At 71.1% G+C, this 101,992-nt stretch carries 96 protein-coding genes and 4 pseudogenes; 74 read left to right on the forward strand and 26 right to left on the reverse strand.

Annotated elements, in window-relative coordinates; genetic code table 11:
- Window positions 1-480 precede the first annotated feature (480 nt).
- Window positions 481-1,677 carry an IS110 family transposase gene (locus IE98_RS0125810; protein WP_030272859.1) on the forward strand — a complete coding sequence of 399 codons (1,197 nt, stop codon included), beginning with the start codon at window positions 481-483 and terminating at the stop codon, window positions 1,675-1,677.
- Between the two features lie 16 nt (window positions 1,678-1,693).
- Here the strand turns inward: IE98_RS0125810 and IE98_RS0125815 are convergent.
- Window positions 1,694-2,641: pseudogene (locus IE98_RS0125815) on the reverse strand (IS256 family transposase); the annotation flags it as partial.
- Between the two features lie 360 nt (window positions 2,642-3,001).
- Here IE98_RS0125815 and IE98_RS0125820 point away from each other — a divergent pair.
- Window positions 3,002-3,661 carry a pyridoxamine 5'-phosphate oxidase family protein gene (locus IE98_RS0125820; protein WP_030272862.1) on the forward strand — a complete coding sequence of 220 codons (660 nt, stop codon included), beginning with the start codon at window positions 3,002-3,004 and terminating at the stop codon, window positions 3,659-3,661.
- A 223-nt stretch (window positions 3,662-3,884) separates the two neighbouring features.
- On the opposite strand, the pseudogene IE98_RS51110 reads toward IE98_RS0125820, so the two are convergent.
- A pseudogene (locus IE98_RS51110) lies at window positions 3,885-4,322 on the reverse strand (transaldolase family protein); the annotation flags it as partial.
- A 157-nt stretch (window positions 4,323-4,479) separates the two neighbouring features.
- On the opposite strand from IE98_RS51110, the gene IE98_RS43065 reads away from it, so the two are divergent.
- The 8 genes from IE98_RS43065 (at window position 4,480) to IE98_RS0125865 (ending at window position 11,198) form a co-directional block, all read left to right on the forward strand.
- On the forward strand, window positions 4,480-4,914 hold the full coding sequence (locus IE98_RS43065) for a phosphoadenosine phosphosulfate reductase family protein (RefSeq protein ID WP_267882365.1): 435 nt from the start codon (window positions 4,480-4,482) through the stop codon (window positions 4,912-4,914).
- A 111-nt stretch (window positions 4,915-5,025) separates the two neighbouring features.
- Entirely contained in the window at window positions 5,026-6,045 is a 1,020-nt protein-coding gene (locus tag IE98_RS0125835; protein ID WP_030272864.1) for a single-stranded DNA-binding protein, read from the forward strand.
- 380 nt (window positions 6,046-6,425) lie between these two features.
- Entirely contained in the window at window positions 6,426-7,151 is a 726-nt protein-coding gene (locus tag IE98_RS0125840) for a hypothetical protein (protein WP_030272866.1), read from the forward strand.
- Between the two features lie 282 nt (window positions 7,152-7,433).
- Entirely contained in the window at window positions 7,434-8,297 is an 864-nt protein-coding gene (locus tag IE98_RS0125845; protein WP_159401053.1) for a replication-relaxation family protein, read from the forward strand.
- 131 nt (window positions 8,298-8,428) lie between these two features.
- Entirely contained in the window at window positions 8,429-8,887 is a 459-nt protein-coding gene (locus IE98_RS0125850) for a hypothetical protein (RefSeq protein ID WP_030272870.1), read from the forward strand.
- Window positions 8,888-9,518: 631 nt separating this feature from the next.
- Complete coding sequence (locus tag IE98_RS0125855; protein ID WP_159401054.1) at window positions 9,519-10,112, forward strand: hypothetical protein; 594 nt, start codon at window positions 9,519-9,521, stop codon at window positions 10,110-10,112.
- Window positions 10,113-10,203: 91 nt separating this feature from the next.
- Window positions 10,204-10,638 (forward strand): hypothetical protein, encoded by a 435-nt coding sequence (locus IE98_RS0125860; protein ID WP_030272874.1) that lies wholly within the window; start codon window positions 10,204-10,206, stop codon window positions 10,636-10,638.
- A complete protein-coding gene (locus IE98_RS0125865; RefSeq protein WP_159401055.1) occupies window positions 10,635-11,198 on the forward strand; it encodes a hypothetical protein in 564 nt (187 codons plus the stop codon). The genes IE98_RS0125860 and IE98_RS0125865 overlap by 4 nt, the downstream gene beginning before the upstream one ends.
- A gap of 563 nt (window positions 11,199-11,761) precedes the next feature.
- Here the strand turns inward: IE98_RS0125865 and IE98_RS0125880 are convergent.
- Window positions 11,762-12,214: a hypothetical protein gene (locus tag IE98_RS0125880; RefSeq protein WP_159401056.1), complete on the reverse strand. Its 453-nt coding sequence runs from the start codon at window positions 12,212-12,214 to the stop codon at window positions 11,762-11,764.
- Window positions 12,215-12,460: 246 nt separating this feature from the next.
- On the reverse strand, window positions 12,461-13,030 hold the full coding sequence (locus IE98_RS45030; RefSeq protein WP_052390968.1) for an ATP-binding protein: 570 nt from the start codon (window positions 13,028-13,030) through the stop codon (window positions 12,461-12,463).
- 309 nt (window positions 13,031-13,339) lie between these two features.
- On the opposite strand from IE98_RS45030, the gene IE98_RS0125890 reads away from it, so the two are divergent.
- The gene (locus IE98_RS0125890; protein WP_030272886.1) at window positions 13,340-14,626 is read left to right on the forward strand and encodes a hypothetical protein; all 1,287 of its coding nucleotides are present in this window, start codon (window positions 13,340-13,342) and stop codon (window positions 14,624-14,626) included.
- Window positions 14,627-14,654: 28 nt separating this feature from the next.
- Window positions 14,655-15,212 carry a GNAT family N-acetyltransferase gene (locus IE98_RS0125895; protein ID WP_030272888.1) on the forward strand — a complete coding sequence of 186 codons (558 nt, stop codon included), beginning with the start codon at window positions 14,655-14,657 and terminating at the stop codon, window positions 15,210-15,212.
- A 112-nt stretch (window positions 15,213-15,324) separates the two neighbouring features.
- Here the strand turns inward: IE98_RS0125895 and IE98_RS0125900 are convergent, their stop codons facing one another.
- The 4 genes from IE98_RS0125900 to IE98_RS0125915 all read right to left on the reverse strand — a co-directional run bounded on the left by IE98_RS0125900 (window position 15,325) and on the right by IE98_RS0125915 (window position 18,143).
- Complete coding sequence (locus IE98_RS0125900; protein ID WP_030272891.1) at window positions 15,325-15,660, reverse strand: hypothetical protein; 336 nt, start codon at window positions 15,658-15,660, stop codon at window positions 15,325-15,327.
- A 161-nt stretch (window positions 15,661-15,821) separates the two neighbouring features.
- Window positions 15,822-16,229, reverse strand: coding sequence for a hypothetical protein (locus IE98_RS0125905; RefSeq protein WP_030272892.1), 408 nt, complete (start codon window positions 16,227-16,229; stop codon window positions 15,822-15,824).
- Window positions 16,230-16,281: 52 nt separating this feature from the next.
- Complete coding sequence (locus tag IE98_RS0125910) at window positions 16,282-17,643, reverse strand: hypothetical protein (RefSeq protein WP_159401057.1); 1,362 nt, start codon at window positions 17,641-17,643, stop codon at window positions 16,282-16,284.
- Window positions 17,640-18,143, reverse strand: coding sequence for a tetratricopeptide repeat protein (locus IE98_RS0125915; protein ID WP_030272896.1), 504 nt, complete (start codon window positions 18,141-18,143; stop codon window positions 17,640-17,642). Before IE98_RS0125915 ends, IE98_RS0125910 begins: the two co-directional genes overlap by 4 nt.
- A gap of 1,020 nt (window positions 18,144-19,163) precedes the next feature.
- Here IE98_RS0125915 and IE98_RS43070 point away from each other — a divergent pair.
- The 20 genes from IE98_RS43070 (at window position 19,164) to IE98_RS45050 (ending at window position 44,431) form a co-directional block, all read left to right on the forward strand.
- Window positions 19,164-20,261, forward strand: a complete 1,098-nt coding sequence (locus tag IE98_RS43070; protein WP_052390969.1) for a conjugal transfer protein — start codon at window positions 19,164-19,166, stop codon at window positions 20,259-20,261.
- Window positions 20,261-20,584: a hypothetical protein gene (locus IE98_RS0125930; protein WP_030272898.1), complete on the forward strand. Its 324-nt coding sequence runs from the start codon at window positions 20,261-20,263 to the stop codon at window positions 20,582-20,584. The genes IE98_RS43070 and IE98_RS0125930 overlap by 1 nt, the downstream gene beginning before the upstream one ends.
- A 763-nt stretch (window positions 20,585-21,347) precedes the next feature.
- Window positions 21,348-23,933, forward strand: a complete 2,586-nt coding sequence (locus IE98_RS0125940) for an ATP-binding protein (protein WP_063749002.1) — start codon at window positions 21,348-21,350, stop codon at window positions 23,931-23,933.
- Complete coding sequence (locus tag IE98_RS0125945; protein WP_030272904.1) at window positions 23,930-26,665, forward strand: hypothetical protein; 2,736 nt, start codon at window positions 23,930-23,932, stop codon at window positions 26,663-26,665. The genes IE98_RS0125940 and IE98_RS0125945 overlap by 4 nt, the downstream gene beginning before the upstream one ends.
- A 35-nt stretch (window positions 26,666-26,700) precedes the next feature.
- Window positions 26,701-27,783 carry an NlpC/P60 family protein gene (locus tag IE98_RS0125950; protein ID WP_234443678.1) on the forward strand — a complete coding sequence of 361 codons (1,083 nt, stop codon included), beginning with the start codon at window positions 26,701-26,703 and terminating at the stop codon, window positions 27,781-27,783.
- Between the two features lie 10 nt (window positions 27,784-27,793).
- On the forward strand, window positions 27,794-28,426 hold the full coding sequence (locus IE98_RS49410; RefSeq protein ID WP_159401058.1) for a hypothetical protein: 633 nt from the start codon (window positions 27,794-27,796) through the stop codon (window positions 28,424-28,426).
- On the forward strand, window positions 28,423-31,236 hold the full coding sequence (locus IE98_RS43080) for a hypothetical protein (protein WP_052390972.1): 2,814 nt from the start codon (window positions 28,423-28,425) through the stop codon (window positions 31,234-31,236). The genes IE98_RS49410 and IE98_RS43080 overlap by 4 nt, the downstream gene beginning before the upstream one ends.
- A gap of 968 nt (window positions 31,237-32,204) precedes the next feature.
- Window positions 32,205-32,819 (forward strand): hypothetical protein, encoded by a 615-nt coding sequence (locus tag IE98_RS0125970; RefSeq protein ID WP_052390974.1) that lies wholly within the window; start codon window positions 32,205-32,207, stop codon window positions 32,817-32,819.
- Window positions 32,820-32,831: 12 nt separating this feature from the next.
- Window positions 32,832-33,644, forward strand: coding sequence for a hypothetical protein (locus IE98_RS0125975; RefSeq protein WP_043175134.1), 813 nt, complete (start codon window positions 32,832-32,834; stop codon window positions 33,642-33,644).
- Window positions 33,645-33,664: 20 nt separating this feature from the next.
- The gene (locus IE98_RS0125980) at window positions 33,665-34,987 is read left to right on the forward strand and encodes a CpaF family protein (protein ID WP_078661318.1); all 1,323 of its coding nucleotides are present in this window, start codon (window positions 33,665-33,667) and stop codon (window positions 34,985-34,987) included.
- Window positions 34,987-35,859, forward strand: a complete 873-nt coding sequence (locus IE98_RS0125985) for a type II secretion system F family protein (RefSeq protein ID WP_052390975.1) — start codon at window positions 34,987-34,989, stop codon at window positions 35,857-35,859. The genes IE98_RS0125980 and IE98_RS0125985 overlap by 1 nt, the downstream gene beginning before the upstream one ends.
- The gene (locus tag IE98_RS0125990) at window positions 35,856-36,794 is read left to right on the forward strand and encodes a type II secretion system F family protein (RefSeq protein WP_030272917.1); all 939 of its coding nucleotides are present in this window, start codon (window positions 35,856-35,858) and stop codon (window positions 36,792-36,794) included. The genes IE98_RS0125985 and IE98_RS0125990 overlap by 4 nt, the downstream gene beginning before the upstream one ends.
- A gap of 119 nt (window positions 36,795-36,913) precedes the next feature.
- Window positions 36,914-37,177 carry a hypothetical protein gene (locus IE98_RS0125995; protein WP_159401059.1) on the forward strand — a complete coding sequence of 88 codons (264 nt, stop codon included), beginning with the start codon at window positions 36,914-36,916 and terminating at the stop codon, window positions 37,175-37,177.
- Between the two features lie 97 nt (window positions 37,178-37,274).
- A complete protein-coding gene (locus IE98_RS0126000) occupies window positions 37,275-37,652 on the forward strand; it encodes a TadE family protein (protein ID WP_030272921.1) in 378 nt (125 codons plus the stop codon).
- Window positions 37,642-38,079: a TadE/TadG family type IV pilus assembly protein gene (locus IE98_RS0126005; RefSeq protein ID WP_052390976.1), complete on the forward strand. Its 438-nt coding sequence runs from the start codon at window positions 37,642-37,644 to the stop codon at window positions 38,077-38,079. Before IE98_RS0126000 ends, IE98_RS0126005 begins: the two co-directional genes overlap by 11 nt.
- Window positions 38,079-38,513, forward strand: a complete 435-nt coding sequence (locus IE98_RS0126010) for a TadE/TadG family type IV pilus assembly protein (RefSeq protein ID WP_030272925.1) — start codon at window positions 38,079-38,081, stop codon at window positions 38,511-38,513. Before IE98_RS0126005 ends, IE98_RS0126010 begins: the two co-directional genes overlap by 1 nt.
- A gap of 26 nt (window positions 38,514-38,539) precedes the next feature.
- Window positions 38,540-39,208 carry a hypothetical protein gene (locus IE98_RS0126015; RefSeq protein ID WP_159401060.1) on the forward strand — a complete coding sequence of 223 codons (669 nt, stop codon included), beginning with the start codon at window positions 38,540-38,542 and terminating at the stop codon, window positions 39,206-39,208.
- Window positions 39,209-39,351: 143 nt separating this feature from the next.
- Window positions 39,352-40,197, forward strand: a complete 846-nt coding sequence (locus IE98_RS45045; RefSeq protein WP_052390977.1) for a hypothetical protein — start codon at window positions 39,352-39,354, stop codon at window positions 40,195-40,197.
- A 38-nt stretch (window positions 40,198-40,235) separates the two neighbouring features.
- On the forward strand, window positions 40,236-43,529 hold the full coding sequence (locus IE98_RS0126025; protein ID WP_030272931.1) for a LysM peptidoglycan-binding domain-containing protein: 3,294 nt from the start codon (window positions 40,236-40,238) through the stop codon (window positions 43,527-43,529).
- 230 nt (window positions 43,530-43,759) lie between these two features.
- A complete protein-coding gene (locus IE98_RS45050) occupies window positions 43,760-44,431 on the forward strand; it encodes a prepilin peptidase (RefSeq protein WP_052390978.1) in 672 nt (223 codons plus the stop codon).
- 379 nt (window positions 44,432-44,810) lie between these two features.
- On the opposite strand, the gene IE98_RS0126035 is transcribed toward IE98_RS45050, so the two are convergent.
- From IE98_RS0126035 to IE98_RS0126045, 3 genes are all read right to left on the reverse strand, one after another.
- Complete coding sequence (locus IE98_RS0126035; RefSeq protein WP_052390979.1) at window positions 44,811-46,229, reverse strand: DUF2637 domain-containing protein; 1,419 nt, start codon at window positions 46,227-46,229, stop codon at window positions 44,811-44,813.
- A 400-nt stretch (window positions 46,230-46,629) separates the two neighbouring features.
- Window positions 46,630-47,481, reverse strand: coding sequence for a ParA family protein (locus IE98_RS45055; protein ID WP_052390980.1), 852 nt, complete (start codon window positions 47,479-47,481; stop codon window positions 46,630-46,632).
- A 214-nt stretch (window positions 47,482-47,695) separates the two neighbouring features.
- On the reverse strand, window positions 47,696-49,021 hold the full coding sequence (locus IE98_RS0126045) for a ParB/RepB/Spo0J family partition protein (RefSeq protein ID WP_030272940.1): 1,326 nt from the start codon (window positions 49,019-49,021) through the stop codon (window positions 47,696-47,698).
- A gap of 1,034 nt (window positions 49,022-50,055) precedes the next feature.
- On the opposite strand from IE98_RS0126045, the gene IE98_RS0126050 reads away from it, so the two are divergent.
- The 3 genes from IE98_RS0126050 to IE98_RS0126060 all read left to right on the forward strand — a co-directional run bounded on the left by IE98_RS0126050 (window position 50,056) and on the right by IE98_RS0126060 (window position 56,181).
- Window positions 50,056-53,850, forward strand: coding sequence for a DEAD/DEAH box helicase (locus IE98_RS0126050; RefSeq protein ID WP_159401061.1), 3,795 nt, complete (start codon window positions 50,056-50,058; stop codon window positions 53,848-53,850).
- Window positions 53,850-55,115, forward strand: a complete 1,266-nt coding sequence (locus tag IE98_RS0126055; RefSeq protein ID WP_030272943.1) for a hypothetical protein — start codon at window positions 53,850-53,852, stop codon at window positions 55,113-55,115. Before IE98_RS0126050 ends, IE98_RS0126055 begins: the two co-directional genes overlap by 1 nt.
- 565 nt (window positions 55,116-55,680) lie before the next feature.
- Window positions 55,681-56,181 carry a hypothetical protein gene (locus IE98_RS0126060; protein WP_159401062.1) on the forward strand — a complete coding sequence of 167 codons (501 nt, stop codon included), beginning with the start codon at window positions 55,681-55,683 and terminating at the stop codon, window positions 56,179-56,181.
- Between the two features lie 479 nt (window positions 56,182-56,660).
- On the opposite strand, the gene IE98_RS0126065 is transcribed toward IE98_RS0126060, so the two are convergent.
- From IE98_RS0126065 to IE98_RS0126080, 4 genes are all read right to left on the reverse strand, one after another.
- Window positions 56,661-57,074, reverse strand: a complete 414-nt coding sequence (locus IE98_RS0126065; RefSeq protein ID WP_030272947.1) for a hypothetical protein — start codon at window positions 57,072-57,074, stop codon at window positions 56,661-56,663.
- A 103-nt stretch (window positions 57,075-57,177) separates the two neighbouring features.
- Entirely contained in the window at window positions 57,178-57,870 is a 693-nt protein-coding gene (locus IE98_RS45060; RefSeq protein ID WP_052390982.1) for a DUF6431 domain-containing protein, read from the reverse strand.
- Window positions 57,871-58,196: 326 nt separating this feature from the next.
- Complete coding sequence (locus IE98_RS0126075) at window positions 58,197-58,541, reverse strand: hypothetical protein (RefSeq protein ID WP_420706221.1); 345 nt, start codon at window positions 58,539-58,541, stop codon at window positions 58,197-58,199.
- A 135-nt stretch (window positions 58,542-58,676) separates the two neighbouring features.
- The gene (locus tag IE98_RS0126080; protein WP_052390984.1) at window positions 58,677-59,870 is read right to left on the reverse strand and encodes a hypothetical protein; all 1,194 of its coding nucleotides are present in this window, start codon (window positions 59,868-59,870) and stop codon (window positions 58,677-58,679) included.
- 183 nt (window positions 59,871-60,053) lie between these two features.
- On the opposite strand from IE98_RS0126080, the gene IE98_RS0126085 reads away from it, so the two are divergent.
- Window positions 60,054-60,365, forward strand: a complete 312-nt coding sequence (locus IE98_RS0126085; RefSeq protein WP_159401063.1) for a hypothetical protein — start codon at window positions 60,054-60,056, stop codon at window positions 60,363-60,365.
- 142 nt (window positions 60,366-60,507) lie between these two features.
- Here the strand turns inward: IE98_RS0126085 and IE98_RS45065 are convergent, their stop codons facing one another.
- Window positions 60,508-61,035: a hypothetical protein gene (locus tag IE98_RS45065; RefSeq protein WP_030272957.1), complete on the reverse strand. Its 528-nt coding sequence runs from the start codon at window positions 61,033-61,035 to the stop codon at window positions 60,508-60,510.
- Window positions 61,032-63,503, reverse strand: coding sequence for a hypothetical protein (locus IE98_RS0126095; RefSeq protein ID WP_030272959.1), 2,472 nt, complete (start codon window positions 63,501-63,503; stop codon window positions 61,032-61,034). Before IE98_RS0126095 ends, IE98_RS45065 begins: the two co-directional genes overlap by 4 nt.
- Window positions 63,504-63,748: 245 nt before the next feature.
- Between IE98_RS0126095 and IE98_RS0126100 the strand changes: the two genes are divergently transcribed.
- Window positions 63,749-64,276 (forward strand): hypothetical protein, encoded by a 528-nt coding sequence (locus tag IE98_RS0126100; RefSeq protein WP_030272961.1) that lies wholly within the window; start codon window positions 63,749-63,751, stop codon window positions 64,274-64,276.
- A gap of 1,202 nt (window positions 64,277-65,478) precedes the next feature.
- On the opposite strand, the gene IE98_RS0126105 is transcribed toward IE98_RS0126100, so the two are convergent.
- Together IE98_RS0126105 and IE98_RS0126110 are read right to left on the reverse strand one after the other, a co-directional pair.
- Complete coding sequence (locus IE98_RS0126105) at window positions 65,479-66,711, reverse strand: tetratricopeptide repeat protein (RefSeq protein ID WP_030272963.1); 1,233 nt, start codon at window positions 66,709-66,711, stop codon at window positions 65,479-65,481.
- Window positions 66,712-66,891: 180 nt separating this feature from the next.
- A complete protein-coding gene (locus IE98_RS0126110) occupies window positions 66,892-67,752 on the reverse strand; it encodes a GntR family transcriptional regulator (protein ID WP_078661312.1) in 861 nt (286 codons plus the stop codon).
- 239 nt (window positions 67,753-67,991) lie between these two features.
- Between IE98_RS0126110 and IE98_RS0126115 the strand changes: the two genes are divergently transcribed.
- The 25 genes and pseudogenes from IE98_RS0126115 to IE98_RS0126250 all read left to right on the forward strand — a co-directional run bounded on the left by IE98_RS0126115 (window position 67,992) and on the right by IE98_RS0126250 (window position 88,191).
- Window positions 67,992-68,375 (forward strand): hypothetical protein, encoded by a 384-nt coding sequence (locus IE98_RS0126115; RefSeq protein WP_030272966.1) that lies wholly within the window; start codon window positions 67,992-67,994, stop codon window positions 68,373-68,375.
- Complete coding sequence (locus IE98_RS52030) at window positions 68,372-68,494, forward strand: hypothetical protein (RefSeq protein WP_267882364.1); 123 nt, start codon at window positions 68,372-68,374, stop codon at window positions 68,492-68,494. Before IE98_RS0126115 ends, IE98_RS52030 begins: the two co-directional genes overlap by 4 nt.
- 471 nt (window positions 68,495-68,965) lie before the next feature.
- Window positions 68,966-69,865, forward strand: a complete 900-nt coding sequence (locus IE98_RS45070; RefSeq protein WP_159401064.1) for a hypothetical protein — start codon at window positions 68,966-68,968, stop codon at window positions 69,863-69,865.
- Between the two features lie 182 nt (window positions 69,866-70,047).
- Entirely contained in the window at window positions 70,048-70,503 is a 456-nt protein-coding gene (locus IE98_RS48305; RefSeq protein ID WP_159401065.1) for a hypothetical protein, read from the forward strand.
- Between the two features lie 90 nt (window positions 70,504-70,593).
- Window positions 70,594-70,797 (forward strand): annotated as a pseudogene (locus IE98_RS43105) (WhiB family transcriptional regulator).
- 126 nt (window positions 70,798-70,923) lie between these two features.
- A complete protein-coding gene (locus tag IE98_RS52305; protein ID WP_052390986.1) occupies window positions 70,924-72,666 on the forward strand; it encodes a DUF2637 domain-containing protein in 1,743 nt (580 codons plus the stop codon).
- Window positions 72,667-72,875: 209 nt separating this feature from the next.
- The gene (locus IE98_RS0126150) at window positions 72,876-73,340 is read left to right on the forward strand and encodes a hypothetical protein (protein ID WP_030272974.1); all 465 of its coding nucleotides are present in this window, start codon (window positions 72,876-72,878) and stop codon (window positions 73,338-73,340) included.
- Between the two features lie 86 nt (window positions 73,341-73,426).
- Window positions 73,427-73,648 carry a hypothetical protein gene (locus IE98_RS0126155; RefSeq protein WP_159401066.1) on the forward strand — a complete coding sequence of 74 codons (222 nt, stop codon included), beginning with the start codon at window positions 73,427-73,429 and terminating at the stop codon, window positions 73,646-73,648.
- A gap of 127 nt (window positions 73,649-73,775) precedes the next feature.
- On the forward strand, window positions 73,776-76,133 hold the full coding sequence (locus IE98_RS0126160; protein ID WP_159401067.1) for a hypothetical protein: 2,358 nt from the start codon (window positions 73,776-73,778) through the stop codon (window positions 76,131-76,133).
- A gap of 17 nt (window positions 76,134-76,150) precedes the next feature.
- Window positions 76,151-76,639, forward strand: coding sequence for a hypothetical protein (locus IE98_RS0126165; RefSeq protein ID WP_052390987.1), 489 nt, complete (start codon window positions 76,151-76,153; stop codon window positions 76,637-76,639).
- A gap of 97 nt (window positions 76,640-76,736) precedes the next feature.
- On the forward strand, window positions 76,737-78,860 hold the full coding sequence (locus IE98_RS0126170; RefSeq protein ID WP_030272983.1) for a hypothetical protein: 2,124 nt from the start codon (window positions 76,737-76,739) through the stop codon (window positions 78,858-78,860).
- 188 nt (window positions 78,861-79,048) lie between these two features.
- A complete protein-coding gene (locus IE98_RS0126175; protein WP_159401068.1) occupies window positions 79,049-79,237 on the forward strand; it encodes a hypothetical protein in 189 nt (62 codons plus the stop codon).
- A gap of 186 nt (window positions 79,238-79,423) precedes the next feature.
- A complete protein-coding gene (locus IE98_RS0126185) occupies window positions 79,424-80,053 on the forward strand; it encodes a hypothetical protein (RefSeq protein ID WP_030272989.1) in 630 nt (209 codons plus the stop codon).
- A gap of 135 nt (window positions 80,054-80,188) precedes the next feature.
- A complete protein-coding gene (locus IE98_RS0126190; RefSeq protein WP_030272991.1) occupies window positions 80,189-80,701 on the forward strand; it encodes a hypothetical protein in 513 nt (170 codons plus the stop codon).
- 48 nt (window positions 80,702-80,749) lie between these two features.
- Complete coding sequence (locus IE98_RS0126195) at window positions 80,750-81,322, forward strand: hypothetical protein (protein ID WP_030272994.1); 573 nt, start codon at window positions 80,750-80,752, stop codon at window positions 81,320-81,322.
- 217 nt (window positions 81,323-81,539) lie between these two features.
- The gene (locus tag IE98_RS0126200) at window positions 81,540-82,085 is read left to right on the forward strand and encodes a hypothetical protein (RefSeq protein WP_030272996.1); all 546 of its coding nucleotides are present in this window, start codon (window positions 81,540-81,542) and stop codon (window positions 82,083-82,085) included.
- 356 nt (window positions 82,086-82,441) lie between these two features.
- Window positions 82,442-82,837: a hypothetical protein gene (locus IE98_RS0126210; RefSeq protein ID WP_030272998.1), complete on the forward strand. Its 396-nt coding sequence runs from the start codon at window positions 82,442-82,444 to the stop codon at window positions 82,835-82,837.
- Entirely contained in the window at window positions 82,834-83,178 is a 345-nt protein-coding gene (locus IE98_RS0126215) for a hypothetical protein (protein WP_030273000.1), read from the forward strand. Before IE98_RS0126210 ends, IE98_RS0126215 begins: the two co-directional genes overlap by 4 nt.
- A gap of 116 nt (window positions 83,179-83,294) precedes the next feature.
- Window positions 83,295-83,594: a hypothetical protein gene (locus IE98_RS0126220; protein ID WP_030273002.1), complete on the forward strand. Its 300-nt coding sequence runs from the start codon at window positions 83,295-83,297 to the stop codon at window positions 83,592-83,594.
- Between the two features lie 183 nt (window positions 83,595-83,777).
- The gene (locus IE98_RS0126225) at window positions 83,778-84,155 is read left to right on the forward strand and encodes a hypothetical protein (RefSeq protein WP_030273004.1); all 378 of its coding nucleotides are present in this window, start codon (window positions 83,778-83,780) and stop codon (window positions 84,153-84,155) included.
- Between the two features lie 163 nt (window positions 84,156-84,318).
- Complete coding sequence (locus IE98_RS0126230; RefSeq protein ID WP_030273006.1) at window positions 84,319-84,804, forward strand: Pycsar system effector family protein; 486 nt, start codon at window positions 84,319-84,321, stop codon at window positions 84,802-84,804.
- A gap of 153 nt (window positions 84,805-84,957) precedes the next feature.
- Window positions 84,958-85,839, forward strand: a complete 882-nt coding sequence (locus tag IE98_RS0126235) for a hypothetical protein (RefSeq protein ID WP_030273011.1) — start codon at window positions 84,958-84,960, stop codon at window positions 85,837-85,839.
- A 35-nt stretch (window positions 85,840-85,874) separates the two neighbouring features.
- Window positions 85,875-86,342, forward strand: a complete 468-nt coding sequence (locus IE98_RS0126240) for an AAA family ATPase (RefSeq protein ID WP_052390988.1) — start codon at window positions 85,875-85,877, stop codon at window positions 86,340-86,342.
- Between the two features lie 165 nt (window positions 86,343-86,507).
- A complete protein-coding gene (locus IE98_RS0126245) occupies window positions 86,508-87,089 on the forward strand; it encodes a hypothetical protein (RefSeq protein ID WP_030273016.1) in 582 nt (193 codons plus the stop codon).
- 271 nt (window positions 87,090-87,360) lie between these two features.
- Complete coding sequence (locus IE98_RS0126250) at window positions 87,361-88,191, forward strand: hypothetical protein (RefSeq protein ID WP_030273019.1); 831 nt, start codon at window positions 87,361-87,363, stop codon at window positions 88,189-88,191.
- A gap of 318 nt (window positions 88,192-88,509) precedes the next feature.
- Here IE98_RS0126250 and IE98_RS0126255 read toward each other — a convergent pair whose 3' ends face one another.
- Complete coding sequence (locus IE98_RS0126255) at window positions 88,510-88,917, reverse strand: hypothetical protein (protein ID WP_159401069.1); 408 nt, start codon at window positions 88,915-88,917, stop codon at window positions 88,510-88,512.
- A 528-nt stretch (window positions 88,918-89,445) separates the two neighbouring features.
- Here IE98_RS0126255 and IE98_RS0126260 point away from each other — a divergent pair.
- From IE98_RS0126260 to IE98_RS0126285, 7 genes are all read left to right on the forward strand, one after another.
- A complete protein-coding gene (locus tag IE98_RS0126260; protein ID WP_159401070.1) occupies window positions 89,446-90,612 on the forward strand; it encodes a hypothetical protein in 1,167 nt (388 codons plus the stop codon).
- A gap of 98 nt (window positions 90,613-90,710) precedes the next feature.
- Window positions 90,711-90,851, forward strand: coding sequence for a bifunctional DNA primase/polymerase (locus tag IE98_RS52640; RefSeq protein WP_106976708.1), 141 nt, complete (start codon window positions 90,711-90,713; stop codon window positions 90,849-90,851).
- Between the two features lie 170 nt (window positions 90,852-91,021).
- The gene (locus IE98_RS49415; protein WP_030273022.1) at window positions 91,022-91,402 is read left to right on the forward strand and encodes a hypothetical protein; all 381 of its coding nucleotides are present in this window, start codon (window positions 91,022-91,024) and stop codon (window positions 91,400-91,402) included.
- Entirely contained in the window at window positions 91,399-91,938 is a 540-nt protein-coding gene (locus tag IE98_RS0126270) for a hypothetical protein (RefSeq protein WP_030273025.1), read from the forward strand. Before IE98_RS49415 ends, IE98_RS0126270 begins: the two co-directional genes overlap by 4 nt.
- Window positions 91,931-92,152 carry a hypothetical protein gene (locus tag IE98_RS0126275; RefSeq protein ID WP_030273027.1) on the forward strand — a complete coding sequence of 74 codons (222 nt, stop codon included), beginning with the start codon at window positions 91,931-91,933 and terminating at the stop codon, window positions 92,150-92,152. Before IE98_RS0126270 ends, IE98_RS0126275 begins: the two co-directional genes overlap by 8 nt.
- Window positions 92,149-92,550 carry a hypothetical protein gene (locus IE98_RS0126280; RefSeq protein WP_030273029.1) on the forward strand — a complete coding sequence of 134 codons (402 nt, stop codon included), beginning with the start codon at window positions 92,149-92,151 and terminating at the stop codon, window positions 92,548-92,550. Before IE98_RS0126275 ends, IE98_RS0126280 begins: the two co-directional genes overlap by 4 nt.
- Entirely contained in the window at window positions 92,547-92,999 is a 453-nt protein-coding gene (locus IE98_RS0126285; RefSeq protein WP_030273030.1) for a hypothetical protein, read from the forward strand. The genes IE98_RS0126280 and IE98_RS0126285 overlap by 4 nt, the downstream gene beginning before the upstream one ends.
- Before the next feature lie 195 nt (window positions 93,000-93,194).
- On the opposite strand, the gene IE98_RS0126290 is transcribed toward IE98_RS0126285, so the two are convergent.
- Entirely contained in the window at window positions 93,195-93,653 is a 459-nt protein-coding gene (locus IE98_RS0126290; protein ID WP_159401072.1) for a hypothetical protein, read from the reverse strand.
- A gap of 111 nt (window positions 93,654-93,764) precedes the next feature.
- On the opposite strand from IE98_RS0126290, the gene IE98_RS0126295 reads away from it, so the two are divergent.
- From IE98_RS0126295 to IE98_RS46760, 4 genes are all read left to right on the forward strand, one after another.
- Window positions 93,765-94,100 carry a hypothetical protein gene (locus tag IE98_RS0126295; RefSeq protein WP_030273034.1) on the forward strand — a complete coding sequence of 112 codons (336 nt, stop codon included), beginning with the start codon at window positions 93,765-93,767 and terminating at the stop codon, window positions 94,098-94,100.
- Window positions 94,097-94,816, forward strand: coding sequence for a hypothetical protein (locus IE98_RS43115; RefSeq protein ID WP_052390989.1), 720 nt, complete (start codon window positions 94,097-94,099; stop codon window positions 94,814-94,816). Before IE98_RS0126295 ends, IE98_RS43115 begins: the two co-directional genes overlap by 4 nt.
- 279 nt (window positions 94,817-95,095) lie before the next feature.
- Window positions 95,096-95,662: an HU family DNA-binding protein gene (locus IE98_RS0126305; protein WP_043175139.1), complete on the forward strand. Its 567-nt coding sequence runs from the start codon at window positions 95,096-95,098 to the stop codon at window positions 95,660-95,662.
- A gap of 271 nt (window positions 95,663-95,933) precedes the next feature.
- Window positions 95,934-97,106, forward strand: a complete 1,173-nt coding sequence (locus tag IE98_RS46760; protein WP_030273039.1) for a DUF6236 family protein — start codon at window positions 95,934-95,936, stop codon at window positions 97,104-97,106.
- A gap of 345 nt (window positions 97,107-97,451) precedes the next feature.
- On the opposite strand, the gene IE98_RS0126315 is transcribed toward IE98_RS46760, so the two are convergent.
- The 3 genes from IE98_RS0126315 to IE98_RS48320 form a co-directional block, all read right to left on the reverse strand.
- Complete coding sequence (locus IE98_RS0126315) at window positions 97,452-98,489, reverse strand: hypothetical protein (protein ID WP_159401073.1); 1,038 nt, start codon at window positions 98,487-98,489, stop codon at window positions 97,452-97,454.
- Window positions 98,490-98,713: 224 nt separating this feature from the next.
- A complete protein-coding gene (locus IE98_RS0126320) occupies window positions 98,714-98,902 on the reverse strand; it encodes a hypothetical protein (protein WP_159401074.1) in 189 nt (62 codons plus the stop codon).
- Window positions 98,903-99,037: 135 nt separating this feature from the next.
- Window positions 99,038-99,415, reverse strand: coding sequence for an STAS domain-containing protein (locus IE98_RS48320; RefSeq protein WP_052390990.1), 378 nt, complete (start codon window positions 99,413-99,415; stop codon window positions 99,038-99,040).
- A gap of 568 nt (window positions 99,416-99,983) precedes the next feature.
- Here IE98_RS48320 and IE98_RS0126330 point away from each other — a divergent pair.
- Window positions 99,984-100,397, forward strand: a complete 414-nt coding sequence (locus tag IE98_RS0126330; RefSeq protein ID WP_030273047.1) for an STAS domain-containing protein — start codon at window positions 99,984-99,986, stop codon at window positions 100,395-100,397.
- 442 nt (window positions 100,398-100,839) lie between these two features.
- On the opposite strand, the pseudogene IE98_RS43125 reads toward IE98_RS0126330, so the two are convergent.
- Both IE98_RS43125 and IE98_RS0126340 read right to left on the reverse strand, forming a co-directional pair.
- Window positions 100,840-101,828, reverse strand: a pseudogene (locus IE98_RS43125) (cation:proton antiporter).
- A 4-nt stretch (window positions 101,829-101,832) separates the two neighbouring features.
- A partial coding sequence (locus IE98_RS0126340; RefSeq protein ID WP_030273050.1) for a cation:proton antiporter regulatory subunit occupies window positions 101,833-101,992 on the reverse strand: 160 nt, incomplete at its 5' end.

A 101,992-nucleotide genomic window follows, 5' to 3' on the forward strand; every position in this document is an offset into this window, starting at 1 on the left:
GCCACGCGGTACGACAAGTTGGCCGTGCGCTACGAGGCGACCGTGCTGGTCGCGGCCATCAACGAATGGCTCTGACCAGCACTTTCGAAACACGCCCTAAGGCACAGGTCGTGTCCCATGAAGTGGTGTAGTGGTCGTGCGCCAACAGTCATGAAGTGGGCGGGAGTTCGTCTCGGCCAGGGTTGGCGGGGTAGATCTTCTCCATGCTGGCCTCGGGCAGGTAGCGGCGAGGGAACGCGATCCATTCGTCGTGCTCTACCTTCCTTCCTGGGCTCGCCCCAGCCATTCGTAGGGTTGGGGCACCCAGGGGAGCCGGGTGTGGCTGTCGTCGTGCTGCCGATCGTGGCTCGAGATGCTTGGCCGTCCGGCTCCCCACGACGACTCGGCCGCCGATTGGGAAGTGCGAGAAGGTCGCTGCGTAGAGCAATGCCGGCGAGGTCGTCCGTGGTACGCAAGGTAGGAACGACCTGATGGAGCACGATGAGCCGGATATGGGTGGGAACCGACTGCGGCAAGACCCACCACCACTGCCTGGTCCTCGATAGTGAGGGCGAGGTCCTGTTGTCGCGGCGGGTGGCCAACGACGAGCCGGAGCTGTTGCAGGTGATCGCCGACGTGCTGGGCCTCGCCGGCGGCACTGCGGTGACGTGGGCCCTGGACATGACGGGCGGCGAGCCCAACCTGCTGATCGCGTTGCTGGCCGCCCACGGCCAGGAGCGGGTCTATATCCCCGGTATCGCGGTCAACCGAGCCACCGATGGCTACCGCGGCGCGGGCAAGACGGACGCCCGCGATGCCCGGGTGATTGCTGACCAGGCCAGGATGCGCCGCGACCTGCTGCCCGTCCGCCTCGATGATGAAGCTGTCGTCGAACTGCGTCTGCTCACCGACTACCGGGCCGACCTTGTCGCCGAGCGGACCCGTGCCACCAACCGCCTGCGCTCCCTGCTGAACAGCATGTTCCCCGCTCTGGAACGGGCTCTCGACCTTGGCAACACCGGGCCGCTGCGGCTGCTGACGGGCTACCAGACGCCGGCGGCGATCCGTCGCGCGGGCGCCCGACGCCTCGCAACGTGGTTGCGGAACCGGAAGGTCTACTCCCCGGACGCTCTCGCGGCGAAGGCCGTCGAGGCCGCCGGGCGGCAGCACACCGCCGTCGCCGGGGAGAAAGCGATCGCGAAGATGGTCCACACCTTGGCGGAGGAGGTGATGGCCCTCAACGAGAAGATCACCGAGACCGACGAGCTCATCGAGGGCCGGTTTCGCGAGCACGAACTCGCCGAAGTGATCAGCTCCATGCCTGGAATAGGTCCGACCCTGGGGGCTGAGTTCCTCGCCGCTGTCGGCGGCAGCCTGGACGCCTTCCCCACGGCGGACCGCCTCGCGGCCTTCGCCGGCGTGGCTCCGGCTCCCCGGGACTCGGGCAAGGTCAGTGGCAACCTGCACCGCCCGCAGCGCTATCACCGGCGCATGCAGCGCGTCTTCTATACCTCCGCGCTGGTCAGCATCCGTTGCGATCCCAACTCCCGTGCCTTCTATGACCGCAAGCGCGCCGAGGGCAAGCGGCACGTCCAGGCCGTGCTGGCCCTCGCCCGCCGCCGAGTCAACGTTCTGTGGGCCCTGATTCGTGACGGCCGGTGCTACCAGGTCACACCGCCCGTCACCACGGCGGCTTGACATCAGCATTGGGAAGCATCTCGAACAGCACGGCGGTGACCAGCCGCAGGAGCGCGTCGTCGTTGGGGAAGACCTGGACGACGTCGGTGCGACGCTTGATCTCGCGGTTGATCCGTTCCAGCGGGTTGGTGGACTGGATCTTCTTCCAATGTCGTTCGGGGAAGGCGGCGAAGGCGGTCAGGTCGTCCTTGGCCTCCAGCAGCATCTGGCTGACCTTGGGGAACTGCTTGCCGAGCATCTCGGCGACGGTGTCGAGCTGGGCCCGGACCGCGGCTTCCGCCGGCTGGGCGAAGATCGTGCGGATCGTCGCGGCGACCATCTCACCGGCATCCTTCGGGATCACCGCGAAGGCGTTCCTCAGGAAGTGAACCCGGCAGCGCTGGTAGGCGGCGCCGAGCATGACCTTGCGGATCGCCTTGACCAGACCGCTGTGATGGTCGCCGATGACCAGCCGGACCCCGGCCAGCCCGCGTTCGCGTAGGGAGCGCAGGAACTCGGTCCAGAACATCTCGGTCTCGCTGTCGCCCACCATCAGGCCGAGCACTTCCCGGCCGCCGTCCTCGGTGATGCCGGTGGCGACGACCACGGCCCGGGAGACGATCTGGTGGTTCACCCGCGCCTTGCAGTAGGTCGCGTCGAGGTAGACGTAGGGGAAGCGGGTGTGGCCGAGCGGCCGGTCGCGGAAGGCGGTGAGCTGTTCGTCCAGGTCCTGGCAGATCCTGAAGACCTCGCTCTTGGAGATCCCGGTGTCCGCGCCGAGGGCCTTGACCAGGTCGTCGACCGAGCGGGTGGACACGCCCAGGACGTAGGCCTCCATGATGACCGCGTAGAGCGCCTGGTCGATCGCCTCGGCCTCGATCAACTCCTGCAGCATCCGCTGGGCGAGCGCCCTGATCAACTCGATTCCATCCGCCGTACGCAATGACTCCATGAGGCGGAGTAGGTCAGACTGGGACAAGGCCATCGCGCACCTCTCACTCAACGAGCCTTCCTACTCGGAGAGTTGCGCGATGGCTCCTTCATGACCAGGGGTTACACCAAGATCCCTGCTACACCACTCGGCGGGACGCCATCAAGGCACATTTCCAGCCGGCAGGACGCGGTCCGGGACTCACCCCCGATCAGACCTCACGTCCCGGCGTCAGCGCTCAAGCCCATCAAGTGCACCTTTCCGCCAGCTGCGGCTCTCGGCGACGTCGGCCAGGATCGTTCGATCCAGCGGACCGGTGTGGTGCCTGGTGCAGGAGGCAGAATCGAAGAAGAGCCGACCTCTACGTGAGCTGTGGGCCCGGTTCGTCCGTCTCCGTGCGCCCAGGAGGACATCATGGATAAGAACGCTGCAGGCCCAGCCGATCCCGAGGTCCTGCACCGAATCGAAGTCCGGCGCAAGCAACTCGGGATCGCGGAGGAGGAGCTGGCACGCCGGGTGCGCATGTCACCGGCCTACTTCCACGATCTTTTCGAAGCCCCAGCCGACTTCGACCCGGGCGGCCTGCTGCGCATCGCAACGGAGCTGGGCATGAGCTACGGGGAACTGGTGGAAGGCCGCAGCGACGCTCCTCCCGGACAGCATGGGCCAGCCCAGAACCCCGTTCTCATGAGACTGGCATCCGGGGAATGCTGGGGGCAACTAGGCACCCATGGAATCGGCCGAGTTGCCATCTGTGGCCATCAAGGCCCTGCCGTGCTTCCGGTGAACTACCTCGTCGACGGCACGACGATCGTCTACCGGACCGACCCGGCGCGGGCTGCAGCCGTCGGGCCCGGCGACGAGCTTTCCTTTCAGGTGGATCACTTCGACGAGTACCAACGTGGTGGCTGGAGCGTCCTCATCACCGGCACGGCCGAGCACGTGGACGATCCGGATGTCGTCCAGCATCTCGCTGCGCAACCCGGCGGAGAGTCCTGGGCTGGTGGTGACCGACGCCTGTGGATCCGCATCATTCCTTCCGAGATCAGCGGTCGTCGGGTGCACGGTCTGTGACACGCCGGGTGCCATCAGGGGCTGGTCCCACCGATACCGCCGGATACAGTGGGCTGCATCCCGCGGTGCATTGCGTCCGCGCGCGGCCGGCGGCGTCAACGGCTGGTCTACCCCGTAGCGAGCGGATGTGCGATGGCGGGGTACGGCGAGCCAGGTCCCGCAGCCACTCGACCGGGTGCACGTCCTCCTTGCGCATCCCCGCCGCCAGACGCGGTCGACGGGCACCTCGCTGAAGCGCTGGTTGTCGATCCGCGGTCACGAACAGGTTCGGCCGATCCACCAACCACCACAGCGCCCGCGCCTCAGCCACGGTGCGCGCGTATCGTGCGCCAGCCTTGGATCCACCTCGATCGACACCCGCCCGTCGGGCCGTCGGTGGCCTCGCACACCGATCGCAGCACGTCACAGGCCCAGCGCACATCGGAGGTGGTCAGCATGCGCAGCGACTCCTCCATCCCACCCGGCGGGAGGCCAGCTCGCTGATCTGACGGTCATAGCGGTCGCTGCCCCCGATGGCCCGGGCGAAGATCGTCGGGTTGGTCGCCACCCCGACCACGTGCCGCTCGCGCACCGTTCGGGCCAGGCTGGCGTCGACCAGCCGTTCCCGGCTCAGGTCGTCCAGCCAGATCGACACCCCGGCCTCGCTCAGCCGGTAGACCATGTCCTCCTCCGCGCCCCTGGGGCAACACGGGCAGGCACCCCTCGGCCAGCATCACCGCCCCGGCGCGGCAGCGCAGGTCGAAGAACGCCCATCCCGGTGATCCCTACAGAGGTCACTGTCCGTATACACGCGGTGGAGACATTCGGCAGAATCGAGTATTGCTCGCCGCCAGCAGCCGGTGATCGCCGTGGACCGGTCCGCATCCAACAGTCTGCGGACCGTGGTGCGCTGGCACCCCATTCTCGGCTGGTCCGAGGAGCAGGTGTGGAAGCGGATCGCCGAGTCGGGCGTGCGCTACCACTGGGCGCACGACGCCGGCATGGAGAGATTGTCATGTTCATTGTGTGTGCTGGCCACACAGAAGGACTTGGTCCTCGCCGCGCGCCTGCGCCGGCCGCTGGCGGCGGAGTACGCGGAGGCGGAGAAGCGCATGGGACATCGGTTCCAGGCGGCACGGTCGATCGCTTCGGTGCTGGCGGAGGCCGATGCACTGAACGCGGAGTTCGGGCCGGTGACCTGGCAGCGGGGTGACGCGCTGCGTCGGCACCTGGGCGAGGCGTACGCGCGTTCCTACTTGGCGCTGGCCGCATAAGCGCCTTTCAATTGTGGTATGCTTCTAACTGTCGGCAAGGGCCGGCCCCGGGCGGTGGTGGCACACCGCCCGGGCACTCGATCCAAATCCTTAACCCACCCGGGAGGACGCATGTCCACCACCGAGACCGTGGAGCCGCCCGACGTGGGCGTCCGCCTCGACGTCCAGTTCCACCGCCGCTCCCCCACCCTGCTGGTCCTGCAGGCCACCGTCGTACTGCCCTGGGGCAGGGAGCAGTTTGCGTTGGCGATGCCGACCGCACCGCAGGGAAGCGCCGCGTGGCAGTGCGCCCAGATCGCGCTGTACCTGCACACGGTCCGCGAAGGTGCTGTCGAGCCGGGCGCGGCCGCCCTTCGCGATTTCCTGATCGCGCGGCCCAGCGCGCCGACCTTCGTGTGGGACTACCGACGTGAACCGCTGCACGACAGGCGAGTGGAGTGCCTGCTGAACCTGGTGGTCGAACCGCATTCCAAGGGGGTATGGCCGGGCGCGTCGCTGGTGGTCATCGAGTGCGAGCGGGGCCCGGCCGGGTTCTACCGGAAGCGGAGCTGGGGAGGAGCCCGCGAGATCGCCAGGGAGGCGCTGGGCGAGATCGAGGGTGAGCGAGACGCGCTGCTCGCCCTGAGCAACCGGCTGAAGTCCCCCGCCCTGACGAGTCTGGCCGAGGACGCGGCCGCCCTGGCCGACCAGGTCGCCCTTGTGTGGCAGGCGGTCCATGGCGACGAACAGCGAGCCCACGCCAAGCGCGCCCGGGCTGCGGTGCGCGGCGCCGCAGCGGTCGAGCCCGAGGAGCAGACGACGATCCTTCTCTCCCCCGAGGCCCCGCTCGTCCTGAACGGCACCATTGCCCATGTGTCGCAGGTCGAAGACAAGGGGGAGAAGGTCACACGGCTCCTTCTTGAGCCCGACAAAGTGCACCGGGAGGACCTGGCCGCCGTTCCCGGGCAGTTGATGTGCCGCCTGGAGGGTCGGCTCGCGGACCAGGCCGCCCGGTCCGGGCTTCAGCCGGGCGACCGGGTGGCGGTCTGCGGCCGCCTGGAGGTCCGCCATTACCGCGCGTCGGACGGGATCCCGCGCTCGGGCCTCGTTCTTGCCGCCGAGGGCTTCGGCTTCGGCGCCTTCACAGGCTGACCCAGGAGGAGGGCTTCCGGCCGCGTGGGCCGGCCGGGGTTTCCGGCGGCCGGCCCACGCTTGCCAGGCATGTCCACCGCGGGATACCGGGGCCTGCACGCACCGTTCCGAGCCCCACCTCGGTCGTCCCGCAGTACTCAATTATGGGATCTGCTGCTCAGTACGGCCGGCGCCCTACCGGAAGGCAGGCAAGGCCAGCATGGCGCGATTCCGCACGTCAGGGACGGGATTCTCCGAGCCAGTAGCACTTGATCATCGCGGCAAGGGCCTACCGGTTCAACGGCCGGCCTCGCCTGCCCACTTTCGCAAGACTCTAAATGTGGTAGCTTCTACCTGTCGCCCGGGGCATGTGGCCCCACCTCATCGTGAAGGAGCCCTCAATGATCCCCGCCGGCCACCTGCCCGCCGACGACGAGACCGCCGCCGGCCTGTTCGGCCTGAGCGTCAGCCGCTACCGAGCCAACAAGACCTGGGAGCAGTTCCCCACCACCGTCAAACCCCTGCAGCGGCAGGGTGCCAAGGCCCGCATCTACGATCTGGCGCAGCTGACGGTCGTAGCCCGCAACGCGAAGGCCACCAAGGAAGCCGCCAAGAAGGGCGAGGTCGCCTTCCAGGAGGAGATCCCGCTGATCTCGAGGGACCCGCAGATCCTGGTAGCGGGCGCCGCGGTCCCGACCCTGAAGGACGACGTCGAGCTCCAGGCCGGCGACCTCCTCGACCGCGACGAGGCCTACGCAGCGATCCCGGAGGCAAACCGGCCGGCGTTCAGCACCTGGCTGAGGATGATCGCCCCGCCCAGCGGCGGCGCCAAGACGGAAGGCCCCGAGCCGACCCAGATCCTCAGCGGCAACAACCGCCTCTGGTCCTACGGGGCGATCCTCGACTGGAACTCCAAGCGGACTCCGGTGCACGCCACCGGGCACGGCTACCACCGGCCCAAGGGAACCAAGGAGACGAAGCCGCGGGCGCACGTCGTGGCGCGCACCGAGGAAACCCGCCGGCTGCTCGCCGAGAACCCGGGCCTGACGAACGAGGACCTCGCTGCCCGCCTCGAAGTCAGCGTCCGCACCGCGGAGAAGTACCGCGCCGCGGCCGAGGAGCTCTGACGCCGGCGCCGGCCCGCACGGCCGCGGGCAGCGCCGGCACCTAGAACTCACCGCCCCATCAACTCGACGCACGGGTGCCTGACCTGGCCAGATACGCAAACTCACCGGTCATGCCCAAGCAAACTCACCGGGCGCAGCTGCGCCTGGCGGCGTTCTCACCGCCGAACTCACCGACGGGTGATCCCGACTCGTTACCCGGGCTGCGGGCGCCGGGGAGGTTTCCGGTGAGAGCGACGGGGTTTGCTGCGGTGTCACGATGTCGAGCTACCGCAGGGGCACCCCTTGTACGACCGAAAGTTCTTGTGCTCGCTGTTCATGCACCGGATGGCGACCGCCGCGCAATTGCACGAGCTGGTCTCCCCCGATGCCCACATCACGCGCACTCGGCGCCGGCTGAACGAACTCCGTCGGCAGGGTGTCGTCGACCAGGCCGTGGTCGATCGGCGGAAGGCCGTTTGGTACCTGACCGAGCGCGGCCGCACGATCGGGTCGCGCCTCGACGAGCTCGACCACCGTACGAGCCCACCGGCACCGGAGGACCCGTTCGAGGCGAGGATGCGCAGCGAGCACACCCTGGCGGTACTGGACGCACATCTCGCGTTCCTGCAGGACGCGCGCCGTCGCGGCGACGAGTACGGGTACTTGGACTGGGAGCCCGAGATCTACCACCGGGTCGTCGAGCAGGGAGCGGACGCTCTGATCGCGGACGCCCTGATGCGGTACACCGTCGTGGACCCGGAGCGGGAACTGCACCGGGCGTTCATCGAAGTGGACCGGGCGACCATGTCGTCGGAGTCACTGGCTCGGAAGCTGCTCGCGTACGCGCGGTTCCACCAGCTGGTTCCGACGCCGGTGCGGCAGCGAGGGTTTCAGGCCCAGTCCTCGGTGCCGGTGTGGAAGAGCCACTACCCGGCCTACCCGCGGATCCTCTTCGTCCTGGCCGAGGGAGGGCCGGCGGCTCAGGCGCGCCGCATCCGGGACCTGCAGGCGCTGGCCCAGTCGAGCCCGCTGGTCGAGCTGATGTTCCAGACGGTGCGCGCCGGGGTGGCGAGCTTGAAGGAAATGCAGGAGGCAGGGCCGTCGGCGCCGGTGTGGGCGTCCCTGGTGGATCCGCAGCGAGCGAGGTGCGGGTGGATGGAACTGTGACGGGCCGCTCCCGGAGCTGAGGTCCAGCCCCTACCGCTGATCGGTGCGGGCAGGGACGAGGCTTCGACACCCGCTGGGTGTCGGGCCGACGGACAGGACGAACCATTGGCAACGTGGACAGGAGATACAGGATGAGCCACGCACTCCAGATCAACGCCGACATGACTGTCGCGAGCGTCGAGCTGCCCGATGAGCCTGCCCTGCGACAGCGGGCAATCGCGGCGCGGCTGAGCGGTGCCGCGGACCAGGCCGTGTACCACCGGCAGGCGCTGATGTGGGTTCACGGAAACGGCGCCCGCGAAGGGTTGCCGGCGAACTTGGTGGCGACCGCAGTCGCCAGTGCCTGGCGCGGACTCGACGTAGGCGCCTCCTACTTCCTGCACGGCCGTGTCCTGGTCACTGGGGCGGCGAACGGTGACGCCGGCCCCCTGGAGGAGAAGCTCGTCGGGCAGGTGTGCGCCGTTGCGGCGGCGGTCACCGCGCAGATGGCCGCCTTCCGGACATCACCGCCAGCATCGAACGAGGCGGCGTGGGGTGCGATCGTCCAGCGGGCCTTCGAGGCCGTGGCGAGTCTGAAGAGTCCGGCGTAGGGCAGCCCGCCCCGATCGAGCGGGGTTCATGCGGGGTTGGTGCGGGAGCAAGTGGGCCGTTCCGCTGTCCGAGAGGTGAGTTCAATGCGCTGCGGCTGTGGCCGGGACCTGGTGGGGTCCCGGCCACAGCCGCATCAACGGGCTGCTGGAGGTCGTGGGGCGGCCTGGCGGGCAGGCCGTGCCCGACGGTCGGAGGAGCGCCGGCTGCCGGGAGCTGCGCAGCTGGCGGCGTGTGGGGGCGGGGCTGGGGGTGCGCCGGACTGATGTGTCGGATGGTCCGGTGGGTGGTGTCTGGTTCCGGCCAGCGACGCCGGGAGCTGCGCCTCAGTGGCGAGCTGCAGCAGGTACTTGCCGAGCATGACGGCCTGGTCCAGTTCCGGGCCGATGCCAGCCGCGCCTGGGCGGAGGACCGGTTGGTTGGTCGACCTGGTCCCGCTCGCCCGCCGGTACCGCCAGCACCTGCAGCTCGGCGACGACCTGGTCGACGCGCTCCACAGGATCGAGGACTTCGCGGACCCACCGCGGCTGGGGCAGCGGCGCCGACCCGCGCGCCGACGGCCACGTGCCGCCGACCCGCAACGGGCACCAGGTGCCGTGGGGCGTCGACCCGGACGTGCCAGCCCGCGGCCCCATGCGGACCCGGCACGACATCTGGGCGATGCTGCGCCGGCACTTCCCCGGCTCCAAGTCGTCCCGGTGCACGGTCGCGGCGAACGAACTCGTCCGCCAGGTCCTGGAGCCAGCCGTCCAGCCGCGCGAGGCGAACGAGCTGCGCGCCGCGATCTCGGAGGCCGTCACCGCCGGCATCCGGCGGCCGCTGGAGCAGCACGATCAGCAGTGGGTGGTGGAGTCCATCCTGGGCCAGGTCGTCGTCGGCCTGGCTGGCGACCGAAACCTCCTGGCCGCGGCTGTAGCCGACGTGCTCCCCTTCCACCAGGACCACGACGGAACCTGCCCGGAGTACGGCTCACCGAGCCCGTGCCCACCCTGCGGGCGGTCGGCGGCCTGGCCGAGCGGCCACGGGCGGAGGCTGTTCTGCCCGTCAGCGGATAGTACGGAGAAGCGGCGTGGCCCCCGGCCGGTGTGGACGGCGGGGGCCACGCAGGCCTTCGGGCACTCCATGACGCGCCGCGCTCGACCGTCTGGGACTGCGAGCGGGCTTGACCTCGCCCGGGTGCCGCGAAGAACCACGGCCCGCCGGCAGGCGGCCGCGGTAGCACCGTAGCCCACGGGTCCGACAACGCCCGCCACTCAATCGGATGACGCAGCGCACGAAGCGCAGCCCCAACGACCGGCGCCGCCGATACTGTCCGGCCGTGACCTCCACTTCCATCACCCCCGCGGGCCGGGGCGTTGCCGCTACCCGGCTGGCGCCGGCCGCCGGCATCCTCATGGCTGCCGCCGTGTGGGGCTACGTCGGGTGGGACGCACTCCCCGCCCTCACCGAGCACGGCCAGCTCAGCACCATCGAGGCGTACGGCGCAGCCGCCGTGCTGCTCACCCTGGCCTGGTCGGCCGGCCACCAGCTGCACGTCGCCGGCCGCCGACTGCTGATTCTGCCGACCGTGGCCCTCACCGTCGTTCTGCTGCACATCGCCCACCACCGCGAGCAGGGCGCCGAGTTCTTCTACGGCTGGGCGCCGGCGTTCGGCGAGGGCACCGCGTTCGTCATGCTGGGCGTTGCCATGCCCGCCTTCATCGCCGGCACGATGTGGCGGCCGGACACCGAGACGAAGGAGACCAAGGCGTGAGGGTGCCCTGCAGGGCCCCGGTCCTGGCCGCGACGGTCGATGCCGTCCTGCAGGCCGCCAGATTCCAGCCGCACCAGGGCCTGGACCGGCGGGACGGCGCGGTCGTGCCCGCCCGCTCCGGATACGTCCTGGAGCCGGGCGACCGACTCGGAAGCCTGCGCCTGTCCTACACCGACATCGGCTGCGACGAGGACGTGGAGAGCGTCGCTCACCTCGACATGCGCAACGCGCTGAACGCCGCCGACGGCCTAACCGCCGAGCAGATCGACGCCTCCGGGGCCCGCAACGTCGCTGTGCACATCACCGCCGACCGGGCCGCGACAGCCGCCGACGTCGAGCTCCTGGACGCCGCCCGCGACCGGTGCCTAGTCCGCCACGGCGGCCGCTGGCGCACCACCAGCGTTGCGGCGGACAACCGGCCGGACGGCCAGATGCTCTCCGACCTGATCTTCGCCGGCTGGATCGCGCGGGGGAACGACGGCCACGCCGAGCTGACCGCCGACGGCGCAGCCGCCCTCGCAGCCCTGCAGACGGTGCCCTCCGTCGACCTCACCATCTGACCGCCTCGCCCGGCGGGTGCTCCACCCGACGCGGCCGGCGGCCTCCCTACACCGGGAGGGTAGCGCCGCCCCCGCGCGCGAGGTCTGGCAGACGGTTCCCAACAGCATCGCCCGGACAATGCTGCTGCAGCTGCTGATCACGGTGCGCTGGGGCGTCGGCTCCGACCACGGCTGGCTCACTCCCGCCCAGACCGTGGCGCTGGTGAGGCAGCTCGTCGTAGCCGGGACAGCCGTCTGGCCCGTCTCTGAGCCCGGGAGTTGGGCACACGTAGTGGCCGAAGGACGGGACCGCCCGGCACGGTGAGGTGTGCGGGGCGGTCACTTGGCCGACTGCGCGGACCAGCTGGCCGAGGCGGCCGCCGAGCTGTCTGCGGCAGCCTCGGCCCTGGCGTGCCGGCCCCGCAGGGCCGGGTGGTGCTCTGTCCGCGCGCCGCTGCCAGCGGCGCGGAAGTCCTCGAGCGTTCCCGCCCAGTGGGGCAAGGGCGGGGGCAGGCCTGCGGCTGCGCGCCGCCGACCGGTCACGGCCACCACTGCGGCGAGGAACGGGGTGGCGTAAGGGTCCATCAGCCGGGCAGCTCCGCGGGGCGGCCTTGGTCAGTCTCCGGCGGCAGGGCGGTGGTGATGAAGGCGCGCGCGGAGGCGAGGGCGGCGCAGACGGTGCGCAGGTGCTGGAGCGCCACGGCCGGCAGGACGGTGCTCAGCTCGTCGGCGGCGTCGAGCATTCTCACGCACCTGGCCATCACGACGCCGGCCGCCTGCCGCTGGTGATCGCCGACATCCGCCAGCAGTGCGGCGCCGACGTCGTCGCAGTGCTCGGCGAGCTGGAAGATCGAGCCGGCCGGCTTCTCCAGTGGAACGCCCCACCAGCGCAACAGATCGCTGATGCACACCAGCGCCTCGGCCGCGGTCAGCCGCGGCAGCCCGCTGAGCGTCCGCTCGGCCGGCCAGAACAGGTCCGGCCATTGCTGCGCCGGACCGGGGTTCACCGGGGCGGGAAGTCTCGCCTCTGCTGGCATCGGGACGTCGTGTCCTTCGGGTGTGGAGTGGTCGGAACGGGGAGGGCCCGGGGCCCCTCGGCCCCGGGTCCTCCCCGCGGGAGGTCGCGCTGCGCGCCCCCGACGGGAGACGTACGGGGCGTGCAGCGCTGTCCCGCCCGGTGGGGCGGGGTCTGGGTCCGGTGGCCGGCCGTGGTGAGGAGGATCGGCCGGCCACCGGGGCCGCGTAGTTGCCGTCGATCGCCCGCTCGCGGGCAACTACGCGCCTCAGCCGGCAAGCGCGGGGACCAGGTGCTGGCCGCGCGCTCGCCGGGGCAGCGCCGTCCCGCCGGGGGTGGGGATCGGCGCCAGGGGCCGCCCCGCGGGAAAGCCGCGGTGCGGGGTCTCGGGCTTGCTCTGGGCGATCGGCCGGAAGGTCTTCACCTGTGCCTCGTCGGGGCGGGGCCGGTCGGCCGCGATGTCGAACCAGACGACCTTGCCGGCGCCTTCGGGGTACCAGCCCCAGGCCTTCGCCAGGTCTTCGACCAGGGCCAGGCCGCGGCCGCTCTCCGCGAGATCGACAAAGGCCTGCTCGGGCCTCCGCGGGCTGTTGTCGGTCACGGTGACGTGCAGCCGGTCGTTCACCCAGGCGAGGCGGACGGTGCACGGCCCACCGGCGTGGAGGAGAGCGTTGGAGACAACCTCGCTGAGGCACACCTGCAGGTCGCTCAGGGCGTCCTGCGTAAGGGGAAGGTCGTGCTCCCGCGCCACATCGGCGGCAAGGTCCCGGGAGGCGCGGACGTCCTTGGTGGACTTCACGGGCCAGGAGTACCCCTGGTGGGGCCACAAGGGGCTCATCTGGACCTCCGACGGTTCTCGACGCGGGGATGGGTGGCGGCCGTTCATGGTGGTCTGCGCTTGGGGACGGGCGTATGACGGGGCGTCCGTGCTGCGGAGCGGCCGGCTTCCGTGACGATGTCGGGCCGCTCCGCAGCGCCGGGACCATTCCAGCGCCGGAGGCAACGGCCCGGCGATACAACGGAGCGGCCACTTAGCGGCCACTTAGCGGCCATATGCGTGTGGACAGGGCCTTTTCGGTACGGCGCCCCTGCCTTCGAGCAAGATCACGCAATAGGGTTGGTTCGTGACGATGTGTAAGGAGCCGGGATGAGCTCCCCCGGGCGGAACGAACTGCTCCTGGCCGCGCGGCTGCGCAAGCAGTGGATGACACAGGCCAGGGCCTGCCGTGAATGCACCGACGTGGGCAAGGAGTTGCTCGGCAAGCCCAGCTTCGAGATCAACCCGCGAAGCTGGCGCCGATGGGAATCGGCGAACCCCGGCGTCCCGCGTGATGACGCCGTTGCGGTCCTGTGCGCCGTCTTCGACACCACCCTCGACCGACTCGGCTTCGCCTTACCGGTCGACCTCTCACTGACTGGCGCATTCGGCGGCAGCGGGGCGAGTATCAGCACCGTGAACCGACGAGACGTCCTCACCACCGCCCTGAGCATGCCGTGGCTCTCCCCCTCCTCTCGCTCCACCGATGCCCCCCGCGTGGGCGTGGACGACGTCGAGGAACTGCGCGCAACGATCAGCGACCTCGACGCGATCGACCAGAGATTCGGCGGCGACCTCCTGTGGCGATCCGCCCAGCAAACCCTCCGCCAGGTCCAGTTCCTCCGCGACCGCGGCATCTACAGCGACGACGTCGGGACGGAGCTGCACCTCATCTCGGGCTCCCTCACCACCAGCCTCGGATGGTTCTGCTACGACGCCGAGCAGCAGGAGAAGGCGCGGGCCTACTTCTCCGAGGCCTTCAACACCGCCACGCTGTCGAGTGACAGGCCACTCGCGGTGCGCACGCTGTCGAACATGGCGCGGCAGGCCGTCGACCTCGACAAGCCGCGCGACGCCGTCCTGTATGCGCAGCACGCCGCTACCCTCGCCGACGGGTGGGCCCCCGCCCGGGTCCACGCGCTGCTCGCCGTGCGTGAGGCGCAGGGCTTCGCGCGGCTCGGCGACGCGGACAGCACCAGCGCGGCCCTGCTGCGGGCCTGGCGGGCGTTCGAGCGCGGCGCCGGCGACATGGATCCCGACTGGGCGGCGTTCCTGAACGAGGCCGAGATGGTCTGTCTCGAGGGGATGTGCCGCAGCGATCTCGGGCAGCACCAACGCGCCGTCGGCCTGCTGGAGCGCTCGGCGCAGATCCAGGACGCCGAGCACGGCCGGAACCTCGGCATGTGCCTGGTCCGTCTGTCGAACGCGGCCCTCGCAGCCGGCGACCTCGACCAGTCCATGGAGGCCGCGCAGGCCTCGATGCGGCTGATGGCCGGAGGCATGACGTCCACCCGGAACCGGCGTCAACTCGGCCTCGTCGGCCGCGGCCTGGCCAGCCACCGCAGCAACTCCCGGGCGCGAGACCTCGCCGCCGAGATCGCCGCCCACGCAGCCTGACCCCGAACCGAAGGAAGACCCGCACCTCATGCCCCACGAGCCCCTGCTCCTCCAGCACCACACCCCGGACTCCGCGAAGCAGCTCATAGACGACCTGGTCGCCGTGTACGCCGAGGTCTACGACGTGCCGCCCTACGCTGGCGACCCGTTCTTCGCCGTCGAGACCTACGAGGAACGGCTGCTCGCCGCAATCGAGATGGACGGCTTCGAGACCGTGACCGCCACCGCCCCGGACGGCACAATCCTCGGCTATGTCCATGGCGTCACCCTGCCCGCGGACCGGGCCTGGTGGGTGTCCCTCGGCGACCGCCGGCCGGACGGCATCCTCGGCGCCGCCACCGCCGGTGACGTGTTCTGGCTGCGCGAGCTCATGGTCCGGCCCGCGCACACCAACCAGGGCCTCGGCCGGCGCCTGCACGACGAGATCATCGCCGGCCGCGGGCAGTCCTGGACGACGCTGACCTGCATCATCGACAACCAGCCTGTACACGACGCCTACGTGCGGTGGGGGTACGAGATCATCGGCCGGATCAAGCACGCTGAGGAGTCGCCCGTGTACGACGCGATGATCCTGCCGAACTCGTAAGAACCGAACGTTCGGGCACGTTGCCAAGTGCTCATCCGGTGGTGCGATCATGCAGGAAAGGTGCCGGCATCACGGAGCAGAGGGTAGGCCGGTGAGGTTGCATCTCCGCAGGTCAACAAAGCGGGGCCGCCAACCGATCCGCCGGCCGCTCGGCGGCACGGTGTTGCAGCCGGCGGTGGGCGCAGACCACGGTGTTCGCGGCGACGCCGCGGTGCCCTCGGATGTCGGTCTGCACCGTGCGGAGCAGCTCGGAGACCACCGCACAGGCCTCGACCGCGGCGGCCGCGGTGTCGGCGACGGCCGAGGCACGGGTCTCGAGTGGCTCGGCGCCAGCCGGGACCGTCGCCGGGGCCAGGGCGACAACCGCGCGGCGCAGGTGCCGCGCGGCCTTGAGGACGGCCGGTAGAGCGGTCTCGTCCGCGGTCTCTGCGCGGTAGGCGATACTCACCGCGGCGGCCAGGTCCAGCGGCTCCTACGCGCTGCCGACAGGCCGGCCGTACGTGCCGTTAAGGCGCTGCCAGAGCAGCCCGGGAACCAGCTCGACACCGGTTACCGGGTGCGCCGGTCGCGGACGATCCTGGCTGCTCTTCGGCGCATCTCTGAGTTGCCTCATGCCCGCACCAAGGTGACGCCGTTTGAGGCCGACGCAATGGCCGGCTGGTTGGCGGTCTGGCCCTTGGCCGCGGCGTACTGGTCCAAGGCCCAGCGGGTGTAGGTGTGCTCCGCCCCATAGACGTGGGTGCTGGCCGCGACGAGGCGCGCCGAACGAGGCCGGGCCAGATCCGGTCGACCGAACATGATCTCCGCCTGTGCGTCCTGCCAGGCCAGCCGGTACCACAGTGGCGGTGTCGGCGGGCCCTGGGGGCGAGGCGGCAGTGCCGCGTCCTGCCGTGAGGGCGCTTCCGTCGAGCCACCGGCTTCTGCACTCCGGCGGGGCGCGGTGAGGGCGCCGAGCGCGACCCCGGCGAGGAACAGGAGCAAGGCGGTGGCGATGGTCAGGTGGTTCATGGCAGCCATCAGGTCCTCCTGGGCATGGTCGGGAATGCAGGCGAGCAAGGTGGGGGCTGAATCAGCCGACCGAGGGGGCGGGCCGACGCACGGCGGCCTGGGCCTGCTCCAGGCAGTCCGGGCAGAGTGCGACGTCGGGCTCTTGGCCGCGGCCGGGACGGCGGCAGGTGGAGATCGCGCAGCGCCAGGTGGGCTGCTGCTCCGGCACGAGCGCATCGGCGCTGTGGGGCATGCGCGCGGGGGTGGGCGCGAGGTCGGCGAGCGCCTCGATGTCCGCGGCGATAGCGGCCTCAGCTCGGAGGGCAGCGCGCTCGGCCTGGCGAAAGCCGCAGGCGGAGCAGTCGGCGCCGCTGGTCAGGATCACGCCACGCTCGCAGTCCGGCAGCTCGCAGTCGTGGCCCATCTCCAGGACGGTGGCCAGGAACCCCACCGGGCGCTTGATCGCGTAGGGGTCGCCCTCCGGCAGCAGCATGCGTTCGGGGCCCTGGGCTCGGAGCCAGCCGCCATGGACGCGGGCTTGGACGTGGGCGGCGGTCCGGCCACAACGCAGGAGGTCGCGGACCCGGTCCCGGATCAGCTTTGGGGTTCGCCCGCGCTCCCATAGGCCGAGGGCGTCGAGGACGGCGTAGGCCTCGCTCTCCCCAGTCAGTGGGCGCGCCGGTGTGGTGCGGGTCGTACGGGGTCGAGGGCTCTTGGTTGTCGTCGCGGCCGCGCCGCCCTTGGCGGAGTGCCCTTCCGTGCGGGTGCCTGCGCGCGTGCGTGCGCGCGCAAAACCACCCGTCACCTGGCCTTCGGCCGTCCGGAAGGCGTCTGGAAGAGGGGTGTAGACAGGGCTATAGATATTGGGCGTCGTGGGTGACGCCAGGGTCGCGTCACCCACGACGCCAGGGGTGGCGTCACCGGTGACGCCACCCTCCTGTGCGCGGGCTGCACCCAGGGCCCGGGTGCTGACCCCCTTCGGAACGCCGCCGCGGTGCTGGTAGCCGGCCCGCTTCTTCGCCTCCACCCGCTGCGCCCGCCGGGCCTTGGCGACGTCGGCCGCCTTGGTGCCGGGCGGCAGCGGGTCGCTCCAGACCGCGCTCCCCTGCCACATCACGCCGGCGTCGTGAAGGTGGTAGATCGAGGCTTCATGGTTGCCGGGGTGCAGGGGGTCCATCCGCTCCTCGACGGTGACCATTCCGGCGACCTCCATCTCGTCGAGGGTGCGGTCGAGAGTGGAGATGCTGACGCCGAGCTGGCGGGCCAGCTCGCGCCGGTAGGGGTGGCCGAGGGTGGTGTCGCGGCCCTGGGTGTCGGCGTAGCTGACGAGGATCGCGTACAGAGTCCGCGCGTTGCAGCTGTAGCGGGGGTCGCACATCCACCGGTTGGCGACCATTCCGAAGGGGAGGTTGCCGCCTCGGCGGACCTCCGGCTTGAGGCTCACACCGCCACCACCGATCGAGCAGGCGCCGGGCGGGCGTGGTCCCTGACGGGGGCAGTGAGCGTGGTGTGGGCGAGCTCTGCCAGACCGGGGATCGCGTCCGGCGCCGCGGGAACGGAGCAGCGGCTGCGGTGGTGGGAGGCGCTGACGAAGCAGGCCAGGGCGCGCTGGTGCTCGCCGGCCAGGACGTAGACCTGTCCGAGGATTTCGAGTGCCTCGGCGGTGTGGGGGTGGTCGGGGCCGTGGCGCCGGTCGGTGTCGTCGACGTGGAGGGTGGCCAGCCGGACGGCGTCCGCGACGCGGCGGGTGCGCAGGGCGGTCGCGATGTGGAGTCGGGCTACGGCGGTGGCTGTCGGCGGCGCTGCGGTTGTCGACGGTGCCGGCTCCGAGGCGGGTGGCGGTGTCGGAGCGGTCCGGGCGGGACGGCAGAGCGCGGCCCGGATGCGGTCGATGATGCTGGGGCGCCGGTGCTCGGTGCGGCCGGTGGCTGTGGTTCTGGTCATGGATGACTCCCCGCTCGTGGATCTTCGCGTTGAGTCAGAGAACCCCGCGGCTCTCACCGGTTTTCTGCCCAAGGAAGGGCTCTCACGTCACGGCTGCATAACGGGCGGGCGGTGAGTTCCTCGGTCCCGGTGAGTTGAGGTTCGGTGAGTTGGCGGCTGGCTGCCGAGCTGTGGTTCGCGGCGGGCGGCTGGCGCGGGCGGGCTCCGACGACGAGGGTGTCGGGCGGGTGCGTTCGCAGTCGCACAGTCGCAGCGTTCGGGCAGTCGCAGGGCGCCGTCGCAGGTGCAGTCGGAGGGTCCGGGCTGCATCCGGTGTTGCAGTGTGGGGTCGCACCCACGGGGCGCTGAACCGGTTGTGACGCGCCGTCGGGTGCGATCTGCAACGGCCAATGCAGTTACATGGAGTTACTGATCCTCGTCGCTGCGCGCCTGCGCACCCTGGTGGTGAACCTGCTTCCCGCACCGGCTGCAGATGTGCGATCGGCAGCCGTCGGCTCCGCCCGGATCGGGGTTAGTGGGCGATGCGTCCGAGGAGCGTGCCGGGACGCTGCACCGGCGATCGCAGGCACCCCTCCGTGCGGGCCAGGTCGTCTGCGCCGTCCGGTCGCAGCTGTCTGATGCGAGATCGCCGGTTGCCATCCGTAGCGGGTCGAGGATTGGTGACCCGGTGAGTTTCGGGGAGGCCGGTGACCTGGGTCGGTGAGTTTCGCGGGACACCGCCGGGAGGACCGGTGAGTTTCGGGTGCGGCTGAGACTGCGGGCCGGTGAGTTCGGCAGGACTGCCGAGGCGGAGCCGGTGAGTTTGGCTGCGGCGAGCCCGCCGGGGCCGGTGAGTTTGGTGCGCGGTGCCGGTGAGTTTCCCGTCCCAAACTCCCCATCGCAGGTCAGAGGGCTTGTGAGAACTCACCGGGCGGCGTTGTGCATCCGTTACCGGAAGGCGCGTTCCTGGGCAGAAAACCGGTGAGAGCCGCGGGGTTTCCTCATGTCGACAGCTTGAGTCGACCACCCGAGAGGGACCCGATGCCCGTGTTCTCCTTGCGCCGGAATCCGCCTGACGCGGCGTCCGGCGCTCCGACGCTCGCAGCAGATCAGCTGCGCCGCCGGGGCCGGCTGGCCCGCGTCGGCCGCTACGTTCTGTGGGCCTCCATCGCGTGCGGTCCTGTGGCGCTGGTGGCCGTCGTTCCGCTGGCGTCCGCGCTCGGCCAGCCCGTCGTCCAGGCGGCGCCGCCTGCTCCCACTGTGATCCCCGCGCCGACCGGGTACGCGGAGGTCTTCGTCGATCTGTGGCTGCGAAGCAGTGCGCAGTCGACCACTGCGACGGATGCGGTGCACTCGATGGCCCCGGGCGTCGACCTTCCGCAGCCCTCCGACAAGACTCCGATGTCGGTACAGAGAGTAGTCGCTGTGCGATCGCAGCCGATGGGTGGTCGCACCTGGCTGGTGACGGTCGCAGCGACGATCAAGGTCACTGCAACGGCTGATGCAGCGGACTCAGCGCAGCCGTCGCAGCAGCCCGGGTCGGTGTCGCAGCCGGGGCAGTCGCAGCCCGGCCGCGGGTCGCAGCAGGCCGACTCGCTGACCGTCCGGTACTACGCGGTGCCGGTGTCGATGGTGCGCGGTGCTTCGAGCGGAGGGGCTCCCGATGCTCTGGCCGTCACGTCGGTCCCGGCTCAGGTGGCCGGCCCGCTGGCGCTGTCCGGCAGCGACGGGACGACCGGGCCCTACGGCACCCAGGTCCAGCAGGGCCCGCTGCAGCAGGCGGTCTCCGAGTACCTCACCGCGTACCTGAGCGGTGTCGGCGAGTCCTCCCGCTACTTGTCTCCCGGTGTGAAGATCCCGCCCGCCGGAGCCGTCTACCGCAAGGTCGAGCTGCAGACGCTGTCCGCCCGCACAACCGTGCCCGTGGCTCCTGCCGACGGCGCGGTGCTCGACGTCCTGGCCGAGGTCCGCGCAACCGACGCCGCCGGCCAGTGGCCGCTGGCGTACCCGCTGCAGCTGAAGGCCCGCGCCGGCCGCTGGGAGATCGCCGCCGTCGCACCCGCCGCTCCCGCGGCCTCCCCGTCCTCTTCCGCTTCTCCGGCTGCCCCGGCGCCGACCGCTTCTCACGAGGTGCACTGATGAACACCCACGACGTCATGCTGGCCGGCGCGCTCAAGAACATCGGCGACTCCTGGTCCGTGACAGCCCTGGACTGGGTCAGCAAGTTCCTGATGGTCGCCCTGGTGCTGGTCTGCCTGGTCCAGGTCATCCGCAAGATGTCCATCAAGGCCGGCCTGGGCGCGGTCATCGGACTGGTGCTCTGCTGGGCGGTCTTCTCCGGCCGCTACTCGCTGAGCAACATCGTCGAGACCGAGTTCAAGGACCCCGGCGCCAGCCAGTCCTCCGTCCAGGGCATGGGCGCCGTGCGTGAGCTGCCCCCGGTCTTCCAGGGCCGACTGTGAGCAGCGCCGCGCAGCCCAAGGTCGGGCGCAGCTACACCCGGGCTCGTCGGCACCCGTGGGTGCTCGGCCGGCTGGGCGACTTCCGGCTCCCGATGGGGCCGTACACGCCGCCGCAGCTGATCATCGCCTCGGTCGGTGCGTTCTTCCTGATCAAGACCGCTACCTGGTGGGCGCCGACCTTGGGCCCGTTCCCGGTCGTCGTCTGGGCAGTGGCGATCTGGGCTGCGCGGCACTCGCGCGTCGGTGGGCGCTCGTTCGGCCCCGCCGTCCTGGACGCGGCCGCCCTGATGGTCGCGCCGCGAGGCGGCCGAATCGGCGGCCGGCCAGTGCGACCGGTTCCGGCGGTCTGGCTCCGCGGGGGGTTCGGCATCGAGGAGGCCGACGGCGAGGAGGAGATCCGCACCCTCCAGGCAGCCAGGTCGGCCACCACCACTGAGGTTTCCACCCCGGTGCCGGTCCGTCCGAAGAGGCCGACTGCGCCCGCACCGGCGAAGGCCGCTCCGGGTGTGCCGGCCCGGACACGCCCCCAGCGTCCTGCTCCGCCGGCGCCTGCCCCGTCATCTCGGGGCCGGAGCCGCCGCCACGCGGTTCCCGAGGCCGCGCCGCCCAGCGGTCCGGCCCCGACCGCACTCGAACTTCTGCTCGCCGGCGCGGCGAGCGACAGCACCACGACGAACGCAGCGAGGGGGACTTCCCGATGAGGGTTCCGATCCGGCACATCCACGGTCACCTGGTGTGGTCCACGGCTGGCACCGTTTGGGCGATGTGGCGCCTGCAGCCGATTGGCTCGCGGTACGCGCCTGCCCTGGAGCGCGAGGAGATCCTCACCCGCGTCACCTCCCTGGTGAGGTCCCTGGAGGGCGCCGCCCGGCTGTACTCGCTGTGCGCCGCGGTCGACCCGGGAGAGGTTGCGCTGCGTATGACCGAGGGCGTCGACACCGCTCGCTTTCCGGCCGCGGCTGAGACCGCGCACGCCACCCTGCAGCTGCTCGACGGCGCGGAGATGCACCGGCGGACCCTGTGGCTCGCCCTGCCGCTGCGCGTCGGTGACCGCGGCGCCCAGCTCGCGGCCGTCGCCAACTCCGCCTGGGCGCAGCTCGGCGAGTCGGTCGGCGAGCCCGCTCCGCCGGTCTCCCGGGAGGAGGTCCGTGCTTATCGGGCGGCGGCCGCGCAGGTGGAGGCCGGCTTCGGTGGCGGGCTGACGATGCGTCGGGCCACGCCGGCCGAGATCGTGTGGATTCACGAGCACTCGGTGCGCCGGGGCATGGGTGAGCCGCTGCTGCTGGAGGCCGAGCGGTCGGGGCTTCGCGGCGGTCGGATGCTGAACGGGGTGCTGCGTTCCCCTTCCTATGCCGACCTGGGTCAGGTCCGGCTGCAGGAGGGCGGGCAGAGCACGAGCCCGGCGGTGGTGCGCGGGGTTCGCTCGTTGGCGAACCGCGTCGCCGGCGCGGCGTTCAACCGGCTCTGGCTCGAGGTGGAGACGGAGGAGGGGTTCGGCTACCAGGCGCACCTGGCGCTGACCGAGATCCCGCGCCGTGTCGCTGCCCGCTCGGCGGACGTCCTGGCGCAGCTGGAGCAGCTCGATTACCCGGTCGACGCGGTGATCGACCTCAACATTGTCGACGGGGCGAAGGCCCGGCAGCAGATCGCGAAGAAGAAGCGCGAGCTGATTGACCAGGCCGAGCAGTGGTCGGCGCACCCGGAGGGCACCCCGAACTCGATCTTCGGCTCTGCGGAGGAGCTGGGCGAGGAGGAGGCGCTGCTTGCGGCGAGCAGCGTGGAGCGCGAGGTGCAGTCGGTGACCGTGCTGAGTGTGTGGGGTTCGCAGCCGGAGGAGTGCGACCGGCGGGCCCGCGACCTGAAGGCGCAGCTCGCCGGTGTGAACTACAAGGTGGTGCGGCCTCGCGGTTCGCAGGCCAGGCTGTTCGCGTTCGGCCTGCCCGGCGCCGGGCCGACGGCGCGGCTGCGGGAGTACACCCAGTACCAGCTCACTGAGGACTGGGCGATGGGCGGCGCTCTGACGGGCGGTGACATCGGTGACGTGATGGGGCCGATGGTCGGCATCAGCCGGGACACCGGTACCTGGCGGCCGCTGCTGATCGACCTGGCCGGCGCCGTGCTGCGCAACGTGTCGGCGTCGCTGGGGGTGATCGGCGACCTGGGCAGCGGCAAGTCGGTGCTGCTGAAGATGCTGACGGTCGGCCTGGTCGACCGTGGGCACCGGGCGATCGTGGTGGACCGCACGCCGCTGCGGGAGTGGGACGTCTTCGCCCGGGCTGCGGCGCCGGGCCGGTGCCAGGTGATCGATGCCGCGGAGGCGAAGCTCTCCCTGGACCCGCTGCGGGTGCTGCCTGCCGGGCAGGGTGAGCACGCCGCCTTCAGCTACCTGACGCTGCAGCTCGGGATCGGTCCGATGACTGTGGCCGGCGCGGTGCTCGACCGGGCCGTCAAGGCGGCCGCCCGCTCGGACCGGCCGGCGATGGCCCGGGTCATGGAGGAGCTCGAGGCCCTGGCCGGCGAGGAGGGTCCGCGCGGGCAGGAGGCGCTGGGCGTCCTGGACATGCTGCGGATCGTCTCCGACGCTCCTCTGGCGCGCCTGGTGTTCGACGAGTCGCTGCCCGCGCTGTCGCTGAGCGGCGACCTGAACGCCGACCTGGTTGTCATCACCACCCGCGGGCTGAAGCTCCCGCCGAAGGAGGCCCTCGGCAATCCGGAGATTCTCCGTGCGCAGCCGCTGGAGGCGCTGATCGGCCGGGCCGTTCTGTACCTGATCGCGGCGGTGGCCAGGCAGGTGGCGTTCACCGACCAGAAGCGGTTCTGCGCGCTGGTCTTCGACGAGTGCTACTGGCTGACGAGCAGCCACGAGGGGCACTCTCTGGTCTCCGAGGTTGTCCACGACGGCCGCAAGCACCGCGCCTCCGTGATGCTCGGCGGCCACGACCGTGACGATCTGGGCGACGAGACGGTCCGCGGTCTGCTGTCCTACCGGTTCCTCGCCCGCACTGCCGACCGGGAGCTTGCCCGCAAGGGCCTCGCGTTCCTGGGCCTGTCCCCCGATGACGAGCAGGCGGTGCGCCTGGTCACCTCAGGGCTGTCGCCCGCGGGCGTCGCCGGACGCGAGGGCGAGATGCTCCTGCGCGACTCCGCCAGGCAGGTCGGACGCGTCCAGGTCGTCATCCCGCCGGTTGAGCGGGTGCAGGCCGGCATCAGCACCACGCCCACTGATGAGGGTGCCCGGCGCCCCGCCGACAACCGTGCCCCGGTCGGGCCGCGCCGCCGCGTGACCGCTGGCCGGGGCACCCGTCGCACCACCCTGACCAAGCCGCTCGCCGAGGGGGTGAAGCAGTGATCGACGTGCTTCGGCGGACGCTCCGCCAGATCACCCGGATCGGTGCCACCGTGCGCGCGTGGGTCGCGCCGTACTGGCCGGGCCGGCGCACCGCGTGGTGGACCGTCGGCATGGTGGCGTTGTTCGTGCTGGCTGGCGCTAGCGTCGCCGACGCCGACGACGGCTCCGAGCGGGGCGGCATCCTCGCCCCGCTGAACGTGATGAGCAGCGAGGGCGTACCGCTGGACAACTACAACCTGGACAGCGCGGACGGCGGCCCGACCGACATACGCTCGCACATCTGCAAGCTGCTGATCACCGCGATCTTCTCGATGGTCCGGCTGGTCGTCGGGCTGATGTGCATGGTCCTGAAGTGGGTGTACGAGTTTCCGATCGTCAGCGCGCTGGTCAACACCGCGGACCGGGTCGGCTGGTACCTGGGGCTGAACGCCCGCTACGACCTGAAGCTGAGCTTGCTGTTCGTCACTGGCGCGTTCGCCCTCGGTGTGTGGTGGATCATGCGCGGCAAGGTCGCCAAGGGCGCGGGCGAGATCCTGCTGACCCTGGTGATCGGCGGCCTCATGGTGCTGCCGACCCTGACCCCGCGGGCGATCCTCGGGCCGGAAGGCCCGGTCGCCCAGGTATCTGCGGCGGCCACCGAGGCTGGGACGATCGTCACCGACGCCGGCGGAGACCAGCAGGGCTGCACGAGTGACGCGGACAAGAAGGACCCGTCCTGCCCGATGCGGGTCATGCTCACCCGCACCCTCGTGGTCCAGCCCTTCCAGCTGTTGCAGTACGGCGTCATCCCCGATCCGCACAGCGAGAACGCCAACATTCGCGGGCTGGCCGACGTCCACAACCGATGGATTCACGGGGAGATCAAGGACAACAAGGGCTGCGGAATCTCCTGGCTCGGTGGCGACCAGCTATGCCGGCAGACCGCCTGGCAGAAGCTGCTGACGGAGCTGGACAAGTACGGCGACGAGGGACAGATGGCGAAGAACTTCGCCGTCAACAGCAACTGGGACCGCGTGTTCGGAGCTCTGCTGGTCCTGCTGACAGCTCTGATGATCGCCGCCGTGATCCTCAGCATGTGCTTCGTCCACCTCGGAACCCAGTTCGCCGACGTGGGTGCTGCCACGATGACCCCCGTCGCGCTGATCTGGGCGCAGCTTCCCGGGTCCAACCGCGCGGCGCTGTGGAAGTGGCTGGGTACGTTCATGGCTTCGGCAGCAGTGGCCTTCGCGGTGTCCATGATGCTGCCGGCGTTCGGGATCGCCGTGAATGCGATCATGACCGACCAGCACAACACCGTCATGGTGCAGCGGATGCTGCTGATGTGCGCGATCGGCCTGGTCCTGCTCGTCTTCCATCGGCGTCTGCTGGCCAGCGCGAGCCGGCTTGGCGACCGCTTCGCGGAGCGCATGAAGTACGCCAAGATCGGCGGCTCCGCCGGGCTTGGCGAGGACTCCTCCCGTCTGGGCATGGCGATGTCGCACGTCATGTCGAACATGGGCTACGGCGCCGGAGGCAGCGCGATGGTGCCCTCCGGCGGGCTCGGCATGGCAGGTGGCGGCGCAGTCGGCGGTGGCGGCGGCTTCGGGGCGCTCGGGTCGCAGTCGCCGGTGCACGCTGCGATGCTGCGCCGGGCCCAGATCCAGTCCGGGCTGGCATCGATGGCCGGGTCCGACCTGGGCCCGATGAACGCCGCGGGCATGGCCGCGGGCGCATTCGGCGAGTTCCGCCGCGGCATGCACCAGCTTGCAACGCCGCTGCGGATCGCGCACCACGCCGTTGTCGGCAACCCGCTGCCCGAGCACGTCATGGCCAGGCGGCGCAAGCCGGTGAACAACGGCTCCGGCCACATGCTCATCAACGGGCACACCGGGGAGATCATGCACGACCCGTCGAAGCCGACCCCGTGGGGGCACCTGCTGCACAACCAGCTCCTCACCACCCGGGCTGGCCGGCTCGCGATCCGGGCTGGCCAGCTCGGCCGGCTCGGCTACGACCTCTCCCCGCTGGGCCTGGGCGCGACCGTCACCCGGGTGCGCAACGGCGCGGGTCACGTCGTAGGCGCGGTCCACGACCAGTGGGAGCACTACCGCGAGGAGTTCTCGCAGCACCTCGACGACCAGCGAGAAGGCTGGGAGGCGATGGACGCCCCGTTCCGGGTCGCCTCCGAGGGCGCCGGCTGGGCCTACGAGCACGGCAAGACCGCAGCGACGAACGCCGCCACCGCGGCAGCGTTCTACGCGAGCCCCAGCACTGCCTCGGACTCGGCTGGCCTCGGCGTGCCGGCGGTACGGGTCGTCGACGTTCCGGGCGATGCGCTCGGTGACGGCGCGGACGGCGACTGGATGCCTTCCACGCCGATCGGCCGCGAGGCCGGATCGTGGGGAGATGTCTCCGCGACGCTCGGCCCGGGAGCATTCCCGGACGAGGTTCCGGCCGCCGACACCGAGGTGCTCCCCGCCACGTCGGTTGTCGAGTCAGCCCCGGCCTCTGCGCCGCCCGCTCCTTCGGGACCACCTGCCTCTGAGGATGCTGCGCCGAAGCGGCCGCGGGGCGGTGCCGCCCCGGGGCCTGGCGGACGCGACATCGCGGCCGAGGCGCTGCGCGCCCGGATCGCTGACGCGACGGCCCGCGCAGGGGAGGACTTGGTCTGGGACGGCATGTTCAGCGGCTACGCCGACGGTGGGGATGCCCCGGGCTTCGAGCCCTCCTTCGATCCCGGAGACCTGCTGTGATCCCCAAGAGGCTGCGGCGGTGGGGCTGCAGCGGCTTGACGCTGCTGCTGCTCCTCGCAGTGGCCCTGATCGGGGTGGTGACGATCTTCGAGGACACCGCCACGCAGACGCCGGCCCCGGTGGGGAACGTGGCGGGCATTCCGCAGCGGATGCTCGAGGCTTACAACCGAGCGGTCGCGGCGATGTCTACCCTGTCCCCCGACTGCAGGGGCCTGGACTGGACGCTGCTCGCCGCACTCGCACAGGTCGAGTCGACGCAGGCGCAGGGCCACCAGATCGCCGCGGACGGGCTGATCACGCCGCCGATCATCGGACCGATCCTCGACGGGCACGGCGCGGGTGGCAACACCACGCCGGTCTACGACACCGACGGTGGCAGGTGGGACGGCAATTCGACCTACGACGCCGCGGTGGGGGCGCTGCAGTTCCTGCCGTCCACGTTCGCCGGCCTGGCTGCGAAGGTGCGGCCGGAGGGTGGGGCGAACCCGAACAACATCGACGACGAGGCGATGGCCGCCGCGCTCTACCTGTGCGGCAACGGCCGGGACCTCACCGATCCGGGTCAGTTGTTCGCCGCGATCTACCAGTACAACGCCTCGACCGCGTACGTGGACGAGGTCTTGAAGTGGCGACAGCAGTTCCAGACCCTGGGAGCCGGGGGGACAGACGTCCCCGCGTCGGAGAGGGCGCAGCGGGTGATCGACGCCGCGCGTAGCCAGATCGGTGTTCCCTACTCCTGGGGCGGCGGCGACGAACAAGGCAAGTCCACCGGCGTTTGCTGCTCGGAGGGTGGGCAGGACGGGCGCCTGGTCGTCGGCTTCGACTGTTCCGGTCTGATGCTCTACGCCTTCGCCCAGGTCGGCGTCCACCTGCCGCGTCTGGCGTCCGACCAGGCCGGTGTGGGCACCCGCATCCCGGCCTCGGCGGGCGTCGGGGCGCTGCAGCCGGGCGACATGGTCTTCTTCGCGCCCGACGGCAGCCGAAGCGACTCTGCGATCTATCACGTCGGTCTCTACATCGGCGGCGGCCAGATGATCGCCGCGCCCAAGCCTGGCGACCACGTGAAGCAGCAGGCCGTGTGGTCCTACAACTATGCGGGCGGTGCCCGTGTCCTCTGAAAGGATGATCATGAATCAGGCAGGGCGGCCGCGCGTACTGCTCCCCGTGCTTGGGTGCGCGCTTTTCGGCGTCATCGCCCTCGTGCTGCTGGTTCCCGGCCCCGGAGCCGCCCGGCCCTCCGCCGACCACGCGCAGAGCAACACGACCGCGGCCGCCGCTCCCCCCGCGTCGGTCCCGGTGGGCACCAGCCCTGCGCTGGAGACCGCGGCGGCCAAGCCCAGCGGCACCCCGGCGGGCACCGCGGCAGCCAGCGCGGCCCAGCCGATGCCGTCCGGCGCGCCGGCCGCCGCCGACGGGCCGGGGGCCGATCCGCGGATCGAGGCCGAATTCCAGGCGGCGCACCCGGGCAATCTGTCCCCGCAGGTCGCCGCCGAGGTCCGGGATCTGACCCTGCAGGTGTGGACGGCGGAGACCACGGGGGTGGGCCGGGAGCGCTGGCCCGCGTACTTCCCACCGGTCAAGACACCGCTGCGGCCGTACACCCAGGTCCGCGTCCAGGCCGTGTCCGCCCACTCGGTCGAAGGCCGGGTCATCGTCGAACTCCTGTGGGCCGGAGCCGACCCGTCCGGCGCCTTCCAGGACCGGCGCCCGGGCCTCCTCGCCGTCGCCCGCACCGCCAACGGCTGGGAGCCCGTGCGATGAACACCAACCTGCAAGCCCAGACTGCTGCTAGCGACGGTGGCCTCCTTCCAGTAGCGATCCACGTCGGCCACCTGACCGTCCTATGGCTCGTCGACGCCGCAGCGTGGACCGGCGCACACCTCCCCTGGCTGCTGGCCGCCGCCGCGCCGCTCGCCCTGGCCGCGGTGATCCTGCATCGCCGTCTCACCGCGCGGGCACTGGCCGACCGAACCCGCTACATCCTCACGCCTTCACCCGACTTCGACCCGCAGGACGAGCACCTGGTGCGCTACGCCATGCTGATCGTGCGGGCTGCGAACTCCGGACCCTGGTGGGCGCCGCGCGCCGGCCGCTCCGCCCGGATCCGGTTCCGCGCGGACGGCTCCGTGCCGCTGGAGATGTCGGTCGAGGCCTCCTCCTCCGCCCGGCACCTGCTGCGCACCTCGCAGTACCCGGGCGTGACCATCACGGAAGCCCCGGTCCTCGAGGACGAAGAGCGCACCCACACGGTCCGCGCCGAGTTCCACCTCGCCGGCGCCGAGACCGGCCAGCTGCGCAAGGTGCCGATGATCCCCGACCCGCTGCAGGGCATCGTGGACGCGGTCGCCGACATCGACACCGCCCACAGCGACCTCGCCGAGCTGTGCCTGGACCTGCGGCGCATCCCCCGCTGGCAGCTGCTATTCAAGCGCTGGCAGGTGATGCAGGACGCCCGCGAGCGCCAGCGGACCTGGGCCAAGAAGGAAGGCCGGCGGGCGGCTCAGGACGCGGCCGAGATCGAGGACTCCTGGCAGCACCAGCTCACCCGGCTTCTCGACCCGGAGCAGCAGGCGCCGCGCCGGATGGCCGCCGCGCCGGCCCGGGTGAAGCCGCTGGAGACCGAGAAGGTGCTCGGCCGGCTGGCCGCCACAGATCGGCAACTGCTGCGGGTCCAGCTCCTGGCGCGCTGCTCCTCGGAGAAGGAGGGCCGTGCGGAACAGGCGATGGCCCGGATGGCGGCCGCGCTCGACGTCTTCGGCGGCGGCAACACCTGGGTGGAGGACGCCCAGAGCCTGGGCAAGTGGCGCTTCACCGCGAACACCCGCGGCCGCCGCCAGCACTTCGACCGGCGTTGGGAGACCGGCAGGGTCGCCGCGCGCAAGCCCTCGCAGGTCGCCGTCGGCGAGCTCCACGGGTTCTTGAAGCCGGTGACGATGCACTGCGCGCTGCCGGTGATGGCCTCTCAGCTCCCCACCTACCGACTCGGCGCGCCGCTGGTGCCGCAGGGCATCCACAGCACCCCCGACGGGCGCCGCCGTATCCTGTCGGTTCCGGCGGAGGAGTTCTTCTTCTCCCTCAAGGTCGGACGCTCCCGGTACGGCAAGACCGAGACCGCCGAGGTCCAGGCACTGGCACTGGCGCTGGCCGGCTTCGGCGTCGGCTTCATCGACCCGCACGGCGACTCGTGGAACCACGTGGCGCCCTACCTCGCCCACGACGACCTCGCCTCGCGAGTGTGCCGGGTCGACCTGACCGGCCGCAGCAGCCAGGTGCCCACCTGGAACCCGCTGGGCATGGAGCGGGGGCAGGAGGCGCACGAGGTGGTCACCGCGGTGGTCGACAGCCTGTCCTCGGCGATGAACTGGGAGAACTCGAGCACGCCGCGGGGTCTGACGATCCTGGTCAAGGCCGTGGAGGCGCTGGTGGCGTACAACCGTCACGCGGTGCAGATGAAGGCGAAGGATGCGCAAGCCACGATCTTCCAGATCCCCGCGTTGCTCGAGGACGAGTTGTTCCGGACCCGGATCCTGGCGTACGTGCCGGCGGCGCAGCGGCAGTGGTGGATCACGACGTTCACGCGGATCGACCCGGCGGCGCACGCGGTGATCATCAACCCGATCACCCGGCTCGCCACCAGTCCGATCGCGCTCGCCTTCCTCGGCTCCGCGACCAGTGGCTTCGACGCCCGCGCCGCGATGGACAACTCCCAGCTGGTGTGGATCTGCCCGGCCGGGACCGGACCGACCGATGCCCTGCTGACGGCCCTGCTGGTCAACGACCTCTTCCGGGCCGGCCGATCCCGCGAGGACCTGCCGGTCGGCCAGCGGCCGGAGTGGCACCTGTTCGTCGATGAGCTGATCAGCTTCGACAAGGCGACCGGCGGTGTGATCGCCAGCTTCACCGAGCAGCTCGCGAAGTTCGGACTTCGGGTGCACATGATGACCCAGCTGCTGCAGCGGGTCAGCCAGAGCACCAGGGACTCCGTCCTGCAGAACGCCTCCGCGCTCAGCAGCACAGCCGGCTCGACGCAGGCCGTTCGGCTGGTCGCGGCGGAGTGGCACGACCGCGTGGACACCGCCCGGATCGCAACCCTCCCCAAGTACTCGTACTACGCCAGCATGACCGCGGGCGGCGCACAGTACGGACCGATGCTGCTTCAGGGCATGCAGGTGGAGCAGGTGTTCGCCGAGCTCGTTCGGGGCGGCAACGCCGGGAACGTGGCCGCCCTGCACAAGTCCGCGGCGACCGCGGTGGGAAGTGGGCACCGCGACCGCCTGGTGCGGGAGGCGGGCTACCGACAGGCAGTGGTGTCGTACTTCGCCAAGGAGAAGAAGCTACCCGTCGGCAAGGACCTCAAGGCGATCACCGACGGCGTCAGCGCAGTCAACCTCCTCAAGCCCGAGAATCCGACGGCGCCTGCAGCCCTCGCTGAGAGCAAGGCCCCGGCTATTTCCACGGGCCCGGTACGGGCCACCCCCTCATCGGTGCAGGCTGCCGGCTTGGCCGCGGACGCGGAGAGCGGGCCCGGGGACGGTGGCGGGTTGACCCGGATCGCCGACCAGGGTCGTTAGGCAGACGGGTCCGGGGCGGCACCTGCCGCCCCGGACCGGAGGAGAACGGGAAACGAAGGAGGAGCAGGGCGATGACAGCGATGGTCGAAGGTGCTCCGTGGCCCGAGGACGCCGCGGAGGTCTGGGGAGGCATCTGGTGGTCCGCGTCGCAGCAGGCGGCGTGGTGCGCGTTGTGTGGCTGCTCGCGGCAGAGCCTCGCGAGTGCGGACGCCGGAGCGGGATGGGGAGACGGACACCTCGACATCTGCATCCCGAGAACGGGGGCGGGCACCCTGCTTGTGCCTTCGGGGCGCAGCGCGCGATTCGGCCAGCAATCCAACAATGTCAAGATCTGACGAACAGTCAGCCATTTTCGGAATGGTGCGACTTAGGCGACGTGTCGACATTGCGACCACCCCCAAGGCCCCCGCCTAGCCTGACTGTCGGGTGGCGGTCAGAAATATCGGCGGAAATTCAAAGGGCCTGTTGTCCGGTTTATGGATGTACGTAGCGATTTGTCGCCGACTATGCCAGCGACATGCGCACCAGTGGCCGAAACTGACTGGGCGTCGGAGGAAATCTTTCGTATGGTGACCCAGCGGTACTTGTGTGGCACACGGGGTGGATACGCGCTGCTCACATACCGTCACAACTCGGACATTGAGTTGAACTTGGGGGAATGTCGCGCAGAGTAACCCTTCACGACTGCGCTCTGTTGGGTTGGGGGAGGAAGGCCGCTTCGCGACGGAGCGGGGCGGCTCACAGAAATCCCATCCGGAAGCGCACCGAATGCGGAGACTTCCGCCTTCGGGCGTTAACCGGCGGGATTGTCAGAACAGCCGATCAGCCGTTTGAGGATGAGCATGAGGAAGACGGGGAATTCCGCCGCCACGGCGGACGAGGCGGGGGGCACCTCCCTTCCTAGGAAGGGAACGGTCCCTGCGCCAGCCAGCAGGATCCCGACCCAGCCGCGCGAGCGGCGGCCCGGCGTGGCCATCCTCGCTCTGCTGGTCGTGCTCGCCTGTGCCCTGGGATCGGCCGTGCTGTACCGCCAGGCCGGCGGGCGCGTCTCGGCGGTCGAGGTCACCAAGAGGATCGCGCCCGGACAGCAGATTCCCGCCGATGCGCTGACCGAGATCCAGGTCGCCAAGGACAGCACCCTGAAGATCGTGCCCTGGGAGCAGCGCAGCATCCTCACCAGCAAGTACTCCGCCGCCGTGGAGATCCCGGCCGGCACCCTGCTGACCGGACCGATGCTGACCGACGCCGCCGGCCTGACCGGGGACCAGTCGGTGGTCGGCTTGTCCTTGAAGTCGGGGCAGTTCCCGCCGGGCCTGAAGGCCGGCGACCGGGTGCGGGTGATGTGGGTCGGCCGGGACGCAGCCACGAAGGGCACCGCCTCCCCCGCTGCGGGCCCGGGCGGAACCGGAGCCGTCGAACTGGTCGGCTCGGCCACCGTGCGCGAGGTGTTCAAGCCCGCGAACGGCGAGTCCACCTCCGCGCTGTCGCTGTCCGTGCTGGTGCCGGCTTCCTCGTCGGGCAGCGTGGTTCAGGCCGCCTCGTCGGGCGACGTCGCCCTGGTCCTGCTCGCCTCTGCCAAGTAAGGACGCTCGGAGATGTCGCTGATCATCATCGCGTCCGCCAAGGGCGCCCCCGGCTCGAGCACCACGGCACTCGCGATGGCGGGGGAATGGCCCCGCCAGTCCTTGCTGGCCGAACTCGATCCGCTCGGTTCCGACCTGGTGTACCGGCAGGTCGCCCCGGACGGCAACGTGCTGGACCCAAACCGGGGCATGTTCTCCCTCGCCCTGCCGGCCCGCGGTGTACTGAGCCCCGATGTGGTCCGCGAGCACCTCCAGGAGCTGCCCGGCGGTCAGCAGATCCTGCTCGGGCTGTCCCGGCCGGAGCAGGGAGCCGCCTGGGGCGCGCACTGGGACAAGCTCGGCCGCGTACTGGCGGCCCCCGGGGCCACCGACGTCATCGCGGACATCGGCCGCTTCTTCCCCGGCGCTCCCGTTTCGGCGCTGCTGCCCCACGCCTCACTGGTCCTGCTGGTATCGCGTACGACAGCCGAAGACCTCGCCCATGTCCGGGCCCGGGCCGCGGCAGTCCAGCAGCAGATCTCCGCGACCGGGCGGCGCAGCGCTCCCATCGGCGTACTGCTGGTGGCTCCGCTGCGTAAGAAGTCGCAGGCCGTCGAGGCGGCGACCCGGGTCCTGGCCGCCGGGGGAAGCCCTGCGCAGGTGGTCGGCGTGGTGGCGTACGACCCGGACGCCGCCGAGCAGTTGGCGGGACGCCGCCGCGGTCGGATTCACAAGACGCAGTTGGTCGCATCGGTGCGCGGCATCGTGGCCGACCTCGAGAACCGGTTCGGCCTCGCCGCGCAGCCCGCGCCGGCCCGTACGGACCTGGAAGGGGTGCGCCGATGACCACGCTGTTCGAACCGGGTGTGGAATCCGTCGACTACGACGTCGTGAAGGTCCTGCGGGAGCGGACCGGTGAGGTGCTCCAGCAGCGCCGCCGCACCATCGAGGCGAACGGCCGCCAGCTGTCCGAGGGTGATCTGCGCGCGCTCGCGCTCGACATCATCGCCGATGAGCTGCAGGCGCTGTCCTCCGAGCGGATCAACAGCGGGCAGGTTCCCCTGTCCCTCGAGGAGGAGGAGCGTCTCACCACTGCGGTCGCCGCTGCCCTCCATGGCGCGGGCCGGATCCAGCCGTGGCTGGAGAACCCGGACGTGGAGAACATCGACGCGAACGGCTTCGACAACGTCTTCGTCTCGTTCGCGGACGGCTCCCAGGAGAAGGTCGGCCCGATCGCCGAATCCGACGAGGACATGATCGAGATGATCCGCGTCCTCGCCGCGACCTCCGGCCTCAGCAGCCGTCCGTTCGACTCCAACAACACCCAGCTCGACCTCCGCCTCCCGGACGGGTCCAGGCTGTCGGCGGTGATGGCCGTCTCGAACCGGCCGAGCCTGTCGGTGCGCCGCAAGCGCCTGCGGGTCGCCAGGCTGTCCGAGCTGCGGGCCAACGGCACCGTGACCCCCGAGATCGAGGCCTTCCTCACCGCGGCGGTCCGCGCCCGCCTCAACATCATGATCGCGGGCGAGGTGAACTCGGGAAAGACGACCCTCCTCCAGGCCATCGCCAACGAGATCTCCCCTCGAGAGCGCCTGATCACGATCGAGCGGTCGCTGGAACTCGACCTGCACGAGCTGAAGGAACTCCACCCCAACGTGATGGCGCTGGAAGAGCGTCTGGCCAACGCGGAGGGCCAGGGCTACGTGTCGATGGCCTCGCTCGTCCGCCGGTCGCTGCGCTCGAACCCGCAACGAGTGATCGTCGGCGAGGTCCTGGGCGACGAGGTCGTGGCGATGCTGAACGCGATGTCGCAGGGCAACGACGGCTCCTTGAGCACCGTGCACGCCAACAGCTCCGAGGACGTCTTCCAGAAGCTCTCGACCTACGCCATCCAGGCGGAGGAGCGGCTGCCGATCCACGCCTCCCAGCTGCTGATCGCCAACGCCCTGAAGCTGGTCGTGTTCGTCAACCGCGACGAGGACCCCGTCACCGGCCTCCAGCGGCGCCGCGTCACCTCGATCCGCGAGGTCAGCGGGTACGCCGACGAGCGGGTGACCTCGTCGGAGATCTACGGCCTCGACGAGAACGACAACGTCGTCCCGAATGCCCCGATGACCGACCGCACCCGTCAGCGGCTGGAGCGGCAAGGCTTCGTCGTCGGCGACTACGACTTCCCGGGCAGGTGGTGATGGGCAGCACCCTCACTCCCTACCTGTTGCTCGCGCTGCTCGCCGGCGGCGGGGTCGGCGGCGGCCTCGTGCTGTTCGTCGCCGCCCTGGTGGGTTGGCGCCGCCAGACCAAGGCCACCACCGCAGTCTCACGCCAGGTCGGACGGTTCCTGCGCCGCCGCGCCGGGGCGGCGCTCGTCGTCGGCCTGGTGGTCCTAGTGGTGATGCGCTGGCCGGTGGCCGCCATCGCCGCGGGCCTGCTGGTCATGTTCTGGTCGTCGTTGTTCGGCGGCGCTGCCGCCGAGCGGGTCGCCCTTGCCCGGGTGGAAGCCCTGGCGACGTGGACGGAGAGCCTCCGCGACACAATCGCCAGCGCTGCCGGCCTGGAGCAGGCCATCGGCGCCTCCGCGCGCACGGCCGGTGACGTCCTCGGCCCCTACCTGGTCGCCCTCGACGACCGGATCCGCTCTCGCATGTCGATGCGGGAGGCACTGCACCGCCTGGCAGCCGACCTCGACGACGGCGGTGCGGACATGGTGATCGCGGCACTCATCCAGGCGTCCGAGCTGCGCGGTGAAGGCCTGCGCGAGGTGCTGACCGATCTGGCCAACGACGCCCGCGCCAAGGTCGCGATGCGCAACCGCGTCTTCGCCAGCCGCGCCGGTACCCGCCGCAGCGTGCAGATCGTGGTCGGCGTGATCGTCGTGATGGTGGTCGGACTGCGCGTGTTCAACCCCGCCTACACGGAGCCGTTCGGCACCGTGCAGGGGCAGGCGGTCCTGGCCGTGGTCTTCGGGCTGTTCGCGTTCGGCCTGGTGTGGCTGCAGCGCCTCGCCCGGGTGCCGGCGCCGAACCGCTTCCTCGTCCGGGCCTCCACAGGGGGTGCGGCATGACGTTTGAGCTGATGTGGCCGCTCGTGCTCGGCGCAGGGTTCGGCCTGGGCTGCTTCGTCCTGGTGCGCGCACTGTTCCCGAGCCGACCAAGCGCCGCGGCAACCGTACTGCGGGTCGACGCCCGCGCCCGGGTCTCCACGCGCGGCAACGGCCAGCAGCCGGTGACGGCTTCGGCAAGCCGTGCAGCTCGCAGGGCGCAGCTGCGGGAGCTGCTCGGGCTGCAGGCCTCCCAGCTGTGCGCACGCCAGGGCTGGGAGTTCCCAGCGCTGCGCGCGGACCTGTCTCTCCTTGGGCGCTCGTTCGAGTCGTTCATGGCCACGAAGATTCTGGTGGGGCTGCTTGGTCTGGTCTTCGGACCCGCAGTGTTCGTCGCGCTGTGGGCGGCGGGGTTCGCCAGCAGTCTCACGCTGCCGCTGTGGCTCGCGCTGGTCTTCGCCGCACTGTTCTTCTTCCTGCCCGACATCGAGGTCCGGGGCGACGCGAAGAAGGCGCGCACCGACTTCGTCCACGTGCTGGGTTCGTTCACCACACTGGTCGCCAACTCCCTGTCCGGCGGTCGCGGGCTGCCGGAGGCCTTGAAGACTGCCACCGAGATCACCGACACCCCGCCGATGTTGCGCCTTCGCAGCGAGCTGCAGGGCGCACGGTCCGAGAACCTGACGCACTGGCAGGCCCTCGACCGGCTGGGGCAGGAGATCGCCGTCCCCGAACTGCGGGACTTGGCCAGCCGGATCCAACTTGCCGCGGGCGACGGCGCGCGGATCCGAAGCTCGCTGATGTCCACCGCCAAGACGATCTCCGACCGTGAGCTGTCCGCAGCGGAAGGCAAGGCCGGCGCGCAGTCCCAGACCATGCTGATCGCCCAGTTGTCGCTGGTCGCAGGATTCATGATCTTCCTGGTCTACCCGGGCCTGATGGCGGTGGCCTCCCTGTGATTACCAGCCAGCACACTTCGAGCCCTTCCCCGCCGCGCGCGCCATCGCCGCCGCGCCGGCCCTGAACCAACCCGTCCGGCACCTCGCCGGGCGACCAACCCACGAGGGGAATCCGCATCATGAACCACGCCATTGACCGCATGACCGGCTGGAACCCGGACCTCACCCTGGCCACCACGTGGATCCGGGCCCGCATCGACGCCGCCCGCACCGAGGAGGACGGCGGCTTCAGCACCGTCGAGATGGTCATCGGCATCGCGATCCTCATCGCGATCCTGGTCGCCGTCGCCGTCATCCTCAGCGGCGCGCTCACCACCAAGGCCACCACCGTGGGCAACTGCATCACGGGCGCGAACTCGACCAACAACGGCGGCTGCAGCTAATCACCGCACGACGAGGAAGAGGATGGGAGGGGGACTGATGGTGCACCGCCTTCGCCAACTGGTGGAGCACAGGCGTGCCCAGGGCCGGGACGCCGGCATGACGTCGGTCGAGTTCGCGATCGGTACGCCGATCATCTTCGGGCTCCTCTTCCTCCTCGTGCAGTTCGCCCTGTTCTTCTTCGCGGACCAGGTCGCCCTGGCCTCGGCTCAGGCCGCGGCCAGGGAGGCTCGGGCGACCGCGGCCGCCGACCCGGGCGGCTGGCAGAGCCGCGCGCGCACTGTGGCTCTCAACCGGATCGCCTCGCTCGGCCCGGCGCTCACCCGCAATCCGGAGGTCGTTCCAGAGAACAGCGGGCCTAATCAGGTCAAGGTCACCGTGCGGGTCCAGGTCGTCAACGTCATTCCGTGGCTGAACCTGACCGCGACCGCGACCAGCGAAGGCCCCGTGGAGAGGTTCGTGCCTGATGCAGGCTGACAGGACTCACCTTCGCCGTCTGGCGGGCCGCTTCCGGGGCGACGCCGGGATCAGCACCGTCGAACTGGTCATCGCCACCCCCCTGATGTTGCTCATGGTCCTGCTGCTCGTCGGGTTCGGGCTCATGGTGCAGAGCAGGAGCGCTCTGGACGGTGCGGCGCGCGACGCCGCCCGTGCCGGGGCGCTGCAGCGCGACTACGGGACGGCCACAGCTGAGGCCACCCGGGCCGCACGGGCGAGCGCCGCAAGCGTCTGCTCGAACGGCAACGTGCAGGTCTCCCCCAGCGGGGACTGGCGCGCGGGAGGCATCTTCACCGTGACCGTCAGCTGCGACGTCCGCGGCCTGGCCTGGCTTGGCATCAACTCGAACAGGCGTGTGACAAGCACGTCCACCGCACCGCTCGACACCTTCCGGCGGACATCCTGATGACCACCACGATGCTGCGACGACTCAAGTCCCGCCTGCGCGCTGACGAAGGCAGCGGCGCCCTCTACCTGATCTTCGGCGCGATGCTGTTCATGCTCTTCGCGGGCTTCGTGATCGACGGCGGCCTCGCGATTCACCAGCGAGAGAAGGCCGCCGACATCGCAGAGCAGGCAGCCCGGTACACCGCCAACCAGATCGACCCGGGCGCGCTACGTGCCGGAACGGTCAGCGTGCCCGATAACCCAGCCTGCAGCGGCTACGCCCAGTTCTTCGCTTCCCAGTCCGGCGCGAGCGCCTCCTGCACGGCCGCCGGCGGAAACACCGTCACAGTCCAGGTGCAGCTGACCTATCGACCGATCCTGATGCGTTTGCTCGGACAGACGTCGATTACGGTGCGTGGTACCGCGACAGCACAGGCGGTACAGGAACAATGATCACCCTCGGGGACGGGAGAACCACCATGCGATCCACCACCACTCGCACGCGTCAGGCCGCCGCACTGGGCTGCGCCCTGCTCGCTGTCACGGCCGCGGCCGCTTGCACGAGCTCCAAGCCCGCCGGCGACGGCACGATCAGCGGCGCCCAGAGCGCCCCGCCGTCCGCGGCCACTGCCAGTGCGAGCCCCACCCCGTCGCTGCCGGCTGGTGCGCCTGAGGTGGTCCTGCCCGCCGACCTCAAGGTCACCGTCGCCTTCCCGGCAACCGGCGAAGCGGACAAGGACGCTGTGGCGCAGTCGCTGACGTACGCGCTGCGCGCCTTCAACGGCGCCCTTGCTAAGGGTGACCTTCAGGACCCGGCGTTTAAGTACGCCTATGACGGCATGGCCCGGCCCTACATGGCCAACATGATCGACCAGCTCGTGAAGCGCAACCAGACAGTGACCGGCGAGACGCGCTACTACGCCCCCACGATCACCATCCAAGACGCCACTCACGCGGCGTTCACCTATTGCGAGGATCAGTCAAAGGGCTACGCCAAGGACAAGTCGAGCGGCAAGGTCCTGACCAGCACCCCTTCTGTACGGGACTACACCGAGTGGAACCTCGGCCTTGAGAAGTCCGCCCAAGGGGTGTGGCGCGTGACTCAGACTCTCGGAGAGAAGGGATCCACACGGTGCCAGAACGCCTAACTCTCCGGCGGGCGAGAGTGGTTTCTGCCCTGGCTCTGTTTGCAGCATCGGTCCTGTCATCGCCGGCCCAGGCGGATTGGGGCAACGACCCAGGCGGTAGCACTCCGACCCCGTGGTCGATCGAGTCCCACGTCACGCTGACCATGAGCGAGAACGGCGGTGCGGGGTCGAAGCACCTGGTGTCGTCCGCTGGCAGTTGGGACCCACCCGCGTGCTGGTACGAGCCTGCCTACACCCCTGAGGGCTTCGACTCCGCTTTCCAGGCGCTGCTGCAGAGCCTGTCCGGCACGACCGGCGGCGCGGACGCCCAGAAGGCATACGACGAGCTGAAGGCCGACCATGACTTCCACAAGGGCGAGCAGGGGGCCTGGTGGGGCATGGTCAAGACCAAGGACGCATGGGATCTGCCGGTCACGACGACCTGCACTCAGAGCCCGGGCCTGCGGTGGGTCCCGGCCGGCAATCCTCCGGCCGGGCTGCTCACGGTGACACCGCAGATGCTGAGCAAGATCGCGTACGGGGCGACGAAGTTGCCCTCGCCCGAGGTGGCGCTGTCGCCGACCGCCGACCGGCAGACCGTCAACTTGCCCACGTACGTCAGCTTCAGCCGCCCACTGCAGCCGGTGAGTGTCACGGCGTCGCTGGACTACATGGGCTTCAGCATTGCCGCCTCCACCCGGGCCGTGCCGGTCTCGCTCGAGGTCGACGCCGGAACCGACGACGCATCACCGCGGACCTGCACCTACCCGTTCACCACGTCGGGCGGCGGCTACGTGGTCGACTCGTCGTCGAGCAGCTGCAACGTCACCTACATGCGATCCTCCCGGGGCGGCACCTACCCGCTCACGGGCCGGGTGAAGTGGCAGGTGTCCTGGACGGCGTCGAAGAACCCCACCGCGACGCCGGCCAACCCTCTGCCGGACGGCATGACCGACGCAGCCCCGCAGAACGTGGTGGTCAAGGAGATCCAGACCGTGGTCACCCACTGACCACGCCCCGCTGGACCGATCAACCGAAGGACTGACCCATGAGCAAGACGAGGCCGGCCACGGCCACCCGTACCGCGGGCGACCTGGTGCGCGCCGGTCTGGCCGGCCTCGCCCTGCTCGCCCTGCTGGCGGCCGTGCCCTGGGGCCTGATCACCTTCATCGGCAATCCCCTGCCTGACAGCATGCCGACGTGGTCCACCCTCAACGAGTCGGTGGGCACCACCGTCATCATCAACACGATCGCCGTGGTCCTGTGGGCGGTCTGGGCGCAGTTCGCCTTCTGCGTTGCGGTGGAGCTGCGCGCCGCGCTCTCCGGGATCGGGCGTCTGCCCCTGCGGGTGCCGGCCGCTGGCGTCAACCAGGCCTTGGCGCGCCAGCTGGTGGCCACGATGCTTCTGGTCAGCGCCGGCGCTCTCACTGTGGGCACCGCGACCGCTGCCCCCGCCTCCGCTGCTGCGGCGCCGCGAGCGGCCACGACGGCGGCCGCCGTCCCGCAGCAGGCAGCCAGCGCGGTGACCGCCGCGCCGGGCGCGGCGGCCGCCACCGAGCAGCACCTGCCCATCTACGTGGTCAAGGCCCCGTCCGAGGGCCACCGCGACAGCCTGTGGCGCATCGCCGAGCAGCACCTCGGAGACGGCACACGCTGGTCGGAGATCCAGACGCTGAACGAAGGTCGCCCGCAGCCGGACGGGGGTTCGCTCGGTTCCAACAGCCGGATCCGCCCGGGCTGGACGCTCCTGCTGCCGGCCGACGCCGTCGGGGACGACCTGACCCGGCCGAACACAGCAACCTCTCTGCAGAGCGCCGACGGCGCGGGCAAGCACCTCGTGACTGTGGTCGAGGGAGACACCCTGTCTGGCATCGCCGAGCGGGAGCTCGGCGACGGCGACAAGTACCCGCTGCTGCTGGACGCCACCAAGGACCTGGTGCAGCCCGACGGATCGCACCTGAGTGACCCGGACGAGCTGTTCCCGGGGCAAAAGATCGTCATCCCCGGGCCGGCTGCGGCCGCGCCCGCTTCGCCGGCGCCCTCGACGGCGGCCCCTGTGACTCCTCCGTCCGCCGCGACCCCGCCCGCGCAGACCGCGGCCCCGCAGACCCCCTCTCCGGAGGCCACGGCAGTGCCGCAGCAGAGCGCGCAGCCCTCCGCGTCGGCCACCGCGCAGGCGCCGGCCCCGGCCACTTCGACCGGGCAGCCTTCGGCTCCTGCGGAGAGCGCGCCTGCCACCGCCCCGCCCGCCGGGGCGACTGCCAGTGGCGACCATGCCGGCCAGCAGTTCATCGTCTCGGCCCGCGAGGTCACCGGCGTCGGGGCGCTGCTCGGCGCCGGGCTCCTGGCCACGCTCACCACCCGCCGACTCCTGCAGTACCGGCGCCGCCGCCCCGGGCAGACCGTCGCCGTAGCGGAGGAGACCAGCCGACTTGAGGCCCTGCTGGGCCGCACTGCGCAGCCCGGATCTGCCACCCTCCTCGACCATGCCCTTCGCACGCTCGCGGAATCCGTCCCCGCCGACGAGGAGCTTCCCGAGGTACGCGCGGCGCGCGTCACTGCCGGTGGCGTCGAGCTCCTGCCCGAGGACAACACTCTCGAACCGGTGGCGCCGTTCACTGCCGGCGCAGACGGCTGGTGGACGCTCGACCCGGAGGCCCCGCTGCTGGACGATCTGCATGCGCAGCGGGTCCCGGCCCCCTACCCGGGGCTGGTGACGATCGGCCGCGACGAGGCCGGCAACCACATCCTCCTCAATCTGCCGCACGTCCAGGTGCTGCTCCTGAACGGCACGCCCGCCAACGTGCGGTCCGTGGCCCGCAGCATCGCCTTGGACGCGGCGACCTGCCCGTGGGCCGACCATGTCGACGTCGTGACCGCCGGGTTCGACCGGGACCTGGGAGGGCTGCTGGCCAAGGGGCGCATCCGCGTCACGCCGTCGGCCCACGCCGGGATCGTAGACGTTGCGGAGCTGCGCGCCGAGGCCCTGCAGGCCGAGGAGGCAGGGGAGGAAGGGCCTCTGCCCTGGCTGATGGTCTGCACCGAGGACCCCGGCGAGCACACCTGGGAGCTCGCCGAGGTGCTCAGCACGACCCGTGGGCGTCACGTCGCCGTCGTCCTGCCCGGTGACGCGGAGGGCATCGCCGAGTACTTCCCCGACGCCGAGGTCTTGGACGCCGACGCTCTGGCGGCGCAGGCCTGCGACCTGGCCGACACCGAGGTCGTGCTGACCCGGGTCACCGATGAGGAGCACCAGCAGCTCACGGCCGCTCTGCGGGTCACCGTTCAGGAGGCGGCTCCCGCCGCCGGGGCATGGGAGTTCGTACCGGACCCGGACCAGGTCCCGCCTCGGTTCGGTCCCGCGTCGATCCCCTCCCCCGTCACCTTCGGCGACCACGTGCCCCCGGACGTCCTCACCCGCCACAGTGCCGCGGCCTTGGAGGACGCGGCCGGAGACGAGGACGAGGACGAGGTCGAAGGCGGGGACGGCCTGGCCCCGGCCGAGGACGTCGAGGACCAGACGCCTCCCGAGGCCGGCGAAGACAGCGGTGGCCAGGTGCCCGTGGCGCTGACCAAGCCGGTCACCTCCCGGGACCGGGTGCCGGTGGCTCCCAGCCCCGACCAGCCTCAGCTCCTGGTGCTCGGCCCGATCGCCATCGCGAACAGCCAGGGCTCGGAGACTGCTCACCCGCCCCGCCTGGCCGCGCTGGCCGCCTACCTGTACTTCCGGCCCGGGCGCGACTACGGCTCGATCGCGAACGCGATGGACCCGGTGTCGCCGTGGGAACCGCGGACCCTGCAGACCCGGATCTACGAGCTGCGCAGCCAGCTCGGCCACGCACCGGACGGCTCGCTGTACGTCCCGCGCAAGTCCGGGGACACCTACCGGCTGGGTCAGATCCACTGCGACTGGACCTGGCTGGAATACCTGGCGGAGCGAGGCCTTCCCCGCGGGATCGACGGCCTCGACGACCTCGAGCAGGCGCTGTCGCTGGTGCGGGGCCGCCCCTTCGGCAACGACGGCGACCACGACTGGGCGACGCCGCTGGCGCAGCAGATGGTCTGCCGGGTGCTGGACCTCGCGCACACCGTGGCCTGCCTGCGGCTGCAGGACGCGGCGTTCGATCTGGACGCCGCGCGGCGCGCGATCGCAATCGGGCTCGAGGTTCAGGAGGACGAGCAGCTGTACCGCGACTGGCTGCGGGTCGAGGCTGCGAGCGGCAGCCGGCAGGGTCTGTTCCGCGTGATCGACGCCGCGAAGTCCGCGATGGCGCAGCTCGACAGCGACCTGGAGCCGACGACGAAGCGCCTGATCAGTGAGCTGCTGGGGCAGCGGGCATGAACGGGGTCCCTGTGGTGGCGGCCGGCCTGGTCGGGGCGGTGCTGGGCGGTGGGGTGGTACGGCCGGTCGTCGCTGTCTACGCCCGGCCGGCTCCGGCGCCGCCGGCCGCGGTGTGTGCGTCCTGCGGCAGTCGGGTTCTGGGCGGTGCCGCTGGTTGGGCGACGGCTCTGGCTCGAGGCCGCTGCGGTGCGTGCGGGGAGCGGGTCGGTGCTCCACCGGGAGCTGCCGAGGTGCTGACCGGGTTGGTCTTTGGGTTGGTGGTCGTCGGCGGCGCCGGTGGTTGGCTGATGGCCGCGCAGTTGTGGTTTGCCTTCGTCGGGGCCGCGTTGGTCCTGATTGATGCCGCGGTGCGGCGCCTTCCGGACCATCTCACCGCGGCTGCTGCGGCCGGCGTGGCGTTGCTGCTGGGCGGTGCCACGATCGCGGGGCAGCCCTGGGTCGTCGTGGGCCGGGCCCTCGCGGGCGCGGCCGCCGTCGGGACGCTGTTCTTCGTCGCGGTGCTCGCTGGCGCGGTGGCGTTCGGGGACCTCAAGTTGAGCCCCGCGCTCGGGGCGCTGTTGGCCTGGTCGAGCTGGCAGGCGGTGGCGGCCGGGCTCCTGATGAGCGTCTTCCTCGCGCCGTTGCTGGTGCTGGTCGGTCTCGTAGTCGTGCGCCGGCCGGCCCGGCGGGCGCTCCGGCCGGTGCTCGCCGTCACGGGCCTGGGGCTCGCGGTGGCGGGGGGCGTCGCAGTCGCCCGCGGAACGGGTGTCGGTGTGCTCGGCGGACTGACCGCATGGGCACTGGCTGTCGTGCAGCTCGGTGTGGTGTTGGTGGCTCAGCGCAGGCCGCTCAAGGGGACGAAGGTCGCGGTGGGGCCGGCGCTGATCGCGGGGTCGCTCCTGGCCTCGGTTGCGTTCTCCTAGGGGTCGGCCACCTCGGATTGCGTTCGGCATTTCTGGGCGGGGTCGGCATGGGGCATTGCTCCGGGGCGGGGTGCTGTTGAGGTGTCCGAGAGTGCTTGTTCGGGTCCGGATTCGCGCAACAGCCTGGCGAAATCGCTTCTATGGGGCCTTCAGGCGCCGATCATGGTCTGCGCGATCCGGTCACACCGGGACCTGCGAGTTCGGCCGCCTGTGGCCCCTTTCTGTGGCTCGACTTTTGCCCCATTCATGCCAGTTTGGCCGATTTCGAGGGTTCTGTGCCACGAGCTCGTCGGCCGACCCCCGAGACCCCACGTCCGGAAATGCTGATGCCCCCACAGCTGTGGGGGCATCAGCGTGTTTGCCTCTCTGCGACGTGGTGTCAGCTACCGGCACTGGCCATCTGCAGGAGATCGGACTGGGGCGTCTCGTACTGGCTCCGGTAGGCGTCCGTCAGCTTCTTCCAGTACCGCTTCACGCTGTCGGTCTTCAGCGGGCCGTTGTCCTGGCCGACCTCGCCGTACTCGTCGAAGGCCCACTGGACGAACTGCTCCTTCGTCGGGTGGTTGCCCCACCGCTCGACGTAGGCCACGTAGTAGCCGTAGAGGACCTTCGCGCGGGCGGTGTCCAGGTTCACCTCGATGGAGCCGATCGGATCGGCGGCCGCATCCGGGGCAGCCTCCAGCTCATCCAGCAGGTCGGACTGGGCCTCCGCAAACCCGACCACAGAGCGGACCGGCGCGGCGACCGCGACAACAGGCTGCACGGCCGGACCGTCAGCCGGCCCTGCGGTCTCGGCGGTCGCAGTGACCGCCGAGACCGCAGGTACGGGCACAACCGGGTTCGGGCGCGGGCTGCTGGGGGGAAGCGCCGTCTCGGCGTCAGCGTCCAGCGCTTCCTGCCTGAACCCGGAACTCTCTATCGCACTCTCCGAGGACGGGGCCGGCTCTCCCGACGGAGAGGAACCAGCCTCGACGGCTGGCCGGCTCGAGGGGATTGCAACAGGCTGGATCATCTCTACCTGGTGCGCCTCGGCCAGGGGCGCACGGTGAGCAGATTCGACCTCGCGAGGACGGAGGGACACCCCGAGTTCGGCCAGAGCGTCGTCATAAAGGCGGGGATCACCTTCCCCGAACTGGGACATGCTCAGCAGCAGCTGGGCCAGCTCGGAGGCCTGCTTGCGCCAACGCCAGCCGTACTTCTTCTTCAGCAGCCGGATGAGGATCTTGCGGCGCTTCTCCAGGCCGATGAGCTCCTCGTTGGAGTTGATGCCCCAGATGTGCTTGCGGCGCCACATCGCGAAGGTTCCGAACGGGGAGTTCGCCCAACGTCCGAGGGTGAAGCCCTCCCGGACGGGCTTGCCGGCCGCCAGGCTGGCCCAGCGGGCGACCGCGTGCCGTGCTGCCTCGACAACGATGATGAACAGCACCGGGACGACCGCGTGCATCCCCATCGCGAGCGGCCGACCCCAGGCGGTGGCGCTGTTCATCACGATGGTGGCGACGGTCAGCACCCACGCGGTCTGGCGCAGCAGCGGGAAGGGCATGCGGAGCCAGGTCAGCAGCAGCTCGAAGGCGTACAGGACGACGATGCCCGCGTCGACGCCGATGGGCAGCCACCGGGCGAACCAACCGAAGCCTTCTTGATCGGCGAGGGCCCAGACCGCCTTGTACGAGCCGGCGAAGCCGATGCCGGCGATCGCGATGACGCCGATGATGACGACGAAGATGAGCGCCTTGTGGCCGCGGTTGATCGTGGGCCTGGTCAAGCTGTCCTCCCGATGGCTGAGCCGGTCCACCATTTCATGGGGCCTCGGTGGTGCGCACGGGACATCAGCGGCACTGCGCCTGAGATCAACCGCTATGGGGCACTTGTCCTACTGCGAAGTGTTCGAATTGATGCTGAGCAGCCTGCGAAGAGGGCCGCTGTAGCAGTCGCAGCACTGCACCCTGGATTCGCAGTTGCACAGCCCCGGTCGCACCTGGGTCGTGCGAAAGGCCGCCACCGTCGCAGCCTGCTTGTCCGAGCGAGGGCCGTGCTGCGAGCCGGGCTGCCGCTTCTCGCCAGCCTGAGCGGCTTCACTGCGACGGGCCCGGCCTGCCGTCACCGGGTCAATCTCCGTTTTAGTGGCAGAGGACAGCTGACCGGGTCAGGTCCATGGCGCCGGCGGTGAAGCGGCTGGTGGGGTGATTGCCGAGCAATCACTTCTGGCGGCGGAAGCCCATCGCCTTCACCACCGCAGCGTAGTCCGCTGTCACCTCGGCGGTCAGGTCGAAGAAGGGCAGTGCCTGCTGCGCGGCATAGGACTCGGGCACCCGAGTGGACCTGCGGACGGCGGGCAGGACGATGTCTCCGTACGCCTTACGAGCCTGCTCCTGCGCCTCCGCGTAGACGACGCCGGCGGTCCGCTTGGTCGGCGCGTCGGACATGAGGATCCACGCGAACTGGGGCGCCGCGCCGTTCGGCCCGAACGACTCGTTCACGCGGTCGATGGTCTGCTCGATCCGCGTAAGCGCGCGCAGTTCCTTCCAGCCCGGCTTGACGCAGGCGACGACCTCGGTGGCCAGTACAAGGGCATTGACGACCACGAGCCCGAGGTTACCGGGGCAGTCCAGCAGAACGACGTCGTAGTCGTCGAGGACCGGGGCAAGGGTCTCGCGGAGCCACATCTCTCGGCCGATCAGGCGGCCGGTCAGCAACTGCTCGACGGACTCAAGCTCAACGGAAGGCAGGAGCAGGTCCAGGCCGTCGATCGTCTTGGAGGCCGGGTCCTCTACCGGCCCAGCCATGGCCGGGACAATGGCGTCCTGGACGGTGACGCCCTTGACGCCGATCAGGAGGTCATAGAGCGTCGGCTGGTTGTCCAGCAGGTCGGGCTGGTCGTAGCCGAGCGCCGCAGCAGCGTCGCACTGCGCGTCGAGGTCGACGACCAGGACCTTGAGCTTGTACTTGGCCAACCATGCGCCGACAGTGACTGCTCCTGTCGACTTCCCCGCACCGCCGGACTGGTTCGTGAAGGCGAGGACGCGAGTGGAAGGCAGCGTGGGCGGCATGGGCGCTCCTGGATAGGGAGTGATTGCCGAGCAATCACGGTGGTGCTTCGCGTCGGGTCCTGGATGTGGTCAGGGTGGGCCGCACGCGCGGCAGAGAAAACGGCCCCGGGAAGACAGGGGTCACAGGGAGGTGGGGACAGCGTGCCCTCCAGTACGAGGGCACGCTACAGCGGCTCCTCCGGCAATGGAACACCACGCCGGATCTGTCACTCAATCAGGCAAGGTACTCGCGGACGGCGGCGAGCACCTCAGGCGTGAGATTGTCAATCAACGCCTGCGCGATCTCCTCGGCGCTCGCGGACTCGACGAGGATGATGCGCTTCTCCGCGGCAGGCACAGGCGTCGGCTTGTCGATGACGGCAACCGGGGCCACGGGGGCCGGAACGGCGGCGGTTGATTGCTCGGCAATCACCGAGGCGGCCGACGTGGCGGGGCCAGCTGCGACGTTGTTCGCCGCAGAGGCCGGCGGTGCTGATTGCTCGGCAATCACCTCTGAGGGGGCCTGCTCGAGAAGGGCCTCTGTACGCGGGGTGGGAACCTCGGCAAGTTCGCGACCGGTCGCGCCAGCAGGTGATTGCTCGGCAATCACCTCGGCCTCGGGAAGATCCGCGGCAACGGCTGCAGGCAGCGGCCACCTCTGCTCCTTGGGAAGGGATCGACTCAGCTCGACCACGCCAGCCTCGTCGATGCTGCCCTCGAGGAACAGCTCCTGCAGGTCCCGCCGGAGCTTCGACAGGTGGTCGATCACGAAGCGCAGGTCGAGGTGGCCCTTCTCCGCCTTCTCCTGCACATCCGCCACCGCGTTGCTCAGCGCGACGATGTCAAAGGGCTGCAGGACGCCGTCGACGAACTGCTTCTGGAGAGACGGCCGGACGCGGGCCAGGTTCTTCGCGGCGAAGGAGACGCCAATGCCGGTTCCCGGGGTGTAGTGCTCGTCGAGGATCTTCGCCTGAACTTCGGGGATCGTGTCGAGGATGGCGATGCGGTGGGACACCGTAGTCTGCGAGACGTTCCCGAGCCGGCTCGCCAACTCTCGCTGCGACAGCTTTTCCTCCTGCATCGCCTCCCGGTACTGGATGCCTTCGGCAATCGGGTCCAGGGGCTCCCGGAGGGAGTTCTCCTGAATCGCCGCGATGCGAATACTGACGACCTGCATCTTCAGGAGGATCGGCACGGAGGTCAGGCCCGCGACGTGCGCGGCGGCCAGGCGGCGGTGCCCGTGAATCACGACGTAGGGGCGACCGGACTCCCGAACGTGGTCCGTGTGCTGCGGGTAGTGCTTGATGTACACCTCAGCCGGCACCACGGTGAGCGCGGTGCTGACACCGTCGACCTTGAAGGCCTCGGCCAGGTCGACAACCTTCTGCCATGCCCGCGGGTCGAGCTTCTCCTGCTGGACGTCGCGACCGTTCTCGGGGCTGGGCAGGAGTTCGCTCAGCTCTGCGCTCGAGGGCGGGTTCTGGATGATCCGGGTCTGGGCCGCCTGCTGACGGGCCGCTCCGAGGTCTCGGGAGCCGAGACCTCGCGGGTTGCTTGCCATGGGTGTCTCCGGGGGGTCTGCGGGTCTCGGTCGCTGAGCTTAGCTGTCGCGGAACGGCACTCCGACAGCCGGGGAGGTGATTGCCGCGCAATCACCCCGACGGGCCGCTGCCGGACGCCCCGCCGGAGAACCGGGCCTGAGGGGTCGACGTGCCGGAGGGAACGCGCACCGGGGGTACACGGCCAGGCCCGAATCGGCGCCCCACATTCTGTCAGGCGAGTCCTCCCCCGAGACACTGTCGCCACCGTGTCCTCCTTCCGAGAAGGGTGATTGCTCGGCAATCACCCTCGGCGAGCCTGCACTCGGCTACGCCGTGGTGGAAGCCACAGCAGTTCGGGCACCGAGCCGCCACGTCGGAATCGCGCCCCTCACGGCCCGTATACCGTCGGTATACCGGCCGGGTGGCGTGCGCAGGACGGCAGCCCGCGTGGCCCCTGCTTCAGCTCGGAGTCCACCTTGTGGGGATTTGCCACATTCCGCCATTGACGACCTATCACGCACTGCCCGCCACGAGCGGCGTGGGGGGCGCGATGAGGTCCTCGTGACAGTCCCGGGCGGGAGAATGCCGTGTACCACTGTTCGCCCAGCCCTTGGAGTGTGCTGTGCCGGTCGACTCCCGACACTCTGTTCCCCACCCGGCTGCGAAGGTCTCGTCTCTAGATCTGCCGGGTGCGAGTAGGTGGGAGGCGATGCCCGAGAAGGCATTCTCGGCGGCATTGCAGAAGAGTATGGAGACCGGCCTCCGAGACGTCGCGATGGTGCAGGAGGCCGTCCGGCGGGCCGAGGCCGGGAGAGTGCCGATTCGGGACGCACAGGCTCTGCTGCTGTGCACGAGCGACAGGGCATGGCAGGCGGCACGGGAGGCCGTCCTGCGGTGGCTGACAGGCCGGCCGGAGTTCGCGTCGGCGGTCTTGGCCACGCACACCCAGTTGGTGATGATGCCCCCGGCACGGGCTCTCGAGGAGGGACCGGGGCCCAGCGGCTTCTACTGCCGGGCCGCGGTCGACCTCCCGGACGGCACTGTGGAGGGCCCCATGAGGCATGGGCCGAACCGGAAGGGCACGCGGCAGCAGGCGATGCTGGCGCTGCTCGCTCAGCTCGCCGAGATGGACCTGCCCGCCCGTGAGCAGCAGCCGGTGCCCGATCAGGCGCCGAAGCGGATCGCGGACGCGATCCCCCGCGGCCCGCTGGCGGTGAGCCGGTGGACCGACATGGGCCGCGACCAGTTCTCCAACGCGCTTCGGGGACTCGCGGCCTCAGCCGCGCCGGAGCCGGACCTGCTGGAGGAGTTGGAGGACCGTGCGGCCGCCGGGCGGGTGTCGCCCAGAGACTGGCTGGTCATCCTGACTCAAGGCGGACCCCAGTGGCAGAGCGCCAAGGAGCTGGCACTGCGCAACACCTACGAGGTCCCGGGCCTGGCCGCGCACATCATGAACCTGCTCCGGCAGCAGACCGGCGGGCCTGCCGTCGAATTCAGCGAGCAGCGCACCGGCCCCGCGCACCGCTTGGAGTTCGAGGTCGCCGCGTCCATGGCCACCGACAGCGGGCCGGTCAGCGGTCGGCCCCAACGGGCCAACACGAAGAAGACGGCGCAGGACCGTGCCGTCACCTCTCTTCTGGCGGTGATCGCGGGAGCACGCGATCCGCACGCAGGGGACCAGCGGCTCGAAGAACTGCCGAAGGCGCTGCAGCGCCCGGCCGGGACCAACCCGCTGGTGACCCTGAACGGGATCGTGGTGGCGGGGCTCGCTTCCACGCCGGTGTACGACGTGGACACCGTGCAGGGGAGGCACCGCTGCCGGGTTCGGACGCTCATGGACGGCCGGGTGGTGGAAGCCGTCGCGAGCGCGGGCACGAAGAAGGACGCGAAGACGGCGGCCGTGACCCGGTTGCTGGGGCGCCTTCGGACTGCGTACCTGGATCCCGAGTCTGCGGTCCCCGTCGCCGAGGTGGCTGTGCCAGCCGCGCCCGCGCCGGGGAGTGTGGCGTCGGGAGTCCCCGCTCCTCGGGCCGGGTCGGCGACCTCTCCGCCAGAGTGGGCAACCAGTCGAGACGCCATTGGCTGGGCCCTGGCCGACGGGTGTGCGGTGCTGTTCCACCCGTCGTTCCCCGGCCGGCTGCTCGTGTACCGCGCCGACGGCTCCCCCGTGCACGGTGACCTCCCGCCCGCTCCGCTGGACCCCGCCGTGGCCGACGTCGTCCTCCTGGGGCCGACCGGCAAGCCGTGGCGGACCAGCGTGCAGGCATGGGCCGCGCCCCTGCCGGCGCTGCTGCCGTTCCTGACCGCACCGTCCCCCTCAGCACATCCGGCAGTCGTCGGCTGGAGCGGCGTGGTGCGCCTGGCCCTCCAGGTGGTGGCCGCCGGCGCGGTCATCCCGTCGATCGACGCCACGGGCCGCGACGCCTGGCGACCCGCGCCCAGCGCCGCCCTGGACGCCGAGCTGCGCCGGGCAGCGGCCGCGCTGCCACCCTTCGCCCACGCCGCGACCGCCGCGACCGGCCCGCTGCGCATCCACCCCGCGCTGCCAGCCGCGGAGTCCGTGCTCGAGGGCCTGATCGAGATTCTGGTGCGCGGCCCTGGTGCCGCCCTCCTCCATGGCGACGGTGCCTTCGCCTCCGCGGCCCATCTGCAGAGCCCGGAGGTCCAGCGGTGGGCCGACGAGGTGGAGCGGGACCTCGATCCGCGGCCCGAGCCGGAGCTGGTGCTGGCCGTCCAGGCGCCGGGGCCGGGCGGTCCAGTGCAGCGCGACGGCGAGCCCGTTCTGCTCGCCCGGCTCTCGGTGCGCGACGATTCCGCGCCCGGCACGCTCGTGCAGGGCCGCGGTGCGCGGCGGGTCCTGCGCCGCGGCGCGGCCGCCTGGCCGCCGCTGATCCGCCTGGCCCAGGCCGCGGTGCCGGAGATCCTCGAGCTCAGCGTCAGCGAGGCCGCCGAGCTGCTCGGCGCAGTCGGCGAGCAGTTGGAGGATGCCGGGATTCACCTGCGCTGGCCGCCGGAGCTGGCCGACGCACTTGGCTCCTACACCATCGTCGGATCGGGTTCGGCGGCCGCCGACGGCCGCGGCCTGACGATGGAGGCGATGCTGGACTGGCGCTGGCAGCTCACCATCGACGGCTCCGATCTGACGGAGGCGGAGATGGACGAGCTGGCGGAGGCGGCCCGCCCCCTGATCCGCCTACGGGACCGCTGGATCCTCGCCAACCCTCTACTGCTCGCCCGTGCCCGACACCGGCGCCTGGGACAGCTGCCCACCCGCGAAGCCCTGACCTCGGCCCTGGCCGGCTCGCTGCTCGTCGACGGGACCCTCGTGGCGTGCCGCCCGTCCGGCGGCCTGGCCTCCATCGTCACCGCGCTGCAGTCGGGCGACACCGCCAGCCCGGCCGTCCCTCCCCCGCCGGGACTGACGGCCACGCTGCGCCCTTACCAGCAGCGCGGGTTCCAGTGGCTGGTCCAGCTCTTCGGTCTGCACCTGAGCCCTCTCCTGGCCGACGACATGGGTCTGGGCAAGACCCTGGTCACGCTGGCCGCGGTGCTGCACCGGCAGCAGGCCACCTCGCGTCCGGTCCTGGTGGTCTGCCCCACCTCGCTGCTGGATGTCTGGGAGCAGCAGGCCGCAGCGTTCGCGCCGTCGCTGCGGGTGCTGCGCTACCACGGCCAGGGGCGGTCGCTGCCTGCGGACCTGTCGGCGGGCACGTTGGTGGTCACCACGTACGGCACCTTGGTGCGCGACGGTGAGCAGCTCGGTCGGTACCGCTGGGACCTGGTCGTTGCCGATGAGGCCCACACGATCAACTCGGGGACCAGCCAGGCGTCGGTTGCGATCCGTGCGCTGCTGGCTGATGCCCGGCTCGGGGTGACCGGGACGCCGGTGGAGAACCGCAGCGAGGAGATGTGGGCGCTCCAGGACTGGTTGAACCCGGGCCTGCTCGGTAGCCGCAAGGCGTTCCGGGCGCGGATCGGCCGGCACACGGCGCGGGATGCCGACGGCGAGGCGGCGCACCTGTTGAAGAGGATCTGCGGCCCGTTCGTGCTGAGGCGCCTCAAGACGGACCCCGAGATCGCTCCGGATCTGCCGGCCAAGGTGCAGGCGCTGCACCCGGTCGCGTTGAGCACGGAGCAGGCGGCACTGTACGAGGCCTTGGTGCGGGAGACGGTGGAGGATCTGCGGAGCCGGCCGCGGGCGGCCCGCCAGGGACGGGTGCTGGCGCTTCTGCAGGACCTGAGGAAGATCGTCAACGACCCGGCGCTCTACCTGGGCGAGCAGGTGGAGGACGTGGCGGCCAACCTGCCGGTGGCCCGCTCGCGGTCGGCGAAGCTGGACGTGCTGCTGGATTTGGTCGCCGAGGCCCGCGCCGTCGGCGAGCAGGTCATCGTCTGCGTCAACTACCTGCCGATCGGGAACCTGCTGGCGGCATGTCTGAGCGCCGCCGGGCACCGGGCGGAGTTCTTCCAGGGATCGACTCCGCCGAAGGCCCGCACGCGCATGGTCGAGGACTTCCAGTCCGGCCTCCTGCCCGTGCTGGTGCTGTCGGTCCGGGCCGGCGGCACCGGGCTGACGCTGACGGCCGCAACCGAGGTCATCCACTTCGACTCCCCCTGGACGAGCACCGCCCGCGACCAGGCGAGCGACCGCGCGTTCCGGATCGGCCAGACCCGGACCGTTCACGTCCGCTACCTGGTGGCCCGGGGCACCGTCGAGGAACGGATCGAGAAGGTCGTCACCCACAAGGGCACCCTCGCCGACGCGGTCCTCCCCGCTGGGGAGAACGCCTTCGCCGACATGGACGAGATGGACCTGACCGCACTCGTGACCCTCGGAGGACAGGGCTGATGACCACCGACACCACCGTGGCCCCGGCCACCGGCGACCTGTTCGCCGACGCCCTCATGCAGGCCGTCGACGCGTCCGCCGGGAGGCGGCGCGAGCTCCTCGACGCCACCCGGGCGCTCCCCCACACCGCCTACACCGGCCAGCTCAACACCACGGTGACCGCCCGTGTCCGTGCCACCGTCTCAGCGCCGGACTCCACCCGGGCCCGCACTTCCCTCTACCTGGGGTTCTTGACGGAAGAGCAGTGGGACGAAGCAGGTCGCGTCCTCGTCACCCGGCCCGACGCCCTGGCCGCCCTCATGTCCGGCCGGGTCCACCCCGACCTTCTCGACCCCGAGAACACTGCGGGCCACGCAGTCGTCCCCGCGAACATCGGCTTCGAGTGCACCGCGCACCCTCCCACCGGCCTCCATCCCGAAGGCCGACTGTGCGAGCACGCCGCCATCCTCGCCCACGCCCTGGTGAGCCGCCTGCGAACCCAGCCCTCCGCCCTGCTCGCGATCCGCGGCTGTTCCCTGGGACGGCTCGCGGCCAAGCTCCGCACCGCCTTGAGCTACACCCCCGGGCCGGCCTCCGGTGACACACCTCCGCCTGCACCTGCCCTGCCGCCGGTCGGCAGCGGCGCGGTGCGTGCCGACGACGCCTACAGCCTGTGGCAGGCGACGGCTGGCCAGCTTGCCTCCGTACCGTTGGACTCGGCCGTGCCGACCCCGAGGTACCGGCTGCCGGCGGCACCGCCGGAGGTGAGCCCCGGCATCGCCAGCATGATCTCCGCCGCAGCCGAGTACGCGAAGGGCCTCCTGCAGGGCGAAGCGGTCGAGGAGCTGGACGCCCTCGAGGACGCCGTCCGTCACCTCGCGACGCCGGCAGGGGCGTCACGGCTGGAGACCGTCGCCACCCGGCTGGGCCGCAGTCCCGCCGAGGTGCGCTCGCTGGTCCTGGCGTACCGGCACGGCGGTCCGGTCGGCATCCGAGTCGCGGCGGCGCCATGGGCGGCCGCCGACGAAACGGTCGAGCGCGCGGAGGCTGCCATCATCTCCGCGCAGCCGACTGCCCGCGGCGCGCTGCAGGCAAGCGGCAACCGGATCACCAACGAGAGCGCCGGGGTGCAACTGCGACTCGGCCCGGACGGCCGCTGGTACCCATTCGCAGTCGGCCTGGCCGGCGGGTGGCAGCCGGTCCCCGGACCGTCGCACGATCCGGTCGCGGCATATCGAGCGGCTCGCACAGTACAGCGGCCAGGTCGGCCCCGGTCGCAGCACTGAGCTGCTCATCGGGAGGTCGCAGTCGCAGCTGGCGGCATTGCTGCGGGCCGAGCGTCCTGATCGAGCGACCGCAGGGCACAGGCGCAGTCCGCTGCTGCAAGCCTGGGCGCCGAAGGCATGGCTGCGAGGGTTGCCCGACCCCGGCCCCACCACGGCGCACTTCTACGTGAACGTGCGACCGTGAGACTCGAACGACCCCCTGTATACCGTCGGTATATGGGACCGACGGGGCCAGTGTCAGGTGCCGTCCCCTGTAGCAGTTGCACCGGCAGGTCGGCCAGACCTGCCGCGATCCGGGCCACGACCGGTCGCGCATGCCGTCGGTATACGGGATCCAGCCGGGCCCCTGTGACGTGGCCTCGCGCGGGGCGCAGTAGCAGTCGCACCTCAAGACCGAGCCGACCTGCGCACCGCTGAGGTGCGACTGCGACGGGCGTCCCCGGTGTCGCAGTCGCAGCCCGCCGCAGGGTGCGACTGCGACACCACAGCCGGATCTCCGCAGGCTGGCGCCCGCTGCTGCGAAAACCGCTCCGCTCCCGACGTACAGCGATCCAGAATGTCGGGCATGACCTATACGAGCCCGTTCGGCGCCATGGACACCGAGCACGAGTGGCCCGACGCGCTCTGCCTGTCCCGCACCCACTGCTCGGACGCATCCGAGGAGACGCTCCGCGAGTTCTTCGAGGGGGCCACCGCCCTGATCGACCTCGGGACTCCGCAGCCAGCGTTCTTCCTTGTCAGGCAGTTGGCCGAGCTCGCGCTGAAGACCCTCCTTGGGCCGGGGCAGAGGCACGGTCACGACCTGGGGAAGCTGCTGACGGCGCTCGAGGAAAAGGGCGACGACCTGCTCGCTGGCGGCTCCCGCCAACAGCTGCTCGTCGAGTTCATCCGAGACCTGCACCGCCGCGACCCGAAAGGCGATCAGGGAAGGTACCCGACGACCAGCGACGGGAAGCCCTCGCTGGCCGACGTGTGCTGTGCCAACCCGCAGCTGTTCCGCGAGTACGTGAACGACTTGTTCTTCTACACGTACGACCGCCTCGACCACACCAGCCGAACCGCCTGATTTGCGAGAGCTTCCGGCACAGCGGGGCGGGACGGTCCCGGCCCGCAGCGCACAAAGGCGCCGCACCCAACCCGGCCGAAGACCCCGGTGGGGACGTGCGGAACAGTGGCGCGGCTGCGGGCGGGAATGGCCGGACACCCCGGCAGCACCCGGACACTGAACTGACCCGCATGCTGCCGCCACGAGGACGCCGACCAGTCGCCGTATACCGTCGGTATGCGGCACTGGTCGGCGCCAGGAGGTCCGAGGTGATGGGCGGTTGGGCCGATAGATCGATCCTGCGTGGCCCGAGCAGCGCACCTGATGCGCGCTTCCTCCCCTCACGGGAGACGCTGGTGAAAGTGGGCCGGCCGTGGACCCCCGAGCGCGGCCGGCCCCTGATCCGCTACCGGTACGGACTGCCGAAGCCCGATCCCGCCGTCCGCTGCCATGGTGCCCAGGGGTTCGGTCTCTGCCAGCGGCATGAGGCGGATGGCCGGCTAGAGCTCGGGGCGCGGCGGGTCCTCGGGGACGAGGGCTGCGATCCGCACGGTCGGCGGCCAGGGCGGTGCGGGGGAGTAGGCGTGCACCGCGTTGATGGCCGGGCGACCGGCGGCGACGTCGCCCTCGATCCGGGTTGAGTAGAGCTCGACCTGCTGTCCGCCCTCAGTGACAGTGCGGATGAGCTGGCCTAGTCGGGGCTGGTGCGCCAGTTCGCGGCGCAGGCCTTCCAGCACGTCCTCGGCGTGGAGTTCCTTGGCCCGCTGGGCGGCGCGATCGGTGACGACCGCAACCACCTCGCCGTCCCGGCCGTCCGGGTGTTGAGTGCCACTCAGGATGGTGATGGTGTTGCCACTTACGATGAGCACGGAAGCGCGGACATTTCGGGCGCTCGCCATGAGTTTGATCTTCATCGTGTCATTGGGATGCTCAGCGTGCCGCGCATGGCGGTGATCGGTGGGTCAGAGCTCCGGCAAATCCTGGTTCGGAACGTGCGAGAGTGCGCCAGGGCAGTGGTCAGCGTGCTGGGGCAGGCAGAAGGCCTCCGGTGACGACGGTCAGCAGGCCCAGCGGGGTGGCGGCATCCGCCGCGTCGGCGGGGATGGCAGCCAGCCGGAGGTGGCGTGCCAGGCCGTGGAGGTGCGCGGTGGCGAGCTCGCGCAGGTAGCCGACGCCGCTGGCACCCACGGTGGCCTGCGGTCGTGCGGCGGCCTCCAGCACGTCGGCCAGGGCCGCGGCGACGGCGCCTGCCACGTTCAGGGCCTCGGCGAGCGCGGTCGGCATAGGGGCGTCCTCGGGGCGGACGGCGGCACCGAGCTGCTGGGCGATCCGGGCGACGCTCGCGGTCAGCGTGGCGGCACCGCGGTGGGCGCGCCGGCACCAGTCCCTGGCGGTCCCGACCGGGAGCGCCAGGTCGGCCGCGATCCTCCGATGCCCGACTCCGCCGGCTGCGGCGAGCAGAGCCGCCGCCACGATCCGGGCGCCATAGCCGCTCCGGGGCACGACGGTGGCCGCCATCAGCACGTGCGTGGCCGCGCAGCCCGTGCACCGGGCCCGGTCGGGCGCCAGCTCGACCACCCCGTCCGTGTCCCGGACCCGCCGAACCCGGGCGCGGCCCCAGGGGCGCAGACGCTCGCCGCAGCCGGGGCAGCGCAGCAGGCGCGCGGACAGTGCGCGCCTGGCCGCCACCGGGTCCAGCACCCAGATCACGCCTGCTCACCTGCCTCATCCGGCCAGCGTCCCCGTCGACACCGGCCGCCGGGAAGGGGGAACTCGTGTTGCACGCTGCCGTACTGCCGGGCCGACGCACAAGATCGGCGCCGGAAGTCACCGGAACGGCACCGTGAAGACGACCGGCACGACCGGTCTTCCCCGCCGATCGGCGACCGACCAGCAGCAACCAGCTACCGGGCCCGGGGATGGTCACGGTGCCGCCCGGCACCCTGGGCATGAACGGCGAACCGCTCATCATCACGCTGAACGGCAAATCCAGCCCTGGCCGTGCTCATCCAACGTGGCAATCAACACCGGGTGGTTCACTCGGCTCCCCGCCGGGCCAGCATGTCGGTCACCACCTGGTCGACCGCCTCGACTGCGTCCCGGTCGGCGGCGAGCAGCACCCGACCGCGGTAGGCCGCGACGATCTCCGCGACGGTGGCCAAGTCGACTACCGTGCCCAGCTCGTCGACTGCGGCGACCTCGTCGACCTGCACTCGGGTAAGCAGCTGGGCAGCGAGCTCGCCGTCCAGGCGCTCGGCGTCGCCGGGGAATCCGTGGCCAGCCCGCAGCGCGGCCCGAAGTTCCTGGACGGTGTCCATCGGCGGTAGACCGAAGCGGCTGCCTCCACCGTGTTCGGCGGCCTGGGCGCTCATCCCCTCCACCACCCTCTCCCTGTCGGCTTACCCGGCCCGGGCCGGGCCCTCTACAGATGACGGTAGCGCCCCCACGGGGCCTGCGGGGCCCGGCCCGAGAACCCACCGCCAGAGCCCCGGACCGGCCTGTCGGCGCGAAGGCGGTCAGCGGTGACTGAACTGCACCTGGCCCCTCACAGAGGGCAGCGCAATGCCCTGCGCCTCAGCCGCCGGCCCAGGGCGCAGCGTCCACGGCACCTGCCCGGTGCTGGTGAGCCACTGGTTCGCCAGCAGACGCCGGACAACGAAGACCTGTAGCCCGCGCGGCAGCTCCCAGCCCAGACCTTCCCGCAGCTGATGGAACGACGGCCCGTGGCCGTGCTTCTCCCGGAACGACACGGTGAACGCGGCCGCCTGGGGACCGCGATCGGGATGGGCCGCCTTCCAAGGGCCGTAGGCCTCCATGGTCCTGGGGTACAGGCGCGGCGGCGGACACGGGGGAAGGAGGAAGGCCTGCGCGACCCGGTCTCGTGCCAGTGAGCACAGGGGGCAATTTTCGACGGCCTCGACGTGGCGGCGCAGCGCGGGCGTGACGGAGTCCTTCCATCGGCTCCAGTCGTGGTCCTCGATGTGAAACCGGGAGCTGACGGGCTTCTGCGGTTCGGTCAGGGCGTCGGGAGGCAGCATCGCGCGCTCGTCCTCCGTGAGAGGTCGCATGCCCGCGAGGTGGCCGACCTGGGTGGCCAGTCGGAAGCGGTCTCCGGTCACGTCGACGATGAATCCCTTGCTCTCGAGATCCGCCATGGCAGCTCGGCAGGCGCCCGGGAAGCTGGCCGGGACCTGGCCGAGCCGCTCGGCCGTGCTGTGCGCCGCAAGCAGCAGGGCGGCAAGCCGTGCGGCGGGCGGCAGCTTCTTGACCGGCTTCGCGTTCAGGGTCCGCATGGTCCAGCCGGAGACGCGGGTGCGCATGAGCTTCCCGAACGGCAGCGGGCGGTCCGCCCCGCGCCCGAGGTCGGGGACTGACACGGATACCGGGACTGCGGGGTCGCCATCGAGGAGGGCGGGGTCGATCTGCCAGCCGAGCGTACGGAGCGCGGCTACGGCGGCGGCCGGGTCGCCCAGTCGGAGGGCGGCAAGGTCGGTACCCGTGAGGTTGGCGACTCCGCCGCGCGCGGCGCGGATGGCCACCACCACGGCGAGGAGCTGGGTGTCGGGGCCCGGCAAGGGCAGCTCGAGTACGTAGCTCAGCAGGGTACGAGCTGCCTCGCCTTGGGCTGGGGTCAGGAGATACGGGGTGCGTTGGGGCGGGAGGGCCGAGGCGACATCGGCCCTGGTGAAGGTGGATGCAGTCTGAGACACACCGGATCCAACGCGCGCCCGCTGTTCGGGTCACCGACGGTGCCCTGTCCGGGCACCCCGTCGGCACGTACTGCCGGTCGTGAGCGGCCCCAGTCCCGGTGCAGTCCGAGACCGGCGGTGCCATACGAGATGTGGCGCAAATCCAGTCCAACCGGCGGTCGCGGAGGCACGTGCGCTGGAAACGTGAGCGCTGTGACAGACGATTCGACCCCCGACCAGCCCCAGTTCCGCAAAGGGACGCGCGACCTGACACCCACGCAGCGCGTTCTGGCCGACGAGATTGCCGAGCGGGCTGAGCTCCTCTACGAAGGGTCTCCCGACCTGACCCGAGCCGAAGCGGTGGAGGCGGCTGCCCGGCAGCTGGGCGACCGGCCCCAGGAGCTGGTCCAGCAGGCCCACAGGCTGTACGACGCCCACGCTGACCTCACCTGGCGCCAGGCCGTACACGGCGCAGCGCTGCAACTCGGCTACCTGCCGCCACCATCCGCTGGCTGACCAGCAAGGGTGCCGTCCGGCCCAGGGGTCAAACCTGCACGCCAGGTTCCGGTCATTGGCGCCCCGGGACGGCACCGGCCAGCGGCGCGATGGGCGACAGCGGTTGAGGGGACAGCTTGGCGGAGCGGCCGAGCGTAGGGATCTAGCCGCGCGTCGTGCTTCTGCCCTGCTGCAGACGCTCGTCCAGGCGGGACTGGCGGTGATGGGCGCTGGTGCGGCTGGCCCGGATGGTGCGACGGATCGCGGCGGCTGTCGCCGCGATGTGCTCGCTGGACGCGGCCGGCCCGGTGGCGGGCAGGGCGTCGGTGTCGATGTGCCGCTGACGGCATTGGGGGCAGCCTCGGTCGGCGTCGAGGTGCCAGCCGTCCTCGCAGCGCGCAATGCTGCAGGGCGGTGCGGCAACCAGGGCGAGCGCGATCTCGTCGGCGCGCTCGGCGATGTCGCCCGCGGGTAGGTGGCTGTACGTGGACCACCACCGCCGCTCGATCCTCTCCCGAAGCTCGGCGGGGGAGCGGTGGCCCTCGTGGAGCTGCCGGAGGATGCTCTCTCGCATAGCCTGTGGGATCCCGCCGTGCTGACCCAGGACCGCCAGCAGCACCGACGGGTAGGCGCCGGCGACCCACACCGCAGGGTACTGGCCCTGCGGACCGGCCTGATGGTTGGCGGTCATACGCAACTCCCTTCGACCTCCGCGACCGATGCAGTCCCACCGTTCTGCCCACGGCCCTCGAGCGCGCGGTCTCGCCCGGGCTGAGCGACTGCGACGGTCCGAGCGCCCATCTTGACCCGCAGGTCCGACACCCGGGCCAGCCGCTGCTGCAGCAGCCACTCAGCCGCCCGACCCCGCGCCTGCTCCGCCCGGCGCACTGCGGTCTCCTCAGCCTCCTCCGTACTCGTGTACCGGTGCCGCGCCCGCATCACCGCGTCATACGCGGCCTCGGCCTCCAGCACCGCAGCCTCGGAGGCGGCGAAGCGGTCGAGCGCCTCCTGCCGGAACTCGTCCACGGCATGCTGCATCGTCAACAGCACCACCCCGCGGGCGATCACGCCGTCCTGGTCCTCCAGACCGGTACGGGCGTGGTCCCGACGCTCCTGCAGCTCGCCGCGGACCGCCTGCCACACCTCCCGGAACGAGGTTCGAGAACTCAGGTCGGCCCGGGCCGCCAGCCGCAGGTCGATGGCCGCGTGGACACTCGAGGCGACGTCCCACTTCCACGCGCACCGCACGCACAGCCCCTCCGCCTGCTCCACCCCGCAGTCTGCACACGGCACCGCCAGCCGGGCGCGCTCGGCCTCCGCTGCCCGCGCCTCCCGCTCCGGCCGCTGCTGCTCCCAGCGTTCCCGGGCCGCGGCCTCTCGGCGGACGCGGTCGGCCTGAGCCTCGGCACGGGCCATGGCGTGGCTTTGCAGGCCCTCCCCGATGGCCTGCTGCCGCTCTTCGAACGACAGGTCGGGCGTCCGCTCGACAATCTGGCGGATCAGAGCCTGCCGGGTGGAGCGGCGATCCTCGACCCGCAGGTCACAGGTGATGCAGTCGGCCCCAGTGTCCAGGCGGACGCTGTTGTCGCAGGCCTGCGCCGAGCACTGTCGCTCCTGCGGCAGACCACGCGTCAGAAGCCACCCGACCGGGTCCGAGACGTACGGGTTGCCCTGGTGCCGCTGACGCTCAAGCCGGTAGGACAGCCGGTCGGCCAGCGCTTCGGGGGCATCATCGAAGCCGGTCCATCGAGCGACGCCGTCCAAGGCCGCACGGACGTGCTTGAGCACGAAACGCCTCGTAGACGAGTTCTCCAACCGCGACCAGACCTCCTCGACGGGGGCGAGGGCACGGGCGAGGTAGGCGTCCCGGGGCAGGCGGACGGGCGGCGTCCGGCGGACTTGGTTGATTGCCTGCTGGGGGTGCTGACTGGGAGTGGGGGTGTGCTGTTCCCCGCGAAGCGGGCCGTCCCCGGCCCCGACGAGCCGCAGCCCGGGCAGACCGAAGTCGGGCACCTCCTCGCGCGTGCCCCCGCGCCACCGCTGACGGTGGGTCACCCCAACGGCGCGAGCGCCGGAAAAGCCATCCACAACGTCAGCAAGACCACCAGGAGTAACCACAAGAGCGTGGGGAGTGTGGAACTCGGCACTCGTCGAACCCGCCGCCGGCGGCTCATCCCTCGGCGTTTCCGCAGGTCCAAGGCATGCCGGCGCCCCATCCACGCGCTCCATGCTTTCAAGATCTCCTTCGGTACTCACCGACGGCAACGAGAAAGCCTTCCTGGCTTCCTCGCCAGCCTCCGCGTCCGGGCACGCTGGAGCAGCCGCCGGCGACGTTGCCTGTGACGTTTCGACCCTCGGGCTCTCCGGCCTGGCCGCTGGAAGTGCGACGGCCGGCTTCTTCTTGGGGCGCACCGCCGCGAAGCTCTCGGCCACCGGCACCAGCGTCACCCTGCCCGTCGGCACACCGTCCTCTCCCCGCTCCACGTGGGCCGCCCCATAGCCCTCCAGACGGGCCAGCACCCGGTCGGCGGCCACGGGCGTGAGCGGCTTCGCACCACCATGCAGCAGCAGCGCGAGGGTGGCCGCACCACGACCGAGCTCCGGCACCTTCAGCGAGCCGGAGCACAGCTTCAGCCGGCCGTTCTCCCGGCACGACAGCACCAGCAACAGCAGCGCAAGCCGGTCGGTCGCCGCACCGTGCCGCTGCTCCCGCTCGCGCAGGGCGAGCACGCCGGGCGGGGTCGGCGCCTTGTCCTTTGGCGCCCAGCCCGGGCCGAACAGAGCCTCGCACAGCCGCATCAGCGTGGTCAGTTCTGCGCGGGTGAGGGCGAGCGGGTGCCGGATGTCGCGGGTTCGCCGGACGCGCGCCACCGGCTCCAGTCGGAGGTCGAGGGCGATCGGCTCGCCGTTCTCGTTGGTGACCACCAGGGTTCGCAGGGCACCCCGGACACGCAGCGGCGGGAGGACCTTGTGGCTGACCATGGAGATGCTCACGCCGAGCCAGCGGGCGAGCTCTCCGGACCAGAGCACCGTCGAACCGGTCTCCACCGCGCCCTTCGCGTAGACCACCACGGCTGCCAGGCGTGCAGCATCCGGCAGCCCGGCGACCGACTCGTCCGCCAGGAGCGCATGCACCGCCGCCTGCAGGCGCAGCCGCATCGGCTCGCCCAGCAGCAGTGGCTCCGGCGAGATGGCCTGGTTCGGGACAGCACGAAGCCACCGGCGACCACGCCCCGGCCGGGGCTCGGCCGAGCGCGGACCTGGCACCGGTCCGAGGAACATCCGGTGGGAACGCGGTGCCGGGTACTGGGCAGCAGACGCGACCATCACAGGACCTCCCCAAGGACCGAACGACCCGCGGGGGGCATGGGGAACCTGCCAATACGCTGCTCGTTTTGACATGCATGGCAGCCAAGAAGAACCACGCCGAGCGTCGCGCCCGCGAAGCCGCGCGCCGCACAGCCGCAACCGCGCGCATTGGCCCCCGTCCCGTGATGGCGCCCCGCCCGCAAACCCTGCACGCCCTCAACCCGCCGGGGCTGTACTACAAGGAGTGGCACACCCCCAAGGGCACGGACGAGGAGGTGATGAGCAAGGTCACCGAGGCATACGGAGCCGACTCCGACGAAGCCACCACCATGCGCCTCATGCTGGAGTACCGAACGATCTACGGACCGCGCGTCCCCTTCGCTGCTGCCGGGCACCTCGACGTGATCCTGCGAGACACCGACCTGGTGGCCGGGCTGCGCGAGTACGTCGGATCCGCGCCGGATGAGGTCCGTGCATCGCTGCACTCCCTGCACTCTCAGGGCCTGCTTCTTGTCGCTGACGACGGATCCCTGTGGGTGACCGTCCCGCCCGGTACCCCCCAAGCCACACCAGGAGGTCAATGGACCTTCCTGGGCCAGAAGGCGCCGGCCCCCGTGGACTGACCGACGCGCATCAGCGGAAGCACGCCACTGACAGCTACGGCTGTCAGTGAGTGCTGCCGACATCAGTCGCGAAACCGACTCCCGGGACACCTGCGGGTGCTCGCCCAGCAGAAATGCCCCCGGCGGCACCCCCTGATTCGGGACAGCACGAAGCCACCGACGGCCGCGCGTCGACCCTGGCTCGGCAGAACGCCGGCCTGGCAGTGTCACCGCGGTCGCGTTCACCGGCCGCCCCTCGAGGACGCCTGCGACACAACACGCCCTGCTCGTACCGCAGTAACGGCCGGAATCAGGTGGTTTCGACGGCGTGTGGGCACGCCGGAGTGGATTTGGGCAGCACGATGCTGCATCATGACCTTGCTCTCCTGCTTACGTGGGAAGGCGCGCGAAGGCCCCTCACCGGGCTGGAAGCGGTTCTGGCGAACCGAAAGAAAGAGCGAGGCGACAGGCCCCTGGCAGGGCGGTCCCTCACGAGGACGATCTGGGCGCAAGACCGGGCTGCGAATCCGGTTGAGCTCCCGGGCGGCGCTACTGCAAGACCTCCCCTGCGAAAGGAGGACGAGCGGAAGGGGCGCCGCCCCAGAAGGCCTAGGTCATCCCCACCCCCGCACGCCGACCGCCTGAGGCAGCCACGGCGGACACCACGCTCCTGAAGACGCGGAGCGCAGCGGAGCCCGATCGGATCAAGCCCTCAACACGGGCGACACGCGAACGGGCGAACCCCACCCGGCGGAAACCGCCGCTGGGCAGGGAAATCTCGGACCACGGACCCACCACGGCCGGGCGCGTCACAACGCCGCGCGACATCGACCAGGCGCTATTGCGCAGCCGGGCCGTCCAACGGGTACGCTGAACCACAGCGCACACCTCCTTTGCCTTAAAGGTGTACTGCTATCGAGCCAGTCGAGCCGCCTTCACACAGCTCCTGGCTCACCGGCCCCGGGCAACCGAGTCCGGCGGGATCTTCCACCCGCCGCGGTTGCGGCGGGGCCGTTAATTTTTCACGACCCTCACCGTCCGGCGGGGCTTCCACCTCCCGCCAGACCGTTACGGTCAGCACCTGATCCTAAACCCACAGCGGGCCCCTGAGGCCACGCCATTCAACACAGACAGCTGTGTGTCGGCACAGGCGCCGCAGATCACCGAGAGTACTCGGTCGAGCATCGAAGCGGGACCGTGGCGGGCTGAGCGACGACGTCGACTCATTGGCCACCACGCAGCTCGCGCAGGTGGTTGACGAACTCGACCGCATCCGTCGCGTGCCCGAAGCGGCTCTGGAGAACCTGCCCGAGGTCACCCGCAACCATGGCCAACGAGGGCAAGGACTGGCGGGTGCCCTGCAAGGCCTTCTCTCCGAAGGCGAGCGCGGTGTCCAGGTCTCCGTCGCGGGCGGCGACGACGCCAAGGGTGACGCGGGCCTCGGCGATCCGCATTGGGGCTCGTTCTTCCCCGTCGAAGTCGGTGCTGGCCCGGATCACCTCGGTGGCCAACTGTTCAGCGAGGCGGTCCTCGCCGACCTTGCGGTAGGCGTCCATTCGGTAGAAGTCGAACTTGGCGGGGTCCACGACGAAGTGGTTTTCGATGTTGACGGGGTAGGGGAGCCGCTCGAGCAGCTCTCGTCCCTTGCTCAAGGCGACCTCGGTCTGTTGACGGTCTCCCAGTCGGGCCCATGCCTTCGCCTGCTGTGCGTAGAGCTGAGCAGCAACAGACTCGTTCGGTGCCACCGCGATGCCGGCCTCGGCTGCCGCGATGACGCCGCGGAAGTCTCCACGGGTCAATGCAAACCAGGCCCGCATCTCATGGGCCCAGCCCTGAACACTGCGCTCACCGGCTTCCTCGCCGAGCATGAGAGCCGCCTGCCGGGTGGCCTCCGCGTGGCGCGGCTGGCCCGAGTCGTACTCCACGCAGCCAACCAAGAGCGACAACTTCCCAGCGAGCGCGATGAGCTCACGGTGCTGGGCGAGATTGACCCGTTGATGCTGGAGACCAACGACCCTGCTCAGCCAGGCACGGCCCTCCACCAGGAGCTGGTCGGCGGGCATGTAGGCGTATTCACAGCAGAGCCGGTCCGCGGTGATCCGGAGTGCGTCCAGGGTCGCGTTGTCGACATCACTCGACCGTAGACGGGCGATGATTTCGATGGTGTCCAGTCCGCTGACCTGCACTATCTCGGTACGCCCGTCTCGGCGGCCACGCTGAGGGAAGAACGCGCCCGTGGTGGTCCCGAAAGTCCGAGCGATCTCAGCCTTGTACTTCTTCGGTTCAACCTCCCCGGCCTCCCAGCGCTTCCACTGGCGCAGCAGGTCCTGCTCCGACATCTCGATATCCGGAGGAAGGCAGGCGATCATCACGCGAACCGCGTTGATCTGAGACCAGCCTCGGGCGGCCCTCTCTTCGATCATTCGGCGGGCCCAGCTGGGACGGTCGTCGGACATTCCAGGTCCTCCTAACGGCGTCGTGTGGGGCGAGTTTGGCACCAGGGAGCTGCGCTTCGGAGGTGACAGAAGCCGGTGACATCTCATTTGTCACCCCGTCATGTCACTTCCTGCAGTAGTCGTTTCGCGTCACGGTTGCCGAGCTTTGGATGTTGAACGACGTCAAGGGAGAACAGGGTGTTAGCCGTTGCCGGAGGCCGAGAGGACGTTGAGATCGCTGTAGATGATCTCGGTACGTTCGGCTGGCGCCACCAGCCTGCTCAACGCAACTCGGCGGCCGGCTTTGTCCACCAGCAGCCGCTCGATCTGCACCACGGGCTGGGCCGGCCCGAGACCCAGGGTCTCGGCCTCATCGTCGGCCGCGGGCCGGAAGCCGACACGTTCGCTGGCCGAGTTAACCAGTCCAGCCGCACCGAGTACCGCGAGGGCAGCTTCGGGGGAGGTGTCGTCGTCAAGGCCGACAGCATTGGCGACAGCGGCCGGGTACCAGCTGTGCTGAATCAGGATGACCTGGCCCTCAACATCGCCCTCACCATCCTCGGTTCGAGTGCAGTGGTGGAGTCGCTCCAGAACCTGGAGATCGTCCTCAGGCAAAGCCAACTTCACTGCCACGCCCGCCAGCGGTTCCCTGAACGTCTGGCTGATGAAGACCAGACGGCCGTCCCCGTCCAGGCCGAAGGGGCCGATCCCGCTACCTCCATGTCGAGTCAGGAGAATCTTGGACTGGCGCCGCGGAAGTACGACGTAGCCCTTGCCGGGAATGCCCTTGACGAGGCCTCGGCGGGTCAGCTCGTTGAAGGCCTCCCCGACTGTGGTCCTCGAACCTCGCCCCTCCGCGATCAGCTGCTTCACGCTCGGGAGAAGGGCACCTGCTGGGAGGCTGGCGCAGGTCCGGGCCAGATCTTTCGCGAGCTGCTCCCACTTCAGGGCCACTCCAGATCCCCCTTCCTTGTACTCGTTGTGGTCACGGTCGTACGCAGTAGTGAACCACATCTCAACCCATGCCGACACAGCAACTCTGAACGGCATCTGTGCCGACATAGAGTTGACTATGTCGCTGATGGTGTGTCATTGTTGTCCCGTCGCCGAGCGGAGCGGGTTCGCACCCCGAAAGCCGCTGGTGACAGACCAGATCGCTGTGTCGGGACTGGGGTTCGCACCTCCACAAAACGACACTGCGGGCCCAGGATTCGCACTCCTGGACCCGCAGCTGGTGCGGTTCGCGGCCGCACCCAGTGGCGATCGCCTCGACCTCAACGAACCTGAGGGAGTAACTCGCCGTGAGCATCATGCCGCAGGGCGCCCTGCCCGCCTGCACCGACCCCACGAACATCTCCTCGGCCCTCGCGCCGGCGCTGACGATGCGCAACTCGCCGACCGCCGGCCGGATCGCCCAGATCATCGCGGACGAGCCGGCCGCGGACGAGGTCGCCGAGGACCGCCTCGTCGACATCATCGAGCTCCTGGTCCTCGCGGTCGCCGTCGGGGCGTCCCGTATCGACCTGGGGGCCGTCCCGGCCAACGGCGCCGAGGTCATCGCCTCCGCCCTGGACACCGAGAGGGTCACCTACCTGGGCGACATCGCTACCATCACCGGCGCCACGCCCGTGGGAGAGCTCGCCGTGACGCTCCGGATCGAGCACGACGGGCAGGTAGCGGCATGAGCGCCGATGCAAGGCTCGACCTGCTGGTTGCAAAGGCGACCTCCGGCCTCGCTAAGGCCGCGGCCCGGGCCGCTCTCAAGGCACTGAAGGACGCGAAGCAGGCGGGGGGTTCGAAGTGATGACACCTCAGGAGCAGGCGCGCCAGCAGGCCGAAGAGGCACTGCGCCAGGCGCGCGCGGCGCAGGAACGCGTCGAGGCGGCGAAGGCCGCTGGCAGCAAGGGCTGAGCCCGGCACCATCAGCAGCAGTTCTGGCTTCTGCCTGTCCACCACGAACGACCTGGCGGGTTGGTCGTGGTGGACAGGGACCTGGCTAGGACCAGCTCTCCTGCACCTTCCGCTCGTGCGGCCCCTCGGGGCGGCGGCGCGGATGACGGCATCGCGCCGTCCCTCTCGGTACGTAGCTTTGCAGGCCTGGGTTGATAGCACCACCAAATCCCCAGGTCAGCCACGTTCTGTGGCCATGCAGCGCTGGTGCGCTGCCCACCCGCCAGGCCGCCGGGGACTACCGGCTGCCTGCCAGGTGGAGGGCGCACCACGGTGCGGCCCCAAGGGGCCTCTCACCTTCGTCTCTTCTGCTGAGGAGCCTTCGATGATCTCTTCTTCCAACACGCCGGTGGCCGCCGAGCGGCGGCGCCGGACCCGGACCAAGAACACCTCCAGCCTCCCGCCGGTCAAGCTCTCCACGCTGACGCCGAACCACTACGACCTTCACACCGGTTCCGAGCAGCTGGCGTGCCCGACCTGCGGCACCTGGTGCCCGATCACCGGCACGGGCGGCGCCCAACCGAAATTGGTGCCCCACCACACCCAGCGGGCCGGCTCCGGCGAGGCCATGCGGTGCAAGAGCTCGAACCGGCGGGTGCTGGTCGACGTGAGCGTGGACCGCTGGCGGGAGCTGCTGGCGGAAGCCACGGCGGAGGCCGCGTCACGCAGGCCGACGACGGTCCTGCGGAAGGTGTCGACACCGAAGCCCCCTGCACTCCACCAGCTCGGGTCCGAGGCGTCGGCGAAGGCGGCCGAGGGCCGCTACCTCGGTCACCGCGCCCGGTGCGCCGCGTGCCAGGCTTCCTGTGCGGACGGCCGACGCCTGGCCGAAGCGTGCAGGAGGAGCGAGTCGGGAGACGAGGCGGCCCTGGCGGCGGCCAAGGGCCGGTACGCCAGTCACACCGCCCGGTGCTCCGCGTGCTCCGGGTCCTGCCCGGACGGCCGGGCCCTGGCGCTGGCCTACGCCGCGGTCGGAACGAAGGAACGCCGGAAGACCCGCAACCGCGAGCTGCTCGCCGACGTCGCCGGCCCGGCGTGGGTGGCGGCACAGCAGAAGTCGCAGTCGCGGGACGCCGCGCAGGTCCGTGCCCAGCAGTGGCAGGGCGCGCAGGAGTCGGTCGAGCGTGCCGACCGGCTCCGTGCCGAGCCGCTGGCTGGTGCGCACGGCCCGATCCGTCCGCTGACCATGCCGCCAGGTACTCCGACCGAGCCGTACGACCGCTGATCGATCTGTGCCGCCGTCGGCCGCGCCCTGCAGCCGACGGCGGCCGGACCCGTAGTTGCCTGCCCCCCGACCAGACGGCCGCACGTTCAGCGGCGGCGCCCAACCGTTCTTCCCCACCCCCCTGCGCCCCGGACCTCGGCCCGGGGCGCAGCGGCGTCCACGACTTCCGGCCGGAGGCCACCATGAAGCACCGCGCCCGCATCGCTACTCCTGCCCGCCGCGCGTACTACGAGGCGGCCAGCACCCGCCGCTGGATTGCGCGAGTGATCGGCCCGCGCCGCGTCGGCGGCATCTACCGAGGCGCCTACGCCAGCGACATCCCCTACGAGGTCCTGGCGATCGACCCGGGACCGCGCGAGGGCTGGCCGACCTGGCAGATCACCGTCCGCACTCTCGGCGAGGACCGGATCCGCCGGCACTGCGCCGAGTGGGACCACGAGCGCGACGTCGTCATCAAGCAGCCCGAGGACGAGACCTTCGCCCAGGCCTGGGCGGCCTGGCAGCTGACCCACGACCCGGACCCGTGGACGCCGCGCGAGGCGGACAGCCCGGCCTGGCAGCACGTCCTCGACGAGATCGCCCACCCGGTGAGCACCGCCGCGTTCCGGCAGCTCGCCCACACCGCCCGGATCAGCTGACCGAGAGGAGCCCCACCATGCCCAAGATCATGCTCACCACCGCCGCCGAGACCGACTGGCGGATGCGCTCGGCGTGACGAGGACCCAGAGCTGCTCTTCCCGATCGGCAACACCGGCCCGGCCCTGCTGCAGATCGAGGAGGCCAAGGCCGTGTAGCGGTGCCCCGTGATGGACCAGTGCCTGACCTGGGCGATGGACACCGGCCAGGACGCCGGCGTCTGGGGCGGCATGAGCGAGGACGAGCGACGCGCAATGAAGCGCCGGGCCGCCCGCAAGCGCGCCAAGGCCAACTGACCTCCGATCAGCACATGACGAACAAGCCTGGCCCGGACGGGCCGGCTGAAGCCGGGTGACGTCCCGGCCCCAAGCGAGCGCCACAGAGGTGACCGCCCGCGCATTCCCCGGAGAGGAGCCGACGGCGTGACCGTCACCATGGAACAGGCGAGCGGCCAGGCCGAGCGCCGCCTTCCCATCCAGAAGATCACCACCAACGGACAGCCCACCCCACCCGCCGACCCGCACGACAGCGTGTACGGCCCCGACACCGTCCGGATCGAGAAGCCGGAGGAGAGCCAACTGCTGGCGGTCGTGGCCGGCGGTGCCCTGATCACGGGAGCCGTGGTGGCCGCGATCGGCTTCGCCGGCTCCTACGGAGCCCTGCGCGACCTGGCCTTGTCGAAGGGCTTCGGCCTCTTCTCCTACGCCTTCCCGATCGGCATCGACGCGGGCATCATCGCTCTCCAGTCGATCGACCTGTTCCTCGTTCACAAGGGGATCAAGTTCCCCCTGGTGCGCTGGCTGGCGATGGGCCTCACCCTGGCCACCATCGCCTTCAACGCGGCGGCCGCCGACGGGCCGGTCTTTCAGGACCCGGTCGGCGCCGCGATGCACGGCGTCATCCCCGTCCTCTACGTGGCGCTGGCCGAGGCGGGCCGGCACTACATCGGCCGCCGGGCCGCACTTTTGCACGGTCGTGCCGACCTCGGGGCGCCGCCGCTGAGCAACTGGCTCCTCGCTCCCATCAAGACGAGCCGGGCGGCGCGCCGGATGTCGCTGTGGAACATCCCGTACGCGGAGGTCGTGCAGCTGGGTCTGGACCTTGAGGTCTACGAGCAGCGCCTGGCCCAGGACCTCGGCCCCGACTGGAAGAAGGTGGCGACCCCGGACCAGCTGCTGCCCTTCAAGATGGCGAAGTCCGGCCTCAGCGTCGACAAGGCTCTGAGCCTTCCCTGGGAGGAGCAGCTGAAGGTCCTGGATCGGGAGGGACGGGCCGCCCTTCAGCAGGCGAAGGCGGAGGTTCAGAAGATCCAGGCGGACCTTCAGATCCGCGAGGCGCACCTTCAGGCCGAGGCCGACCAGACCCGGGCCGAGGGCCGCTTGAGGCTCGCGCGGATCGAGACCGAGGCCGAGATCGACAACGAGGTTCAAGGCCGGGAGGCGGAGCTTCAGAAGCGCGTGGCCGAGCGTCAAGCCGAGCTACAGCGCCTTCAGGACCAGGCCGAGGCCGACATCGCCGCGATCAAGGACGACACGGAGCACCGCCGGTTCCTGGCCGACCTGGAGCGCAAGAAGCAGCAGGCCAAGGCCATGGTCGACCAGAAGCGTCTGGAGCTTGAGACCGAGCAGCAGACCCGGCAGATCGACCTTGAAGCCGCGGCCCATGAGGCGCGGATGGCGGGGCTGGAGCGGCTGGCGGAGTCCGAGGAGCTGCTGGCCGCGAAGGCGCAGGAGGCGGAGGCGGCGAAGGCCGAGAAGCAGGCGGCTGAAGATCGGGCGCAGGCTGCTGAAGCTCTGCGGCGTGAGGCTGAAGCCGAGCGCCGGCGCGAGGAGGAGGCGGCCGAGACGGAGGCGCTGCGGGCCACGAAGGCGGAACTCGCGCAGCGCGCCGTTGAAGCGGAGGCTCGCGCGGTTGAAGTCCGGGCGAAGCTCAACGAGGCGGCTGCCCGCGAGCGGCTGACCCAGGCCGACTGGGACGTGCTGCGGATCATGTCGATGCTGGTGGACGCCGAGGACGAGACCGCCGTGACCAATGAAGTCATCGCAGGTCAGATGGGGTTCTCCACCGGCACTGCATCCACCCGCCGGGCCACCGCCCGCATGCACCTGGACGACGTCGACAGCCCCCTGCGGGCCCTGTTCGAGCAGACCCGTCGGGCGCTCTGACCTGCCACCCCCGGCCGCGTCGCGGCCGGTTCACCACTCGTCGGCTCCTCCTGGGGCCACCGGGGCACAGCGCCCCGGTGGCCGCCGAAGGCGCCGATCGCCGAGCACCACCGAACGACCCGGACATCCGGCCGGAGCCCGGGTCCCGACCGCCACAGCCAAGGCCACGAGCCCTTCCCCGGCCGCTGGCCCGTATCTCGGGAGGAACCATGACCGACGACGAGCGCCGCCTGGCCATGCGCGGCGTCGCGCGCGACCCCGTGTCGTTCGCCGCCTACCTGGCGGACATGCAGCAGCACCTGCGGGGCCTGCACGGCTCGCTGGAGCTGCTGCTGGAGGAGACCCGCGCCGAACTGCGCGCCACGCACGTGGCGGGCGACCGGCGCTACCACGCGCCGCTGCGGGTCTTGCCGGTCGAGCGCCGGCTGCGGGCCGCGATCAAGGACCTGGAGAGCGCGACCGAGGGTATCGGGCGGGCCGTCTACCGGCGCCGCGTCCACGACGACCTGGTGAAGTCGCTGCCCGCGCAGCGCGCGCTCAAGGCGCTGAACAAGGCGAACAAAAAGGCTCCGCAGAACCACCCGGTAAACGGAGCAAGTCCCGAGGTTCCTCCGGCTGGAAATTCCGGCTACAGTGGGCCCACGTCGATTTTTGACATGAAGCGGTCGGCATGACGTGGCCGCGGCCCCTGGTGGGCGTTGAGCGTACTGCGGCGAACGTGCAGGAATTTCGCCTCAAGGGCGAGTCCGAAGCCGTGAAAATGCGTGGAGAGAAAGGCGTCGCGGAGAACTGGCTCCGCACGACGCGATCCGAGATCGTCAAGCAGGAGCGGGCCGGGTTCGCCGACGCGAGACTCGGATTCGCGATGGTGTGTCGGCTCTTCCTGACCGCGATGCAGCGGCGGGCGGCCGGCGAGCCCAGGCTCTGGGACGACCTCCAGCGGTACGCGCAGGAGGTCACCGAGCAGTTCCCGCCCCAGTGACGACGCGTCACCGCGAGGCCCCGTCGGCAGTCCGGCGGGGCCTCGCGCGCGAAACGCGTGCACCCGTGCCCGCGTGCACGCGTGCACGAGGACCCCACGCTCTGTCAACCCCTGGAGGGAGTGAGTCGTGACCGACAACCCCGACGGCCGGGTGCTGCCCTTCCCGGGCACCAGCACGCCGACCATCCCGCGCCACGCGGACACCGCGCGCCGGCCCGAGCCGCCGCGCGAAGCGCCGGAAATCCCGGCCATCCCCCAGCCCGCACCCCCGGAGTCGTTTCTCCGGTCCGAGGGAATTCCCGCCCGGCCCTCCGTTCCTGAGGAGGAATCCGCCGGGGAAGCCGAATATGAGGAAAGCGGCGAATACGAGTACCGCGAAAGACTCTCCCTCGCCGAAATCATCTCCCAATACCTGCAGTCCGTCGTCGACCGCATCCGGGCGCAGAGTGACGAGGAAGCGCCCTATCGCGAAGCGATGGTCGCGGACAGAGTCGCCCGCCTGAATGCGCAGACCGAAAGGGAAACGAGCCTTCTGGCGCAGCAGAACAAGCTGCGCATGGCGGAGGTGGACGCGCGCGGTGCCCAGCTCGCCGGGCGGGGCAAGGGCGGCGAGTCGGGCAAGGGGCTCGGGAAGGGCTCGCAGCAGAGTCCGGCCGGGTCGGGTCGCAACGGCAGGCCCGGCGGCCTGGGCGGCGGCACCGGCGGCGGTGCGGGTGCCGGCGGGAAGTCGGGCGGCCCGCAGGGCAGCGGAACCGACCGTGGCAGTCGAACGAACGGGCCCGGCAGGGGCTCTGGCGGCCCGTCTGGCGGCCTGGGGGGTGGAAGCCGGGGCTCGGATCGCTCCGGGGCGCCGAACGGCCGCTCCGGTGCCGGTTCGGGCTCTGGTGGTTCCAAGGGCTCCGGGGGGCTGGGGGGCGGCGGCAACGCCCCCGCCAGTTCGGCCTCCGAACGTGCCCGGGCCCGCAACGAGCGCCGCGCCGCCCGGCAGGCCGCGGATCTGGGCGACCGCGCCAAGGACCGGGACCAGAAGCGGCAGAACCGGCAGCGGGAGGCCGACGACACGTTCGAGGAGCGCAAGCGGCGCCGCGATGAGAAGCGCGCCCGGCGGGAGAGCGGGGCCGACACCGGGGACACGACGGTCGTCGGCGCGATCCGCCGGAAGTTGAAGCGCAGCCGGGGCTCTGCTGAAGGCGACAACGGCTCGGCCGGGTCGGCTTCGAAGCCGGACAAGGCCGACTCGAAGGTCGGCGACCCGGCGTTGAAGGTTGGCGACAAGGCGTCGAAGGACGGCGCTGCCGACTCGAAGGCCGACGACCCGGCGTCGAAGGACCGGGCCCCGGAGGCTGGCAGCTGGATCAAGGGGTTCAAGGAGTTCCTCGAGCAGCGGGCCAAGCGGGACGCGGAGAACGACAAGGAGGACGACAAGGAGGACGAGAAGGACAGCAGGGGGCCGGAGGCCGACGGCTGGATCAGGGGCCTCAAGGACTTTCTCGACAAGCAGGCCGCCCAGGACGCGAAGGACGCTGACGCCGGCGAGGAGGAAGGAGGGGAGAAGGAGCCGGACGTCCAGGGCTGGCTCAAGGGCCTCAAGGACCTCGTCGACAAGCAGGCCACCGAGGAAGGCGAGGACGAGGACGGCAGCTGGATCAAGGGCCTCAAGGACTTCCTCGACAAGAACGTCGGCCAGGACGGCCAGGACGGCGCGGCCGCCGAGCCCCCGCCCGAGGACACCGAGGCCTCCTGGGTGTTCGGTGGATCGAGCACCTCGGACCCGTGGTCGCCGGAGTGGCTCGCCTTCCTGAAGAACCTGTACGACACCACCCCGCAGTGGAACCCGGACCCGGAGCCGGAGACCGTCACGTTCGGCCGGGCCGAACAGCCGGCACGTGAGGCCGAACCCGGCGACGACGGCATCGTCGACGCCGAGATCGTGCAGGACGAGGCCCCCGCCCCGCGCACCGGGCCGCTGCAGGCCCTCGGACCCGCGATCGAGCGGGAGCAGCGATTCAAGAGGCCGGGAACCACACGGCCGGACCCGAGCACGACGGAGCCGCCCATGACCCGCACCCCCGCCTCGCCCGCTGTCCCCGGACAGCGGATGGCCAAGCAGCACAGCACCAACATCACGATGGACGAGTACCTGGTCGCGATGGTGAACAGCGCCAGGAACTCGATCACCGACCACGAGTCGGTGACGGCGGCCGTGGAGACCTTGAACGCCCTGGCCATGCAGCTGCGGGAGATGTGCCAGGACCTGCTGGGCGACCACAACATCAGCCCCAAGGTGACCCGCCTGGTGGAGAGCCTGTCCAAGCTCGCCGACGAGTGCGCCGCGCAGGCCCGGATCCTTTCCGAGATGTCGCAGAAGGCGGCCGACGCGGCCGAGCTGGCGGCGCACTCCGTCGCCCAGGTCTACGGCGAGGACAAGGAGGCCATGAAGGACGGCGGCCTGGAGCAGGCGTCCGCGGCCGTCCACCACACCTAGAGACAAGGAGCAGCCCCGTGGAACCGCAGACCGGCAACCTGCCGGCCCCCGCCGCGAGCACCGAAGCGGCGGCCCCGGCCCCGTCACCGGCGGCGCCCGCTCGCCGTCGCCGCAGGACCCGCGTGCCGGTCCTGGCCGACGGCGAGCACGGCTACGGAGACGTCCAGCGCAAGCTCGACGAGGTCGCGAAGGCCATGTCCACCGCGACCAGGAACCTGACCCAGATCGACAAGAGGCTGCGTCAGACCGCGGTGGAGACCGGGAAGGTGGCCGACGACATCGCCCACGCCGACCTCGACACCGTGTTCGTCGAGCTGACCCAGGAGGTCGGCAAGGCGCAGCAGGAGGCGGCAAACGCCGCGCGCCGGGTGCTGGAAGCCGCGCGCGAGGCCAAGAACGCCGCGATCGCGGCGAAGCACGCCCACCGCCGGATGTACGGGGCGCTGGACCGCGTCCGGCGCGGCCGCCGGTACCGCACCCCCAAGCCGGGCTTCTTCTCCGGCTGACCCCTTCGTTCGCTTCCTCGCCCCGCCGGGGTGGGCCCCGCTGAGACGGCGGGGCCCACCCCGGACCTGTTCGCCCTGATGAAAGGAACCTCGCTCCGTGGGCGCCTCCGCTTCCGTGGTCCTCGAACGCACTCTCTACCTGGCGGCTGCGCCCTTCCTCGGAGTTGCCGCGAACCTCCCCGCCGGAAGCCCCGTCGCCGACACCGTCAACTGGACCGTGGGCACCGGTGCTACCGCCGCGGTCTGCGCGATCGCGGCCAACATCAGCAGTAAGGAGGCGGACAAGAACACGGGCCGCTGGTTGGCTCGGCTGTCGCCTGTGTTCCTGGCCGCCGCCGTCGACGTCGCCGCCCACAAGGTGCCGGGCGCCGGCTGGGACTGGGCGATGGCCGGCGGCTGGGCGCTGCTGTGCTGCACGGTGGCACCGCTCACCTACACATCGCGGCGCCACCGCCGCCGCGCGCTGGCCGCCGCGGCCGTGCCGGTGCCGCAGGCCCTGCCCGCCGCGCCGCGGCCGGCCGCCGCAGCGGTGCCCGATGACGGCGCCGACGACCTGACCCGCCAGGCGCGCAAGCTCTGGGAGCGGGCCGAGAACCCTTCCCGCACCCACGTGGTCGTTGCCAAGCCGCACCCGGGCAAGCCTCACGACCTGACGCTGCTCCTGCGCTCCAGCGAGCCGGGACGGCCGATCTCCGGATTGAAGGAGGCACACGTTGCCGCCGCGTTCGGCGTCCAGGAGGACGACGTCGTCTTCGTCGCGACCACCCGGATGGCCGGGCGGCAGAGCGGTCCGGGCTGGCTCGAGGCGCAGGTGATCCCGGACGAAAGGAAGCGCCGGCGGGAGCGCCCGACCCTGGCCGAGTGGTGGGAGGACGGGATCGGCAGGACTGCGATCCCCGGCTCCAAGCTGAACGACCGCATCCGCAACGACGAGCGGCAGGTGACCTACTGGACGGCGCGGCTGCCCCAGAGCGTGGGGGAGCCCCGCATCGACATGGTCGCCCTGTGCAAGGCCCTGGGCACCACCTACGACGCCGGCGAGGTGTTCGTTGTCGTCGACGGGAACGACCTGCTGGTGACGCACTGGGACGTCTCTCCGCTCGCGAAGATCTACCCGGCCACCGTCGAGCTCCTCAAGCCGGACGCCCAGGGCTGGTACACCACCGGGTTCCTGGCCAACGGCCAGCCGGCCCGCAACCGGGTGCACACCGACCGCGGCGCCGCGCACGGCCTGCTCGTCGCCCCCTCCGGCGGCGGCAAGACCCAGGTGATGGCACTTCAGGTGGCCGCGAACGCGCACTGGGGCGCCGTGGTGTGGCTGGTGACCGAGGCCCCCGACGAGAAGACCGCGGCTCTGGGCGTGCACTGCGACAAGTACGGGATCGGCGCGCTCTACATGGTGCGTGCGATGCGGGCGGCAGTCGCGCTGATGGACATCCGCGGCCGGATGCCGTGGGCCGACGGAAAGATCCACGACTGGGAGGCGGGGAAGCCCGGCTGCCCGTACCGGCCGCTCGCGGCCTTCTGGGACGAGTTCCTGTCCGCGGCGACCGGCGCCGAGTACGGCACCGAGATCATGGATCATTCCGTGACGCTCTCGGTGAAGGGCCGCAAGTACGGCATCGGGGAGACGCCGGCCGGGCAGAGCTGCTACGTGCAGGACGGTTTCCCGTCGCTGCTGCTGCAGAACCTCCGCGCGAACTGCATCCCGGTCGTCCTGGACCCGGGGCCGAAGAAGGTCACGGAGACGTTCAAGGCTCTGGCGGTCGCGGCCGACGACATCCCCGACCCGCTGCCGAGGTCGTTTGCCAAGGCTGAGGGTGGCCGGATCGAGCGGATCATGCAGGGCGAGGCCGAGCCTCCCGTCGACTCGAACACGGGCGGCGCCGGCTGGATCGTCCCGATCGCCAAGCCTGAGGTCCTGCGCACGCTCTACATGGACTTCGACCAGCCCATCGCCCCCTTGTTCCCCGACACGATTCACGGGCTCACCGCCCACGAGATCGAACAGCTGGAGCTACTGGGCCTGTGGTTCGACTGGACCCTGCCGCCGCAGCCGGGCGAGTTCGACGGCGAGGACGACGAGGACAACCTCGACGACTTCGACGACGAGCCCAAGCCCCGCACCAGCAAGGGGAGCAAGGGCCACGGCGGGATGGCCGACCGCAGCAACATCACCAACCCGAAGGACGCCTTGGCGGCCCTGCGCTCACTGAGGTGACCTCCGGCTGCAGGACCCGCCACCGTCGCGGCTCTCCGGCCGCCGACCAGGGCTGCTGAGCCCACCGGTCGGCGAGTCATTCCCTACTGACCCGGCCTCCGCTGCCACGCACCGGACCTGTCCGGCCGGGCTGCCCCGCGCACACCCCTCCAACCCGCCTGCATGTCACCGAGGAGTCCCCCGTGGTCGTGACCGCATCCCTTCTGGCCATCTCCGCCGCCGTCTCCGGCCTGCTGCTCTGGCGCAAGCAGGTGCGCGTCCCGGTGGCGATCCCGCTCGTGGGGTCCGGGTTCTTCCTGGCCCAGACCTCCATGGCCCCCGCCATCAGCGAGTTCCTCCGCAGCGTCGCATCCCTCGCTTCCGCCCTGGTCTCCTGAGCCGGCCAGCCGACCTGACTGGCCGTCCACACAGCCAGCTCCCACCGCTACGTCCTGCTCCCGGCCTCTCCGAGGACCGCCGGACCGACCACCAGCCCGACCAGTCGCTCCGGCGGCCCCAGAAGGCGCCCGGCGCCGCACACCAACCGCTTCCCCGCCCACCCCACAGCCTCGAAGGAGTCCGCCGTGGACATCACCCAGGCCACCCGCCGCACCACCAACCCGACTCCGGCCGAACCGCAGATCACCCTCCTTGCCGACAGCTACAGCCCCGTCATCCTCGACGGCCAGATCCTCGCCGTCCCGCTGCGGCCCACCACCACCGACGAGATCTACGTGCCGGCCCTCATCGACGGCCAGGTCGCCGCAGTCCCCGTGCACAACCCGCTCGCCACCCCCGCCGTCCAGCCCGCTGCTGCGCCCGCCGCCGCAGCCGTTGCCGACCCGGGTCTGCCGCTCGCGGTCCGCCAAAGTGTCCTGCTCGGCTCGGTCGGGGCCGTTTCGGCCGGCGCCCTGGTGCTGATGGCCGGCGCCGGCCTCGGCCTGGCAGCGGCCCACGCGGACAAGATCGGCGAGGTCCTGATGTGGGTCACCATCACGGTCACCGCCGTCGCGGTCGGCACCGCACTGCTGCTCGGCAAGCTCCGGGTCTTCACCCGCGGCAGCACCGCCGGGGCGTCCGCGACCGCCAACGGCGACGGGTCCACCGCGGCCAACACCATCCTCGCCTGGTCCTACCGGCCTGAGCACCGCACCACCAACATCGGCAGGCAGACCGCCTGGGGCCGCGGCGGCATCACCAACCACACCGGCTGACCGCCGGCTGCCCGGTCTCGCCCCCGGCCCGCACCCGCCCAACCCAGCCACCTTCCGGCCGGGGCGGGCGGGCCGCTGTCCGGGGACGGGACCGGCCGACCGGCCGCCACCGAATCCCTGCCGGAGGTACCTGCCATGACCGCACCCACCGCCTCCCCGCTCGCCCAGCTGCTCACCGCGCCCGGTGTCAGCGAGCGCACCACCCGCTGTACTGCCGGGCGGCTGCTGGACGTGCTGGCCGACCTGCCCGACACCGCGCCGGTGCTGATCGCCGTCCCCGACCTGGACCACTGCGCGGAGCAGCCGGTGGCCGCCGCCCACTGGGACGGCGCCCTGCTCCTGACCACCCTCCGCCCCGTCCCGCAGGCCGAGGCGCTGTTCCCCGTCCCCGCCGCCCCCGCGGGCACCACCGACCGCACCAAGCGTGCCGACCGGGCGGGCGAGTGCGGGCTGGACATCGGTGACCTGCGCGAGGTGCTCGCCGCACTGCCCGACTGCACCGCCGTGCTGCTGGATGTCCACGGCTGGGACGGCCCCGCTCAGCTGCCCGTCACCGGCGCCGGCTGGGACGGCGCCCTGATCCTCGCCTCCACCTACCTGACCTGGGCCCCCGGGAGCTTCGACTTCCTCTACCAGGCCACGGCCTGACCCGCCCCGCTCCCACGACCTGCTTCGACCGGAAGGACCCACCCGGCCATGACCACGCTCGCCGCCCGCGACCTGCACGAACTGCACGCACTCCGCCAGTGGCTGCACGACCCCGCCCGCCGCCTCACCTGGCACACCACCCGCCTGGCCCGGCAGACCGACGCCGCCGAACAGGAACGCCGCACCCGCCGCTGCGAGCAGCCCAACACCGGCGCGAGCGCCGAACAGACCGTGCGCAGCCGCCAACACCTCGCCGACACCCAGGCCCGCGCCGACCTCACCGTCCTCGGCGAACAGTTCACCGAAGCGGCCCGCCTGCGTCTGACCGTCACCCTCGCCGACTGCCTCCAGGACCGGCAGGAGAGCGAACCGGGGAAGGGGCTGCGCGAGCAGCTCGCCGAGGACATCGCCGACGAGATCCGCACCATCGCCGAGGACCTGCTGGAGACGCAGCCCGTCTACCCGGGCGAGGCGCACCGCAACGCCGAGGCGGTCCTGACCCCGCTGCTGCGACGGGACACCGCGCTGACGGCCACGAGCGGAAGCGAGGACCTGACCCGCTGGCTGGCCGACCTGCGAGCGGCCCGCCTGGTCCTGGACCAGGCCGCGACCACCGCCTGAATGACCCTTCGGCCCACCCCGGGTCGGCACCCGTGCCATCCCGGGCCCGCCCCGACGGGCGCCGAGGTCCGGTGGGCGGCACGGCCGGACCCCGTCCCGACTACCACGCTGTGCCGCTGGGCAGCCTGCTGATTTTCCTCGCCGTAACTCGAGCAGAAGATCACACCTGGATACCCGTCACCCCGGACAGCACCTCACCAAACACGAAGGGCCCATCATGAACCCGGCGCTCGCCGCCCATCTCTCCGGTCTGACACCCGACCGCCGCACCGGTCGCCTCAGCGACGACGACGCCTACGAGGTGCTGGTCCTGCTCCTCGCCGCGTTCCGCGCCCTCGGTTTCGACCGCACCACCCCGGACGGGCTCCACGCCGCCATCGCCAGCATCGACACCCGCAACGCCTTCGGCGGACGCCGCGTCCTGCACATCCTGCTCCGCGAGGCCGCCAGCCACCACCAGATCCGCATCACCGCCGCTGGCCACATCCTGCTGCGCACCGACGCCCCCAGCGACGGCGGGCCCGAGCACACCTGGATCCGCCTGCAGAACCGTCGCGGCGCCGAGGTCGAGATCGTCGGCGCCGACCCCTGGCCCGACACTCACCAGGTGGCCCCCGGCCCCGCCTGGTGGCGCTGCACGGGCTGTCGAGCCACCAGCGGGACCGATGCCCAGGACCTGGAGAAGATGCGCGCCCAGGCCGTGGAGCACGCCGACGACTGTCTCGCCCTGCCCACACCCCTTGCCTCACCCCAAGGCGACTGATGAGGCGTCAGCCCTGGTCTTTCGGACGCTGACGCCGCCCACCACCGCGCCCCACCCGACCGCGCCCACCAGACGCGGCGGTGGGGCGCAGTGGTGGGCGGCGCGGCCGCCCGGCCGACACCCCTACCACTGCTTGACCTGCACAAATATCGAAAGCCTTACCGGACCTACCGCCGGCCTACCGGCCCCGGGAGGGGCGCAGCAGCTGCACTGCCGCGCCCCTCCCGACGTCTGTCTGCGCCGGCGGGGGAGCACGCGGCCGAGGCCCGCAATCCGATCGGAGAACCATGTCCACCTGGCTACTTGAACGAGCGAGGACGCTCGCCCTGGCGAACTCGCCCTCGAGGAAGACGCTCGTGATCGACTACGACGGGGTGATCCACGACCAGAACGACGGCTGGCGTGACGGCGCGGTCTACGGCCCGCCGATTCCCGGCGCCATCGAGGAACTGCAGAACCGGATCGCCGGCGGCTGGTCGATCGCCGTCGTCACCGCCCGCCACCACGACCTGCACCACGACGTCGCACGCTGGTTGGAGAAGCACGCCGGACTCGAGACGGTGGTGTGCGAGAAGCGGCACGCCTACTGGCACGGCCCCAAGGTCCTGGTGACCAACGTGAAGTGCGGCGCCCTCGCCTACATCGACGACAACGCCATCCACTTCAACCCGAGGAACGGCGGCTGGAGCACGGCCCTGGCCGCGCTGCCCTACTCCCCGGACGACGTCCTGACCATCGGAGGCCGGGAATGAGCGGACCCGAGCGGCTGAAGCTGTTGCAGCCGGACGTCCGCGCTGACCTGATCGAGGCCTTGCGGACACCAACCGGGGCCAGCATCGCCCTCAACGCGGCCAGCCCTGCCACCGTCTCCGCCAGCGTCAGGATCGTCGTGGAGATGAGGCAGCACGACCACGAGCCGGACGACGTGTTCTGCGAGAACCTCGTCGGCCATCTCGGGCAGCGGGCACCGTACCTCCTCCAGCGCCTGCTGGAACTCGAGGAGGAACTGCACCGGCTGCGCACTCGGTCCAGGCCCGACGCCGAGCTGGAGCCGGCCGAGGGCCCCGACCCGGGAGCCGTCTGCCGGCGGTGACGCACTGCTCGACGCCCACGCCGGGCGGTCCTGCTGGCGTTCGGCGCCGCTGGGCCGCCCGGCCCTTCCGTTCTCTCCGCCACCTTCCTGGTGGCGCCCGAAGAAGCGAGACGTTCATGTCGCTGACCCCGGACACCGCCCTGCGGGTCCTCCCGCTCCTGCTCCTCGCCGTTCTCCTGATCCTCCTGATGCTGCCCATCACCCGGAACTCCCGCGCTGTCCGGGCTCTGCGCGCCACGGTGGCGCCCTGGCTTCCCCCGCTGGGGAAGAGGGGCTCGCCCTTGCGGGTCCGCCGGGCGCTCGGTGCGGTCATCGCCCTGGTCGGCCTTGCCTGCTTCACGCAGGCCGACAACCCGCTCCTCGCCGTTGCGGCCTACGCCCTGGCGGCCGCCGGAATCCTGCTCTACGGCGCGTGACCTGCCCTGACCGGCGGACCGCACCGGAACAGCCTCCCCGGAGGGCAGAGCCCCGATTCCGGGGACAGCGGGACCGTGCGGCAACAAGAATCTGTACGCACGGCTCTGCGGCGGTCACCTCGAGCGCCGGCTCCGCCGGTCTGCGCGCAGCAGCCGGCCCGATCCCACAGAGGAGACCGCCAGTTGTTCAACCGCCTTCGCCGCCGCCGGAAGACCCTCACCACCGTCGACATGACTCTGCTGCTCAACAAGTCACTGCGGCGGGCCAGGAACGACTGGCGCCAGCCCCGCGCTGCGCGTCGGCGGACCGAGATGAACAACCCGGCGGACTTCCAGGCGCCACTCGCCGAGCTGTACCACGCGCATACCCAGGTCATCGCCGACGTCCACGGCCTCGCCCTGGCCGCCCGCACCGGCCTTCCCGAATCGTCCGACAGCGGCCGGGTACAGGAGGCGCTCGACTGGGCGGCGTTCCTCCTCGGCCAGGCCGAGGTCGCGCTTCGCGAGGCCGCGGTCGCCACCTGCCCGGACACGGATCGGCTCCCGGCCCGCCGGAGCTGATCAAAGCAGTTGGCCGTCGGCCCGCGCGCGAGCACCACGTGACCCACAGGACAGGCCGGCTGCCCACCGCTGGGCAGTCGGCTTCCTTGCCTTCCAACACCATGGCGACCACGGCCGACGCCGCCGCACGGTCGTCCACAACGTACTGAGGGGAGTACCGACGATGAGCACCACCGACCCGGGCCCGAACGCCAGCGAGACCATGCTGGCCTACACCGCCAGCCACGGTCTCGACATCGAGCTGGCTGCGGTCACCGCGGACATCGCCCGGACCGACTCCAAGAGTTCGCTGATCCTGACCCTGAGCACGCTGATGGTGGGCGGCATCGCCCTCCTGGGCAAGATGCCGCCCGTCGCCCTCGGGGTGGCCGCAGTCGGCACCACCGCCATGATCGGCTCCGCGGCCCTGAGCATCCTGGTCGTCATGCCCCGCACGGACAAGACCCGCTCCACCGGGTTCACCCGCTGGGCCGACCTGCGCCCCGAGGAGATCCCCAACGCCGTAACGGCCGACCCCCGCCCGCAGCGCCTCCACAACCTCAGCAAGATCTGCGAGGGGAAAATGACCCACCTCGTGTGGGCCAGCCGCCTCAGCCTCCTCGCCATCATCGCCACCAGCGCGGCCGCCATCCTCACCGGCGCCAGCTGAGCGCCCGCACCGTCGGCACCGGACGGCCCCGGCACGCTGCCTCCCGCCGCCGCCATCCACACCGCCCTCCGGAGCGGCGCAGCCCCACCGCTGCGCCGCTCCGGGGCAATCCCGAGCGCGCTACCGCCCAAACCTCAGAGCAAGGAGAGACACATGCTCACCTCCACCACGCCGAGTACCCGTACACGCCTGCTGGCCGAGATGGAGCGCCTGTTCGCCGACGACGCGGGCCTGGGCGTCCTGGTGAAGTACAACGGTCGCCCTGACCTCACTCAGCAGGCCAAGGACCTGCAGAGGGCCTGGGCCCGCGCCCTGATCGCCGTTCACGGCCGCAACAGGGCCGCCTCCGTCTACACCGAGTACGCCCGCCAGCGCCAGCACACCGTTACCGAGCCGGTCGGCTCCTGGGACAACCTGGTCCTCAACACCCAGCCGATCAGCTACTGGACCCGGGACATCCACGGCTTCCTCTGCTGCGGCTGCGGCGGCCCGTTCAGCTCCGTGCTCATCGAGCGCATCGACGCCATGTGCAACCGGTGCGCCCGCGAGAACAGCACGGTCGAGGACGCCAGGCCCGAGTGGCACGCCTATAGCCACCGGGAGTTCATCTTCCCCGGCCTGCTGACCGAGGAGATGCCCAAGGGGGAGAGCACGCTCTCCATCCGCTATCAGGACGACGAGGTGCGCGAGTACGTCACCGGCGAGGCCGGCCTGTTCATCGAGGAGCTCACCAGCCTGCCGGGCTTCACTCACTCCAGTGGCCGCGCCCACGGTGAGAGCCGCGACCGAATCAGCTTCACCGTCGAGGCCCGTACCGAGCACCAGCGCCGCAGCTTCGACATCCTCGCCACCTTCACCTACGACCCGGACCCCGCTGGCTGGGAGAAGCACCCCTACGGCTTCCGATTCAACTCCGCCCGGCTCATCCACCGCCGCCGCCAGCTCGGGCACCTGGACGTCCTCGAGCCGACCATCACCGAGCACACCGACCTGTACGAGACGATCGGCCTCCTGCTCACCGGGCTGTACTCGTGACGCCACGAACCGCCCGCCTGGTCGAGCCGGACCCAATGATCGTGTTGATCGGCCCGGCCGGCTCGGGCAAGTCGACCTTCGCCAGCAGCCAGCCCAGCGACCACGTCGTGGAACTGGACAGCCTCCGGGCGCTCGTCACCGGCGGTGACGCTGGAGACCAGGGTGCCACCGCCGAAGCCGTCAAGATCCAAGACATCGTGGTCACCGCCCGGCTGGTGCGGGCGAACCCGCTGGTGATCGACTCGACGAACGCAGAGGCTCGCGTCCGCGCCCACCTGCTCCAGCAGGCCCGCCTCTACGGCCGACGCACACGAGCGGTCGTCTTCGTCACCCCGCTCGAGGAGTGCCTGCGGCGCAACGCCGAGCGCCCCGCCTCGCGCCGCGTGCCGGACGACGTCCTGCGCTGGCAACACCAGCTCGTCGCCGAAGCCCTGCCCGGTCTGACCGATGAGGGCTTCGACGAAGTGCACCTGCATACCGCAAGCGCCACCGCGATCCCCTGACCGCAGTCCACCCGCAAGGGGACACGCCGCAGATAGCCGGCGCAGCCCACGACCACAGCCCACGGCCCGGCACCCGGGCCGTGTCCAGCTCCGCCTTCCAGCAGGCCACCGAGGGCCGCACAACAACCCAGAGCATGCGCCGAGCGGCGCAGAAAGGCCATCCCAATGAACCGTCACGAACTCAGTCCCGCCCACCCCGAGACCGCCATCAGCTCCTTCAACCCACGGCCCTCCGACAGCGCCCTGGCCGAGGCCCTCGCGGCCGGCACCGTCCTCCTCGAGCTCCGCTACCGCGGCAACCGTCACCAGATCGTCGCCACCAACTACGGAGTCTTCGGCAGGCACGACGTCCTGGGCTGCTACCTGGACATCCGGCCGCAGACCCTGAACCAGTGGACTCGGTTCCCCGGTCCGACGACCGCCGCCGCATGGTGCAGGGACACCGCCGCCTCCATGCTGCGCAACAGCAGCCAGACCGGGGTCGACCGCGACTTCGCGGTATGGCACGGCAACGGCTGGAGCGTGGAGATCGACCTGCACCGCCAGCAGTACACCATCGCAGTGGGAATGAGCCCGGGGGTCGCCTACGAGGTTCTGGAGGCCCGCGCGGACCAGAAGGAGGCCGCCGCCGACGTCGAGGCCCGCGGGTGGGCGTGGCTGCTCGCGAGGATGCCCGAGGCCCCCGACCGCTGGCCCGGCAGCATGGCCGACGAGTACTGCCGCCGCGTGCTGCTGGCCACCACGTAGAGACCTCCGGCCACCATGGCCCGCATGGCCGGCGTCCAGGACCCGCTGCTGTCCGACCCACGTGGGTGACTGCGTGGTGTCGGTGCTCCCCGCTAGGGTGTCCAGCATCGGCTGTTGCGCAGCCCAGCCGGCCACCGTTATGCCTCCCACGCGGCAGGTGGCCCGTGCGAAGGTCCCCAGCGGATCCGCATTCATTCGACCTTCTTCCCTGCCCTGGTGCGTCGTGCCACGGCGGGTGTGCGTGGGCCCCGCCGAGAGAGCCGAGTGCCCGATGACCCGTCACGCAGACCGCAAGCAGGCCGCCCGCGACCTGGCCGACACCTTCGGCATCCGATACACCCAGGCGCTGACCGCTCTCGAGCGGCACACCCCGCCGACCGACGAGGACTTCGCCGATGCCGAGCAGCAGATGCGCTCCTGGGATCCGCTGACCTACACGGCCATGACCACGGGGACTATTCCGGCAGAGCTGATGGGCGGCTGGGGTGAGCCGCGGGGCGACTACGCCCTCGCGGTGCCGGACCCGGTCACCGCCGGTCCCGCCCCGGCTGGGCCGGACGGTGTGTTGGGGATGGTCTGCCGGCCGGTGCCGTTCGGCGACAGCGGCCAGGCGGCGCTTGCCATCGAGGCGGTCGCCATCCGTGAGGGCGCCGAGCGGCGCGTACCTGGACTGTGGTGGGCGGCGCTGGACATCCTGCTCCACGAGCAGGGCTGGCACTACGACCCGGACACCTACCTGCCCGACTGGCGCATCGACCTGTACCCGGTCACCGAACGGCCGTCCGCCCTCGCTCGCGTACATGTCCACAACCCGACTACCAGGACCACGCTGTTCGACGCGCCCGTCGCGCTGCCGCCGATCTGGCTGACCGCGGCCCGGCTACACCCCCTCGGCGTGCAGGTCGTCGCCGGTCCGCTGTCCGGCACCCTCATGCCCGTCGACTACACCGACGACGCCTACCTGGACCACCTCTTCGGGACCGGCGCCGCCGGTGCAGCTCGGATCCCGCTGCACATCACACCCGTCGAGCCCGGCCCCGACACCCCGCCCCTGCCCGCCGAACGGGCCACGGACGAAGACGGCCGGGTGGCGACCCCGTGACCGGCCACCACCATCACAAGCACCCCGCTCTGCTGCCCGGCGGCGCCCGCGTACGGATCACCAGCGACCAGGGCTGCGGAGCCTGCGTATCACTGTTTTACTGAGTAACAGCCTCTCTGAGCTGGCCGAACCTCTCCGCCCTCATGCCTTCCTGTCGGACGGGCATCAGGACGCCGGCCCTCGAGGCGTATCACTGTTGCTGAGAATCACAGTGATACGCATCGAAGGCCGGCGCCCGTCGCTGATCGCCGCCAGGCCAGCGATGGCGCTGACACCCTGGCTTCTTGGCCGCCCCCGATGGCCGGGGAGACCGGGCCGCTATGAGTTGTTTTCCAGCAGGCTGAGCAGGGGCGCCTGCTGGTGGACCTCTTGAGCCGCGATGGGGTCGACGACGGCACGGATTGCCCGGTGCAGCACGGTCGAGGCCTCGTAGAGCGCGAAAGTGTCGACCATGACACTGCCCAGGCTGACGGTCATTCGGTCGGCGGCAATTCCGAAGCCGAGACTCATGCGGCCGTCCACGGTGGCGCTGTCGAGGTGCTCCAGGGCGTTACGAATCGTGGGGACCGCGCTGACGGCTTCCTCGAAGTCGCGGAAGGGCTGGCGGAGGCCCGCTGTGGGAAGCCGACTGCGTCGGATCAGTTCGATGATGCGGAGCATGCGTCGGACGGACGTCAGATAGAGGTCCACGTCGGCCAGTCCGCGGGCGTGCTGGTTGGCTCCCATCCCGAGGAGGGTGAGTTCACCGACGAGTGCACAGTGCGCCTGGACCCGCTCGTGCTGTTGCTTGATGGCGATGAACTTCTCGTCCGTCCGGTTGCGGATGACAAGCGCACGGCTCGGCGCCGGGGCGGAGGGCCACCCAGGTCCGGCTGCCGCTGGCACTCTCGGGTGTCGCGTCATCGCGCCATTATCGGGACACCGAGGCTCACCCGTCCGAGACTTTTCTTGGGCCACGTGCGCGTGGGCTGTCCACCCGGCCGTCCGTGAGCGGGGTACGAGACGAACGCCGTCTCGGAACCGGGCACACCAGCCGTGGATGTGGGCGCGTGCGGGCGGCGCCTGCTGTCGGTGGAATCCGGTACGGTCGTCCCGAGGGCGGAGTCGACGCCCACACCGTTCCCGGCGCCCACGCCGTCGGCGGCTGACGGTAGGAGGTCGCGGGAGCGATCCGGCCCTTTGAACCTCTGTGTTGACGATCCGTTCCGCCGGGCGGGTTGCGTGGGAACCGATGCGCCCGGGCCGGGAGGAATCGTGACCAAGCGCACCGCCATGCAGCGCCGCGCCCGCCAGTTGCAGGCCGCCGAGGGAATCGGCTACCACGACGCGCTCAACCGGGCTCGCGCTGTGGCCGCCACCACGCCGGGCGGCCTCGAGCAGCTCGTCGCGATCGCCTACGTCCTCCAGCCCACCCCTGCCGAGGCCGAGGAAGGCATCACCGCCGAGGAGCTCGGCGTCCGCGCTTTGCCAGATACCGCCACGCCAGCGCATCGCGCCCGCGCCGAGGCCGTGTGGCGACCGCGGCACGACGACGAGACCGACCAGCCGTGCCGCTGTTCTGGCATCGGTTGCCACCATGGCGCCCCCTGCGGCGACGCTCACCGCGGGGAGTGTCCAGGTCGGCTGGTTCACCTCGACCGCCGCCCCGCTGACGCGCCGGCCGTCACCGCCTGGTGGGACCGCACCCGGTGCGCCGAGTGCGGCCACACCGGCTCGGGCGAGGTCGAGCTCCCCGAGATCCCGTGGGGCGAGCTCCGCCCGACCAACGGCGGCGCCCCGGACGTCGTCGAGTTCGAGGGCGTCCGGCTCCGCGACCCGGCGGAGGACGATGTCGAGCCCACCGCCGCCGAGCTGTTCGCGATGGCCTTCGCCGTGCAGCCCACCGCCGCCGAGGCCGAGGCCGGCGTCAAGGTCGAGGAGCTCGGCGTCCGCGCCCTGGCCGCCGACGCCAGCCCCGCCCACCGTGCTCGCGCCGAGGCGGTGTTCCGCACCGCCCAGCCCGACCAGCGGTGTCGCTGCTCCGGCCAGTGCCACCACGGCGCCGGCTGCCCGGAGGCCAGAGAGTACGAAGACGGCACCAAGGCCCCGTGCGACGGTCGGCTCGTTCACACCGACCGCTACCCGGGCTCAATGTGGGGCGTGACGACCTGGTGCGACGAGTACCAGTGCAGCGGGTGCGGTGCGCCCACCGAGCAAGATGTCGAGCTCCCCGAGATCCCGTGGGGCCGGCACCGGCCGAACGCAAACGGCGGGGCAACGACGCTGGTCTACGACGGGGTTCGGCACCCGAGCTTCCCCGATTTCGACAGCGCCGCGCAGCGCCATCCCGACGGCGACGGGGTCTGCCGCTCCTGCGGCGGATACGCCCTCGACGACCTGCTCTGCGACGGCTGCCGCGCCGACGGATGGATCGACTACTAGGGGAGGGTGGAAGAGCCGGAAGACGACGGATCGCCTGTCACGGCTGCGGCGCCGATCACTAGCACCATTGCGAATGCTGATGCACCGCGGCCCCGTCAATGGCCGCGGTCGCGCGCGGGTCGCCGGTGTTCCCGCTGCCCCCGAGCGGCCGGCAGCCCACTCCATCCGGTTGGCACCGCGACTGCCTCACCGACCCCAGGCGGCGTCCTGCGCTCCTGGCCGGGCGCAGGACGTCCTGAGGTCGGTCGGCTGCGGCGCGCGGGTGGCGGTGCCTGCGAAGCCCGACGGGGAGCTGATCCCCCGCCCTGCAAGATAGGCTCCCCTGCTACGCGGACCGACCATCGCTCCCGGCGGCCCGGCCGCGCTGCGCCGCGCCCGACCAGGGCCGGCCCGATACCGGGAGGCCGCTGTGTACGTCACCCGTGACCAGGTCAACGCCGTGACCGAGTTCCTCGAGGCCCGGCTGAGGGAGGAACGGGCCGAGCACGGCACCGGCCCGCTCACCGACGCGCTGGCCGCCGCGATCTGCACCGGCGCCGCCGCCACCACCGCAGTGACCAATCTGGCGGACGATGCCGACCCCACCCGAGCGGCCGTCAACACCGGCCTGGCCGGCACCGGCTGGGACGTCCTGGCAGAGATGGCCCGTATCTGGCGCTCCCACCCGGACTACCCGGAGATCGCCGACCACAACTTCAGCGACCTGATCATCGAGGTCATCGAGGAACACCCGCGGTACGTCGTCGACCGCGACGGCCAGGCCACCGCCACCCGGCGAGTACGCCGGTGAACGCCCGGCCGCTCACCGAGCGCATCACCACCGCCGACGTCCAGGCCGTCCGCGCGTTCCTGGCCGACCGCGCCGAGCGCGTTGCCCGCATCGCCACTCCCGAGGCACACCGACTGGCCGACGGCCTGCAGGACGCCGTCGCCTCCGTCGCCGAGCCGCTGCTCGCCGACCTCGCCCGACACGCCAGCACCCCCGCCGCCACCACGCCGCTGGGGGCCGGCCTCGTGGACCGCTGGAACCGCCTCATGGAGCTCGTCGGCCCCTGGCAGGACCAACCCGGCTTCGACACCCAGCGCTGGCGCCCCCTCGCCTACATCCCCGCCGACCAGGAGAGCGAACACATGCTGCGTCTGCACCTCGACTGGGCCCGCGCAGGCCTGGAGGGCGCCCAGGCCGCCGCGCTGCGAGCCCACCCCGACGACACCGAGCGCCAGTTCGCCTACCGGGCCGACCGCATCGAGCAGGCCCTGCGCCAGCTCCTGGACCAGCTGGAGCCCTACGCCGCAGCCCCGGCCGCGGAGCCCTCCCGTGGCTGACCAGGACGCCCCGATCGTTCGCGCCCGTCACCTGATCGACCAGACCCTAGTGCGCCTGGACGAGGTCCCGCAGGCCGCCGCCGACCTCTACCCGGCAAGCCCCTCCCTGCAGAAGGCCTACCGCATCGGGCGCCTGCACCAGGCCATGGACGACCTGCTGCACCAGCTCGACCAGATCGAGCCGCCCGCCACCCGACCGGAAAGGCCGTCATGATGCCCGCCCCACTGGCCCCCTACGACGAGCACGTGCTGCTGAAGGCGGACTGGGTGTTCGCCGTGCTGCGCACCCTGGACCTCGCCGGCACCTGCGCCCGGCATCCGCGCGCGGTGGCCGCGGTGGCCGCGCTGCGCGAGGCCGCCGCCGGCCAGGACCGCAGTGATCGCTGGCTGGTGCCGGGCGAGCACGCCTACTTCGCCGCCTACTACGCCGACGCCGGGGAGCTACTGGAGCTGGACGAGGAGGACCCGGCCACCTACGAGCACCCCGCGGTGCTCGCCGAGCACCTGATCTGTGCCGCCGTGCGCGACCAGGCCCCGCGCACCATGGCCGCGATCGACGCCGTCCACAACGCCGAGGCCCTGCTGGTCGCCCAGCACCCGGAGCAGCCGTGAGCAGCGACCGCCGGCTGCGCTACATCCCCGACATCACGGCGGCGGACGTCACCGCCGTCGGCGAGTTTCTGTCGGCCCGCACGACCGCACAGATGCGGACGCACCCGCGGTACAGCCCGGAGCGGCTCACCGCGCACTCGCTGGCCATGCGGGTGAACACCGACGTCTACCTGGCTACCAAAGCGCTGGAGCGACTCGCTGCCACGCCCGCGGACAGCCCTGAGCGCACGGCCGCGCTGGACGAGCTGAAGACGGCCTGGCTCCACCTGTGGGAGGCCGTCGGCCCCTGGTACCCCGACCCCGTCTACGACCACGAGCGCTGGCGCCCCGTCTTCTACGTGGACGCTGCACAGGAGCAGCGTTGCCTCGCCGAGGAGGCCCGCCAGGACGCCGAACGCGCCGACAAACGGGCCGCCGCGGACGCGACTGGGGCCGGGGTGGAACAGTGAGTACCCCCATCGCCGGTGGACTGGCCGAACCTGCCCGGTGCGGCTCCCGGTTGGACGGCATCTTGGCGTCATGGGCTGACCGTGAACCCTGGGCCGAGGGCGGCCCGTAACACCCGCTCAGGCCGGCACCGGGAAGGCCCGGCGGCGGCTTCGGGCCGGGACCGCGGTTGTTGGCCGACTCGGTCGGGTGGGCGCTCAGGCGATGTCGACGGCGGCGACTCCTTGAAGGGCTTCCCCGCCGTCTCGGGCGGCTGCGAGGCTGGTCTCGAAGGCGTCCACGCGGTGCTCGGGGGCGAGGGTGCCGAGGTCGGTCGGCCAGGTGCCCGGCGGGACGACGGTCACCAGGACCCCGCGTTCGGCCGCGGCTGACAGCCAGCCGGGCGAGGCGGCGAGCGCGGGGTGCGGTTCCCACACCTGCCGGCCGCCAGCCAGGACGAGGCGTTCGAATCGGCCGGCGCGGACCTCGACCACGCCGGTGGTGACCGGCGCGTCGGCGGCCGCGGACACGAAGCCGCTCTCCCACGCGTCGACCGCGAGCGAGGGGTAGTGGTCCTCGCCGACCTCGACGACCACCTCCGCCAGCACGTCGCCGTCGTCGGTCTCCCGCACGGCCAACGCCCACAGCATCGGCCCCTCGCCCGCAGCATCCGTCACGCACCGATCAACGACCGCACCCCGCCGGCAGCACGGCCGTCCCGCACAGGCTGGGCGTGAGGCCGGGGGCCGGTGCTAGATATTCGAACATTAGTACGAGAGACTGGCGACATGCGCCCGGTTCGTCCCCCGTCCCCGTTCACCGCCGCTCCCATCGGCCCCCGCGACTGGCGCGACGCCGTCCTGGTGAGCGAGGAGGACCTCGCGGCAGCCGCCGGGGAGGTCGTCCTGGACGTCCTCGCGGTGTGGGTCCGCCGCGGCGGCACCTGGTGGCCGGCGGTGGTCACCGGCTGGCGCCAGATCCGCCCCGGCTACTGGGCGGCCCGCCTGCAGGCCGGTGCCCGCGACGAGCCCTCGGTCTGGGTCCACTACAAGGGCGTCGCCATCGCCCCGGTGATGCCGCAGGTCGGCGACCCCACCGGGGCGCCCGCGGGGACGGGCCGATGACCGCCCCGGCCGAACCCCGGCCCCGCCCGGGCCTGGCCGAGCTGCTGGAGCACACCTCCCCCAAGGCCCGCGCCGACCGTGAGGCCACCCAGACCCTGCCCGTCCTCGAAGAGCTCGCCGCACTGCTCCCCTACCGCGGGCTGCAGCGCGGCACCGCCACCGTCGTCGCCGACACTGCGCTGCTGCTGGCCCTCACTGCTGGCCCCCTGCTCGCCAACCCGAGCAGCTTCGCGGCCGCCGTCGCCCTGCCCGACCTCGGCCTCGCCGCGGCCGCCGGCCACGGCATCGACCTGCACCGCCTCCTGCTCGCCGACACCCCCGGCGAGCAGTGGCCCGAGGTGCTCTCCGCCCTGCTGCCCGCTGCGGACGTTGTCCTGCTCGGCCCCGTCGCCCCCACACCCGCCGTCGCCCACCGGATCGGCGCCCGGCTGCGCCAGCGCGGCGCCGTGCTGCTCACCACCGGGCCGTGGCCGGGGGCCTCGCTGCAGCTGCAGGTCCAGGCCGGCCGCTGGTCCGGCCTGGGCGACGGTCACGGCCAGCTGATCTCCCGGCAGGTCCGCGTGCACGCCGCCGGCCGTGGCCTGCCCGGTGTCGGCCGGACCGCCGAGCTGCTGCTGCCGGACGCGCACGGCCGCGTCGCTCCCGTGCCGGCCGGTGCCGACCGGCTGCCCGCGCCCGGCCAACGGCACTCCGCGCCCAGGGTCCGAGCCCTGTAAGGAGTCTCGGTAGCCACTGGACAGCGCGTCGGTCCGCTCGCACCCGAAGTGCCGGCATCCATGCTTCGCCGGGACATCGCTAAAGATCTTGGAAAAGTGCGTGGGGCGTTCGGAGTGGGGCGGCCTAGAAGTATGCATGCGCGGGCCTGCAGCCGGTGCGTCGCCCTCCGGCCGCTGGCGACCGGCCTGAAGCTGACGGTGTGTCTGAGTGCAGCGACCGCGGCAGCTTCTATGTTGGGAGGAAATAGGACAAATTAATCCTTCCACTGGAGGCGTGGCATGAACAAGGGACAGCTCGTCGAGGCGGTGGCCGGTCAGCTCGGCAGCCGCACCGCTGCTGAGGACGCGGTGGACGCCGTCTTCGACGTGATGGTGCGTGCGGTGGTGGCCGGGGAGCGGGTGCAGGTCACCGGCTTCGGCACGCTGGAGAAGGTGGAGCGCGCTGGCCGCTACGCCCGCAACCCGCAGACCGGCGAGCGCGTGCGGGTCAAGAAGACGAGCGTGGCGCGCTTCCGTCCGGGCCAGGGTTTCAAGGACCTGGTGTCCGGTGCGAAGAAGCTGCCGAAGTCCGGCTCGGCGACGGCCAAGGCCCCGAAGGGCTCGCTCACCGCCGGGAAGTCCGCCACCGCCGCCGTACCCGCGGGCAAGCGGACCGCGGCGAAGCCGAAGCCGGCCGCCGCGGCACCGGCCAACACGACGAAGAAGACCGCTGCCCGGAAGGCCGGTGCGGCAGCGAAGAAGTCGACGGCGCCCGCGACGAAGCCCGACACGGCCAAGGCGACTGCACCGAAGGCGGCGAAGAAGGCGACGCCGGCCAAGCGAGCCACCCGGCGCGCCGCGGTGTGAGTCAGGCCGGCCGGGTCGGGAAGCGAGTAGCCCGGCCCGGCCGGCCACGTGGCGGCCTGGAGAAGTCCGGCCTCCACGGCGGACTGCAGGGCACCTCGCCGTTCTTCTCGGCCGGCCCGACCGCCGCCGCGGTCGGGCCGGCCGCGCGTGCGGCACGCGGCAGTTCCACCGCTTCCCACCAGGTCTCCACGGCAGGGCGGTTCGATCACCTAGCATGCGGTGGGGCCTCGACCATCAAGGGCGGGGCCGGGGGCGAGAAGGCGGTTCAACGGTGCGGAACACCGGGCTCTACTACCCGTATGTCCACCTGCGCGACGAGCAGTGGGCGAAGGCGGCGGCGCTGTACTGGAAGCGGCTGGCCCGGGTAGTTCCCGAAGGCTTCCCCGTGCGGGACGGGCACCTCCTCAAGGAGCTGCAGCAGGCGGAGTTCCTGGTCAACGTCGACCCGGCGGCGGCCGCCGCTGCGGTGGCGCCGGCGTTCATCGCGGCGGTGGAGGAGAACGCCGAGGCGCTGCGGGTCCGCTACGGGACCGAGCACCGGCGGTTCAGGGCAGGCAATCCCGCCGAGCCGGGGCGGTCCCGTGCCTGCCACATCGATGATCTGGCCGGCCTGTACCCGCAGGAGGTTCCTCAGGAACTGACGGCCGTGCTGCGGGCGGCCGGGCTCGCACGCCGAGGCGGACGCTACAGGGAGAACGGCCGCGAGATGTTCTGGCTGGTGATCGACCCGGCCCTGGCCTGGGCCTACAAATGCGCCCTGACAGAGGAACTGGCACGCCGGACCGCGTTCGTGCCGGTCACCGACCAGGTCGACGCCCACGCTGCACGGGGCGGCTGGTCGAGCGAGCGCATCGCTGAAGTACTGCTTGGCGGCGCGCGCACCATCACGGACGACGAGGAGACACGCCTCGCGCTCATGGCGGTGCGCTGCGTCCTGCCGGCCGATCTCCACGCGGTCCCGGTCGAAAAGATCATCAGGCTGCGCACCGACTACGCCGACGAGTTCGACGCCTTCGCTGCCGCGATCGACACGGCGGCGGGCGAACTGAGGGAGACCACCAGCGGGGTCGACGACGCAGTCGCCCTCGGGATCCATCTCAAGGACACCTTCGACCGCAGCATCGCCCAGCCACTGGAGTCCCTGCGCAAGGCGATGAAGGGCCTGAAGCTGGAGACCATGTACACCGCGCTGACCCTCAAGGCCGAGGCAACCGCAGGGGGCGCCGCACTCGGGCTCCTGGGTGGGGGAACCGCGACAGCAGTGGGCGCCGGCCTCGCCTGCACCACGGTGGCCGCGCGGCAGACAGCTGCCAGGCAACGCGACACCCTGATGGCCTCGTCGCCCGTCGGATACCTGCTGAGGGTCGAAGAGGAACTGACGCCGCGAGGGGTGCTCCAGCGAACCCGCCGAGCCGTCGTCCGCGCCGCCGGACTGGGAATCTGACTCTGGCACGGCGCATGATCGGCACACCGGTAGGTGCGGCCGACGGAAGTCGCAGGGGGGAGCCGGGCCCCTTCCCGGTAGCTGGTGGGGAGCGGCGGACCGTGGTTGTGCCGCAATTGCCGTGCACCGGGCCCGCCCCCCGTCGGGCGCGTGGAGGCGGACGACGCCGTGGGCCTGGTCAGCTGGTGAGATCGAAGACGGTTTCGCGAACTTGGCGGGCGCTCTACGCCCAGCGATCGGACCTGCCGACGAATCCTGGGCAGTGTCGTGGCCATTGAGCGCAGCTGACCAGCGGAACTGTCGAACCTCCGGCGCCGGGAACCCTCTTGCCAGCCAGGCAGGTGGCTACTTCCATTCCACGCCGTTGACCGACAGCCTGGTGGCACCGTAGGCGTTGGTGGCCAGCACTGTTGCCGGGCGGCCCGCCTGGGGCACTTCGATGACGGCCGTGACGGCCCATACCTCGTCGAGACTGGCCCACTTGCGGGCGCCCCCACCCAACAGGGCTTCGGAGTCGTTCCCGGTACCCAGGTTGATCCAGTTGGCCGGGGTGGCGCCGCGGACCTGGTGGGTGCCCTCGAGGGTGCAGCTGACGAGGGAGTGCCCGTTGCCGAGTCGGAACGCCGGGAGGTTGTCTCCCACTGTGCGGTAGGAAAAGCTGCGCTGCAGGCGGTTGTCGTACCAGCCGTTGAAGTAGTCCACCAGCTTGCTCGAGAAGTCTCCTCGTTCGAAGTCGGGGCTGTCGGGCTTTCCGTCCGGGACGGTGAAGCTCAGGTACTGCGCGTAGCGGCCGCATACGCTGCCGGCCACGGCTGGGGCCAGTTCCACTGCTCCGGACGCCTCCCGCGCCAGGGGCGGCATGACCTGAGGCTGCACGGTGATCACCCCGGGCTTCGGGGAGGACGACGGCGCGGCACTCGCCGCCCCCGACGGCACTTCGGTCACCACCCATGCGGACGCGACCGCCTTCCACGCCCCGTCGTCGGCAGACCGCGCGAAATGGATCAGATAGGAGCCCCGGTCCGTCTCCTGCCCCTCGATCTTGCTCAGCACGGCGAAGGCCTGAGGAACAGCCTGCCCCTGCACGGCCTGCGGGATCAGGTAGGTCGGGCGGGTGTAGCGGCGCGGTGCCTCGCTGCTGCCCCGGGCCTTGCGCAGCCGCTCCTCGGCCTGGCTCTCCTTCAGCAGCTGTCCGCCCTCGACCGCGGCAAGGGCCGCAAGGTCGTCCCTTTCCTGCGCGGAGGCGCTTTCGCGAGCGAACCGCTCGAAGATGTCGCGGGCCTGGGACTCCGTCAGCGCCAGAGCCGCCGGAGGAGCCCCGGTCGTACTGGCCGGACGGTCCAGGGCCTGCTGGGCGCCGCCGGAAGGCGCGCAACCGGCCATGATGGCCCCCAGGAGAACCAGGGCCCCCGTTGTCCTTCGCACACCTGTGTGCGCCATCACTCGCTACTCCCCCGACGGACCATCAGCTGTGCGTGAGCGTAGCAACAGGCTGCGCCACACGTGCCGTGCCCGACTCCGAGGGACTCCCGCTGGCGGCCGGGCTGCTTTCCCAGACCCGGAGGGGTACTACCAGGGAGAGGACCCCGGCTTCCCCGCACGAGGCCCTATTCTGCCCGATAGTTGAAATGTGCAACCACTTGCGGCGGCATGGATACCTGGCCGTCGGCGTGCTGGGCGGCGCTGGCGAGGAGTTCGGCGGCGACGAGGGTAGCGTCGGCGGCGACTTGGCCGGCGGTGGCGAGAAGGTGCCAGTCGGCGAGGGCGGCGCGGATGGAGGCCAGGCCCTCGCTCACGCACGCGTTCTCACTGCTGGGAAGGAAGTCCGGTCGGCGCAGGTCTGCGGCCGCGGGATGGGGGTGGGGCACATGACGGGTTTCCGTCGATGGCCGAAGTTCTCCGGATTCGGCGCCTGCCCGCCCCGGCCCGCTCTACGCACCCCGGGCGGCCGGATCCCGTCCGTGCCGTCCCGCTTCCTCCGCCGTGCCGTACACGGGGAACAGTCCCGCAGTGTCGGTGATCTCCAGGACCCGGCGCGCCCCAGAGCTCGGCGCGACGAGCACCATCGGCACCGTCCGGTCGGCCGCCTCGGTCCGCGCCGCCAGGAGGGCGTTCAGCCCGCCGGAGGCGAGCAGCTCCACCCCGCTCAGATCGACCGCCAGCACCTCGGGGAGCTCGCCGAGCGCCTCGTCCAGCGCCTGCTGCGCCTGCAGGGCTGTGCCCTGGTGGAGGTCGCCCGCGAACGTGCAGACCACGGCCTGGCCGACCTGCCTCACGCTGGCCTTCAGCTCGCCCGACTCGCTCGTCATGGCGGCGCGCCTTTCGGGAGCGGCCCGCTTCCCGGGGCTGCTCCGTCTGCTGCCGTCGGCGCGCTGCACTGCGGGGACCAGCCGGCCGCCCTGCCGTCGACCGGCGCCGACACCCCCACCATAGGCTCGCGGGGACGATCCGGACGGCCGGACATCCGTGATCACGCCCGCTGGCTCCCGGGCGGGGTGTGGTGCGTGCCTGCGGTGCGGCTGGTATTGGCGGCGGGGATCTGCAGGGTGAGGATGGCGATGTCGTCGGTGGCGTCCGGGGACGCCTGCTTCGACGGTCGCCAGCACTCTGTGCTCCGAGAGGGGGAGGCCGCCGCGGCCTGCAGGCCTGGACGGCCCGGCGGGCCCGCGACAGCACGATCCTGCTCGGGGCAGGCTTCCTGGCGGTGACGTCGTGACCTGGTTCGTCCGCCACTCCGAGATCCAGACCACCGGCTGCAGGGAACTGTATGAGGGGGACATGGAATCTCCCTCTGGACCATCCCCTCGACCGGGCGGCCGGGCGTCGACCAGCGCACTCTGGCAGAAGCGGCTTCGCAGTTCGGCGGGAGGTGCTCCGATGCTCCTGGGAGACGACCGCAGTCCGTCCGGCCCCGCCCAGCCGGACGAGCCACTGGGCGTTCGCACGCTCGGCGGCGGGGCACTCCGGCTCCGCCTCACGGCCGGGCGCCCGGTCGCAGTCCTGCTGCTCTCCGGCACCCTGGACTCCCGCTGCGCCCCGGAACTGCCGGAGGTACTGCTCGCGGCGGCACGGGCGTGTCCGGACGGCCTGGCGCTGGACCTGCGGGGTGTCGAGGAGTGCGATGCCGCCGGGGTGGCGGCGCTGGGGCGGGCCTGCGAGCACGCCAGGATGTCCGGTCACCCACTCGGGCTGGCTGCTTCCACCGCCGATCTTGATCGGTTGATGGTCTTCACTGACACCCTGCACCTGATCGCCGGCCATCTCGACGCCGACAGCGGGCCGTCCTGCTGACCGCCGGGTGAGCCGGCTCTGCCGACGCGTAACGCTGCACCGGGCCCCGGGCTTGCGTCGGCTGCTGCCCAGCCAGCCGAAGCGGCGCAGACAAGGCGTAAGCCGGGCCTGTCAGGCTCCCCACCAGGAATCGGCGCATCCGCCCCAGTGAGTGTCGCGCTGCGGATGGCGGTCCATGGCCGGGCCCTTCTCTCGACGGTGTGAGAGGACTGTAGACCGTGCCGCTGTGCCGCGTCATCGGCGTGGACAAGAAACACCAGCCAGTGCCTTCGCCTGAGCTTCTCCCCGTGATCCACATAGATCGCTCGGGCCATGGCTCCCTTCGCCGCGCATCTGCCTCGTCGGGGGTCCTGCCCGGGGTCTGAACGCCCGGACCGGAGCGGACGCCGGCGCACGAGGACCGGCGCCCGCCTCGGTGCGGAGGCCGGTCCCCAATCGCTTGCTACCCGATGGTGCCGTCGGCTGCCACGGCTTCGCCTCCGGCCGTGGCCGACCCGCCGTCCGCCGCTGCTTTTGGGGTCGCCTCGTCCGGTGCCGGCTGGGCCGTCCCGCGCTGCCGGGCCGGCACCCACCGGCGGGTGCGCAGTGCGGCGAGGCGGCCGGCCGCGGGCTCCGTCCAGCGGGCCGCGAGCGGGCCGACGATCACCAGGATCAGCACGTAGGCGGTGGCCAGCGGGCCGAGGTCCGGTTCGATGCCGGCGGTCACCGCCAGCCCGGCGATGACGGCAGCACCGGCGGGATCGAGGTCGGGTCGGTGCTCAGGCCGAAGAAGACGAAGAACACCGCGGCGAAGAGGTCCCGCAGCGGGCTGAGCAGGGTGTGCGCACCCTCGGCGGCCTCGCCGGAGAGGGCGATGCCGACCAGGAAGGCGCCCACTGCGGCCGACACCTGCAGCTTCTGGGCGATGCCGGCCACCAGCAGGGTGAGGCCGAAGACCACCAGCAGCAGCTTCTCCGGGTCGTCGTGCGAGACGAACTTCAGGATCACCGGGGTCTCCCGGTTGCCGAGCCGGCCGAGGTCGCCGAGCACCTTGGCGATCACTCCGGAGGAGGAGATCCAGGTGACGCCGGCCAGCACCACGGCGGCCACCGGGCCCCAGCCGAGCAGCAGTCCGGCGGCCGCGCCGGGCAGCGCGTTGAAGGCGAAGTCGACGGCGCCGGCCGGGTACTGCTGCTTGAGGTTGGTCACCAGGTCGGCCGCGGTGTACTCCAGGCCGAGCATGAGCAGCAGCAGGACGACGCCGATTTCGGCGCCGGTCGCCACGAACTCCTCGCTGGAGCTGAGCGGCAGCAGGCCGCCGTGGCCGAAGGCCAGGCCGCCGAGCAGGTAGAGGGGTATCGGGGACTGCCCGTACCGGCTCGCGAGCCGGCCGAGCAGGCCGAGGACGAGGACGACGGTGCCGAGTTCGATGAAGACGGTGGCGGTGTGCACCCGATCACTCCCGTCCCAGGATCGCGGCGGCGGCGTCCACGCCCTCGCGGGTGCCGATGACGATGAGGGTGTCCCCGCCGGCCAGCCGGAAGTCCGGGCCGGGGGAGGGCACCGCGCCGGTGCGGCGGAGCACGGCGACGATGGAGACGCCGGTGGCCGTCCGC

It is taken from the genome of Streptomyces sp. NRRL B-24484 (genome assembly GCF_000717715.1).
Classification (GTDB): domain Bacteria; phylum Actinomycetota; class Actinomycetes; order Streptomycetales; family Streptomycetaceae; genus Kitasatospora.

Bases quoted from the DNA above. Each gene is read 5' to 3' on its own strand.
- IE98_RS0125810 (WP_030272859.1), top strand. From the start codon at position 481: ATGAGCCGGATATGGGTGGGAACCGACTGCGGCAAGACCCACCACCAC.
- IE98_RS0125820 (WP_030272862.1), top strand. From the start codon at position 3,002: ATGGATAAGAACGCTGCAGGCCCAGCCGATCCCGAGGTCCTGCACCGA.
- IE98_RS0125835 (WP_030272864.1), top strand. From the start codon at position 5,026: ATGTCCACCACCGAGACCGTGGAGCCGCCCGACGTGGGCGTCCGCCTC.
- IE98_RS0125840 (WP_030272866.1), top strand. From the start codon at position 6,426: ATGATCCCCGCCGGCCACCTGCCCGCCGACGACGAGACCGCCGCCGGC.
- IE98_RS0125850 (WP_030272870.1), top strand. From the start codon at position 8,429: ATGAGCCACGCACTCCAGATCAACGCCGACATGACTGTCGCGAGCGTC.
- IE98_RS0125855 (WP_159401054.1), top strand. From the start codon at position 9,519: ATGCGGACCCGGCACGACATCTGGGCGATGCTGCGCCGGCACTTCCCC.
- IE98_RS0125880 (WP_159401056.1), bottom strand. From the start codon at position 12,214: ATGCCAGCAGAGGCGAGACTTCCCGCCCCGGTGAACCCCGGTCCGGCG.
- IE98_RS45030 (WP_052390968.1), bottom strand. From the start codon at position 13,030: ATGAGCCCCTTGTGGCCCCACCAGGGGTACTCCTGGCCCGTGAAGTCC.
- IE98_RS0125890 (WP_030272886.1), top strand. From the start codon at position 13,340: ATGAGCTCCCCCGGGCGGAACGAACTGCTCCTGGCCGCGCGGCTGCGC.
- IE98_RS0125895 (WP_030272888.1), top strand. From the start codon at position 14,655: ATGCCCCACGAGCCCCTGCTCCTCCAGCACCACACCCCGGACTCCGCG.
- IE98_RS0125905 (WP_030272892.1), bottom strand. From the start codon at position 16,229: ATGGCTGCCATGAACCACCTGACCATCGCCACCGCCTTGCTCCTGTTC.
- IE98_RS0125915 (WP_030272896.1), bottom strand. From the start codon at position 18,143: ATGACCAGAACCACAGCCACCGGCCGCACCGAGCACCGGCGCCCCAGC.
- IE98_RS43070 (WP_052390969.1), top strand. From the start codon at position 19,164: ATGCCCGTGTTCTCCTTGCGCCGGAATCCGCCTGACGCGGCGTCCGGC.
- IE98_RS0125930 (WP_030272898.1), top strand. From the start codon at position 20,261: ATGAACACCCACGACGTCATGCTGGCCGGCGCGCTCAAGAACATCGGC.
- IE98_RS0125940 (WP_063749002.1), top strand. From the start codon at position 21,348: ATGTGGCGCCTGCAGCCGATTGGCTCGCGGTACGCGCCTGCCCTGGAG.
- IE98_RS49410 (WP_159401058.1), top strand. From the start codon at position 27,794: ATGAATCAGGCAGGGCGGCCGCGCGTACTGCTCCCCGTGCTTGGGTGC.
- IE98_RS43080 (WP_052390972.1), top strand. From the start codon at position 28,423: ATGAACACCAACCTGCAAGCCCAGACTGCTGCTAGCGACGGTGGCCTC.
- IE98_RS0125975 (WP_043175134.1), top strand. From the start codon at position 32,832: ATGTCGCTGATCATCATCGCGTCCGCCAAGGGCGCCCCCGGCTCGAGC.
- IE98_RS0125985 (WP_052390975.1), top strand. From the start codon at position 34,987: ATGGGCAGCACCCTCACTCCCTACCTGTTGCTCGCGCTGCTCGCCGGC.
- IE98_RS0125990 (WP_030272917.1), top strand. From the start codon at position 35,856: ATGACGTTTGAGCTGATGTGGCCGCTCGTGCTCGGCGCAGGGTTCGGC.
- IE98_RS0125995 (WP_159401059.1), top strand. From the start codon at position 36,914: ATGAACCACGCCATTGACCGCATGACCGGCTGGAACCCGGACCTCACC.
- IE98_RS0126000 (WP_030272921.1), top strand. From the start codon at position 37,275: ATGACGTCGGTCGAGTTCGCGATCGGTACGCCGATCATCTTCGGGCTC.
- IE98_RS0126005 (WP_052390976.1), top strand. From the start codon at position 37,642: ATGCAGGCTGACAGGACTCACCTTCGCCGTCTGGCGGGCCGCTTCCGG.
- IE98_RS0126010 (WP_030272925.1), top strand. From the start codon at position 38,079: ATGACCACCACGATGCTGCGACGACTCAAGTCCCGCCTGCGCGCTGAC.
- IE98_RS0126015 (WP_159401060.1), top strand. From the start codon at position 38,540: ATGCGATCCACCACCACTCGCACGCGTCAGGCCGCCGCACTGGGCTGC.
- IE98_RS45045 (WP_052390977.1), top strand. From the start codon at position 39,352: ATGAGCGAGAACGGCGGTGCGGGGTCGAAGCACCTGGTGTCGTCCGCT.
- IE98_RS0126025 (WP_030272931.1), top strand. From the start codon at position 40,236: ATGAGCAAGACGAGGCCGGCCACGGCCACCCGTACCGCGGGCGACCTG.
- IE98_RS0126035 (WP_052390979.1), bottom strand. From the start codon at position 46,229: ATGGTGGACCGGCTCAGCCATCGGGAGGACAGCTTGACCAGGCCCACG.
- IE98_RS45055 (WP_052390980.1), bottom strand. From the start codon at position 47,481: ATGCCGCCCACGCTGCCTTCCACTCGCGTCCTCGCCTTCACGAACCAG.
- IE98_RS0126045 (WP_030272940.1), bottom strand. From the start codon at position 49,021: ATGGCAAGCAACCCGCGAGGTCTCGGCTCCCGAGACCTCGGAGCGGCC.
- IE98_RS0126050 (WP_159401061.1), top strand. From the start codon at position 50,056: ATGAGGCATGGGCCGAACCGGAAGGGCACGCGGCAGCAGGCGATGCTG.
- IE98_RS0126055 (WP_030272943.1), top strand. From the start codon at position 53,850: ATGACCACCGACACCACCGTGGCCCCGGCCACCGGCGACCTGTTCGCC.
- IE98_RS0126060 (WP_159401062.1), top strand. From the start codon at position 55,681: ATGACCTATACGAGCCCGTTCGGCGCCATGGACACCGAGCACGAGTGG.
- IE98_RS0126065 (WP_030272947.1), bottom strand. From the start codon at position 57,074: ATGAAGATCAAACTCATGGCGAGCGCCCGAAATGTCCGCGCTTCCGTG.
- IE98_RS45065 (WP_030272957.1), bottom strand. From the start codon at position 61,035: ATGACCGCCAACCATCAGGCCGGTCCGCAGGGCCAGTACCCTGCGGTG.
- IE98_RS0126095 (WP_030272959.1), bottom strand. From the start codon at position 63,503: ATGCGGCTGCGCCTGCAGGCGGCGGTGCATGCGCTCCTGGCGGACGAG.
- IE98_RS0126100 (WP_030272961.1), top strand. From the start codon at position 63,749: ATGGCAGCCAAGAAGAACCACGCCGAGCGTCGCGCCCGCGAAGCCGCG.
- IE98_RS0126105 (WP_030272963.1), bottom strand. From the start codon at position 66,711: ATGTCCGACGACCGTCCCAGCTGGGCCCGCCGAATGATCGAAGAGAGG.
- IE98_RS0126110 (WP_078661312.1), bottom strand. From the start codon at position 67,752: ATGTCGGCACAGATGCCGTTCAGAGTTGCTGTGTCGGCATGGGTTGAG.
- IE98_RS52030 (WP_267882364.1), top strand. From the start codon at position 68,372: ATGAGCGCCGATGCAAGGCTCGACCTGCTGGTTGCAAAGGCGACCTCC.
- IE98_RS45070 (WP_159401064.1), top strand. From the start codon at position 68,966: ATGATCTCTTCTTCCAACACGCCGGTGGCCGCCGAGCGGCGGCGCCGG.
- IE98_RS48305 (WP_159401065.1), top strand. From the start codon at position 70,048: ATGAAGCACCGCGCCCGCATCGCTACTCCTGCCCGCCGCGCGTACTAC.
- IE98_RS0126150 (WP_030272974.1), top strand. From the start codon at position 72,876: ATGACCGACGACGAGCGCCGCCTGGCCATGCGCGGCGTCGCGCGCGAC.
- IE98_RS0126155 (WP_159401066.1), top strand. From the start codon at position 73,427: ATGCGTGGAGAGAAAGGCGTCGCGGAGAACTGGCTCCGCACGACGCGA.
- IE98_RS0126190 (WP_030272991.1), top strand. From the start codon at position 80,189: ATGACCGCACCCACCGCCTCCCCGCTCGCCCAGCTGCTCACCGCGCCC.
- IE98_RS0126195 (WP_030272994.1), top strand. From the start codon at position 80,750: ATGACCACGCTCGCCGCCCGCGACCTGCACGAACTGCACGCACTCCGC.
- IE98_RS0126200 (WP_030272996.1), top strand. From the start codon at position 81,540: ATGAACCCGGCGCTCGCCGCCCATCTCTCCGGTCTGACACCCGACCGC.
- IE98_RS0126215 (WP_030273000.1), top strand. From the start codon at position 82,834: ATGAGCGGACCCGAGCGGCTGAAGCTGTTGCAGCCGGACGTCCGCGCT.
- IE98_RS0126220 (WP_030273002.1), top strand. From the start codon at position 83,295: ATGTCGCTGACCCCGGACACCGCCCTGCGGGTCCTCCCGCTCCTGCTC.
- IE98_RS0126230 (WP_030273006.1), top strand. From the start codon at position 84,319: ATGAGCACCACCGACCCGGGCCCGAACGCCAGCGAGACCATGCTGGCC.
- IE98_RS0126235 (WP_030273011.1), top strand. From the start codon at position 84,958: ATGCTCACCTCCACCACGCCGAGTACCCGTACACGCCTGCTGGCCGAG.
- IE98_RS0126240 (WP_052390988.1), top strand. From the start codon at position 85,875: ATGATCGTGTTGATCGGCCCGGCCGGCTCGGGCAAGTCGACCTTCGCC.
- IE98_RS0126245 (WP_030273016.1), top strand. From the start codon at position 86,508: ATGAACCGTCACGAACTCAGTCCCGCCCACCCCGAGACCGCCATCAGC.
- IE98_RS0126250 (WP_030273019.1), top strand. From the start codon at position 87,361: ATGACCCGTCACGCAGACCGCAAGCAGGCCGCCCGCGACCTGGCCGAC.
- IE98_RS0126255 (WP_159401069.1), bottom strand. From the start codon at position 88,917: ATGGGAGCCAACCAGCACGCCCGCGGACTGGCCGACGTGGACCTCTAT.
- IE98_RS52640 (WP_106976708.1), top strand. From the start codon at position 90,711: ATGGCCGCGGTCGCGCGCGGGTCGCCGGTGTTCCCGCTGCCCCCGAGC.
- IE98_RS0126280 (WP_030273029.1), top strand. From the start codon at position 92,149: ATGATGCCCGCCCCACTGGCCCCCTACGACGAGCACGTGCTGCTGAAG.
- IE98_RS0126295 (WP_030273034.1), top strand. From the start codon at position 93,765: ATGCGCCCGGTTCGTCCCCCGTCCCCGTTCACCGCCGCTCCCATCGGC.
- IE98_RS43115 (WP_052390989.1), top strand. From the start codon at position 94,097: ATGACCGCCCCGGCCGAACCCCGGCCCCGCCCGGGCCTGGCCGAGCTG.
- IE98_RS0126305 (WP_043175139.1), top strand. From the start codon at position 95,096: ATGAACAAGGGACAGCTCGTCGAGGCGGTGGCCGGTCAGCTCGGCAGC.
- IE98_RS0126315 (WP_159401073.1), bottom strand. From the start codon at position 98,489: ATGGCCGGTTGCGCGCCTTCCGGCGGCGCCCAGCAGGCCCTGGACCGT.
- IE98_RS48320 (WP_052390990.1), bottom strand. From the start codon at position 99,415: ATGACGAGCGAGTCGGGCGAGCTGAAGGCCAGCGTGAGGCAGGTCGGC.
- IE98_RS0126330 (WP_030273047.1), top strand. From the start codon at position 99,984: ATGCTCCTGGGAGACGACCGCAGTCCGTCCGGCCCCGCCCAGCCGGAC.